This is a genomic window from Desulfofundulus thermosubterraneus DSM 16057, assembly GCF_900142025.1.
Classification (GTDB): domain Bacteria; phylum Bacillota; class Desulfotomaculia; order Desulfotomaculales; family Desulfovirgulaceae; genus Desulfofundulus; species Desulfofundulus thermosubterraneus.
Window position 1 is genome coordinate 1 of record NZ_FQZM01000009.1, and the last position, 97,723, is coordinate 97,723.

A 97,723-nucleotide genomic window follows, 5' to 3' on the forward strand; every position below is an offset into this window, starting at 1 on the left:
TTACTCACCCGTCCGCCGCTATTGAGAGGTGAGATGTGAGAAGCGAGATGTGAGATTTATTGTTGGCTTTGGCTTTGCCAAAGCCTTCTTAATCTCACTTCTAACCTCTCACCTCTCACCTCTCAATCGCTCGACTTGCATGTGTTAGGCACGCCGCCAGCGTTCGTCCTGAGCCAGGATCAAACTCTCCATTAAATCTTCAAGTCCGTCCATGCTCTTTCGGAATTACTGCTCGCCTTCCAACGAGGTCCAGGCCGCTTCCGCACCTCTTTATGGCGCTTCCAACAGCCCCCCCGCTTGCCTTCTTCCTCCCTGTTTAGTTTTCAAGGACCACTACCCGCGCTCAATGCGCATTTTTGATTGTATCAAACTTTTTTAAGCTTAGTCAATAGGTAATTTTTACTTTTTTATGGTCCTGCCGGTCACCCTCTTACAGGGCAACCCGGCCGGACTCCATTTAGCGAGTGCAGGATTTAATATACCACAGGGTTAAGATGCTGTCAACATGAAATTAAGTTTTGATTAAAATTGGGTTAAGTTATTCTTCGGCGCTGACCAGAGCTGCGGCCACCAGTTTGTCCCCTGGGGTCAGGCGCATGAGCATTACGCCCTGGGTGGCCCGCCCCATAGTGGAAATGTCGCTGGCTTTGAGCCTGATGATAATCCCCTCGGCGCTGATCACCATGATTTCCTCGTCAGGTTTGACCACCTGCATGGCTACCACCGGACCGTTGCGCCCGGTCACCCGAGCGCTGATGATCCCCTTGCCGCCCCGGGACTGGAGGCGGTAATCGGACACGGGGGTGCGTTTGCCGTAGCCGTTGGCCGTGACTACCAGCACGTCCCCGTCGGGGCGGACGATGTCCATGGCCACCACCGTATCCCCCGGTTCCAGGGTAATGCCCTTCACACCCCGGGCGTTACGCCCGTAGGGGTGCACTTCCTCCTCGGGGAAGCGAATGGCCAGCCCCTGGCGCGTACCCAAGATAATCTCCTCTTTGCCGCTAGTGAGTTTAACTTCCACCAACTCGTCCTGATCGTCAAGCTTGATGGCGATAATGCCGTCCCGACGGGAGGTGTCAAATTGCTCCAGCTCCGTTTTCTTCACCACGCCAAAGCGTGTGGCCATGAAGAGATACAGTCCATTGCTGAATTCCCGTACCGGGATCACCGCAGTGATCCGCTCCTGCGGGCCGATATAGATCAGGTTGACAAGGGCCGTACCCTTGGCCTGGCGCCCTGCTTCGGGAATTTCGTGCACCTTCAGGCGGTAGACCTTCCCGCGGTTGGAAAAGAAGAGGAAGTAGTGGTGCGTGCCGGTGATAAATAAATGCCGCACAAAGTCCTCTTCCTTTGTCCCCATGGCGGTGATGCCCCGGCCGCCGCGCTTCTGGCTCCGATAGGTATCCAGGGGCATGCGCTTGATATAACCCTGGTTGGTAATGGTGATTACCACTTCTTCTTCCGGAATCAAATCCTCGGCTTCCAGGGTGGTATCCTCGTCGCTGATCACCGTGCGGCGGGGATCGGCAAATTTCTGCCGCATTTCGGTCAGCTCGTCTTTAATAATCTGCAAGACCTTCCGTTCATCGGCCAGCACACCCCGCAGGTAGGCAATCCTGTCCAAAAGTTCTTTGTATTCCTCTTCCAGCTTGTCCCGCTCCAGGCCGGTTAGGCGCTGGAGGCGCATATCCAGAATGGCCTGAGCCTGTTTTTCGGAAAGGCCGAATTTTTCCATCAGGGCATTTTTTGCTATTTCCACCGTCCGGGAGGCTCGGATGGTATTGATGACCTCGTCGATGTGATCCAGGGCAATGCGTAACCCTTCCACAATGTGGGCCCGGGCCTCGGCCTTGTCCAGGTCAAAGCGGGTGCGCCGGACGACCACTTCCTTCTGGTGCTCCAGGTAATGGCCCAGCATCTGCCGCAGGTTCAATACCTGGGGCTGGCCGTCCACCAGGGCCAGCATGATTACCCCGAAGGTTTCCTGCATTTGGGTATGCTTGTAGAGTTGGTTGAGGATCACCCGGGGCTTGGCATCCCGCCGCAGCTCAATGACTATACGCATTCCCCGCCGGTCCGATTCGTCCCGCAGGTCGGTAATACCGTCGATTTTCTTTTCCCGGACCAGCTCGGCTATTTTTTCAATCAGCCGGGCCTTGTTCACCATAAAGGGTATTTCGTGGACAATAATGGCGTTCTTGCCCCCGCCAATTTTTTCCACCGTGGCCTGGGCACGCACCTTTATGGCTCCCCGGCCCGTCTGGTAGGCCTCCCGGATGCCCTGCCGGCCCATAATCTTCCCGCCGGTGGGGAAGTCGGGCCCTTTGATTACCTGCATTAACTCCGGAATGGTGATGTCCGGGTTGTCGATTAGCCTGATCACGCCGTCGATTACTTCCCCTAGGTTGTGGGGCGGGATATTGGTGGCCATGCCCACGGCAATGCCCGAGGAGCCGTTCACGAGCAAGTTGGGGATGCGGGCGGGCAATACCTTGGGTTCCTCGGTGCTGCCGTCGTAGTTGGGGATGAAGTCGACCGTATTCTTTTCAATATCCGCCAGCATGGCCATGGTAATGCGGGCCATGCGGGCTTCCGTGTAGCGCATGGCCGCAGGGGCGTCCCCATCAACGGAGCCAAAGTTGCCGTGGCCGTCCACCAGGGGATAGCGGCTGGCAAAGTCCTGGGCCATGCGCACCAGGGCGTCGTAAATGGCCATATCCCCGTGGGGGTGGAACTTGGACATTACCTCACCCACAATGTGGGCGCTCTTGCGGTGGGGACGGTCGGGGGTAAGCCCCAGTTGGTGCATGGCGTAAAGAATGCGCCGGTGCACTGGTTTCAGCCCGTCTCGCACATCGGGCAGGGCACGGCCCACGATTACGCTCATGGCGTAATCCAGGTAGGAGTGTTTCATTTCCTCTTTGATGTCGATGGAAATTACCTTGCCGATATTAACGGACAACAAAGGTCACCTCAAAAAGTTATGTTTTTGCTTAAACATCCAGGTTGCGCACGGCCCGGGCGTTCTGTTGGATAAACTCCCGGCGGGGCTCAACCCGGTCTCCCATGAGCATGGAGAAGATAGCGTCTGCTTCTATGGCGTCCTCTATGCTCACTTTTAAAATGGTCCGCTTTTCCGGGTTCATGGTGGTTTCCCAAAGCTGCTGCGGGTTCATTTCACCAAGACCCTTGTAGCGCTGAATGGAAACCCCGTCGCGGCCGATTTCCTTGAGTATTTCCTCCAGCTCGGCATCACTGTAGGCATAACGGTCAATCTTGCCCTTACGAATGCGGTACAGGGGGGGCTGGGCAATATAAACGTAACCCGCCTCTAGAAGGGGGCGCATGTAGCGGTAAAAGAAGGTTAAAAGCAGGGTGCGGATATGGGCCCCGTCCACGTCCGCATCGCTCATGAGCAAGATGCGGTGGTACCTGGCCTTGCTCAAGTCAAAGTCTTCCCCAATTCCCGTACCCAGGGCCGTGATCAGGGCCCGGATCTCCTCGTTGGCCAGGATCTTGTCCATGCGCGCCTTTTCTACGTTCAAGATTTTGCCCCGCAGGGGCAGGATGGCCTGGAACCGCCGGTCCCGCCCTTGTTTGGCCGAACCGCCGGCCGAGTCCCCCTCCACCAGGTACAATTCAGTCTTGCTGGGATCCCGATCGGAGCAGTCGGCCAGCTTCCCGGGCAAAGAAGCACTTTCCAGGGCGCTCTTGCGCCTGGTCAACTCCCGGGCCTTGCGGGCTGCTTCCCGGGCCCGGGCGGCGGTAATGGCTTTATCCAGTATCCTGCGGGCAATGCTCGGGTTTTCCTCCAGGAAGGTGGCCAGCCCGTCGGCCACTACCGTATCCACAATCCCCCGCACTTCGCTGTTCCCCAGCTTAGTCTTGGTCTGGCCTTCAAACTGTGGCTCCGGCACCTTGACGCTGATCACCGCCGTCAGCCCTTCCCGGATATCCTCTCCCGTAAGGGCGGGGGTGCCGTTTTTTAAGAGGTTGTATTTTCTCCCGTAGTCATTGACCACCCGGGTGAGAGCGCTTTTAAAACCGGCCTCATGAGTGCCCCCGTCCACGGTGTGGATGTTGTTGACGTAGGAAAACAGGCTTTCCACGTAGCCCTCGGTATATTGCAGGGCCACCTCCACCTGGACGTTTTCCCGCTCGCCAAACACGTAAATGGGCCGGTTGTGCAGGACCTCTTTATTTTTATTCAGGTAGTGCACAAAATCCCTGATGCCGCCGTCGTGCTGGTAGACTACCTCCTGGTCCGTACGCTCATCCCGGAAGATAATTTTAATGCCCCGGTTTAAAAAAGACAGCTCCCTGAGGCGCTGGCTCAAGGTTTCGTGGTTGAATACCAGCTCTTCAAAGATTTCCGCATCCGGCTTAAAGGAAACCTTGGTGCCCGTGGCTTTAGCCGTACCAATGGTTTTCAACGGGGTAACCGCTTTCCCCCGTTCGTAACGCTGGTGATAAACGTGCCCGTCCCGGCAAATCTCTACTTCCAGCCACTCGGAAAGGGCGTTTACCACCGATACACCTACCCCGTGCAGCCCCCCGGAAACTTTGTATACGGTGCCGCCAAATTTTCCCCCGGCGTGCAGCATGGTGAGGACCGTTTCCACCGCCGGCAGGCCGGTTTTGGGGTGAATGTCCACGGGAATACCGCGGCCGTTGTCAATTACGGTCACACTGTTGTCCTTATGGACAACTACTTCTATCCGGTCGCAGAAACCGGCCATGGCTTCGTCTATGCTGTTGTCCACCACTTCATAAACCAGGTGGTGCAGACCCCGGGGACCGGTGCTCCCTATATACATCCCCGGGCGGCGGCGGACGGCTTCCAACCCTTCGAGAACCTGTATCTCTTCCGCGCCGTAGCGATTATTCATCTCCTGTTCCAGCAAGGCCGGGACCTCCATTTCTTGAAAACGAGTCTTTTATTAGATGTCATAATAGAATTATAACCTTATTTTGGAATGCTTTAGCTAATCTTCAGTAAAAATTATCATTTCTGCCCTTTTCTTTAAGGTGGAACAGGAAATAGGGGATACAAATATTTGCTCGCGGGTAAGGACAAAGGATTTTTCCTTGCCCTTTTTCGCAATAATCCGTACCGTTTTTTCTTCCATAGCAATTTCCAAGAACTCTTTCGTGATAGGAGAATTCGCCGCGCGTACGTTCAATATAGCAATTACGTCTTTTTTAGGGATGATCACATCACCGCCAAGATGTAAAAACAAAATTTAACCCCCTTCATGAAGTACATGTTCCCGGACAGTTATGATACGCCCGGAAAGGCTGGCAAGATCTATACCGGCGGATTGGCTGGTTGTTACGAAAACCTGCGTTTTCCCCCGGATATGCTCTATCAGCTGGGCCCTCCGGTTTTGATCCAGTTCGGAAAAAACGTCATCCAGGAGGACAACGGGGTAATCCCCTGCAAAGCGCCTTCCTAATTCCAGTTGGGCCAGCTTTAGCGCCAGAACCAGGGTGCGCTGTTGCCCCTGGGAGCCAAAGCGGCGAGCGTCCTGCCCGTTGATGGTGGTGCCCAGATCGTCCCGGTGGGGTCCAATTAGGGTTTGACCCCGGGCTATTTCCTCGGCATAGCGCCTGGATAATTCCCCCATAAAGCGCTCGCAGATTTCCGTTTCTCCAGTTGTCCGTTCCAGGGGTAGGGAGGAAAGGTACAGGAGGCCGGCTTTTTCGCCCCTCCCGCCTATCTGGCCGTAAATCTCGCGCACTATGGGAGAAAGCTCGGCCAACAGGCGACAGCGCCAGGCAATAACTTTGGCGCCAAAAGCCGCCAGTTGCTGGTTCCACGGCTCCAGCTCCTGCCGGGTGCGTTGGTTTACCCTCATTCCCTGTAATAATCTGTTTCGCTGAGCCAGCACCTGCTGGTAGCGGCGAAAGTAGGCCAGGTAGCCTGGTTGCAGGGGTCCGAGCTCTTGATCCAGCCAGCGGCGCCTTATGACAGGACTTCCTTTGATCATTAGCAGGTGATCAGGGGTAAACACCAGGGGTAGCAGGACCGGGTCCATGGCCCGACCCGTGTTTGCGTTTCGCTTATTCTGTTTTTTTCCTTCGGCGGTCAAAAGAATAGCCGTAGAGTTTTCCTGCTGCCCGAACCGGAAATTTATTTCCACCCGGCAAAAAGAACTGCCCCAGCGGATCATCTCCCTGTCACGGATTGTTCGGAAGGAATGCCCGGTAAAGCCAAAAAAAATGGCCTCCAGGAGGTTGGTTTTGCCTTGGGCGTTGCCTCCCGTAATGATATTGATCAAGGGGTCGGGTTGCCATTGTAGCCGGGCATAGCCACGAAAATTTTCCAGGCGGATCTGCTCTATATGCACCTGATTCCTCCCGGGCCTACTGCGCCCGCTATTCTTTAGGCGGTTTTGCCGGCAGCAGCAGGGACAGGTAGTTTTCCTCCCGCGCCGGCCTGAGCACAGCCGCACTCAAAGAACCAGTTAGTTCCAGGCTTAATTCTTCGCTGCCCAGGGCCCGCAAACTTTCACTCATGTATCGGGCATTGAACCAGATTTCCAGGGGTTCCCCTTCTACTACCCCGCTGACCTCTTCCCGGATCCAGCCAACCTGGGTTTGTACGGAAACCACACAGCTATTCTCCTGTAATGTGAATTGTACCACCGGGTACCCCTCGCGCACAAGCAAAGAGGCTCTTTCCGTAGCTTCCAGTATTTCTCTGGTGGCCAGCCGCGTGCGTGTAATAAATTCCCTCGGAATAACCTGTTCATAGGGAGGGTACTGTCCCGCAATTAACCGGGAGGCTATTTTCAATGTTCCGGTAAGGAAGAAAACGTGATTTTCCCCGCATATAATAGTAATTTCATCTTCAGTGCCGCCAGTTAACCTGACCACTTCGTTTAAAGTTTTTCCTGGAATAACGGCGTTAATTTGTTGTTCCGGTTCCTGGTCCAGCTGAAAGCGGCGCACGGCCAGGCGGTAAGTATCGGTGGCCACCAGCCGCAGCTGGCTGCCTGTTACCTGCATCAAAACGCCGGTGAAGATGGGCCGCGTTTCATCTGTGGAAACGGCAAAAAGTACCTGTCGCAACATATCTCTTAGTGCATCCTGGGGCAGGGAAAAGCTGGCTCCCTTTTCTACTGCCGGCAGGCGCGGGTATTGTTCCGGTTCAAACCCATGGATGTTTACCTGGGAGGTCCCGTAGATTATGGTGGTACTGGTACTTTCCGGCAGGGTGTGGAACTGGATGGGTACATCCGGCAGGTAGCGGACCAGGTCTGCAATATAGCGGATGGGTAAGACGATGGAGCCCTCATTTTCCGTTTCTACGTTCACCGTACATTGAATGGTCAGTTCCGTGTCGGACCCGGTAACGGTGAGCTGGTCGCCGTGTACCTCAAGAAGGATGCCCGAGAGGATGGGCAGCGGTGACCGCGGGGAAACTGCCTTTTGTACGGTTCCTATGGCATAGGCGAGAGTTGATTTGCTTGTGGTAAACTTCACCGGTTTTCCCCCACAATCATGATCATAATTAAGAAATTAAGTATTGTAGTTTATAGTAGTGGTTGCGCACTTGTGGATAAGCACATCTTTGCCTGGAAATAGGGCTAAAAACGTAGCTTTTGTCCTGTGGATAAGTGTCAGGTTAATTCTGCTTCGAAAATAGTTTTTACCTGCTGTTTGCACGCGCTCGCCTCGTGTTGAACAGCACCCATTTTCATCCTCAGTTGGTGAAACTGATATGGCCAAGGGTCCTATACTTTTGTAATATTCATCGAACCCGGTTTGAGCAGGCAAGCTTTTAGAGTCCAGTTGCCTGACACCTGCTATATTTCTTCTTGAATTTTTTGTTTGATTTCTTTGATTGCTTGTTCTAGCAGCGCGTCAGTAGCCAGCTGGGTGCTGATCTTTTCGTAGGCGTGGAGCACGGTGGTATGGTCTCTTCCTCCGAAGGCGTCCCCGATTTGGGGCAGGGAGAGATCCGTCAGTTCGCGGGCCAGGTACATGGCGATCTGCCGGGGAAAGGCCACGTTTCGGCTGCGCTTTTTGGATTTGAATTCTTCGGGTTTGAGGCCGTAGTAGGCGGCTACCTTTTCCTGTATGAGCTGCGCTGTAATCTGTTTGGGTGACTTTCTGGGTAGAATGTCCTTAAGGATATCCCGGGCCAGTTGGGTGGTAATCTGCTGCTTGTACAGGGAGGCGTAGGCTACCACCCGGATGAGCGCCCCCTCTAGTTCCCGGATGTTGGACGTTATTTGCTGCGCTATGTATTCCACCGTATCATCGGGTATGTTAACGTTGTCCAGGTGGGCTTTTTTCTTTAAAATAGCAATTCTCGTTTCCAGATCCGGCGGCTGGATATCAGTTATAAGACCCCATTCAAAGCGCGAGCGCAGCCGGTCTTCCAGCGTAGGTATTTCCTTGGGTGGCCGGTCGCTGGAAATGACGATTTGCTTGTTTGCTTCGTATAAAGTATTAAAGGTATGGAAAAATTCTTCTTGGGTGCGTTCCTTCCCGGCCAGGAACTGTATGTCATCAATGAGCAGCACGTCCATGCCCCGGTACTTGTCCCGGAATTCCACTGCCCGCTTGTTCGCAATGGCATTGATCAGTTCATTGGTGAACTTTTCGGAGGTAACGTAAACTATCCGGCTGTGGTTGCCGCGTTTCAGGATGTAGTGGCTTATGGCATGCATCAGGTGGGTTTTGCCCAATCCTACTCCGCCGTAAATAAACAGGGGATTATAGGTTTCCGCCGGAGATTCGGCTACTGCCAGGCAGGCTGCATGGGCAAACCGGTTGCTATTGCCCACCACGAAGGTATCAAAGGTGTAGCGGGGGTTGAGGGGGCAGGTTTCCACGGACACAGAAGGCGTTGATTTGCGTATTCTGTTGAGTAGTTTTTCATTGACTTCTTCTGCTGGTAAAAATTGTACTTCAATTTCGTCCCTGGTGATTTCCTGCAGGTAATTTTTAATTATGGATGCGTAGCGGGTGACCAGCCAGTCCCTGTAAAATTGGTTGGGAACCTGGATAAAGAATGTGCTCCGGTGAAACCCCAGGGGGAGTACCGATTCCTGCCAGATCTCATAGGTTTCCGCATCCAGGCGCGGCTGAATATGGGCCAGGAGTTCATCCCAAATCTCGGCGACATGTGTTTTGATCATATGTGGTAACCCCCTGCTTACAGATGTTTGTTAAACTTAAAAAAGCCTCCGCAAGCGATTTTAACGGGGCTTGTCCCTTGGATATTTTTTAGTATAGATATCGACAGCCTTATACCCAACTTTACCCACAACCTGTGGGTAATTTCATCTCCGGCTGCCGGCGATTCAATCATATCAAATTTGCCGGGGCTTATCAACCGATAAAATGGTATCCTGTGGATAATTATGTATGTTGTGGACAGACGATTCCCGCCCGGGCGCCCGGGGGTTTTTTTCTTGACTTGGGAAGGGTTTTTCTTATATAATTACATGTGATGTGTCTGGTTTTTCCAGTCGGGACGGTGGTGAGGAGGTGTGATGATTTGAAGCGCACTTATCAGCCGAAGAACAGGAAGCGTAAAAAGATTCACGGCTTTTTAAAGCGCATGTCCACCAGGGCGGGCCGCAATGTAATTAAGAGGAGAAGGCTGAAGGGAAGAAAGAGACTTACCGCATAAGGCCGCTTGATATCAAGGTGGCCTTTTCGTAATTTGGCCGGATGATTTTGTGAGCGGGATTGGTCTATGGCCATGGAGATTTTAAAAAAGAAAAAAGATTTTCAACGGGTTTACCGGCGAGGTCATTCCGTGGCCAGTAACGTCCTGGTCTTATATTTGTCCCGTAATCGAGGACAGGGCCGGCGTTTTGGTTTTTCCGTAAGTAAAAAAACGGGCAAGGCAGTTGTTCGGAACCGCGTGCGCCGTGTTTTGCGGGAAATCTGCCGTCTCAATGAGGGTTGGTTTCCACAAGATCATGATGTAGTGATTATCGCCCGCAGGGAGGCTGTCGGGAAAAACTTCCATGATCTGGCGGCACAGCTCTACCACTTAACCCGGCGGGCTGCCCGCAAGATGACGCTGAAAGGTTGATCGCCTGTGCGTGCTCTGGTTATCGCCATATTGCGTTTTTACCAGCGTTTTATTTCGCCTTTGAAGCCGCCCAGTTGTCGTTTTTATCCCACATGTTCCGAGTACGCCGTACAGGCCGTGGTTAAATACGGTGTGGTCCGCGGTTTGCTTTTATCCTTGTGGCGTCTTTTCCGTTGCCATCCCCTTTCCCGGGGTGGCTATGATCCGGTTAAATAAGCAAGGAGGGGATGGTTTGTTTCAAGCTCTAGTTGATGGCATGACCGCTCTGTTAAACTGGTTGTACCACCTTACAGAGCTGGCTCATGTAGCCAATTACGGCCTGGCGATAATCCTGTTAACTATTCTCATTAAGGTTATCCTTTACCCTCTATCCGTAAAGCAGATGCGCTCTATGGTGCTCATGCAGCAGCTGGCGCCCAAGGTTAAGGAGATTCAGGATCGTTATCGTAACAAAGATCCACAGAAGATGCAGCAAAAAATTATGGAACTATACCGGGAACATAATGTGAACCCCATGGCCGGATGTTTGCCCCTTTTGATTCAGATGCCCATTTTAATTGCCCTGTATCGTGCGCTTTTACATTTTAATTATGCGGATCCTGCTCATGCCCGGTTTCTGTGGGTTAAAAACTTGAGCCAGGTGGGAGACCCCTATTTTATCCTCCCCCTTTTAGCCGGGTTGACTACCTTTGTTCAATCGCGCATGACCACCAATATGACCGATCCTACCCAGCGCACCATGCTGATCATCATGCCCATCTTTATTGCCTGGATTAGTGCTACCGTGCCTGCAGGCCTGGCTTTATACTGGGTTACTTTCAATGCCGTTGGGATTCTTCAACAGTATTTTGTGAACAGGCATACCCAAGGTTTGAAGGAGGCGCTAAACACCGGTGGAGGGAGTAGAGAAAACCGCTAAAACAGTTGACGAGGCGGTTTCCCTGGCGCTGGCCCAACTGGGAATTTCCCGGGAGGAAGCGGAAATTGAGGTTTTAGAGGAACCTTCGAGAGGTTTTTTGGGCCTGCTGGGTTCACGACCGGCACGGGTCAGGGTAAGGGTTAAAGATACGCCGTCGCGCCGGGCAAAGGAATTGCTCGGCCGGCTTTTAGAGGCCATGAACCTCCCCGTAGACATGGCTATCGAAGAAAAGGAAAATAACGTGTTTATTGATATAGAGGGAAAAGATGTGGGCATACTGATCGGCAGGAGGGGAGAAACCCTTGATGCCCTCCAGTACCTGATAACTCTCTATGTAAATAAGAACCAGCATCAGCGTTGCAAGGTATTTCTTGATGTGGAGGGGTACCGTCGCCGGCGGGAAGAAACTCTGCAGCGTCTGGCTTTAAAGTTGGCCGAAAAAGCCAAACAGCGCGGCCGGAATGTGGTCCTGGAACCAATGACCTCTCACGAGCGCAGGATTATCCATACCGCGCTTCAGGGAAGGGACGATATCTTTACCTATAGCGAGGGCGAAGAGCCTTACCGCAAAATTATCATCTCCCCGAAAAAATAGTCAATTTATTTCCCGCAGACCCAGCCGGTTTAAGCCGGGCTGGGTTTTTTCAAATGGTGGTGTTGACTGGTGTTGGATGATACCATTGCTGCCATTGCCACTCCTCTTGGCGAGGGGGCCATCGGAATCGTGCGTGTTTCCGGCCCCGAGGCCGTGCCCATTGCAGAAAAATTGTTTGTCAGCCGCACGGGTGTGGATTGGCGGAAACTGGGCAGCCACCGTTTGTTTTACGGTTTGGTGGTGGATCCGGCCACCGGTCGGCCAGTGGATGAAGTTTTGCTGGGTGTGATGTATGCCCCCCGCACTTTTACCCGGGAAGACGTGGTGGAATTTAACTGCCACGGGGGCATCGTTCCTCTCCGGCGAATCCTGGAACTGGTACTGCAGCACGGCGCCAGGCTGGCCGAGCCCGGCGAATTTACCCGGCGGGCCTTTTTAAACGGACGCTTGGACCTGGCCCAGGCAGAGTCTGTTCTGGATATTATCCGAGCGAAAACGGAGGCTGGCCTTGCGGTGGCCATGTCTTTGCTGGCTGGTGAGCTCTCCTCCCGGGTACGTACCTTCCAGGACCGGTTGCTGGGCCTGGTGGCTCAGGTGGAGGCCAGCATTGATTTTCCTGAAGAGGGGATTGAAGAAGCCACCCGTGAGGATATGGTAGAATCGGTACGCGCTATCATGGGCGATTTGGAGGAACTCCTCCGGCAGGCCCGGTACGGCAAGGTTTACCGGGAGGGGTTGCGCACGGTCATTGTGGGCCGTCCCAATGTGGGTAAATCCTCCCTGCTTAACTCCCTACTGCGGGAAAAGCGGGCCATTGTCACCGAGATCCCCGGGACCACCAGGGATATCATCGAGGAAGTGGTGAATATCCGGGGCATACCCGTTCGCCTGGCCGACACGGCGGGCTTGCGGAAAACCGACGACGTTGTGGAAAGGATCGGCGTGGAGCGTTCACGGGACCTGGTGAAAATGGCTGACCTGGTTCTGGTGGTTCTGGACGCCAGCACGGGGTTAACGCCCGATGACCGCTCCATCCTTGAGCTGGTGCGGGAGCAACCGGGGATCATTTTGGTGAATAAGAGCGATATTGGCGACGGCGAGGCTCTGGCGCGGCAGGTGACCTCGCTTTTCCCGGACAAGCCTGTGCAGGTTATTTCGGTAAAGACCGGCCAGGGGCTGGCTCATGTGGAGGAGGCCATTGAACGGATGATTCTCGGCGGTCAGGCGGTGGCCTCACAGCTGCCCCTGGTCAGCCATGTGCGTCACAAACAGGCCCTGGCCCGTTGCTACGAACACCTGCAGGAGGTGCTCCGTGCTTTGTCCGCCGGTGAAAACCTGGATCTGGTAGCCATTGATTTAAGAGCGGCCTGGGAGGCTCTGGGTGAAATTACCGGTACCACGGTTGCCGATGATATCGTTGATCGTATTTTCCAGGACTTCTGCATCGGAAAGTGAGGTCTTGCTTTCGTGGAATACGTGGCGGGAAAATATGATGTGATCGTCGTAGGGGCAGGCCATGCCGGTTGCGAGGCGGCCCTGGCCGCGGCCCGCATGGGCTGCCGCACTCTGGTGCTCACGTTAAATTTAGATAATGTGGCGTTGATGCCCTGCAATCCGGCCGTAGGTGGCCCGGCCAAGGCCCAATTGGTGCGGGAGGTGGATGCCCTGGGGGGCGAGATTGGCCTCAATACCGACCGCACGGCCATCCAGATGCGCCTGTTGAATACCGCAAAGGGACCGGCAGTGCGGGCCCTGCGGGCTCAGGCCGACAAGAAGCGATACCACTGGAGTATGAGGAAAGTTTTAGAAAGTCAGGAGCATCTGGACGTAAAGCAGGTTCTGGTGGAGCGTTTGCTGGTCAGGGGCGATTGCGTGGAAGGGGTTGTGGGAACAACCGGCGCCAAGTTCCTGGCCCCGGTGGTGATCCTTACCACCGGGACATATTTGAACGGCCGGATCATTATCGGCGACCTGGCCTATACAGGCGGTCCCAACGGCCAGTTTGCCGCCGTAGGATTGTCCGATTCTTTGCGGGAACTGGGTTTGGAACTGGGACGGTTTAAGACGGGCACTCCCGCAAGGGTGGACCGGCGGACCATAGATTTTAGTAAGCTGACCATCCAGCCGGGGGATGACCGTCTGCTAAATTTTTCCTTTGTTTCCCCCGTAACCCACCGGGAACAGGTGCCCTGCTGGCTTACCTATACCACTGCGGAAACCCATCGTATTATCCGAGAAAACCTGCACCGTTCTCCCCTGTTCAGCGGTTTCATCAAAGGGACGGGACCCCGCTATTGCCCGTCCATTGAAGACAAGGTGGTGCGTTTTGCCCACCGCGAGAGCCACCAGGTGTTCATCGAGCCTGAAGGCCTGGATACGGTGGAGATGTATGTGCAGGGTATGAGCACCAGCCTTCCTGAGGATGTCCAGCTGGCCATGCTGCGATCCCTGCCCGGCCTCGAAAAAGTTGAGATAATGCGCCCGGGCTATGCCATCGAGTACGATTACCTCATTCCCACCCAGTTAAAGCTTTCCTTGGAATGTAAGAACATCCGAGGCTTGTTCAGTGCCGGGCAAATTAACGGCACTTCAGGGTACGAGGAGGCGGCTGCTCAGGGCATTATTGCGGGCATTAATGCTGCCCGATTCATCCAGGATAAGGACCCTTTGATCCTGTCCCGGTCCGAGGCCTATATTGGCGTGCTGATCGACGACCTGGTCACCAAGGGCACAAACGAGCCGTACCGCATGCTTACCTCCCGGGCCGAATACCGGTTGCTCCTGCGCCAGGATAACGCGGATCTGCGGCTCACGGAAAAGGGTTACGAGGTGGGACTGGTCACTCCCGAACGGTACCGGGTCTTTGAAAAGAGGCGGCGTATGATTAAGGAAGAGGTTGACCGTTTGCGCCGCACCATGGTCACGGTGGATGAAAAGGTGCAGGCCGTGCTAGAAAATGCTGGTAGCTCATCACTGCAACAGCCCTCTTCTCTGGCCGCGTTGTTGCGCCGGCCCGAGATTACTTACCAGCACATTAAGGAAATCGATCCAGAAGTTCCCGGGCTCCCTGAGGATGTGGAAGAAGAAGTGGAGATCCAGATTAAGTATGAAGGTTACATTAAAAAGCAGCAGGCTCAGGTAGACCGGTTCGAAAAACTGGAGAACCGGCGCATTCCCGATGATATAGATTATAGCGCCATCAAGGGGCTATCTACCGAGGCAAAGCAAAAGCTGGAGCAAATTCGCCCCCGCTCCATTGGCCAGGCGAGCCGTATATCGGGGGTCAATCCCGCCGATATTGCCGTGCTCCTGGTGTACCTGGAGAGCCGCCACCGGGCGCAAAAGACAGAAGAAGGAAAAGGAGTAAATGTACAGTAGTGCCGTTTTGTTAACTAAGGCACTGCGTTGGCAAGAGTGAATGCTGGTGACGTCCGTCATCGAGAAGCGTCCTGTAGGGCCGGCCTTTACCCGGAGGATGAAATGGCCTCAGTTTTGCACAATATTGTATACTAACGGTGGATTGTCGGCGACTGGTTTTCTATGTGCCTGTGGCTTAAGGGGGTAATACTAATTGCATGAATTTAAGAGAATATTGCTAGCCGCCGCTGCCGCTTTGGGCCTGCCCATGACGGAAGCCATGTGCGACCGTTTTTTTCTTTATTACCGTTTGCTGATCGAATGGAACGAAAAGTTTAATTTGACCTCTCTGGTGGATCTCCGGGACGTAGTCGTAAAACATTTTATTGATTCTTTGACCTGCCTGCTGATCTACAACCCCGTCGCTGGTGCTCGCCTTATTGATATTGGCGCCGGTGCAGGTTTTCCTGGTTTGCCGGTGAAAATTGTGTGCGAGGACCTGCGCTGCACCCTGATTGAATCTTCGGCTAAAAAAGCTGTTTTTTTGCGCCATGTGACTGCATCTTTGGATCTGGCAGATGTGGAGGTAGCTTGCGGCCGTGCCGAGGAACTGGCCCACCGTGTTTGTTACCGGGCTTGCTTTGATCTAGCCCTGGCCAGGGCGGTAGCTCCGCTGCCCGTGCTTCTCGAATATGCACTTCCTTTTTTAAAAATTGGCGGCTTTTTTATTGCACTTAAAGGCCCGGCGGTGCATGAGGAGCTGCCCGCCTGCGGGAATGCCTTGAATGTTCTGGGTGGTAGTGTAAAAGAGGTCAAAACAGTTTTTTTGCCTATAACAGGTGACATGAGGAAACTGGTTGTAGTTGAAAAGACAGGACCTACCCCGGCAAAATATCCACGCCGACCGGGCGTCCCGCAGCGCCGTCCGTTGTAGGCTTTTCCTGTGGTAGATTATTTTACAAAAAAGTTTTTTACCATACATAAATTATAAAAAGGCAGGGCAATATATCTCTGGAGGTGAGAGTTCTTTGGCACAGCAAATTAAATGTTCAGTTTCGGAGTGCCAGTTCAATAGCGATTTGGTTTGCGGCGCTCCGATGATTCAGGTTGACCGTAATGGTGTTAGTAAAGCCAATCATTCTCCCCAGACCAAATGTGAAACTTTTAAGCCTCGTAGTTAATGCTGGAAAATGGCCGCTGTTTTAGATGGCGGCCATTTTCTTTGCAGGAACAGCTGCTCGTTTTGTTGAATATTTGCCCACATGAACCAGTTGAAGGAGTGGTTACCATTGGGAAAGACCATTGCCATTGCCAATCAAAAAGGAGGTGTTGGCAAGACAACTACGGCAGTAAATCTGGCGGCATGGCTTTCCCTTATGGGAAAACAGGTCCTTTTGGTGGATATTGATCCCCAGGGTAATGCCACCAGCGGCTTGGGCATTGATAAAGACCAGCTGGATTCTTGCATTTACGATGTAATCATTGGAGGAAGAGAATTGTCCAGTGTGGTTGTAGACTCCTCCGTTCCCGGTTTAAAGGTGATCCCGGCCACCATTGAGCTGGCCGGAGCCGAAATTGAGCTGGTTTCCATGGTCGATCGGGAGCGCGTCCTGCGTAAGGCATTACAACCCGTTCAGGAAAAATTTGATTATATTTTTGTGGATTGTCCTCCCTCCCTTGGATTACTTACTTTGAATGCTTTGGCAGCCGCCAATTCGGTTTTAATTCCCATACAATGCGAATACTATGCTCTCGAGGGGGTTGGTCAGTTAATGAATACCATTCATCTGGTTCAAAAGCGTTTAAACCCCCGGTTGGAGCTGGAAGGAATATTGTTGACCATGTTTGATGGGAGGACCAACCTGAGTATACAGGTGGTAGAGGAAGTTAAAAAATTTTTTCCCGGCCAGGTTTACAGAACCATAATTCCTCGTAATGTTCGCTTGAGTGAGGCCCCCAGTCACGGACAGCCGATCATGATTTACGATCGCCGTTCCCGGGGGTCGGAGGTTTATCATGAGCTGGCTAAGGAAGTGATGGGCATTGAGTAAGAAACGCGGTCTTGGCAGAGGGCTGGGCGCTTTAATTCCTGTGGTGCAATCCGAAGGTGAGGGTTCGCTCCAGGAGATCCGGGTTGACGAAGTGCAGCCGAACCCCCGCCAGCCCCGCCAGGCCATTGACCAGGAAAAAATTCAAGAGCTTGCGCTTTCCATACAGGAGCATGGCGTTGTACAGCCCATTGTGGTCCGGCCGGTTCCGGGTGGCAAGTATGAAATCATTGCTGGTGAGCGTCGCTGGCGGGCCTGCCGTGTGCTGGGTCTGGAGTTTATCCCGGCCATCATCAGGGATTACGACGACCTGGAGGCTTCGGCCATTTCTTTGATTGAAAATGTGCAGCGAGAAGACTTGAACCCTCTGGAAGAAGCTGTGGCTTACCGCCGGTTGATTGATGAGTTTGGGCTTACCCAGGAAGATATCGCCAGGCTGGTGGCAAAGAGCCGTTCATTTATCGCCAACACTTTGCGTTTGCTGAGTTTGCCCCCTGAAGTTCAGGATATGCTCAGTGCGGGTTTGCTTACGGCTGGCCACGCCCGGGCCATCCTTTCCCTGGACGATGCGGCCACGCAAATTGCCGCCGCCCGTGAAGTGGTTACCGGTGGGTTAAATGTCCGTGAAACCGAGGAACTTATCCGCCGTTTTACCGGCAGAGATGGTAAAAATCATGCGCCTGCACAAAAACAGGCCTCTCCTTCTTCCCGAAGTAAGGATGAGGAATTGGTATCTATGGAAGATATGCTTGGTGGTGCCCTGGGAACAAGAGTGCGTATTCATTCCCGCCGGGGTGGCCGGGGAGTTATTGAAATTGCCTTTGAGAGCCGGGCACAGCTGGAGGAAATTGTTAATCTTCTTATGAATTAAATATTAGGTATTGTCGCAAAACCAGAAACGAAACGAGCGGCGGTTGTCTCTTAAGGAGCGACCCAGCACCACCATCACAAAGGCCTCGTTAGAATAGCTATTAAGCGCATGTGACCAGGGTACTCATAAAGGGAGTACCCTACCAGTGAGTGCTGGGCCGTCCCGGTTACTTATGCGACAGTATCTATTAAAGGTTTAAAAATGTTTCACGTGTTACATGACGGTGAAACAACAATATGGAGGGCTGGGTATGGATGATTTTAAACTGGGTTTTTTACTCGGACTGCTGGTGGGAGAGGGCCATTTTGGCGGTGACGGCAGGCAACCACAGATAACCCTGCGCATGCATGCGCGGCACCACCGCCTTTTTGAGTGGCTGACTGAAAACGTTCCGGGCTCGCGCCTGTACGGCCCGTATACCCATGGCGGCCGCAACTACTACCAGTGGATGCTCAGGGGCGAAAGCTTGAGAAAAATATTACCCCTTCTTGATGCGCTCCCAATTGCTGAAATTTCTCCAGTTACCCATGCCCGTTATGAAAAGATGAAGGCGGATTACGGCCTTTCCAGTGAAAGAAAAACAAAAAAAATAAAAAATACTTCTAAGGAGACACCCATGACACATCCAGCACCACCAACAGCAGATGATGATCCGGCGCCAAATAGGCTGCTTTCACCCGACCTGCCTCATGGGGCCTGCAATTGATTAAAAAACTCAATTTACAGAGATTTTACGTTTGATTACCACCGAATTTAAGCATACTCAGATTAGTGAATGAGCGACAGCTCCAGGATAGTAAAAAGGTGGTGATAACCCCATGGTTTTTGCCGACCGTGTTGAGGCGGGAAAAAAGTTAGCCATGGAATTGGCAGGTACCTGCAAGCAAAACGGTGTGGTGCTGGCTATACCCCGGGGCGGGGTGGTGGTGGGGGCGGAAATCGCCCGCATTCTGGGTATGACCCTGGACGTGATTATTCCAAGGAAAATTGGAGCGCCTCATAATCCGGAGGTGGCCATCGGAGCGGTGACCCAGGACGGCATAACATTCTTTAATAAACCACTACTTAATTTTCTAGAGCTGGAGGAAAAAGACCTGGCCAGGATGGTGGAACGAGAAAAAAGAGAAATTGAAAGACGTATGCTCTTGTATCGGGGCCAGATGGAGTACCCGGATTACAGCGGGCGGTGCATTATCGTTGTTGATGACGGCATTGCCACCGGCTACACGGTGAAGGCCGCCCTGCGCTGGATCCGGCAAAAATTTAAGCCGCAGAAGCTCATTTTGGCCGTTCCGGTGGCGCCGCAGGATACCCTGGACCGGCTGGAAGATGAGGTGGACCAGTTGGTGGTGCTGGAAACTCCGGATGATTTTTACGCCGTGGGACAGTTTTACCTTGATTTCAGCCAGACCACCGACCAGGAAGTGATCCAAATATTAAAAGAAAGAACGGCTCAACAGGCGTAAATCTTCGGCTCTTTCCCCCGCCTCACGGGCAAAGAAAGCAAAAGACGGGAACTTTACAACGGGGTGAGTTAAAAAAACACCTCCCGGTCATACTAACAGGGAACGGGAGGTGCATTTATGTGGCCAAAAAAATTGCCGTGGAAGAAAATTTGACGGGGTTGAGGGAGCTCCTAAGAGAGCAAGGTTATACGGTGGTAAACCCCGGCAGCGATGAAAATGTCCTGGCCATGGTAGTTACAGGGCTGGACAATAACGCCATGAACATGCAGGACATTACCACAAAGGTGCCGGTAATTGATGCGGCCGGGAAAACACCGGAACAGGTTTTAGCTCGCATCAAAGAACTGTAATAGAACGAGAAACCCGGGTTCAAATTTCCCGGGTTTCCCTTTTCGTACAGAGGGCTATGGTGTGCAATACCCCCTGTGCGATAACTTCGGCCATACGCATAACCAGATTCAACCTGGTGTTCTGCAGGACCAGGTACTCCATAAAACCGCCCACGTTAACAATGCCGGTGATGTGAATCTCACCAACTGGAGGCAGCTTTTTGTTTACCCCGGCTCCCGGATGAAGGGCGCCATCCCCGATGGTAACAAAGCCGACGCTGTCCACACTGCCCAGTGAGGCATCCACGGCGATCACCAGGGGATTCTGATGCACGCGGTAAATTTCATCCAGCTTTTCCTGCAAGTTGCTAGCATGAACAGGCTGGTCCAGCGTGCCGTAAACGGTGAAAAAATCCTGGTTGCTAGAGGCCAGCCTGGTGCCTACCAGCGGACCAAGACAGTCACCTGTGGACCGGTCGGTGCCAATGCACAACAAAACCAGAGGCTGGCCGGACAGTCCGCCGCATCGCTCCAGGCGGGTAAAAAGATCGTAGCCAAATTTTTTGGCCGCCATGGGGTCTTCTATATGAACCCTTGTCTTTCCGCCAGCCATGAAGTCTTGTATTTCCTGGGCCTTGTCAATCATCTTGGATTCCCCCTGATTTGCCAATAACTAGTATATTTATTTCCCCCCGGGTCCGGTATTATTCCTGGGAAGTTAATTTTGGGTCAAACTGTCACCTCCGCTGCATAGGAATGAAAAAGGGGGTGGTGGACTTGCCGGGTAGCGGTGGGTTCCGGCAATGGTTTCAGGTTAGCGCCCTTTATGTCGGCACGGTGATTGGAGCCGGGTTTGCGTCCGGCCAGGAGATCACGCAGTTCTTTATTATTTTTGGAGAAAAAGGGCTCTGGGGCGTCAGTTTGGCCACGCTGCTCTTTGGGGTGCTGGGGTTTTTATTAATGACTTTCACTACGGCAGTCAGGTGCAGCAGCTATGTAGAACTGCTACCGCTCTTGATGGGGCGTAAGATCGCCCGGTTGGTGGACTGGCTGAGCCTGGCCATGCTGCCGGGAGGACTGGTCGTGATGCTGGCGGGCAGCGGCGCTTTATTCAATGAACAATTCGGCCTGCCTACGGAAGCGGGAACAATGCTAGCCGCGCTGATCACGGCTCTGGTTATTTTAGGCGGGCTGGAAGGGGTACTCTTATCCAACATGATCCTTGTGCCGGTGAAAGTATGCATTATCGCCCTGGTTTGCCTCCTGGCCGTCATTCACCACGGCGGGTGGCCCGAAATTACAAAGGCAGGCCAGCCACTGACAGGCACGGACCGTCACTGGCTCTGGTCAAGCGTGCTTTACGTTTCCTATAACATGGTCGTACCGCTGGCCGTATTATCTTCCCTGGGGCGCAACGTGGAACAAAGGCCGGGGGTTTTGGGCGGGGTTACCGGAGGGATTGCCTTGGGCAGCACGGCTGTCCTGGTCACCCTGGCGGGGCTGATTTATTATCCCCAGATCACTCGCTACCAGGTGCCACTTTTATGCATTGCGGGCGGACTGGGAGAAGGCTGGCGACACGGCTTGGGGGTGTTGATCTGGCTGGCTATTATAACCACTGCTATTGCCGACGCCCATGGCTTTGCCAGCCGCCTGGCACCCGGCGGAGGTATACCCTACCGCCTGGTGGGCCTGGGGACAATTTTGCTCTCCCTTCCCCTGGCCAGGATGGATTTTACCCTGCTGGTGCAATTACTGTATCCGCTATTTGGTTACGCCGGCCTGGTGATCATGGCCGGCCTCTTAATCGCGCCCTTCCGGTTAAAGTTGTACTTCAGGGATTGGAAATAGGAAGGAATCGGGCCACTGATGCGAGAAAAGAGAAGGAAAAGAAAACAAAGAAAGGGCGGTATGGGTGGGTGAACTGGCTAGATTTAGTCCTGCTATGGATAATTGCCTGGTCAACATGGCGAGGTATGCAAACCGGGTTGGTGGCCGGCCTTGCCCGGCTGTGTGGCCTGCTGGTTGGCCTGGTTCTGGCCAGGGAATTTCAAGCTCCTCTGGCGGCATACATCAGCCGGCAATGGCCCCTGGAGCAATGGCTTAATTCCTGGATTGCCTCCCCTGCCATTGGCTTGGCTCCCGGTTCCCTGACGGGATGGAACCGGTATCTGGCCCAGGGCCTGCTCGAAGTACTGTCATTTGTGGTCATTCTGCTGGTGGCGGCTCGCCTGATCGGATGGCTGGGGCAAATATTGGCCGGGGCAGCCAGGTTCAGCTTGCTCGGTCCTGTGGACCGGGCAGGCGGACTAGTTCTGGGTATTGTCCGGGGGGTATTGGCAGCAGGCGTATTATTAGCTGTGATCCTTGCCTTGAAAAATGCGGCCGGAACCTGGCTTCCCGGCGAACCCATACCCTGGCTTGCCCGGGCAGTGGAGGGTTCCCGCCTGATCCAATGGCTAGATCCGATTGTTGAAGAGTTGCAACAGCTCGTCCCTCTTCTGGTAAGTCGCTATACTAAAAACGGCACATGAAATGCTAAACTACCGTCAGCGGGGAAATAATACCCTCGGTAATTACATCAACAGGGGGAGTGGAAAAATGACCCAAAACATGGGGAATCAATCCGGCACCACGCCGGTTTGGGCAAAGCTGAATGGCCCGGAACAGGAGGCAGTGATGAACCTGGCGGAAGAGTATCGGCAGTTCATCTCCGCGGCCAAGACGGAACGGGAAACCATAGACCTGGCAGTTGCAACCGCCGGGGATAAGGGATTTGTTCTGCTGGAACAAAGGAGCGTCCTAGAACCGGGGGATCGGGTCTTTGCCACCTGGCGGGGCAAGTGCATGGCCATGGCTGTAATAGGTAGCGAACCCGTGGAAAAGGGTGTGAACGTTGTGGCTTCCCACGTGGACAGCCCCCGCCTGGATTTAAAACCCCGGCCGCTTTACGAGGAGGCGGACCTGGCCCTGTTCAAAACCCACTATTATGGAGGAATAAAAAAATACCACTGGGTTGGTATTCCCCTGGCGCTGCACGGGGTAGCGGTAAAGGAAGACGGGCAACTGGTTAAAGTGGTCATCGGGGAAAAGGAAACAGACCCCGTCTTCACCATAGCCGACCTGCTTCCCCACTTGGCCAGGGAGCAAATGGAGAAGAAAATGAACGAAGGGATCAGCGGCGAGGGGTTGAGCCTTCTGGTAGGAGGTTTCCCGGTAGACGACGGGGAAGTGAAGGAAAAAATTAAACATACTGTGCTCGATTATCTGAACCGGGAGTTCGGGTTACAGGAGGAAGATCTTATCAGCGCTGAAATTGAGGCCGTACCGGCCTGGCCGGCCCGGGACGTTGGTCTGGACGGAAGCATGATTGGGGCCTACGGACAAGATGACCGGGTGAGCGTATTTACCACCTTGAAGGCCATAGTGGACTTGCCTGCCCCGTCGAAGACGGCGGTGGCCCTTTTCGTAGATAAAGAGGAAATCGGCAGTGTGGGTAACACCGGGATGTACTCGGCCTTTTTTACCAATTTTGTAGCCGAGCTGACTGCCCGGATCGTTCCACGGTACAGCGAACTGGTTCTGCGGCGGATCCTGGCCAACTCCCGGGCCCTTTCAGCCGATGTGAATGCCGGGCTTGACCCCAATTACCCCGAGGTGATGGATAAGCTGAATACCGCCCGGCTGGGGCACGGGCTGGTTTTGACCAAATACACGGGCTCCGGGGGTAAAAAGGGGGCCAGCGACGCCCACGCGGAGTTCATGAGCCTGGTGCGCCGGCTGTTTAACCGCCACGGTGTGGCCTGGCAGAGCGGGCTTTTAGGCAAAGTAGATCAAGGGGGTGGCGGCACCATTGCCTACCTGCTGGCCCTACACGGCATGGATGTGGTGGACTGCGGGGTTCCCCTTTTGGGTATGCATTCACCCTTTGAGGTGGCCCACAAGGTGGACATATACATGGCGTACCGGGGATACCGGGCCTTTTATGAGGGCTAGAGGCGGAGGGTTGAACTGATGGAGGGCATTTGGGGATCAGCGTTGATTCAGGTGGCCGTGGCCCAGCTGATGGCCGTAGATTGGAGCAAAGTTTTCGGTACGGGGATTAAAATTCTGCTCATCCTCGTGCTGGCTTTCATAATCATGCGCCTGGGCGACGCGGCGGTAGAACGTTTTTTCAACAACTGGAACAAGCTTGGCCCGGTTGACAGCAGGCGGGCACAGACTCTGCGCACCCTGCTGAGAAGCGGCCTTCATTACACCGTCTACTTTATCGCCATGGTTACCATTTTGAACCTCTTCGGGGTGCGGGTAGAAGCCATCCTGGCCGGGGCCGGCGTGGTGGGCCTGGCCGTCGGCTTTGGCGCCCAGAACCTGGTCCGGGACGTGATTACCGGGTTTTTTATTCTGCTGGAGGACCAGTTTGCCGTGGGCGATTACATTACCGCAGCCGGGGTAAGCGGTACTGTAGAAGAGATGGGATTGCGGGTGACCCGCCTGCGGGATTTCGGTGGGGAACTACACATCATCCCCAACGGCCAAATTACCCAGGTCACCAATCACAGCCGGGGCAACATGCGGGCGCTGGTAGAAGTAGGTGTGGCCTACGAGGAAAACCTGGACCGGGCTATTGACGTCCTGCAAAAGGTCTGTGAGCAGGCCGCACGGGATATGGCTGACATCATTGCCGAAGGGCCCCACGTTCTAGGGGTGGTAAACTTCGGTCAATCAGATGTGGTAATCAGGATCATTGCCTACACCAAACCCATGCAGCAGTGGTATGTGGAGCGGGAGCTGAGGCGCCGGATCAAAGAAACCTTTGACCGGGAAGGCATCGAAATACCTTATCCCAGGCGGGTGGTGATGACCATGAGCGGGGGTGCAAGGAGTGATCAGGTTTCAGGTTGGTGATGTGGTGAGAACGCGCAAGCCCCACCCCTGCGGGGGTGATCAATGGGAAGTAATGCGCACCGGGATCGATTTTCGCATCAGGTGCCTCACCTGCGGGCGGGTGGTCATGATCCCCCGGCCGAAGTTCGAAAAAAGCGTGCGGGCAATTGTGCGCCCGGGCCGGGATGATAATCAAACAGACAAATGATGGGTTTAATATAAAATGACCGCCGTTTTGCACGAAGCGAGCGACCTTGAGCTGAGCAGGTGCCAAACTTAGCGAGACCGAGGGTGGAGACGGGGCCGAGGGCATGGATGCCGGGAATGGAGGTTGGAAAAAATTTGCCGGGAACCCCGCCGGAGCCCGAGGTCGAGCGCTAGTTTGGCCTGCGAGGCGAACGGAGCGAGCGCGTGCAAACGGCAGGCAAGTATTTTTTCAGGGCAGAGTCACCTACTGGATCTTGACACGGACGAATAGCAGCAGGTTGTTGCCATTTGGACATTATTATGCTATAATCTGGAGGTCAAATTTTTAACGTTATCCGCCCTGCTCTACCCCCAGGAGGGTAGGGCCAGCAGTCCAAAGGGAGGAGGTGTGTTCAGTGCGCAGCTATGAATGTGTTTTCATTCTGCGCCCGGATCTTGACGATGAAAGGGCCGGCGAGGTGGCGGAAAAGTTCAAATCCCTCGTGGAAAACCACGGCGGGGAAGTCACCAAGCTGGAAAAATGGGGCAAACGTCGCCTGGCCTACGAAATTGCCCATACCCGGGAAGGCCTGTACATGATCATGCATTTCAATGCCGCTCCGGAAGTAGCCCAGGAACTGGACCGGGTGCTCAAGATCACGGAAGACGTGCTGCGTCACATCATTGTGCGCCAAGCGGCTTAAAAAGAAAAAAATCTCCCGACAAACCGACCGGTTATGAAAGCCGGCCTGCCCTGCCGGGGAGAGATTAAACCCGAGGCGGTGGAAAGATGCTCAATAAGATCATTCTAATCGGGCGCCTGGTTAAGGAACCCGAACTGCGGTACACGCCCAACGGTGCGGCGGTGGCCAGATTTACCTTAGCGGTGGACCGTCCCTTTGCCAACCGGCAGGGGGAGCGGGAGACTGATTTTATTGACATCGTGGTCTGGCAGAAGCAGGCGGAAGTTTGTGCTCAATACCTGGGCAAAGGTCGGCTGGTGGCCGTAGAAGGCCGCCTGCAGATCCGCTCCTACGACGACAGCCAGGGGATACGGCGCAAGGCGGCCGAAGTAGTGGCCGAACAGGTGCGCTTCCTGGACCGGCCCCGGGAGGGTCAGGCTGCTGCGGGTGCCGGGGGCCATGATTTTGGTTTGGCTGATAGCGGATACAGTGAGGTTAATTTCAGCGAGGACGACATACCCTTCTAGCTACTACCTGAACACCTGGGGAATGGTTGTTCCGTAAGGGGGGACGGTCGAGCCCCCAGGTTTAGGAATAAATATATTGCCATGCGGTAAGGGGTGACTCAATTGGCCAAAAGGGAAAGGGGACGCCGGGGCAAGAAACGAATCTGCAACTTCTGTGTAGATAAAATAGACATTATCGATTATAAAGACGTACCCCGGCTGAAAAAATACATTACCGAGCGGGGTAAGATTTTACCACGGCGCATATCCGGAAACTGCGCCCGGCACCAGCGGATGCTGACCGTGGCCATTAAAAGGGCGCGGAACATAGCCCTCCTGCCATTTACAGCCGAGTAAAACACGAAGGGGAACTTGCCGGTTCCCCTTAATTTTTTTACACCATCATTTTGTTCTGCCGTCAGGGTTTGGTTCCTCGGTTATCAAAGGATCCCTGTCTTAAAATTCCCTACCAGCGGGGCCATCAAATAACAAGCCCGGAGTGATTGAAGGGGGCAGGAAAACCAGGGCCGTCTCGCGAAATATGTTCAGGATCATGTGAAGGGGGGCAGTCCATGTTCGGACCCCGTCACCATCAGGATACGGATATTGCCAAAAACATACGGGTAATTGAGTGGTTGAAGGCGGATTTGCTGGCTTCTCTATCTGCTTTGTTTAAAGCCATGCTGCGGGGCAATGAAGAACGGCTCATGGATGCCTTTAGCAGCATTATTATTACCTGTTACGTACTGGGGCGGCGGCTGGGGATTAGCTTTACCCGGATGGAACTCAAGCTGGAGTCCAAACTGCGCCAGGGTATCGAAGAAGGACACGAAATGGAACGGTGGTACGGAGATCTATCCGCCCTGCTGGCCCACCTGGTGGAAAAAAAGAGGTGATCCCTTGGGTTCCCGGTTGCACCATGATGCCCTGGTGGAGGGGGCGATTTTTGCCGGCCTGACGGTGGTCATCGCCCTCCCCGGTTTATTTATACCACCACTGTTTCTTTTGAGCAATCTCATCACCCCCTTGCCCCTGGCCCTGCTTGTACGGAGACGGGACCTCAAAACCGGTGCCCTGGCCTTGGTGGTGGCGGCGGCGCTTTTATACGTGCTTTACGGGCGGCCGGTCACCGTGCTGATAATGGTTATCCAGCTGGGCCCGCTGGGCCTTTTACTGGGGCTGCTTTTTAAAAACCATGTACGGGCCGGGCTTGCGGTAGCTACAGCCGCCGTGGTGGCGGCCGGATTGAGCCTGGTCACCCTGGTTCTGGGTTTTTGTATTACCGGCATCAATCCCCTGGCCATCGGACCCCAGATGCAACAGGGCGCAGAACATCTCCTCGAGTGGTACCGCCAGCACGGCTTTATCGAGCCGGGAATGGAAGAGGAGCTGCGCCGCCTGCTCCTGGAAATGATGCAATTGGCCGTTCTTTTACTACCGGCCAACCTGGTCATCTGGTCACTGGTTTCCACTTTCATCACCTATTACCTGGGGCAGGTGGTTTTCCGGCGCCTGGGATACGTGATCGCGCCCCTGCCTCCATTCAGGCAATGGCAATTTCCCTGGTATCTTGTGTGGATCTTGATCCTGGGGCTGGCCTTTTTCATGGGGGGTGATGCTCTGGAGAAGCAAGTTCTTTCCGCTATCGGAAAGAACCTTTTATACACCGGGGCCTTTCTTTACCTGGTTCTGGGGTTGGCTGTGGTCAGCTTTTATTTTGCCCGCTGGCAGCTCTCCAGGGCGGTAAAAATCCTGCTGACCGTGGCTTTGCTGCTGTACTGGCCCTTTGCAGTCCTCATGCTGATTACCCTGGGTCTACTGGATTCCCTTGTAAATATCAGGCACTCGGCGCATCACCGCGAAAAGGGAGGCGATGATAAGTGAAGGTCATTTTACTGGAAGACGTGAAGAATCTCGGTACCAGGGGTACCGTGGTGAATGTGAGCGACGGCTACGCCAGAAATTTTCTCATACCCCGGCGTCTTGCGGTAGAGGCCTCTCCGGGGAGAATGAAGGAGCTGGCCCAGCAAAAGGCCGCCGAGGCAAAGAAGCGGGAAGAGGCCGAAGCCCGAGCCAGGGACCTGGCCGCCCGGCTGGACGGGCTAACGGTGGAGATTAAGGCCAGGGTCGGCGAGGGCGGCCGGTTGTTTGGCGCGGTAAGCAGCAAGGACATCGCCGAGGCCCTGGAACGGCAGCACCAGATTGCCGTAGACAAGAAAAAGATCCTGCTCAAGGAACCCATCAAACAGCTGGGTGAACAAACCCTGGTGGTTAAACTTCACCCCAACGTACAGGCACAGGTCAAGGTAGCAGTGGTTCCCGCAGAATAATGGCAAATATTTCAGTAAAACCGTTATGAGGAGGATGCGGCGCTGTCCGGAGCGAACGACTTGCGAAACGCCGGTAACAGCACCCGGTGAACCCAGCACTCACCGGCAAAGATGCTCATTCCAAGGCAAATGCAAAAGGGAGTAGAAAATTTGACCTCCGCCGTATAGCTTATTCAGTGAGTGCTGGGCCGCATCCAACCGGGTTCACTGAATATTTACGAATAATGCAGCAAGGCACGTAGAAAGGAGAAACCGGGGCAATGAAAGTTTTTTTGCATAAATTCAAAGGCAGCAAGGAAGAACCCGGTACCAAGCTCAAGGGAGTGGAACAACTTCGCCGTCAGGTAAACGCCCTCTATGGCCTGGTGGCCAACATCTATGGTTCGGATAAACTGGTTTTGCGGGCCGGGAAACTAAATGTCCTGCATTTGATGCGCTCAGAACACCTGGAGGACAGGGTTCTGGCCCTTCAGAAACTGGTGTTTGAAGATCCCACCCTGGATACCGCGCCCGGCATAGAGGAGGTTCCGGCCATTTTAGAACAGATTGAAGATGAGATTGCGGATATCCTGGCCCGGCGCACGGTGGAAGATGAACTGGAAAAAAGAGTCAGTGAAAAGTTGCAGCAACGGCACGAAGAGTATGTAAAAGAAATTAAAATGCAGGTGCTCAAGGAAAATAGCGGCCCGGAAAACGCCCAGACTCTGAAAAAACTGGCCATACTGGAAAAGCTGGAGCAAAAGAAACTGGCCCGCTCAGCCATGGAAGTGCTCCGCCCGAGGAATTTTTCAGAACTGGTGGGCCAGGGAAGAGCTGTGAAGGCGCTGCTGGCTAAACTGGCCTCCCCCTTTCCCCAGCACATTATTTTGTATGGGCCGCCCGGGGTGGGTAAAACTACCGCTGCCCGGCTGGCTCTGGAAGCGGCCAAGAACATCACCGGCTCCCCCTTTGCCAAGGATGCTCCTTTTGTGGAGGTAAACGGCACCGCCCTGCGGTGGGATCCCCGGGATATAACCAACCCTCTTTTAGGTTCGGTTCACGACCCCATTTACCAGGGGGCGCGGCGGGATTTAGCCGACAGCGGTGTGCCCGAGCCCAAGCTGGGCCTGGTTACCGAGGCCCACGGCGGTGTCCTTTTCATTGATGAAATTGGCGAAATGGATCCCGTGCTGCAAACCAAGCTGCTGAAGGTGCTGGAGGATAAAAGGGTCTTTTTCGACTCCCCCTATTACGATCCCCATGATCCCGCGGTGCCCCAGTACGTGCGCAAGCTTTTTGAGGAAGGGGCGCCGGCTGATTTCATTTTAATTGGAGCCACCACCCGAGAACCGGAGGAAATTAACCCGGCCATCCGCTCCCGCTGCGCGGAAGTTTATTTTGAACCCCTTACGCCGCAGGATATCGAGCGCATCATCAGGCAGGCGGCGGAAAAACTGGGGGTGCGGATGGACGAGCAGGTTCCCGGGGTGATCAGCCAGTACACCATTGAGGGGCGAAAGGCAATCGGCATTCTGGCGGACGCCTACGGCCTGGCCTGCTACCGGGGTGGGGGAGAGGTGCGGGAAGAAGGCATTACCCTGGAGGATGTCCATGAGGTAATTCAGGCCAGCCGCCTGAGCCCCTACGTCCTGTATAAAGCCCGCCCGGAACTGGAAATAGGCAAAGTGTTTGGCCTGGGGGTAATGGGCTTTGTGGGCACCGTACTGGAAATCGAAGCGGTGGCCTTCCCGGCCCGCAACCAGGGTCAGGGCACCATCCGCTTTAACGATACGGCGGGCAGCATGGCCCGGGACTCCGTTTTCAACGCCGCTTCGGTGATGCGCAAAATTACCGGCGAGGACCTGGCCAGCTACGACGTGCACATTAACGTGGTCGGGGGAGGGCGCATTGACGGCCCCTCGGCCGGAGCCGCCATCTTCCTGGCCATTTTAAGCGCCATCCAGGAAAGACCCATTCCCCAGGACATGGCCATTACCGGGGAGCTATCCATTCAGGGGCGCATCAGGGGCGTGGGCGGCATCGTGGAAAAAATTTACGGTGCCCGCCAGGCGGGCATGCGTCGGGTGATCGTCCCCGCGGAAAACAAAAGCGATGTACCGTCCGGTCTGCAGGGGATAGAAGTCATTCCCGTGGCCACGGTGGAGGAAATGCTGCAGCATATTTTCACCAGATAGAAAGTGGGCAAGGGCGGCAGTAAACACCAAAGGAGTGGCTCGCAAAACTGCCGCCCAGGTAATTTCAACAAGTATTTTTAGTTTGCTTATCCGGGTGGACAGGTGAAGGACTGTGAATGAAAAAAGACCGCCGCAAAACATAGATGCGGAACAATCGGTGTTGGGGGCACTGTTTCTGGACCGGGAAGCCATACCCCGGGTAGCCCGGTTACTTAAGCCCGAGGATTTTTACCTGGAAGCTCACCGGAAAATATATGAGGCCATTCTCACCCTGGATGAAGCAGGCGAGCCGGTGGACCTGCTTACCGTGACCAACTACCTGCAGGAAAAAAAACTTTTGGAACTCATTGGCGGGGTTACCTATGTGGCCTCCCTGGTTAATGTCGTGCCCACCGCGGCCAATGTGGAGTATTATGCCCGCATTGTCGAGGAAAAGGCTATCCTGCGCCAGTTGATAGAAGTGGCCGAGAGGATCGCGGGTCTGGGCTATGAGGGCAGCGAAGATGTAGAACGGCTCATGGACGAGGCCGAAAGAATGATCCTGGAACTGGCGGCCCGCCGTTCCACCGGCCTGTTTGTTTCCATCAAAGAAATATTGCAGCAGATTTTCGAGTACATAGAAGAGCGCTATCGCAACAAGGGGACGGTCAGCGGCATTGCCAGCGGTTTTGCAGATCTGGACCGGCTGCTCTGCGGCTTCCAGCCCGGGGACTTGATTATTATTGCCGGGCGGCCGGCCATGGGCAAAACCAGCCTGGGCCTCACCATCGCCCACCAGGTGGCCTTGCAGCACCAGGTGCCGGTAGCTGTATTTAGCCTGGAGATGTCCCGGGCCCAACTGGTACAGCGGATGCTTTGTGCCGAGGCCATGGTGGACCAGCAAAAGGTGCGCAGCGGCTATTTATCCACAGAGGATTGGGCGCGCCTTACCAAGGCGGCGGCCCGCCTGGCCAAAGCCCCTCTGTACATAGACGACACAGCCATTCTTTCACCTCGCCAGCTACGGGCCAAAGCCCGCCGGCTACAGGCAGAAAAGGGCCTGGGGCTGATCCTGATTGACTACTTACAATTAATGCAGGGCAGCCGCCGGGCGGAAAACCGCCAGCAGGAGATCGCGGAAATCTCTCGCTCCCTGAAGGGGGTTGCTAAAGACTTGAACGTACCCGTACTGGCCCTGGCCCAGCTCAGCCGGTCGGTGGAACAGCGGCAAGACAAAAGGCCCATCATGTCCGACTTGCGGGAAAGTGGCTGCCTGGCCGGTGAAACACTGGTGCAATTAGCCAGTGGACACCGGGTTCCAATCAAGGATTTAGTTCGGGAAAAGCAGCCTGTAAAGGTTATGGCACTTAATGAAATAACATGGAAATTAGAGCCTGCCGCGGTTAGCAAGGTGTGGTGTACAGGGGTAAAACCTGTTTTTCGACTTTGTACCCAGCTGGGTCGTGAAGTGCGTGCTACGGCAAACCACAAATTCCGCACTTTAGAAGGGTGGAAATGCTTAGGTGAGCTACAGCCAGGAGAGTTCATTGCATTACCCAGGTCGCTGGAAAGTGATGTTTTTTGGGATCGAGTGGTAAGCATTGAGCCCGATGGTATTGAAGAAGTATATGACCTTGAGGTTCCAGGACACCACAATTTTGTTGCGGCCGATATCATAGTGCATAATTCTCTCGAGCAGGATGCGGATGTGGTCATGTTTATTTACCGGGATGAGTACTACCGGCCCGACACGGAAAAGCGGGGCATAGCGGAAATTATTGTGGCCAAACAGAGAAACGGCCCCACGGGGCTGGTGGAACTGGCTTTCCTGAAGGAATTCACCAGGTTCATGAACCTGGCCAAAGAGGAAGTACCGGGAGGGCCTGAATAGCAAGGTGTTCCGGTTGTAAAGAAGGGTTCCCCTTGCCCTGGTCCCTGTAATCTTCGCTGGTGACAACCGGGGAACTGTCGTTATGCGGAAATACACACAACTATGTCACTTCCGTGAACTGGGTGCGGTCCAGTGCCGGGAGATGCGTGTATCCCGGGCGCTGGCATTTCTTTTTAGAATTTAATATGATAAAATAGTGGCGGATAAGCACCGGGGTTTCTGGCAGTTCCAGTTTAAAAAGGGAGTTTCTCTTGACATACCCCTGTCACTTTGCTAAAATCAACATGTTTGGCATGATGGCCCGGGCAGGTGGATTCTTTTTATGTTCTGAATGGTGAAAAAACGAACATGCCCGGGGGTTTGCGCAAGGGGGGATGAAAATGGAACAGGTTTACGATGTGATAATTGTCGGTGCAGGTCCCGCCGGCATTTTTACTGCCCTGGAGCTGGTCAGGCAAAAAGGCGGCTTAAAAATCCTTATGCTAGAAAAAGGGCGGGATTTGGAAGAGCGCAAATGTCCCTCCAGAGAAAAGAATAACGCCTGTTTTCACTGCAACCCCTGCTCCACCATCTGCGGCTGGGGTGGCGCCGGAGCCTTCAGCGACGGCAAGCTGACCCTGTCCACAGAAATTGGGGGTAGCCTGGAGCAGTATATTGGGGAAGAAGCTCTTGGTGAGCTGATTGATTATGTGGATAGAATCTACCGGGAATTTGGGGCGCCGGAAATGGTCTACGGCCTGGAGCATGTCGAAGCCATCGAGGAGTTCCAGCACCGGGCCGCCCAGGCGGAACTCAAGCTGATCCCCGTGGCCATTCGCCACCTGGGTACCGGCCGGTGCCAGGAGATTCTGGCCCGCATGAAACAATACCTGCTGGCCGCGGGGGTGGAAATCCGCACCTCCTGCCCGGTGGAGTCCATCCTGGCAGAAAATAATCAAGTACGGGGTATAATTACCACCGGAGGAGAAATCATTTACGGCCGCCATGTGGTTCTGGCCCCCGGCCGGGAAGGAGCCGAGTGGCTGGCCAGGCAGGCCCAGATGCTAGGGCTGACCACGGTGGTCAACCCGGTGGATATCGGCGTGCGGGTGGAAGTGCCGGCGCCGGTGATGGAACCCTTGACCAGGGTCTTCTATGAAGCCAAGTTTATCTATTATTCCCGGGCCTTTGACGATAAAGTGCGTACCTTTTGTATGAACCCCTACGGTGAGGTGGTCATGGAGAATAACGACGGCCTGGTTACCGTCAACGGTCACACCCATGCCTACCGTAAAACCGGTAATACCAACTTTGCGGTTCTGGTTAGCAAAACCTTCACCGAGCCTTTTAAAGAGCCCATTGCCTACGGCAAGTATATTGCCAGCCTGGCCAACCTGCTGGGCGGCGGGGTTATTGTCCAGCGGTTGGGCGACCTCCTGGCCGGGAGGCGGAGCACGGAAGAAAGGATGCGCAAGTGCCTCACCGTTCCCACTCTGACCAAGGCTACGCCGGGAGACCTGAGCCTGGTCTTTCCCTACCGGCATCTGGTGGCCATTGTGGAAATGTTGAAAGCCATGGACGAAGTCGCGCCGGGAATTTATTCCCGTTACACCCTCCTTTACGGGGTGGAAGTGAAATTTTATTCTTCCCGTCTGGCCCTGACCCAGGGGTTGGAAACCCAGGTGCAGAATCTCTTTGCCGCCGGAGACGGGGCAGGAGTAACCAGAGGTCTGGCCCAGGCGTCGGTGTCCGGGATTGTGGCGGCGCGGGAGATCCTGAAAAAATGGGGGGATAAATAGAGCATGTCAACGCTAGTGCTGGTGGGTGCCCAGTGGGGAGACGAGGGGAAGGGAAAAATTACGGACTTTCTGGCCGAAAAGGCCGACCTTATTGTGCGTTACCAGGGCGGTAACAACGCCGGCCACACGGTGGTTGTGGCGGGCCAGCAGTTCAAGCTGCACCTAGTTCCTTCGGGCATCCTGTACCCCGATAAACTGTGCTTAATTGGAAACGGTGTGGTGGTTGATCCCGAGGTCCTCCTGAACGAACTCGATAACCTGGCCGCCCGGGGGATTTCCACGGCCAACCTGCGCATCAGTCCCCGTGCCCATGTCATTCTCCCCTACCACCGGCGGCAGGACCAGTGCGAGGAAGAAAGAAAGGGCGCATGGCGCATCGGCACCACCTGCCGGGGCATCGGCCCGGCTTACACCGATAAGATTGCCCGGGTGGGCATTCGCATGGCCGAGCTGGTGGATGAAGAAGAATTTCCGGGTCTGTTAGAACGAAATCTCGAGAACAAGAACCAGCTTTTCCGGGAGATTTACCATAGCAAGGAATTTAAGCTGGAGGACATTTTGCCCACCTATTTAAGCTATGGCCGCAGGTTGAAACCTTTCGTGGCCGATGTGTCCGTCATCGTGAACGAAGCCATTGAGCAGGGCAAGAAGGTCCTTTTTGAAGGTGCCCAGGGGACCCTCCTGGACGTGGATCACGGTACTTACCCCTACGTAACCTCGTCCCATCCCGTAGCCGCCGGGGCCTGCACCGGTGCGGGCATTGGTCCTACCCGCATTGACCGGGTGATGGGTGTGGCCAAGGCCTATGTCACCAGGGTGGGTGAAGGCCCCTTCCCCACGGAGCTAAAAGATGCCCTGGGGGACCATATCCGCACCCGGGGTGGGGAATTTGGCACCACCACCGGCCGGCCGCGCCGCTGCGGCTGGTTTGACGCCGTGGTGGCCCGTTATGCGGTGCGGATCAACGGCCTGGACTACCTGGCCATCACCAAGCTGGACGTACTTACCGGTTTGGAGACCATCCGCCTGTGCACTGCCTACCGCTACAAGGGGGAAATCTTAACCGAGTTTCCGGCCACCCTCAAGGTGCTGGCGGCTTGCGAGCCGGTTTACGAGGAATGGCCCGGCTGGCAGGAAGACATCAGCCGGGCCCGGCGTTATGAGGACCTGCCCGCCAGTGCCCGGCGGTACCTGGAGCGCATCACCGAGCTGGTGGGCGTTCCCATAGCCATTATTGGCGTCGGTCCCGGGCGGGAGGAAACCATTATTACCCGGGAGGTATTCTAATTTCCCTTTGCCCGGTGGAAAAATATGAGGCCGGCGGTGACGATAACGCCCCGCCGGCCTCAATAACATGAAAATCGCCACGTTTAAATCACTAAAACTTTTTGAACGACACTCCGGCCATTGTAACAAGCAACCATAAATTTTGTGTTGACACCGGTATCCATCTATAGTATCATATCTACCGGTAATGCTCTTGTGAGCCATTAGCTCAGTTGGTAGAGCACCTGACTTTTAATCAGGGTGTCGGTGGTTCGAGTCCACCATGGCTCACCAAAATGGAAGTCAGAGGTCGGAAGTTGGAGGTCGGAAAAATGTTTGATTTTGTTATTGCCGGACAGTTGTGGTCGGCAATAAATCTGGCTTCTGACTTCCGACGACTGACGACTGTTCTATGGCCCCATGGTCAAGCGGCCTAAGACACCGCCCTTTCACGGCGGTAACGCGGGTTCGAATCCCGCTGGGGTCACCAATTTTAAAGCCCCGTGAACAAAGCACGGGGCATAATTTTTTTGCCGTTGTTACGCAGACAACGCCTTGCCTGCGACTCTACAATGGCTACCTTACCACCACCCGGTACTCCCTGAGCCAGGTATCAACCTGAATGAGGTAGGCCAGGAGTTGCGGCCCGCGCATCAGTTGGCCGTACCAGGGCCTCTTCATGGCCGGCGCATCCAGCCGCGCAAACTGGCGCACGGCCTCTAAGTTGATAAAGGGCAGCAGGGGGGAGGTTGGGTCGTCCAGAATATCCAGGAGCCACCGCCGGACGGCCGCGAAATAGGCCGGGTGGTGGGTCTTGGGGTAAGGGCTCTTGCGCCGCAGGAGCACCTCCTGGGGCAGCACCCCCGCCAGTGCCCGGCGCAAGATACCCTTTTCCATCCCCCCGCAGCTTTTCATCTCCCAGGGGATGTTCCAGGCGTATTCCACCAGACGGTGATCGCAAAAGGGGACCCGCACCTCCAGTCCAGTGGCCATACTCATGCGGTCCTTGCGGTCCAGGAGGGTGGCCATGAACCAGTTGAGATTCAGGTAAAACATTTCACGCATGCGTGCTTCCCGGGGATTTTCCCCCTGAAGGTGCGGTACTTCGGTCAGGGTGTCCCGGTAGCGCTGCGCCACGTATTCCTCCGGCCGGATCATGGCCAGCAGTTCCGGTGACAACAAGCGGGTGCGCTCTTGAGTATTGAGTGCCCAGGGGAAGGTATGGGCGGCCAGGGCATCTTCCTTGCGGAACCAGGGGTAGCCGCCGAAAATTTCGTCGGCGCACTCGCCGGACAGGGCTACGGTGGCTTCTTTTTTGACCTCCCGGCAGAAGAGCAAAAGGGAAGCGTCCACATCGGCCATACCGGGCAAATCCCGGGCCCGCACGGCAGCGCTTAGCGCCTCCACCAGGTGTGGCGTGTCGATCAACACGGTCCGGTGGTGGGCGCCCAGAAAGTGCGCCACTCGTTCTATCCACCGGGCATCGGAATCGGGCTCAAATTGATTGGGCCGGAAGTAACGGTCGTTCTCCATATAGTCCACCGAAAAGGTCCGCAGTTGCCCCGTCCCATTTTGCTGGAAGGCAGCCGCGGCAAAGGCTGAAATGGCGCTGGAGTCGAGGCCGCCGGAGAGCAGGGTGCAGACGGGCACATCGGCCACCAGCTGCCGCCGGACCGCATCCTGCAAAAGCCAGCCTACCTTACGGGCAGTGGTGTCCAGGTCGTCCGGATGGGGGTGGCTTTCCAGGGCCCAGTACCGGTAAATGTGCATACCCCGGCGATTATAAACCAGGCAATGGCCGGGCCTTAGTTCCTTTACTCCCCGGAAAACGCCGTGTCCCGGGGTGCGTCCCGGGGCCAAAACAAAGATTTCGGCCAGACCTTCGGCGTCCACCTCCGGTTGCACGCCCGGATGGGCCAGGAGTGCCTTCAATTCTGAGCCAAAGATAAAAGCGCTACCCCTTTGGGTATAAAATAGGGGTTTTACTCCCAGCCGGTCCCGGGCCATAAAGAGGGTTTGATCCGCTTCACCCCAGATGGCAAAGGCGAAAATACCGTTCAAGCGCGGCACACATTCTTTGCCCCACTCCATATAGGCCGTGAGCAACACCTCCGTATCCGAGTGGCCCTGAAAGCGATAACCCCGGGCTTCCAGCTCCGCCCGCAGCTCCGGGGTGTTGTACAGTTCACCGTTATAAGTGATTATGTACCTGTACTCTCCCTTCCGGCGGATCATGGGCTGCCCCCCGCCCGTGGGATCAACCACTATCAGGCGGCGGTGGGCCAGGGCGGCCCTGGGAGACAGCCACAACCCAGCGGCGTCGGGCCCGCGGCAGGCCAGGGCTGCCGCCATGTCCTCCAAAGTGGGGCGCTGTTGGGTGAGATCCACATCCCAGTCTACCCAGCCGGCAATGCCACACATTTGACTTTCCCCTCCCAATTTAAACTTCGTGCGAGCCAGCGAAATTCCAGCCGGGAAAAGGAAAGCGCCCTTCCGCAGCAGCTGATGTATGTACTGCGGGGGGCGCCTTTGCCCGGCCCGTATTTAATACTGTGGCAGCCCGTACGGCAGACTCCGTACTCAAGCTCATATTATGCGGGGAAGCCTTGAAATGTGTCGAAGTGTTGCGAAAAAATTACCTGGAGCTCGGGACAGGGTTTGTGTCCTCTTTTCTAAGGACGGCTCTAAAGCAGTATAGCCCGTAGGTTTCGGAATATAAAGCGTTCTCGGGCAGCTCAAAGGATACGTCACCTGCAAAAGCCAGCCCGGTCTCGTACAAAACGCATTTCAGGAATGCTAAATCAATGCTTGGATAATCCAGAGTTAATAATAGCAGTCCGTCGTCTTTTAGAGTTCTTCTGAATTCCTTCATGGACAGCATGATGTCTTTTAAAGGCAAATGTTCAATCACAGAAATACAGTAGATTTTGTCAAATTTCTTATCTTCATAGGGCAGTTCTGTGATTGACGCCTTAACGTAGTATATACGTTTAAAGTACTTCATCGGAAAAAACTGTGCTGCGTCATATCCAAAATCTTTTAATATATCGCTCAGGATTGCTCCGGGAGATAAAATTCTTTCGTCAATATCACAAGCGTGAACTTCACGGCATACATCCGCCAAATAAAATTTAAACGGATGGCAAATACCGCAACCAGCATCCAAGGCGACATCGCCAGGTTCACAAAATTGTCTTGCCCATTCATATTCATAAAACCTACTCCACCAGTATGGTGGTAGCGGAAAGACAAGCTGCTCAATACGCGGGTCGTTCCGTAAAAAAAATCTGGATAGGAATTTACCAGACACCTTATCATCCCTTCCTTAACTTATCTTTACCGGGCCGTGCACTTAAAGGTCTTCGGTCCAGGCCACCAGGTTTGGTTTAGGGTCAAGGATGGACAGATATTGACCAATTAGTCCGTACTGCCCCAGTGGGTCCAGCTTTTTGTAACGATAGTATTTGGCCAGCCGGTCGGCAGGTTTTATCCATCCCAGGTGTTTCACCCGCAATGAGCTGGTGGCGCCTCTAAGCTCAGTGATGTTATGGGGAAATCGCCCGCAGTGCTGGGGGGTTTCCCGCCACTGGTAGGGGAAACCGGGAACATACCTGACCATGAAGGGTCTGTAGTAGTGGTGGGCCTTCCAGTATTCGTCCTCGCGGTAATGATCTTCATCCCACATGTCGTAGAGGCGGAAATAATAAACCTCAATTTCCGGATTGGCAGCCAGGGACCTTAGCTCCTTTACCGCGCGCTCTTCAAAAATTTCATCGGCGTCCAAAACTAAAATCCAGTCCGGCCCGGTTCCCACCGCCAGCTCCCAGAGCTGCTTGCGCAGGATGATTTCGTTATGAAAAGAGGGCTGCTTATTGGAAACCAGGGTCAAGGGAATGTTTTGCAGGGTTTTTTTACACACTTCCACTGTATTATCCTCGCTGGCATCGTCTAAAATCACGGCACAATCGACGTACTGCGCCGCGTGCTTGAGAACCCTCTCAAGGTATCTCCCGGCTTCGTTTCTTACCAGCATAGCAAGGGTAATTTTACTTCCCCGTGTACCAGTCTCTTCATCAGCAGTTTGCAGCATGGCCGCGCCGGTCGGTGTATCCTTGCCGGCCGGAAAAAATTTCTCTTTATACGCCTTCAAGCCCGCAAAATCAGACTCCCGGTATATATGGAACGGCGGGTAATGGGTGTCGGCATAGAGCTCCAGCCCCAGGGCAGCCGCCCGGATGCAAAAATGCCGGTCCTCCCCGGTAAAACCCAGGTTATATATTTCGCTGAAGGAGACCCCCAACAGGATTGCCCTGCGGCTGATCAGGGTACAGGCACCCAGGCCGCCTACTTTATAAACACCGGGCTTTTGCAACGTCTCCAGAAATTCTTTCACCCGGCGGGCGATCTCCTTTTCGTCGAGCATCTCGCCCCGCTGCATGTGATACAGCCGGTACTGGTCGGCTACCCAGACCTGAGGAAGAGGGGTCATATCCGGTTCCCACCTGGTCCAGTAGACCTCGGAAACGATATCCTTTCCCAACCCCACCAGGTGGACCAGCGTTTTCGGGTGCAGCACCAGGTCCGAATCAACCAGAAACAAGAAATCAAAGCCACTGTTCCGGGCCAGCTGGATAAAACGGTTCTTATATCCGGCCACTTTCCAGATTAAATCTTCCCGCCAGTGGTGGGTGTGCTCGTCACAGTGGTAAGCGTGCCCTGCACCGTTGCCGGGGAAGATATGAACGTTTTCTCTCCCGGCGGCAAACTCCCGCAGCAGGGTACTTTCCCTTTCGTTATCATCAATAAACGCGTATTCAACTTCTAGACCCGTGGTCTCCAGGTGCGAGAGGGACCACAGGAATTCTCTTAGTATGGACGGTTTCTGCCGGACTGGACTGGCGATGAGCACCCTTTGCATCCAGATCAATCCTTTCACCAAACGTTAGGCTATTCAGTAGAGCAGGTGACCAGGAAGGGCACAACCCCATGACCACCAGTTCCAGGGCGGATGAGGCCAGCCTGAGAAGTCCCTGGACGAAAGAAAACAACCCACACTCCAGATTTCGCTGCACCGCGCTGGCGTATAAAAGCATCCCGCTGGCGCCGGTAAGAAGGTAGTTGCCCAGCGGCTCTTGCCCGGGCCGGTTGGCCAGGTACTGTTCCACCATAAGCCGGTATTCCCGGCAGGTCTCTATTAATTCCCGGCAGTTTCTGGAATTAGCTGGCTCGACCAGTATAAGCAGCGCCAGGACCATCGCCAGGGGTAACTCGCCGAGTTTGCACAGCTCTTTGTACAGGGCTTTTTTTCTGGATGGGGAAGCAAACCGGCTTAATGCCTGCCATTGGAGCCTGCCCCGACCCCGCTGTTTTAAACCTAGTATTTGGGTCAGCGGGTACAACATGTGCGGTGCAAGGAGTAAGGCGTTAAAGTACTCATCTTCTGCTTCCCCATACTGGCCCAAAAGATTATAGCTGTCCCCAAGCAAGGCGTGGATGTGGTAAGGGGGGAGAATCTGGGCTCCCACAGTGAGGGCAAAACGCAGTTCTTCGATGGCCGTATCGCAGCGGCCGTCATGCAGGGCCAAAAGCCCTTTGAGCAGGTGCAGATCCGGGTCAGCGGGCAGCATGGATAGGGCCCCGTCAAGCAAAAATGTTAACCTGTCCCTTTGACCGGTTCTGAAAAGTCCCAGGCACAGCGTGAGCAACAAATCACGGAAATAACCCTCGTTCCCGCGCATGAAAACCAGGGCTTTCTCCAGCTGTTCAATGCCTTTTTTGATTTCCCCACACTGCAAGTGTTCGATGCCGAGGCTGTATAAAAGAAAAGGGTCATCAGGTTTATCATCCAGGGCCTTTTTAATTACGCAGATGTTACGCTGGTGCTTGTTTTTGACCTGCAAGTGCCGGTCAAGATAGCCAAAGTGGTAGATTAACAGATCCGAAAAGGCGAGACCCCCTCCGGCGTTATGCTTTATGATTGCCCCGGCTACCTGTTCATGGATGGCTCCGGCAAAACGATAGGCGGGTTTATTTCTAAACAACCGCACTACCTGGTCCTCGGCCATCCCTTCACCGTTTCCCAGGTAGCTGCGGATTTTCACGAAATACCCTTCTACACCCGGTGCGTCAAGGAGTCTGGCGAATTCTTCTAATTTAACTGGGGCCAGTATTTCATCAGCATCCAGGACCAGGATCCAGTCACCTGTGGCTTTACTAAGGGAGTAGTTTCTTGCCGCCGCAAAATCATCGCACCAGTGAAAGGTAAAAACCCTGGCTCCACTTTGGGCGGCCACTTCCTTCGTCCGGTCGGTGGAACCCGTATCGACCACGACGATTTCCCGCACCAGGTGCTGCACACTTTGGATGCAGGAGGCAATCCAGTGTTCTTCGTTTCTGGCAATCATGCACAGGCTCACCGGTAACCCGCTGCTCATGAAAATAACCCCCTGGCCGGGCCGCATTTGTAGTCCAGCATGTGACGGGCGGCGCTGGCTTTTTCTTTAAGGTAGGCACACAGGGCCATGCATCCCCTGGGAGACAGGCTGGTTAAAAGCTTTATTGTCTCTTGCGCCAGCCGGTGGTACCCCGATGAAACGCGAGCATTACCTGGTTCCAAAGGCCCGGGCCGGTAGCGCAAGCAGTTCTCCAGGATGGTCAGGGCCGTTTCAATGACTGCCGGCTCGCGGTTTTTTTCCGGCCGGCCGCACCTGGAACCGTTGCCGAGCAGCGAAATCAGGTTCAATAACGTCCAGGCCGGGCTACGCCCTTGTGGCCGCCGCCACAGGGAAATGGTCCTTATTTTCGCCAAGCGGTAATCTTCTTTGAGCATCAGGGCAACGATCTCGTCGACTGCCAGGGAGGGATCTATCTCACCACCGGCGTGCCGGATACGCTCCATAAGGAAAAGGGCATGCTCAAACCGGCCTGCGTACACGCAAAACCGTGCCAGGCGCCGGGCATGGTCTTCAGTTGGACTGCCGGCACCTGGACCGGCTTCTTCAAAACACGCACAGGCCAGATCCGGAAAACCGGCCTCGAAGAACAGGTCGGCCAGCACTACTACCTGTTGGGGGTGGTTGAGGTGCCCGGCGGCTTTGAGATGGTCGAAAGTACCCTGTGGACCCTTTTCAGCCAGGTAGAGCAGGAACAGGTTGTAGAGCGGATAAAGATAGGCAGGGTTTAATGCCAGGGCCTTCTCGTAACAGTTTTTAGCTTCTTTGAACCTGGCCAGTTTTTCGTGGCAGTAGCCCAGATGATATAACGACAGGAAGCTCTCCGTGCCGTTGGTATGGCTAAACAGGGGAGGCGGCTGGCCGAGACGCAGGGCCTCCTCAAACCATTTCAGGGCTATTTCATACTCCCCTTTCTCCTCGAACAGGATTCCTCCGTCGAAAAATAGATCTGTGTAAAAGGGATAGCGTTGGCTTTCTTCCATACATATACAGATGGCCTCATCCAGGCTCCCCAGCGCCCTCAAGCAGGCAATCACTAAACGGATGGCCGGCGCCCGGAACAGGATGTGCCCGTCCGTCAGCTGTTTTAAGGCTTCTTGAAGGTACGGGAGCGCCCGTTCAGCCTTGCCCAGGCCCAGCCATTCCACCCCCAGGTAATACTGTAAGAAGGGATTGGCGGGATCCGCAGCTACTGCCTGCCGCAGCAGGGCCAGGTTGCGCCCTCGCTTGCAGTTGCGCTCTTTTTTGGATAAAGGCCTGTGCCAGATAACCGGGCCCTGTGCTGTGCCTACCGCTTCCGGGCGGCTAATCACCACCTGCTCATGGATGATCCCCTGGAAGCGGTAGCCGGCCTTGTTTCGAAACAGTCTGAGAACAAAAAACCGGTTGTAGTCACCGGGATTTTCAGTGGCCCGGTTATGGAGGGGCAGGAAAAAGGCCTCGTAACCGCTGTTGTTGTTTATAAGCGAGTGCAGGTCGCCCGGACTGGTATCCAGTTCTTCATCGGCATCAAGGGACAAGATCCAATCGCTTTTAGCCCGGGCAAGGGCATAGTTGCGGGCGGCGCTGAAATCACCGTGCCACGGGTAACGGTAGACCTTGCCTGTGTAACGGCGGGCGATCTCTACGGTACGGTCCGTCGAACCGGTATCTACAATAACTATTTCATCGACCGCCCCCTTAACGCTATCCAGGCAGGCGGCCAGGTTTGCCTCCTCGTTGCGCACGATCATCGCTAAAGCTACAGTTGGTATCATATTTCCTGGTTTGCCTCCTCAAAGAGCCTGCGCAGAACCGGTAGTTCGGGGTATTTATCAATGGCTTCCCGCAGGATTTCCCGGCGCATTTTTTCATAAAGCCTGATCAGGCTGACATAATACCGCGGTTCTGCTGGATCCAGCGCCAGGGCCCGTCTATAAAGTTCCCCGGCTTCGATGCAGGCGTTTTGACGCTCTTTAATTTCTGCAAGGGTAAAGAGTGTTTCGGGACATTCCGGATTGGCCTCCAGGTAAAGACCCAGGTAATATTCTGCGGTCTTGAGGTGGCCGTACCGGTAGAACAGCTGGCCTACGGCCCGGGCGTTCTTGCTCAGGCACTCCCGGGATAAGCCGTCTAATAGCGACTCGGCCCGTTCTTTCTCACCCAGGTCAAGGGCACGCATTAGAATATCCAGGAGAAGGGACATTCCCTCATCGCCCAGGGTGACCCCGGGCCCTCTACGCCTGCCCGGATAGTTTTGCAGCAGGCTCACCACCGCCCCCGTGTCCTGGGAAAGTCCGAGGGCAAACAGTTCTTCCACCAGGGGGCGCACTTTCCGGCGTTTTCCCTGGAACCAGAAGCACAAAATTTTATTTAATTTGGCCAGCGGGTAAAGCCGGTGGTCGGGGCCGAACCCCTCAAGTATGCGCAGGGCTTCCAGGTAACGCCTCAGCTGGATCAGGCAAATTGCTTTCCACAGCAGAATTTCCGGTGCGGCTTCCTGCTGGTCCATGCCCCGCTCCAGGTATTCCAGGGCAAGCTTGTAGGCGGACTGGCGGAAAAGGATTTGCCCCATCAGGAGGTTGGCCTGGGGAGTACAAAATTCACAAAGCTGTTCCAGGCACTTTTTTGTGTAAACCGGATCTTCTTGTGGTTTTAAGAGGCGCGTGATGCTTTCTAGGGCGGGGGTGAAGTGGGGGTTATCCCGCAGGCTCAAGATGTAATAACGCATGGCTTCTTCGTGGTTCAAAAAAACTTCCGCCAGCTGTCCCAGCTGGTAAAGGGAACGGAAACCTCGCGTCCCGCCGAAAGGTGCGTAGTGGGCCGGCTGTTCGGGCATCGAGAGGGCCTTTTGAAAGAACTCGTACGCCCGCCCGTAATCTTTTTGTTCGTAGCTGATCAACCCGCCGTAGTAATAGAGGTCTGCGTAGTTAGGAAAAAGACCCAGGCCGAGCTGGACAATTTCTAAAGCCTGTTCGGGCTTGCGGGCGGCATGGTAGGCCAGGACGATGTAACGCAGGAGTTTGGGCAGGTAGATGGTGTTCGGATCGATACCATTGGCCGCCCTGACCAGTTCTGCTGCTGCTTCATCAAACCTTTCCGCCCGGTACAGCTCCACACCGTAGTGATAGCGAAGGTGGCGGTTGTCAGGATTCCGGTTTAGCTCCTGGCTGAGCAGGGCCAGGTTCCGGTTCTTTTTATCCTTTGCCTTTATTTGCCGGTCCAGGTAGCCGTAATGCAGGATCACCAGGTCTTCGGCAATCTGGTACCTGGCCTGGCTGTTTCGTTCTAATATCACGTCTGCGATCTGTTCGTGGATAGCCCCGCGAAACCGGTAGTCCTTTCGGTTTTTGAAAAGGCGGAAGACCAGGTCCGGGCAGGTTTCGACCCATCCCTCGTTGCCTACGTAGTTAATTATCTTGATAAAATAACCTTCTACATTCTTTTCGTTGGCCAGCCTGCGTAGCACTTCCCTGCTTTCACCAGCCAGTTCTTCATCGGCATCTAAAAACAAAATCCAGTCTCCAGTGGCCAGTTCAAGTGAGGCATTGCGGGCGTCACTGAAATTGTCATTCCAGGGGAAAGAGTGGACCAGGGCGCCAAATTCCCTGGCTATTTGACAAGTACCGTCGGTAGAGCCCGTATCTACAACAATTATTTCGTCCACGGTCCCGGCCACGCTTTGAAGGCAGCGGCGGATGTTTTGTTCTTCGTCCTTCACAATCATGCACAAGCTGATTCTGGACTCCATGATCTCTCATACCTCATTCAATAAAATAGTTTTTTGTTAATTTATGCACAGGGTCTGTAACCTTCCACAACTATGAAGAATACTCTAATAGCGGAACGTAAAAATTTACCATGCGAAGGAGGACAACTTATGCCAAACTATAAAATTTTTCAAGACAATCCAGATCAAGCGCGTATAAAAATCTTTGGCAGCCAGAATGTAGCCTTGAATACCGACTCAACAGGTAACCTGAGCATCACCAGCACCGGTCTGGCCGTCACCGCACCGGCGAACGGGTTGCTGGTAACGGCACCGGCCACCGGTTTGTCGATCACGCCGCCGGCCGGAGGCCTGACCATCACCAGCACCGGCCTAGCCGTCACCGCACCGGCGAACGGGTTGCTGGTGACGGCACCGGCCACCGGTTTATCGATCACGCCGCCGGCCGGGGGCCTGAGCATCACCAGCACCGGTCTGGCCGTCACCGCACCGGCGAACGGGCTGCTGGTAACGGCACCGGCCACCGGTTTATCGATTACGCCGCCGGCCGGGGGCCTGACCATCACCAGCACCGGTCTGGCCGTCACCGCACCGGCGAACGGGCTGCTGGTGACGGCACCGGCTACTGGTTTATCGATTACGCCACCGGCCGGAGGCCTGACCATCACCAGCACCGGCCTAGCCGTATTGTCAAATCTGGTCACCACTGACGTATCGGCCACGAGGGCAAACGTTACAGACACTGCAGGAAGCCCCGATACCAGTTACACCGTTTTGAATCTCAGGACCTGGACGTTTGGCGTTGTTAACGCCTCCACAACGATTGCTCCCGCCACTGTCAAGCTGCAGATCAGCCCGGACGGCAGCAGCTGGATCGACGAGGCCGGCCCGGTTACCCTGAACACCGGCGATGTAACTACCCTTGTGTCTGCTATTTTCTTGAAATACGCACGTATATACTATGCTGCCGTCAACTCGGCCAGCGCCGTGACCCTGAATATCTTTTTCCAGGGCCAGAGCTAACAACAAGGAGAAGGCCGCGGTTTTTCCCGCGGTCTTCCCCCTTCAGTTCTGCCAATGTTGACCGGGTATCTGATTATGGAGGTCTAATTCTATGGCAAAAATTGGTGTCATGCCGGAGGATTCCAGGTTCGCACGGCTAAAAGATAACCTTGAGCACCTTGGTGTGCTGGGCATTTTTGCCGGGATTGTGCTGGGGGCTGTCGCCATTGTCCTATGCCTTATCTTATACCGCAAGCCCGTTCCCGAATGCCCTGAACCCGAGTTTACCAGTATTGTCCAGCGTAATCTGGTTAGCCGGGATGTAGAAGGTTTTAGCAAAAGCATTGATCTTTCCCGGATCCGGACTTTTTCTTTTCTGGTCCGCAATGACGGTCCCAATCCTGTGGTGGCCCAGACCGAGCTGAGTCCGGACGGAGTGACCTGGAGTTCCTTCGGGGAATCGTCGTACGTAATCGAGCCCGGGGATAAGCACCTTTTTGTCCCCCAGTTTTTCCTGCGATATGCCCGCATTAAGTTTCGGAACAAGAAGCCGGGCATGGATACGGTGATTACCGTGTGGTTTCAGGGGCAGGGTTAAGGATAACCATTTCCAGGGCAGGTGATAGAGGATTTGCCCTTTCTGATGGAAAAGGAAAAGCTTACCTCGATTATCATTCCCACGAGGAACCAGCTAAGCCTGACCGTGTTATGCCTGGATAGCATTTTCAAGTACACCCCGGAACCGGTTGAAATTATTGTGGTGGACAACGGCTCCACCGACGGCAGCCGGGAATACCTGCGCTCAGTGCCTGGAATCCGGTTGCTGGAAAACGGTAGCAACCTGGGTTTTGCCGCCGCCTGCAACCGGGGCCTGACCGTTGCCCGGGGCGAATACCTTTTGCTTTTAAACAACGATACCCTGGTAACCCCGAGATGGTTATCCGGGCTCATCTCCCATTTAAAAAAGTATCCCGGCGCCGGGCTGGTCGGCCCCTTCTCCAACTGTGGCGGTGTAACGCAGACCATGCCGGTAGCCCCGCCTTCCCTCGGCCGGCTGGAGGAATTCAGCCGCCGGCTGGCACTGCAGAACTCGAGCCGTTGCTTCCCGGTGCCGGTGCTCAGTGGTTTTTGCCTGCTGTTCACGCGGCGGGTTTTGAATACCATTGGGGGGCTGGATCCCCGTTTTAACCCCGGGAATTTTGAGGATGACGATTTTTGCCTGCGGGCCAGGCTGGCCGGCTTTGTGCTGCTGGTGGCAGCAGACGTATTTGTTTACCACTTCGGTCAGAAAACTTTTACCGGGGAAGGCATGGATTACCGGGCGGCCCTGCAGGCCGGCTGGGAAAAGTTTCGACTTAAGTGGAAGTTGCCGCCCAACTTTCCACCGGAAAAGCGCCACACTTCTCCCCTGATCCTGAATCAAACCTTTGATCCCTGCCGGCATATGATTCCGCTGGAGTAAAACAGCTCTACCCTTGAGCCCGAAGGGTGCAGTGCGGTCCCTAAAAGTATGTTGCAAGTGCCCAAATGCTTCAGGAAAGTATTACCACAGGGGATTCGAGCACCATATTTTAGCCCCTTCATAGTATGTTCATAGCAGAAATCACTAAAAAAGGAGTGTCCAGGATGGCCTTTCAACTAACCAGTTTTGACCTAGTTACCCCGCCTGGTGGGAACCAGCAGCATTACGACTTTTTCATCCTCCCCGAACCCCGGGCGCTGGCCAGCGGGGTAGTGCGCCGGCCCGATGGTACGCCCGTGCAGGGAGCCGTGGTGGTCGTGTTTCGGAAGGAAGGGGATAAGCTGGGGCCCGTCATTGGTTATACCTTCACCGATCAGGACGGGCACTTTTTCCTGGGGCCCCTGGCTCCCGGGACCGAGTACAAGGTAAAGGTATTCTACATGGAAACCGGTGCTGTGCAGGACCAGGCCCAGGTGGTGGAGTCAGGTATTTTCCCGCCGGTTTTCCCGTTGCCTCCCATAGCTCCATTTCCCACTATAGCCCCGTTCCCTCCAGTTGCTCCGTTGCCGTAAGCAGGCTGGATCTCTCACGTGGCGTCAGTCCGATGTAAGCATTTTTACCTTCTTTGCCGTTATCCTTTGCGAAGGGTGGTTGCTCCTTCTGTGCTTTTCTCCGTTATAATTCCCTGCCGCAATGAAGGGGATCATTTGCGGCGGACCGTCCAATCCATGATCCAGGCCCGGGGATCGGAGCAAGAAATTATTGTGGTGGACGACGGGTCCACCGACGGGTGCTGTGATTTCCTGCGGTCCAGTGAAATGCCCGGTGTGCGGTTGCTTGAGGGGAAAAACCTGGGGGTGGCCGGTGCACGCAATGCGGGGGCTGCCCGGGCCCGGGGAGAAATCCTTTGTTTTTGCGATGCCCACCTGGAATTGCCACCCGGTTGGCTGGCGGCTCTGGCCCGCCCCCTCGGGGAGGGTATGGCCGAGGTGGTTTGCCCGGCCATGGCCGATTCCCGCCGGCCCCACGCGGTAGGTTACGGGGTTACCTGGGGAGCCAACCTGCAATGGCGGTGGTTACACCGCCGTCCCCCGGAACCTTCTTATGTCCCCCTGGCTCCCGGGGGTTGTCTTCTGGTATCCCGGCGGGTGTACGAAGCGGTAGGAGGATTTGAAAGGGGTTTTTACGGGTTCGGTTTTGACGACCAGGAGTTTTCCCTCAAGGTCTGGCTCTTCGGTTACAGGGTTATGGTACAGCCGCGGGTGCAGGTGCGGCATCTTTTCCGGGAGGTCCACCCTTATCCGGTAGGGGCGGACGAACTGCTGCACAATTTTTTGCGCATGATTTTTTTGCATTTTAACCGGAGGCGTCTGGCGCGGGTAATGGAGATGGTCAGGGGACAGCCCGGATTTGCCGGGGTAATGGCAGGGCTGCTGGACAGCGATGTTTGGGAAAAGCGTAAGAATTATTTCCGGCGCCGCCGCTATGACGACGATTGGTTCATGGAGCATTTTAAAATACCCTTTTAACGCTTGGAGTGGTTTACAACAGATGTATGAAGCATCCGTAAGGGGATCAAAAGGTCTGGCTTCGGTAATTATTGCCTGCCGGGATGAACTGCCCTATCTGGAGCAAACCATCCGGTTTATGCTTACCGTACCTTCCGGTTGCCCCATGGAGATCATTGTGGTGGATGACAGCTCCCGGGACGGGTGCGCCGATTTTCTCCGGCGGGGGGGCAAGCTGAGCCGGAGCGTGCACCTTGTCGATGCCCCCGGCTTAGGGCCGGCCCGGGCCAGGAACCTGGGAGCCGCCCGGGCCAGGGGTGAGCTCCTGGTTTTTTGCGACGCCCACATCATTGTCCCCGGCGGCTGGCTGGGCGATCTGGCCCGGCCGGTGCTGGCCGGGCAGGCCCATGCCGTTTGTCCGGCCATGGTGCACACCGGAAACCCTCGCCTGGCTATCTACGGCGGCACCTTAAATAAAGACCTTTCCTGGGTGGGGCTGACCTTTCCCCCCCGCTCCCTCTCACCCGTGCCCCTGGCCCCCGCCGGCTGCCTGGCCGTGGGTCGAAAGGCCTTTTTAGAGGTGGGAGGCTTTGAAGAGGGTTTAACCAGCTGGGGATACGATGATGTAGAGTTTTCGCTGAAATTGTGGCTTTTTGGTTTTGTCGTGGCGGTAATGCCGTGGGTTAAAGTTATACACATCAGCTGCCCTTTAAAACCTTACCAGAGGCCGGGGGAGAATCTCACCCGCAACCTTCTTCTGCTGGCGACCCTGCACTTCAGCCCCCACCGCCTGGCCAGGGTGGCGTCAATGGCCGGGCGCTACCCTGGCTTTTCCGAAGCGTGGGCCCGGGTGAGTACACCGGGCGTCTTAAAAAAACGGGATGAGTATTTTCGCCGCCGGGTTCGTGACGATGACTGGTTCATGCATACCTTCGGCATTCCGGTTTGAGGGAGGCCCCTTTTCACCGGCAGGGCACAATAAGCATATCCTGGATGGAGGGTCACGTGTGGAGCATTTTGCCTTTATCATTTGCAGCCAGGACGATGCCCGTTACCGCCGCTGCTTCCAGTACCTGCAGGCGCTGGAACGCCCCGACGTGCAGATGGAGGTTCTGCGGGTGGCGTCCCGGCACAGTATTGCGGCTGCTTATAACCGGGCGATGGAAAGGAGCGCGGCTACCTATAAGGTTTATCTGCACGACGATGTATTTATTTTGAACCGCCGCTTTTGCCGGGACGTTCTGAAGATTTTTCGGGCAGACCCCTCCATCGGCCTTTTAGGCATGTGCGGGTGTAAAAAGATACCGCCCAGCGGGATATGGTGGGAGGGGAAAAGTTACGGCAAGGTTTATCATGGGGACCCACCCCGGGTGCTCCTCTTCAACCAACCCGCGGGCCTTTACGAGGTGGTGCAGGCGGTGGACGGCCTGCTCATGGTCACCCGCTGCGATCTACCCTGGCGGGAGGATATTATTGACGGTTTCCATTTTTACGATTTATCCCATTGTCTGGAATTTATCCGGAGAGGATACCGGGTGGCGGTGCCCCGCCAGGAAGAACCCTGGTGCTACCACCGGAGTCCGGGCAGGATTGATGCGGAATATGAGCGGTTAAGGCAGGTTTTCTTAAGGGAGTATGCTGAGGAATTATCTGGCAATCAGGTGGGGTAAGATGGCCAGCGTGCTGTTTATTGACGGAGTTCTTCCCTCATTCCCCCATCCCGAGCGGGGATGGCGCGTTTTACGCATTTTAAAGGCCCTGGCGGAAGCAGGCCACCGGGTGGTTTATCTTCTGCTCCAGGGGGAGCGGTACGAGATTTACCGTCCTGCTTTTGAAGAGGCCGGGGTTGAATTCTATGTGGAAAAAGGAGCCCGGATTTGCCGGCAGGGTCCGGTGAAGTGCCGGGTGGTAGGGCTGAACCAGCTGGTGCAGGAAGTCCCCTTTCACCTTGCCTGCATTCATTTTGCGGCCAACGCCCCGGCATGTATCCCGGTGATCCGCCGCTATTCCCCCCGTACCAGGATTGCCGTGGATACGGTGGATCTCGCCCATATCCGGTTGTGGCGGGAGGCCCTGGTTACCGGGCGGCAGGAGACGGTTGTAGAAGCCTATCGCCACTGGGAAATGGAAACGGCCGTTTTCCGGCAGGCCGATGCGGTTATTGCCGTTACCCCTTTGGAAGCCAAAATGATTTCCCGGCTGGCACCCGGTGTCAAAACAGTGGTCATTCCCGTTATTGCCGATGCCTGGCCACAGGTCAACCCCTTTTCCAGCCGCCAGGGCCTGCTTTACGTGGGAAACTTTTTTCACCCGCCCAATGCGGATGCCGTGTTTTACCTGGTCGATCACATCTGGCCCCATTTGCAAAAGGCCCTCCCCGGGGTGGAGCTCTACATTGTGGGCCACAACCCCCCGCAGGAGATCCAGGCACTGGTAAATGACGGGATAAGGGTGGTCGGCTATGTACCCTCACTGGCTCCTTATTTTGAGCAATGCCGCCTGATGGTAGCCCCCATCCGTTACGGGGCGGGGATAAAGACCAAGATAGTGGAGGCCATGGCCGCCGGCCTGCCGGTGGTGACTACCAGCATGGGTGCCGAGGGTATGGAGTTGCAGCCTGGTGAAAACGTGCTGGTGGCCGATGATCCCGTCTCCTTCAGCCGGGCGGTGGCCGCCCTTTATCAAAACCAGTCCCTGTGGGAGCGCCTGTCTCAAAAAGGACGGGAGCATGTGCGCCGCCATTACAGTTTTCCCGTGGTGGCCCCGGCCATTTATAGTTTGCTGTCAAGCTGAGATACCAGGCCGGTCGGCGGTCATTAGCAGATTAGCCAGCTAAAGAGAAATGTAGGGCAAGATGCCGGGATTCGAGGAGTGACGCCATGCTGGTTTCCATCATCATACCGGTACACAACCAGTTAGAACACATACAAAACTGCCTGCGGGCATTGTGGAAAAACACCAGCCGTGCCTTCCCCTGGGAACTGATCATCGTGGACAACAACTCGGATAAGCAAACGGCAGCCTGGCTGAAAACACTGGGGGGTGGGGTGCGCCTTGTTTCCAACTCCATAAATCTGGGCTTTGTCCATGCCTGCAATCAAGGGGCGGCGGCAAGCCGGGGCAAATACCTTCTCTTTTTAAACAGCGACACCCGGCCCCTCCCCGGCTGGCTGACGGCCCTGGTAGCTGCTTTGCAGGAAAACCCGCGGGCGGGGGCGGCGGGTGCCAGGCTGCTTTACCCCGACGGGAGGCTGCAGGAGGCCGGCGCCATCATCTGGAGGGACGGCACCGGCTGGAACTACGGCCGGGGCGACGATCCCGCCCTGCCCAAGTACAATTACCCCCGCCCGGTGGATTACTGTTCCGGGGCCTGCCTGATGGTAAGGGCAGATCTCTTCCGTAGTCTGGGAGGTTTTGATCCCCGCTATGCTCCCATGTACTACGAGGATGCCGATCTTTGCTTTGGCCTGCGTCAGGCGGGATGGGCCGTGCTTTATGTTCCCGAGGCTGCGGTCATCCATTACGACGGCGGAACCGCCGCAGCCGGCAACGGGGGATGGCGGCGTTACATGGCCGTGAACAGAGAAAAATTCGTGGCCAAATGGAAAGATGTCCTGCGCTATCATTATCCACCTTCCCCGGAGAATGTGGAGCGGGCCTGCTGCCGTCCTCTGGACGCATAAGGGGTGAGGGCAAGTGAAACGGGCATTGATTACGGGCATTACTGGCCAGGACGGCTCTTACCTGGCCGAATTTTTACTGGAGAAGGGGTACCGGGTTTACGGGCTGGTGCGGCGTTCTAGCGTGGGCAACCTGGAGAGAATCAAACACCTGGAAAAGGACCTGCGGCTGATCCCCGGCGATTTGACGGACCAGAATTCCCTGATTGCCGCCCTGGTGGAAGCCCGGCCCGATGAAGTTTACAACCTGGCCGCCCAGTCCTTCGTGGGAGTTTCCTGGCAGCAGCCGGTGCTTACAGCCCAGGTTACCGCCCTGGGGGTTACCCGCATGCTGGAGGCCATCCGTACCGTAAACCCGCGCATCCGCTTTTACCAGGCCTCCAGCTCGGAAATGTTCGGCCGGGCACAGGAAACGCCCCAGTCGGAAAAAACACCCTTTTATCCCCGCAGCCCTTACGGCGTGGCCAAGGTTTACGGTCATTACATCACCGTGAACTACCGGGAGAGTTACGGCCTTTTTGCCTGCAGCGGTATATTGTTTAACCATGAATCGCCCCGGCGGGGCCTGGAGTTTGTCACCCGCAAGGTCAGCGACGGGGTGGCCCGCATCAAACTGGGCCTGGCCGGTGAGCTTCGCCTGGGGAACCTGGACAGCCGCAGGGACTGGGGTTATGCCGGGGATTACGTGCAGGCCATGTGGCTGATGCTGCAGCAGGATGAGCCCGATGACTACGTGATTGCCACCGGGGAAACCCACTCGGTGCGGGAACTGGTGGAGATTGCCTTCAGCCACGCCGGCCTGGACTGGCAAAAGTACGTGGTTGTGGATCCCCGCCTTTACCGCCCGGCAGAAGTGGATCTGCTCCAGGGGGACTATTCCAAAGCCCGGTCCAAACTGGGCTGGGAGCCCCGGGTTTCCTTTCCCGAGCTGGTGCGCATGATGGTGGATGCAGATCTGGCCCGCTGGGAAAAGATTCTGCGACAGGGCGTGCCGGAGGACACGGTTCGGGAAAAGGGGAAACCGTGACCTGGAAAATTACCTGTTTGGTAATTATTCCCGCAGTGTTTGCGGTCAAAATGATAAAAGGCTAAAAATTTGAGCTGGCTTTTCCAAGGAGGTACCCTATGCTCACGGAAAAGATTGAGCGTTCCAAAGAAATCATTGCTGCCGCGCTCGAGCAGGCCAAAGGGGCCATGGTAACCTTTTCCGGCGGTAAGGATTCCCTGGTGCTGCTTCACCTGATCCGTACCGTTCAAGGCGGGAAGATAGCCATACCCGTATTAAACATTGACACCGGGGTAAAGTTTCCGGAAATTTACCGGTTTATTGATAAGATGCAGCGTCTCTGGGGGTTTAACCTGGTGCGGGAAAATAACATCGGGGTCATTCCCCCGGAAGAAATTGGCCGGGACCAGGTTCAGTGCTGTTACCAGCTGAAAACCGTTCCTTTAAAGCGGGCACTGGGAAAATACCGCGTCTCCCACCTTTTCACCGCCATCCGGCGGGATGAGCACCCGGCCCGGGCCGGCGAGGATTATATTTCCCTGCGGGAAAACCACATCCGCGTGCAACCCCTGCTGCATTTCACCCGGGAGGATATCTGGGCCTACATCCGCCTGCACCACCTGCCCTACTGCTCCCTTTATGACCGGGGATATGTAAGCCTGGGCTGCCGGCCCTGCACCAGCCCGGCCGGTCCCGGTGAGGCGGAGCGCTCCGGGCGGGCTGCGGCCAAGGAAAGGGCCATGCCCGATTTAAGGCAACTGGGGTATTTTTAACCGGGAGGAGTCTGCATGTTCTTTTCCATACTGATGATTACCATTGATACCCTGCGGGCGGATCACCTGGGGTGCTACGGTTATCAACGGGAAACCTCGCCCCACCTGGATGCATTGGCCCGGGAAGCCATTCTTTTCCGCCGGGCTTACTCCCCATGCTCTTATACTTTACCGGCCCATGCCTCAATTATGACGGGGAAATATGTGCCCCATCATTCAGTTGGTTACAAGCAGGGGGACGGAAAAATGGACCCCGACCGGGAAGTAACCCTGGCCGAAATTCTCCTGAGCCTGGGCTGGTCCACCGCGGCCTTTGTCAGCTGCGCCGTTCTGGACGCCAGCCGAGGGCTTTCCCAGGGCTTTGTGCTGTACGACGACGAGATGACCAGGGGAGAAGAAAACCGTCCCCATGAGCTGGTGCGGGACGGCCCCCTTACCACGGCGCGGGCACTGGCATGGTTAAAAGACAACACCGGCAAACCGTTTTTTGTCTGGATACACTATTTTGATGTACACGGTCCGTATATACAACCTGCTCCCTTTAACACTTTTTTCAGGCCGGAGGATTACGGGAACAGTTCCCTCTTGTTGCCGGTGGTGAATGAAGGGGAGGCCGGGGGAATTCCCCGTTACCAGCTGCTGGCCGATGATTCCGACGGTGTGGCCAAACACCAGCATGATGCCCGTTTTTACCTGGCCCGGTATGACTGCGGTATCCGGTACCAGGATCATATTGTAGGTGATTTATTCCAGACATTAAAGGAAATGGGCCTCTGGGATGAACTGATGGTCATTGTCACTGCCGATCACGGCGAGGCCCTGGGGGAAAATGGAGTCTACTTTTACCACGGTCTCACTTTGACCCCCGACCAGATCCATGTGCCCCTGATCGCCAAAATGCCCCGTTCCATTGGTCCGGCCGGCGTGCAGGTTGACGTGCCGGTGAGTACGGTGGACATTATGCCTACGGTCCTGGAATTAATAGGGTTCGACTACAGCCGCCTGGCTTTAGACGGGTTGCCGCTGCAGTATGCTTTATACACACCGGATCTTGTGGCCCAAAGAGCCGTGCATTGCGATCTGGAATGCCAGGGAGCGCTTATCTGCGGAAAAGAGCTCCACCTCTGGCCCCGCACCCCCACCATAAGCTCGCCTGGCTATCTATATAACCCGTCCCTAGTTTCTGAAGAGATAAAAATTTACCTGTTCTGAATTCATACTTATAAGGAAGTATCGACCGATGAGCAATCCCGTGGTAAGCGGTGAAAGGGCGGTTCCCGGGTTTAGTGACCCGGTTACCATGGCCGAACACCTGGCCCGCTACAAGTTTGCCCTGGCTTTCGTAGCCGGCCGGGAGGTAGAAAACAGCTTCTTCCCTTTTAATAATTATCCCGAATAGGTATTGCCAACCAACACCATCTGATATAAATTAATATCAGGTGGTGTTTTATGAAACTTTACACAATAAGCGAGTTTGCCGAAAAACTTGGTGTCAGTGTATCAACGCTTCGAGCGTGGGATAAAGAAGGCAAGCTGGTTGCTTTACGTACACCAACCAACAAGCGAAGGTATACTGAAGAGATGCTCTACCGGGCACTGGGTATAAAGAACCGCCAGGAACCAAAGAAAATTGTTTTATACGCCCGGGTGTCATCAGCCGGCCAGAAACCGGACCTGGAAAACCAGCTTGAGTACCTGAAGGATTTTGCCGCCGGCAAGGGGCTGACCGTGGACGAAATACTTTTCGACGTCGGCTCCGCCCTCAATTATAAGCGCAAGAATTTCCTGAAGCTGTGCGGCATGGTCACCCGGGGAGAAATCAAGACTGTTATTGTTGCTCACAAGGACCGTCTGGTGCGGTTCGGCTTCGAATTTTTTGAAGACCTGTTCGCCAAATTCGGCTGCGAAATACTAGTGGTCAACAAAGCCGAAGACATGTCCCCGGCCCAGGAGTTGACCGAAGACCTGATCAGCATCGTCCAGCACTTCGCGGCCAGGTTGTACGGCCAGAGGACATATAAGGCGCGAAAGCTCACCAGAACCGTCCGGGAGGCGCTGAAAAATGCAGCAGACAGTAAGACAGAAGAGCCTGCCGCTGAACAATGAGAAGTGGGCCAGGATAACTGAAACTGCCGATGCATATGCCAGGCAGAAGGACGCCTTTCTGGTGGGGTACGGGCATGTAAAATACCTGCACTATCTGGGTGAAAAGCGGAAGCTGCGGGACGAACTGGTTTCCGCCGGTTTCGTTAGCCCCTTTGGCCTGCAGGCCCGGCAGTGGAAGCTGGCCTTAGACGACGCCCTTTTCACGCTGGAGAGGCAGTTTGAGGCCGCCGTCGTTAAAGTCAAAGAATGCCTTTACCGCCACGAAGGGCTGACCGATGAAGAAAAGCACTACGCCTTCTGGTTGCTTTACAGGCACGTGAAGCACGGTCGCGACTGGAAACGCATCCGGGCAGTCTTCACCGGTGAAGATATCGTCAGCGAAGAGATAAAGCTGGACGCGGAGGGTCGCGCCAGGGTGAGAAAGTACCTGAAGCGCGTTTTTCGCCGCGTCCTGGGCAAAAAGCCCCGCGTTAAAAAAACCCGCAGCTTCGCCGTTGATCAGCAGATGTACCGGGTGTTTGCCACCGAAAAGCGGCAGTACATTGCCGTGGCTACTTTAACCCCCGGCGAGAGGGTAGTTATCCCGCTGGCCGGGGTACATGCCGTAGAAGGCAACCTGCGGGTGGTGCTTCTCCCTGACGAAAACTGCGTAGAAATCCACCTGACCAGGGAACCGCAGACTTACTCGCCCGGTGAGGGAGAGGCGGGCATCGACCTGGGCGTGACGGAAGTGTTCACCGACGACACGGGCAGAAAATACCGGCCCGAATATGGTGAGGCTCTGCAAGAAATGTCCAACCATATCCTGGACAAGAGCCGAAAGCGCGGCAAGCTCTGGGCGCTGCGCCGAAAATTATTGGAGCAGGACCCACCCAAAGCCCGGCGTATCTTAAAACACAACCTGGGCCTTGTTAAGCAAACCAAGAGGAACAAAAAATACCGGACCAGGTGCGAAAACGAAATCAACCGGGCGTTTAACGAATTCTACAAAGAACGCCGGCCGAAGATAATTGCCTACGAGGACCTTGCCCACCTGCGCGGGAAGGCCGGGAGCAGGGGTCTCTCCCGCAAGGTGAGCGGCTGGCAGCGCAGCATCATCAAAGAACGGCTGGGATACAAAAATTACATTTACTCCGTCACCGACCCCGGTCCGGTGAATGCGGCGTACTCCAGCCAGACGTGCCCCGTGTGCGGGTGGGTGGACGCGAAGAATCGCTGCGGGGACGTTTTTATGTGCCGGAAATGTAGTTTTGAAGCTGATGCGGATAACGTAGCCGCACTGAACCTTAAGTTGAGACTGCACGACGAAGAGATAACCCGTTACATGCCGTATAAAAAGGTGAAGGAGCTTTTGCTTCAGCGTTATTATCAGAAACAGCAAGCCAATTAATCCTTTATCCTCCCGGGATGTTCCCGGGAAAGGGCAGGGACTGGCCCGGTGGGAGAAAGAACGTTGGAACGTGCGGTCGGCTGGCTTTTGGCCGCACGCGAGGACGGCTTTAACGATGACGCTTTCCACGGAAAGCGGAGCACTGCCGGGTAGCCTGCACTGGGATGTACGGGAAACGGCATTCCGGTCGGCCAAACTGTTCCTGTCCTTCAGGTGGGAGCCTTCGGGCAATAAAACCACCCCGCCGTTTGGAAGCTGTCAGGCTGGATAAAGACGGTGGGCCTGTGGGTCTACCGGATGACGTACCGGTTTGGCGGTGACTGTTTCGGGCGGGACTCCAGAAGCCCGTGGTCCACCTGCCCCGTCAGCCGGGCAGGTGGGGATACCCGGCCTCTCGGAGAGCGTGAACTGCTTTTGCTGTCGCTTTTATCGTTACTTGATAGAAGTTGATAGCAAAAATGAAACAGGTGCTGGATGCGGCCTGCGGGGTGGGTTATGGCAGCCGGATGATGGCTGGGCGGGCGAAGAAGGTGGTGGGGGTGGATATTGATCCGGAGTGCCTCCAGTATGCCCGGGACAATTACGCCCATCCCCGGGTTGTTTACCAGCAGGGGGATGTCTGCGCCCTCCCTCTCCCCGGCGGGAGCTTTGATGTGGTGGTTTCCTTTGAAACCATCGAACACGTTGCCGACGGGGAGGCCTGCGTTCGGGAAGCCTGGCGGGTGCTAAGGCCGGGAGGTCTCTACCTGGTTTCCACGCCCAACCGGCTGCTCATTTCACCCGGCCGGGGACCCCAGGACCCGCCGGCCAACAGCTTCCACGTGCGGGAGTACACCCTGGAGGAATTTCAAGAACTGGTAGGGAGCTATTTCCAGAACCTGCAACTTTTCCGGCAGAATCTCGAAGAAGAGGGGCGGGGCCGGAACCCGGCCGTAAAACCCCTTTTGCCCGGGGAGGGCGCCTGGTTTTACGTTATTGTCGGCGTCAAGGGGGCTGAATAAGGCGACGTCCAATCGTTTCAAAATGGGCTGGCGAAAATGCGCCATCCCTGGCCCGGACGGCCTCCGGGCCTTGCTTATATTGGACGTGATGCGTTGCCCTCTGGGAAACCATTGTGAATGATAACCTGGCCAGGCCGTAGAGCTTGCTGCAATGATCTCTTGACTATTTTTTTGGAATTGCTATAATAAAAAAGTAAGCGGGTGTAGCTCAATGGTAGAGCATCAGCTTCCCAAGCTGAGGGCTGCGGGTTCGATCCCCGTCACCCGCTCCAGTAAAATCAAGGCTTCGCGGGTTCAGCCGCATACGACAGGACAGGTTTTTACGACAATCTTACGACGATGGAAAACCCACCCGGTGGGTGGAGTGAGTTGTGTCCCTCTGTTTGGAGGGATTTATTTTTTCCCGCCGAAAAGGATTCCGTGCAGTTTTGTTTTGAAACGACTTTCTTTATTTCCTTCCATAGGGGAATGACAGTAAAGGTCTAATATGGAACTCGTTTTGGTATGTCCCGGCAGATCCCGCAGGTTTTCCGGGTTCTCTCCCTCCTGAAGAAGAATCGTCGCGAAGGTGTGGCGTAGGTTATGTACCCGGATGTGCTCCTGTAATCGCCCCGCTCGGCCAGTTTAAGTACGTTCGCTAAACCGCGGCGCTTCTGGTTCAGGCCACTGGCCACGTCCGTGAGTTCCGCCCTGACGGTAAAACCGTTTTCCCGAGCGTGAAACCGTTCCAGCTGCCGGTCCAGGTTGCCCGCGCGCCCTCTCTGATTAAGCCAGGAAGGCTTTCCTGGCTATTCCCCAGAGGAATACCAGCCACAGCAGGTAGAAAAAGAAGAGGAGGGGGTAATAAAAGGTTCTTTTCCTCCCTGCAAACTGCCCTAGGCCATAAAAGACGGGGAAGACGGGGAGCAGGTAGCGCACGTAGCCGTGGCTTTGCGGCAGGTGCGGCAACAAATCAGCAGTAAAAAGGGGCAGGAGAGCGTGGATAAGGATTATGGAGCGCCAGAGATTTTCTTTAATTGCCACGACGGAAACTGTTGCCACGACGAGAGCTACCAGGTTGAAAATAAAAATGATGTTTGATAGTTTTGTAGTAAAGTCATGGTAAAGAACGAGCCAGGGCCAGGAAAAAAAGCGGTGGAAGAGGGGCTGGGCGCTGGTAAAGGCTAGGGGGGAGCCGTAGACGGCGTGTTCATGACCCAAAAAAGCCAGCAGCGGCAGGAAGCTGGCCAGGGAGAGAACGACCTTTTTGAAGCCCGGTCGCTCGGCGGCCCAGTAGTTGGCCAGCAGGATAGCCAGCACGGCGGCGCCGCTTACCCTGGTGACAGCTAAAAGAGAGGCGGCGGTCAGGGAAAGCGGCCAGCGGCGGTATGCGGCCAGTGTAAGGCAGGCGACTAACAGAAAGAAATAGAGCGACTCCGTATAGACAGCCGAAAAAAAATAACTGGAGGGGAAAAAGGCTAGTAGCCACAAAGCGCTGTTTTTGGGGCAGCCCTTAGCCAGGAGCAGCTTTTTGGCCACTACCAGGCCGGCTGAGAAAAAAAACCAGCTCAACAGCACTCCCGCTGCCTCGTAGTCCGCAAAGGCGCGGCCAAAAAGCCTGATGAGCAGGGGATAAAGTGGGAAGAAGGCAGCCGACATGGGGTCTCCGTATCCCTGGCGGGCGATGCGCAGGTAATGCTCGGAATCGTACAAGACGAAAGGATCCCACAGCGGCTTTACCGCAAAAAATGTGCCCGGTGGTGCATCGTGGAGCACAACCGGTCGGAAAAGGAACAAGAGGGCTACCATGATACCGCGCGAGACAAAAAATACGGCCAGGGCCGGCACCAGAATACCGCCTAAGTGTTTTAACACTTTGTTTTCCAGCAGACGGCAGTTAAAAGGCTTATGCACGGGTGTCATTGTCATCCGAACCTCCACTTTTTAATCTTAACACACCGGAAGCGATCAAAAATAGGGGTGGTTCATATTTTTCGGCGAGGGAAATCCCCGCAGGAAGGATATTGGCACCCACTGGCGAATTCCGTAAGGGGGTGGGGGAGAAGTGAGGGATGAAGAGTACCGCCTGCTGTGGGAGGAGGAAGAAAGGCACTGGTGGCACGCCGGCAAGCGCCAGATTGTGCGCGGGCAGGTGCTCAAGTTCCTTGCCGGTCGGAGCACCAACCAGGGTAAGGTGCGGCTTTTGGACGTCGGTTGCGGCGACGGGGCGCTGTTGAGGGAGCTTGGCTGCCTTGTGGAGGCCGAGGGTATAGACTGTCACCTTCCGTTGGTAGAGAGGGCCCGCGCCGGGGGTTTGCGGGTTTGTCACGGCGACGCCTGTCGTCTTCCTTACGACAACGCTACTTTTTTTGACCTGGTGCTCCTCCTTGATGTGCTGGAGCACCTCGACGACGACCGTCTCGGCCTCATGGAGGCGGGGCGCGTCTTGCGCCCGGGGGGCATGGTGCTGGTCAGTGTGCCGGCCCATCCCTGGCTTTACGGCAGCCACGATCGCGCACTCGGCCACCGGCGGCGTTACACGCCCCAGTCTCTCTTCAGGACGGCAGGCGGTGCCGGTTTGAGCGTGGAATTCATGTCTTACACCAACTTTTTTATTTTTCCGGCTGCCGCTTTGGTGAGGATGAAGGAAAGGAGTCAGTCTGGCGGGGCGGTGCGCGGCTGCTTGCCGCCCTTTTGGGGAAAATTTATTGCCGGTTTCTACCGGGTGGAGTCCTGGTGGCTTAAGCGGTGGAGTATCCCCATCGGACTTTCACTTCTGGTAAGACTTTCCAAGGAGGCTTTTTTATGAGCTTTCAAGTGGCGGCCCTTTTAGTTTTGTTTGTCCTGCTTCTTATCTGCGGTTGTTTGGCTGTCTGGATGCTGGCCGGTAAATACCGGCGCAGCCAAAAGAGGCTGGAACTCCTCATTGATATTGGCAGGGATCTTAGCTCTACTACTCGCTTAAGGCCGCTTTTGAGGAAGGTCATGGATACGGTGGCCGCCCTTACGGGAGCGGAAGCTGCCTCCCTCCTCCTTCTCGATGAAGAAAAGAATGAGCTATACTTCGAGGTTGCCCTGGGGGAAAAGGGGGAGTGCTTAAAAGAGGTGCGCCTCAAAGTGGGGGAAGGGATTGCGGGCTGGGTGGCAGCCAATGGCATACCATATATTACCAATGATGTGGAGAAAGACCCCCGCTTTAAGCGGAACATCAGCGAGGAAATCAAGTTTAAGAACAAGGCCATGATGTGCGCGCCCGTTATCCTGGAGGGGCGGATATTGGGAGTCCTGCAGGTAATCAATAAGAAGAGCGGGGGGGAATTTTCGCAGGCCGATCTGGACTTTTTGGTGGAGATATCCGCCCAGGTGGCAGTAGCCCTGCGCAACGCCCAGAGACAGGAGCTGTTTTTGAAGAGCTACCTTGGCGTGGTGAAGTCGCTGGCCGGTGCCCTGGAGGCTCGCGGCGGTAAGCTCCACGGCCATGGTGTCCGGGTGGCCGAGTTGGCCGTTCGTCTGGCCTCATTCATGGGCCTTTCCGAAGTGGAGGTGGATGTTGTGCGGCTGGCAGCTCTGGTGCACGATGTTGGCCTGGCCGGGCTAAAGAGCGAGGCAGCCGGGGAGGCAGCTCCCAGTACAGGGGAAGAGCTCTACCGCTCTCACCCCGCAGTGGGAGCGGAGCTCATTCCCGAGACGGAATTCACCCAGCCGGTAATCGAAGCAGTGCGCTGGCACCACGAGTGCTGGGACGGCAGTGGTTTTCCGGATGGGAAGAAGGGCGAAGAAGTGCCCCTGGCGGCCTGGATTGTGGGGGCAGCAGACGCCCTGGACAACCTCCTGATGAAAGGCCATACGCTGGCTACGGCGGTGGAAGAACTGCGCAAGGGTTCGGCCACGCGTTTTCACCCGCGGGTGGTGGAGGCAGCGCTTTGGTGCTTTGGAACGGCTTGCGGCGCAGGTGACCAGTTGCCTACAGGCCTGGAAAGAGATGTTGGCGGGTTGCCAGCAGCTAAAAGATAAGCACAGAAAAGCTGCCGGAAGAGGATCCCGGCGGCCGGCTTCATCAAAACAGCGCCCCGGGGTCAGTCGGAAGGGGACGCTGCATCTTGAGACGGGCAGACCGGCGCAGGTCTTACCCCGGTTTTTCCCGGCGCAGTACCGGCCATGTAGGCTCCCCGGAGATCCAGCCAGCGGATGAAGAAGAGGTCGGCCAGCATGCGCAGACCGTCCCGGAGCGGCCTTACCCTGCTGCTCTGAGAATGCGACCACTCCACGGGGACCTCGGCCAGGGGCAATCCCAGCTTCCTGGCCAGAAAAAGCAGTTCTACATCGAAGCTGTAGCGATTGAGTACCTGTAACGAGGCCAAAAGACGGGCCGTATCTCCCCAAAAGAGCTTAAAGCCGCACTGGGTATCGCGTACGCCCGGCACAGCCAGTAACTGCACGGCCAGGTTGAAGCCCTTGCCGAGTACAACCCGGTAGAACGGCTGGCTTACAAGGATGCGGGAGCCCTCCCGGGCGCGCGAACCAACGACCACCTGGTACCCTTTGGCGCCCCATTCCAGGAGGTGGGGCAGCTCTTCAATGGGCGTGGACAGGTCGGCGTCGGTAAAGAGAACCCACTCCCCCCTGCTTTCCAGTATGCCCCTTCTTACACTGTAGCCCTTGCCCCGGTTGGAATGGTTGCGCAAACAGCGGACAAAGGGGTTGGTGGCGGCAAAACTTGTTGCCACCCGGTGGGTTCCATCACTGCTGCCGTCGTCTACCACAATAACCTCGTAGGAAGTAAATTCCCTCTTTAAATAGGAAATCACCTTCTTTAAAGTCGCACCCAGGCGGCACTCCTCATTATAAGCCGGGATGATCACGGAGATTTGCTCCTTCACTTTTAGTACCACCCTTTTTCTTCATAATCACAGCCTGCGCGTCTTCATACCACACTTCCCAGGCCGGGTGCAGGCGCAACCAGCTCACCAGCGGCTCGTCCGGAGGCATTAAAACCATGTCAATCTGCCACTCGTCGAGGACAGCCTGTGGGTCTTGTAGCTTCTTAAGCCGGCGGTACTGGCTGAATACCCCACCGGCGTAGAGATCTGCCCGCCCGTCAATGAAGACCGGCAGCTGCGGCCAGAGGCGCCAGATCAAATAACCGCCCCAGTTGTAGTCGTTGAGCAGCTTCCGGCCCGGCGGGGCGCTGGCAAGCTTTTCGGCAGCGGCAGCGGGAAATTCCCGGCTGACGTTGGCCTCCAGCGGGCCCAAGGGCAGCCGTGCAAAAGTCGAAAGATAAAAGAACAGGGCCCAGAGCCATATAGCTACCTCCAGCCGCCTGGCCGGTTTCCCCGTACCTGGCCCGTCGGCTTCCTGCCGGGTACCTGCACCTGCCGGACCCTCTTCCTGCCAATCCCATTTCATTTGCGTCGGCGATCTTGAGGGCCGGGTAGTGAGGAGGTAGCCGCTTAAAACAACCAGCCAGTACGGTGTGTAGCGCACCGAAGTAAGCGTAAGCCACAAAAAAGAGACGCTTAAGAAAAACATGTCGGGCCGCCGCACCCTGGCGGGCCGCCAGAGCGGCAGGGCAAGAAAAGCGAGCAACCAGCCAAAGAGCAGGTACCTGGCGTAAGGGTGGTGGAAGTCCGGCGGCCGCCACTCCCTTATGGCCGACATCATTTCGGCATCCCCGGTGACCTGCAGGGGGTAGAGATAATGGGAGGGCCCCCATGGATTGAGGGTGCCCGCTGCCGCTGTCAAAAGAAGCGTCCAGCCCCAACGCCCGGCCACCAACTGGAGGGTCCTGAACGCAGCAGTTGGCCACTGGTGCCGGGGCTCTTTTAGCCCCGCCCGGGCCTCCCGGAGGAAGTCGCTACCCATTTTAAAGAGGACCAGCAAAGGACCCAGCGGGAAAGAACCGTGCGTATTGGCCCAGACAGCTGTCAGGGCGGCCAGGCCCAAGGTGCGGCCAGTGGAGGGCTTCCCTATTTCCAGCAGGGCCAGGAAGATAACAAAAAAGGTATAGCTCGCTATTTGCGGTCTGAGCGTCCAGAAGGGAAAGACGGTAAAAGTTGCGCAAAAAAGCAGGAAGGCAGCCAGGAGGGGACTGCTGCCGGGAGCAACCAGCCGGAGCCAGCGGTAGAAGAATGCCGCGAAAAGCCAGTAAAAAACGTGGCCCATAAGAACGGCCCCCGGGTATTGGAAGGCCCTGTCAGCAGCTGCCAATATGGCTTCAAAGAGCCACTCGTGGGCTACCCAGGGCTGACCGGCCCGGCTGAAAGAGAAGGGGTCGGTAAGGGGAATTTGCCTGTGTTCCAGGATCCACCTGCCGGCCGCCAGGTGCCAGTAGAAATCGGTATCGCCCATGGGCACACTCAAGTTTAAGGACATGAGGGCGGCTGCCAGGAGAACCGGCACATAGGAAATGGGGGGCAGCCGCAGTTTGTTTCCATTTTTTGCAGACAGCATGGATAGGCCTCTTCTTTTCTGTTTTGGTGAGACTGCTAATAAAATACGCCGTAAAAATCCGCCCTCCTTCCGGATATTGACTGCATTATCCAGTTTTTTTACTCTGCTTCCGTGTTAATGTTTGAAATCACTCAACCGATTAGTTATAATGATAAGGTAAGGGATTAAAATTGAAGTTTTACCAAATAATTTTTTCAAACTGTGCCTTTTGCGCCGCACCAGTAAGAAGGGCGTGGGCGCTGTAAGAGCAGTGAATTGGGCGGTGACAGGCCTGAGAGGCAGGAGCGAACGGGGAGAAAAAATTTTGCCGGTAAGCGGGGGAAGTCCTTTTATTGCCCGTGGTTGTTCGCTGGTGCTCCTTCTCCTCTTGCTGGGAGCAGCCATTTTTCTTGTGCCCAGGGGGGCCGGGGCAACGGGAGTTTCGTTACTCTGGAACGGCCAGCCCTGGCTGGCGGGTAAGAAAATTTTTCTGGAGAAGGGGCGGGTCCTGATAGGGGCTGGTGATCTGGCCAGGGCCATGGGGGGTGTTGCGGTTTCCAACCCCCCGTACACGGAGATCAGGATGCCCGAGGGGAGCGCGGTCAGGTCGCTTAAGTTTGGGACTGCTTCGCCTGTAGCCGTGGTGGAGAAAACGTATGGTGCCCAGGAGTACCCGCTGGATACGCTCCCGCACTTTTGGGAAGGGGAGCTTTATGTGCCGCTGCGTTTTGTGGTGACCGCTGCCGGCGGCAGCGTTCAGTGGTACGAACAGCTGCGGGCGGTTTCCGTCCGCTCCGGCAGCCTTTCCAGGGTCCAGTTGGCGTGTGGCGAGGCAGAACTGGGCGGCATGTTTTTCAGGCGCGGCCTCTATAAAGAGTGTCTTGCCCACTACCGGCAGGCGGTGGCCTGGGGGTTGGAGACGGCGGAGATTTATTATCACTGCCTGGAAGCTTACCGGTTGCTAGGTGACAGGGAAATGGCCGCCCGCTCGGGTGAAAACGCCTTAAGAATCCACCCTGTTTTTGCCGATAGGGTTGCCTGGGAACGTGATTTCCCGCTCCTCCTGGAGGCCTACCTTGAATCTTCCGGTCACGGGCAGACGCTGCGCCCCGAACTTTTCAGGCTGGTGGCCCAAAGAGATCTATTTCTCCCTTTGCGGGTTCTACTTCGTTTGGACGAACTGGGTTACACTCCGGAAGTAATGAAGGAGGCCGTCGCCCGGTATGAAGAGCGGGAACCCGGCTCGTACCTGGTCGGCCTCTACCGGGAGAAAATGGGGCGGCGGCAGTAACTGGTGGAGGAGAAGGGGGCACCTGTTTTACCGCCCGCCGGCGGGAGCTGGCGGACGGAAGAGATACGTGGCAGGACAGCCGGTCTGGAAGGGAGGTGAACGGAGTGAAAAAACTGCTGGCCCGTTTGTGGAAGGAGGAATCCGGTCAGGGTATGAGCGAGTACGCTCTCATCCTCGCCCTGGTTGCCGTGGCTGCCATTGCGGCTTTGATATTCCTGGGCGGCCGGCTGACGGGCATATTTAACAGGGTGGGAAACAACTTAAACACCCAATAGGTCGTTTGTTTAGCCGTCCTTTAGAGACAGTTTTGGTAAAAAAGGTGGCCCTCTTCTGTTTTTGCCGGAAGGCACGCCACCTCACAGTTTCTTTCTGGCCAGATTAAGGAAGAGGACATTTTACCGGCGCTCATTACACGGAATATTGATGACGGAATAATGAAAAAAGGCCCTACCGGACGTCCGGTCTTGAGTAGGGTCTGTTTTTAAAATTTTGCCGGAGGTTTAGAGGCAGTTGAGCATTTTAGATGCTGTACTGGCTGCCTTCTTGTGCTGCAGCGTTTATACTGACCTCCGCTGGCGTAGGATACCCAACGCCCTGGTGGCGGCCTTTATGGGCGCCGGTTTTATCCTGCGCCTTGCCGGGGGAGGGCCGGCAGGCTTGCTGGAAGGGTGCCTTGGCCTTGTGATAGGGGCTTTACTGCTCCTCATCCCCTTTTGGGCCGGCGGGGTAGGAGCTGGTGATGTAAAGATGCTGGCTATGATTGGCCTTTACAAGGGTGCACATTTTGCAACCTGGACGTTTCTGGCCGGAGCCCTGGCCGGCGGGGTGCTGGCGGCCCTTTTCCTTTTGGGCAGGCGCCATCTGGTCTCTTCCCTTAGGTGTGTGGGCAGGCACCTTTGGCTGGCCTGGGCCCTGGGGAAGCTCTCCCTGGCCCTCGTGCCGCCGCCCGGCGGGGAAGACCTGCCGGCTGTGCCCTATGCCCTGGCAATTTTTTGCGGTGCAACTGTCGTCTTCATCTTAGAGGTGAGCGGGCATGCCCTTCCTGCCCTGCATTGGTAACAATCGCGGCCAGGCCATGGTGGAGCTGGCCATTGTCCTGCCCGTGGTGATTTTGATCCTGATGGGCATATTTGAATTTGGGCGGGTGTTCTACGCATACCAGATGGTGACAAATGCCTCCCGGGAGGGGGCCAGGCTGGCCGCCCTGGGCAGGCCGGACTCCGAGGTGGTGGAGCGGGCCACAGCGGCCGCCGGCCCTGTGGGAACGCTGGAGGTGTCCATTAGCCCCCCGCCGGGTACCCGCTCCAGGGGGACACCAGTGACAGTGACGGTGTCTACCAGGGTAGAAGTCAGCATCCCTTTTTTTGCCGACAAATCCTATATCGTAAGGGGCAGTACCACCATGATGGTGGAGTAGGGGGAGGTGAGGCCGGTGAAGGTGTTTAACGGCGGGGAAAGGGGGACCATCATTATCCTGGTTGCCGCCGCCATGACCGCGCTGCTTGCCTCCCTTGCCCTGGTGGTGGATGTGGGGCACACTGCCGTCCAGAAGTCCCGCCTGCAAAAGGCGCTGGACGCCGCTGCCCTGGCCGGGGCGAGGTTTTTGCCGGACGATCCGGAGGCGGCCCGGGCGCGGGCCGTGGAGTACGCCGCCTACAACGGCGTGGAGCTGGAGGCAGGGGACGTAAGTTTTTCCGACGGTAATTTAAAGATTATTTGCAGCAAGGAGAGGCCGGTAGACCTCTTTTTCGGGCCCGCCCTGGGCATCGACAGCTGGTCGATCAGGGCCAGATCGGCAGCGCGGGTAGGAGCGGTAAAAAGCGCCGGTGGCTACCCGGTTCTCCCCTTGGGGATTCTGGACCAGGAGCTTGCTTTTGGCCAGTTGTATACGCTGAAATACGGCGGCGGTATGGGCACTCAGGGCTGGTACGGTGCCCTCGATATCACCCGCAATCCGGCCCAGTTTCCGGACCCTGGGGCGGAGCACAGGACGATTCCCGGTGGTACCGGTGCCCGCGACTATGAGGACAACCTGGGAAGGGGTGTGTCTTTTAATTTAAAGGTTGGCGACCGCCTCTACGAGAAGACCGGCAACATGTCCGGTCCAACAAGAGATGGGCTGGAGGAAAGGCTTAAGGCCTGCCCTGTACACGGCGCCTCCTGCTGGTCGTCCCCACCGGACTGGCGCACGTCGAGCAGCGACTGCGCGCGCTTTGTCATCATCCCCGTCTTGCGTTACCTCAACCCGCGTGGAAACGAGCCCGACTTTGAAATTGTGGGCTTTGCTGCCTTCTTTATTGAGGGGCAGCCCGGCAGCGGTAATGACTGTGTGATAAATGGCCGTTTCTTAAAAACCACCCTCTCCCTGGAGTGCGACCCCGCTGCCGGTACTGGCTACGGGCTTACAGGTGTTAAGCTTACTGATTGAGCACGGAGGAACTTTTTATGGGTAAAAAACTGGTGGCGCTGGCCGTTATACTGGGACTGGCGGCATCTTTTACCGTTTATAGTTATATAAAAAAGGTGGAGCAGGAGGCGCGCCAGCGCCGCCTGGCTCAGGTAGTGGTGGCGGTTAAAGACATTCCCGCCCGTGAGCAAATAACGGCCGAGATGGTGGCTTTAAAAGACGTACCCGTTGAATCAATTCACCCGCGGGCGGCCCGGAAGCTGGAGGAAGTGGTGGGAACGGTGACGCTTTTCCCGCTGGTGGGGGGAGAGCCGGTCTTGCTGTCGCGCCTGGCGCGGCCCGGGGAGGGAAGGGGGGGCTTGGCCTTCCAGATCCCCCCTGGCAAGCGGGCGGTAGCCATCAGCGTCGATGAGGTCAGGAGCGTCGGCTTCTTGGTTAAACAGGGGGATACGGTTGACGTTTTGCTTAAAGTGCCGGTTAAAGCCGGCGGTACGGGCAGTGGCTCGGAAGAAGTGCCGGTGGCGCTTACCATTCTCCAAAACGTGGAAGTTCTGGCCGTGGGCAGATCTCTTGAGCAGCCCAGGGTGGAAGCGGCTGGCAAAGAAGGGGAGAACAAGCAGTCCCCGCAGCAGGCCAAAGAGGTGGCCACGGTAACCCTGGCGGTTGAGCCGGAGGAAGCCCAGGTGTTGCTCCTGGCTTCTGAACTCGGGTCCGTGCGTCTGGCCTTGCGTTCCCCGGTAGACAGGGAGAAAAGGGTTTTGGAGCCCATCGACACGGAAAAAATGATCAAGAAATTCGGCGGCGGGGCCGGGCTTTTGGACAGGCTCCGGCGGGAGGCAGAGATGGCCGGGGCCCGGGAAAAAGCCGAGTCCGGCGGTACCGGCCTGACCGGGGTGGTTGCCCCACCACCATTTGCGGAAAATGAGCGTACAGAAAATGAGCGGTGGAGTGTGTTTAGTGAAAAGTAAAATTTTGATGCCGGCAGCCGGCCCGGTTTTTAAGGGGGGAGTCTTGTGGCTGCCATCAGGGTGCTCGTGGCCGACGACGTTTGGGAGACGTACCAGGTGATCCAAAAAATTTTGAGCCTGGAGGACGATATTAAACTGGTCGGCAGGGCCAGTGCCGGCGATGAAGCGGTTAGCCTGGCGGAACGGCTTTTACCTGACGTCGTCATCATGGATGTTAACCTGCCCGGCCTGGGAGGTTTTCAAGCAGCCGTTCTTATCGCCCAGCGCTGCCCCCGCACCGCTATCATCTTTACTGCTCTGCAGGCAGACCAGCAACTTTTGCGAGAGGCCTTGCGGGCAGGAGGGCGGGATTTTTTGGTGAAGCCCTTTAGCGGCGAGGCCCTGGTTGAATCAATCAGGAGGGTTTACGAGGCGGAGCAGTCGCGCTTTTCCAGTCGGCTGCTGACGGAAGGAACGCTGGAAGGGTTGGCCCGCCGCGAGATGGTGGCAGTTTTTTCTGTCAAGGGTGGGGTGGGCAGGACGACCTTGGCGGTTAACCTGGCCGTTATGCTGGCGCGCCGGACGGGACGGCAGGTGGTGCTGGTGGACCTCGACCTGCAGAGGGGGGATGCGAGCGTGTTTTTAAACCTCATCCCCCGCAAGACCTGGTACGAGCTGGCCCAGGAACTGGAGCAAAACTACAGTCCGGTTTGGGAGCACTATCTTACTCCCCATCCATCGGGAGTGCGGGTACTGGCGGCACCGGTACGCCCGGAACTCGCCGAGGTTGTTAAGGGGCCTCAAGTGGAGCGCACGCTGCAGGCCTTTAAGGAGCAGTACGAGTACGTGATTATCGACCTGCCGGCCATTTTTTCCGATATAACTCTTTCTGCCCTGGACCTCTCCACCCAGATCCTTCTGGTAACGTCTCCAGAACTGCCGACGATAAAGAACACCAAAATTTGTTTGGATATCCTCGATTCGCTGCACAACAAGGGAAAGACAAAAATGGTGGTCAACCGCTTTTCCCACGACTTCTCCATCAAAATTGAGGACCTGGAAACTAACCTGAGCTTTTTGGCGGCCTGCCGCGTGCCCGCCGAGGGCAGGCTGGTTGTTTCTTCGGTCAACGAGGGTATACCTTTTGTGCTGAGCAGCCCCGGCAGCAGGGTGACTGCCGCCGTGGCTGAGCTGGCGGAGATGGTTATTGGCGACACCGGCCGCCAAACGGATCTGGAAGAGCAGAGGAAAAAGAATCTCTTTAAGTTCTGGGCGCGGGGCCGTTAGGTTGCTGTTCTTATAGTGTTTTTATACACTTTGAAACCACCTGGAAACCGGGAAGGAAAGGAACGGTGACTGCTGCGTGTCTCTCATGAAGCGCCTGGGCAGGACGATGCCAGGGCTGCCTGCAGGTGAAACAGAAACAACCAGCGAAAAAAAGCCGGCTGTGGTGGCCGGCCGGGAGGAGGACGAACAGTTTTCAGAACTGAAAGGCAAGATCTTCCAGCAGATAATTGAGGATCTGGAAGCCGAGATGGCGCGCCAGGACGCGCGCTCCTCCAAAAAAGGCAGGGAGGCTGCCGGGGGGCAGAAAAAGCAGGAGATCTGGCAGCGGGATGTGCTGGCGGAACGGGTGGACGAGATTGTAGGCCAGGTCTTGGAGGCCGAGGAGGCCTTTTTACCGGCTGCCGTCCGCCAGAAGGTGGTAGAAGAAATGCTCAACGACGTGCTCGGCTACGGTCCCATCCAGCCCCTTCTGGATGATCCCACCATTTCCGAGATCATGGTCAACGGGCCGTACAAGGTGTACGTGGAGCGCAAGGGCAAGCTTACGCTTACCGACGTGAAGTTTCGCAACAACGAGCATGTCATGCATGTTATCGAAAAGATCGTTGCTCCCCTGGGCAGGCGAATTGATGAGAGCATGCCCATGGTGGATGCCCGCCTGCCGGACGGCTCGCGGGTCAACGCTATCATTCCGCCGCTGGCTTTAACTGGCCCAACGATTACCATTCGCAAGTTTTCCCGCGATCCGCTGCAAATACAGGACCTCATCCGCTTTGGTTCTCTCACCCCGGAAATGGCCAGGTTTCTGGAGGCCTGCGTGAAGGCGCGGTTGAATATTGTGGTCAGCGGGGGCACCGGTAGCGGCAAAACAACCATGCTCAATGTGCTTTCGTCTTTTATTCCCGAGGACGAGCGCATTGTGACTATTGAGGATTCCGCTGAGCTCCAGTTGAGGCAAGAGCACGTAGTTACTTTGGAATCCCGGCCGCCAAACATTGAGGGCAAGGGGGCCATCACCATTCGCGACCTGGTGAAAAATGCCCTGCGCATGAGACCGGACAGGATTGTAGTGGGTGAGGTGCGTTCCGGCGAAGCGCTGGACATGCTGCAGGCCATGAATACCGGCCACGACGGTTCACTGACCACGGGTCACGCCAACTCGCCCAGGGATATGCTGTCCCGCCTGGAGACGATGGTCCTCATGGCCGGGATGGACCTGCCTGTGCGGGCTATCCGCGAACAGATTGCTTCCGCTGTTGACCTGATCGTGCAACAGAGCCGCTTGAAGGACGGATCGCGCAAAGTGACCCACATTACCGAAGTGCTGGGCATGGAAGGGGAAACCATCGTCATGCAGGACATCTTTATTTTTGAACAGACCGGAGTTGATGAGATGGGCAGGGTGGTGGGCCGCTTTACGGCTACCGGCATCAGGCCCCGCTTTATGCCCAGGCTGGAGGCGGCGGGCATCAGCCTGCCACCGGATATTTTTGCCCGCCGTTAGAGCGGGGGTGTGCGGCAGGTCGATTTAGATGGAATATTTAGCAGGACTTTTGGTATTTTTAAGTGTGTCCCTCTTTGTGTGGGGGCTATTGGGGGATGCCGGTGAGGCAGCCCGGCGGGTGGCCCACCGGCTTAAAGTGTACACCGGCCGGCTGGCCCACTCGCCGTGGAACCCCGCCCTCAAAGAAGAGGAGGGTTTGCCCCCCTGGCAGCGTTTCTTGCGCCGGGTGGGTTCTGCCCTGGCCCCGCGCAGCGCCGCCCAGCGGCTGGAGGCTGAGCTGGCGCGGGCCGGTATCCCCATGCGGGGGGAGGAGTTTATTACCGTACAGCTCGGGGTGACGGCCGGCCTCCCCCTCCTTATGCTGGCCGCCACGCACAACCTGGCGGGAGCAGTGGTGCTCGGCATCTTTGGTTACACTCTGACGAGGATGGTGATAATCCGGGGCAAGGCGGGCCGGGCCAGGAAATTTAACGACCAGCTGGTTGATTCCCTGGCGATAATGGCTAACTCCCTGCGGGCCGGCTTTAGCTTTTTTCAGGCTATGGATACGGTGAGGCGGGAAATGCCCGATCCGATAGCCGGTGAGTTCAGCCGGGCTTTAAGGGAAATCAACCTGGGCAGGTCGGTGGATGAGGCCCTGGAGGGGATGGCCAGGCGGGTAGAAAGCCCTGACCTCGACCTGGTGGTGACAGCAGTGCTCATCCAGCGACAGGTGGGTGGTAACCTGGCAGAGATACTGGACATTATTTCTGAAACAATCCGTGAGCGGATTCGCATCAAAGGTCAGATTCGCACTCTGACGGCTCAGGGGCGGATATCAGGCCTGGTGGTTGGGCTGCTGCCTGTTTTTTTTGGGGCACTACTCCTGGTGATCAGTCCAGACTATTTAAAAGTGCTTTTTACAGAGAAAGCGGGTCTCCTCATGCTGGCGGGCGCGGCTGTATCAGAGCTAGTGGGGTTCCTGTTGATCAGGCAGATCACGAACATCGAGATTTAAGGGGCGAGCTGGACGTGAAACAACTGGCGGTGGTACTCAGTTTTTTGGCAGTCTTTTTCCTGGTCTGGGGGCTGGCTGTGGGGTTGGCTGGGCGCCGGCTGGCTGTGCGTGAACGTTTGGCCAGGCTCAACCAAAAAGCGCGGCGGTTGCCGCTCGAAGACCTGGAAAAGCCATTCTTTGAAAGGGTAATCCTCCCCATCCTGCAGCGCTTTTCAGGCCGCCTGGCGCGCATGATGACCAAGGATAAAAAAGCTCTTTTGGAAAAGCGCCTTCTGATGGCGGGTAACCCCTTTCATATGACGGCAGAGCAGTTTAGGGCCGCCCAGTATCTGTCAGCAATGCTCGGTCTGGGAACGGGTATGCTCCTAGCCGCTGTTTTTCGTGCTGGCCCGCTGTCCATGTTTTTAGGGGAAGTTTCCTTACTTTTAGCCGGCTTTCTCTTGCCGGATCTGCTTTTAAAGTGGCGCATAAAGGCAAGGCAGGAAGCCCTGCGTAAAAGTTTGCCTGATGTCATCGATTTGCTCGCGGTGAGCGTGGAGGCCGGGCTCGGTTTTGATGCTGCCCTGGCCAAGGTGGTCGAAAAGAGCAAGGGGTTTATTGCAGAGGAGTTTGCCCGCGTTTTGGACGAAATCAACATTGGCAAGCCGAGGCGGGACGCCCTGCGCGATATGGCGGCAAGAAACGGGGTCGACGAGTTGACCGTCTTTGTGGGGGCTATAATCCAGGCTGACATGCTGGGTGTAGGTATTACTAACGTGCTGCGCGTTCAGTCCAGGCAGATGAGGCAGTTAAGGCGCCAGCAGGCAGAGGAGAGGGCCATGAAGGCCCCCGTAAAAATGCTTATTCCCATGGTCGTGTTTATTTTTCCGGTTATTTTTATTATCCTGCTGGGACCCGGTGTCATAAAGCTCATTAAGGAATTTTCCAGGATATACAAGTAAAGTTTACTTACTGGCCTGGAGGTTTCGGAGCCGGTGGCGAAAAAAAGGGGAGGGTTTTTGGAAGTAAGAATTGGGGAAAGAAATTTGCCGCTGAAAGTACGGCCGGCGTTTGGTTTTTGGGCCCGGTTGAAGGGATGGATGTTTGCGACTCCCCCCGGCGAAGAGGAAGGGCTTTTACTCTCACCCTGCAGACGCATCCACACGTGGGGAATGCGCTTTTCAATTGACGCCGTCTATCTGGACAGAAGCGGTAGGGTACTGGCAGTAGAAGATAACCTGCCGCCCGGACGGGTAGGAGGTACTTATGAAGGCTGCAGCCAAGTGCTGGAATTGAAAGCCGGGTCGGCGCGGGCCTGCGGTATTGTGGCCGGCGATACCCTTACCTTTTCCGGTGTCACCTGCCGGGGATATCAGAACCCCCCTTAAAACACTTTAAATGAGTGGTTTTTATAGTAGACTATACTTAAGCAGGCTAAGCCATGGGAAAAGACAGGACCGGTGAGTTATGTTAAGGTGTGGTTGGAAGGGCACAGGTAAAAAATAGGGAGGGGGGCTTTTTATGCCTGAAACGAAAAAAGTTGGGGAGATCATGGTGCCGCTGTCCGAATACCCGGTGGTGTATGAGACCGATACCTTGAAGGATGCCATTAAGGTGCTTAGAAATTACCGCGCCGCCGGCCACGAGCACCGTTCGCTGCTGGTTTTCAGTAAGACCAAGAAAGTGGGGGATGAAGAGCGGTTGGTGGGAATTCTCACCACCCGGGACATCCTCAATGCCATTAAGAAAAACCGCATGCTTTACGACAATACTGAACTCTTCACCATGTCCTGGGCCTTTTTCTACCGCAGAGAACCCCTCAATGAGCTTACCGTGACCAGGGTGGGGCAGGCCATCCGGCCCCTGGTCGATGCTTACGTACAGGCTGACGATACCGTAACCAGGGCCATCGAACTGATGATGACCAAAAACGTGAATATCCTGCCCGTGTTCGAAGGTAAAAAAGCCGTAGGCATCATCAGGGCGATTGATCTCCTGGACTACATCGCCGGGATGCTTTGAGGGATTGAAACCATCTACCTGTGTCCGTTTTAAAACGCTTTTTAACCCGCCGGTTTTCACTGTGTTAGACCTGCGAACTTGTTGGGGGTCCGGTTCAAGCTACAGGCATTGGATCTTGTCTGGGAGACCTGGACCGGGGTATAATGTAGATAGGCTTAACAAAAGGAGGCGGATTTTGATTCAATGGGCAAGCACATCAAGACCATCAGCCGCCCCTCCCTGGCCAAGACTGTTCAGGGCAGGGGCTGCGGGGAATGCCAGACTTCCTGCCAGTCGGCCTGCAAGACCTCCTGCACCGTGGGCAACCAGGCCTGCATGAAGGAGGACAAGTAATGGAAAACCTGATCCCGTACGGGATGAGGTTTTTTTCTTGAGGGAAGGGCTATGATCCATAAGTTTATCTTTGACGATCACCGCATTGTACTGGATGTCAACAGCGGAGCTGTGCACCTGGTGGATGAACTGACCTGGCACCTGCTGGACGATTATCCCCTTCTCAGCCCCCGGGATTTAGTAGCCAAGCACTCCCGTTGTTACCCGGTGTCCGAAGTGCAGGAGGCCGTTAGGGAAATCGAAGAGCTGGTCCGGGAAGGCCTGTTGTTTTCTCCCGACCCCTTAAACGGCCATTATGAACCGGCGTGTAACGAGGTGGTCAAGGCCCTTTGTCTGCACCTGGCCCATGACTGCAACCTGGCCTGCCGCTACTGTTTTGCCGGCCAGGGTCATTTCGGCGGCCCAAGCGGGCTGATGCCTTTGGAAACTGGGCGGCAGGCGCTGGATTTTCTTTTTGCCGCTTCCGGCTCCCGGCGGCATGTGGAAGTTGATTTCTTCGGGGGAGAGCCGCTGTTGAACTTTTCCGTCCTGCAGGCTCTTGTGGAGTACGGCCGGCAGCGGGCTGCCCAACTGGGCAAGGTAATCAAGTTTACCGTGACCACCAATGCCTTACTCCTCACTCCGGAAGTAGGCCGCTACTTAAACGAGAACGATCTGGCTGTCGTGCTCAGCCTGGACGGGCGGCAGGAAATCCACGATGCCATGCGCATCTTTCCCGGCGGCAGGGGTTCCTACGGGCGGGTGCTGGAAAACATCAGCCGTTTCGTTTCCTCCCGACCGGGGGGTGAATATTATGTGCGTGGTACCTTTACACGCCATAACCTGGATTTTTCCCGGGACGTGCTCCATATGGCCGACCTGGGCTTTGAGCACATCTCGGTGGAGCCCGTAGTGGCTCCTTATCGGGAGGAGTATGCCCTGCAACCCCAGGACGTGCCCCTCATCTGTGAGGAATATGAAGCACTAACCCGGCAACTACTCAGCCGCGCCCGTAAGGGCCAGCGGATAAACTTCTTCCACTTTAACATAGACCTGGGCGGGGGACCGTGTCTGCCCAAGCGCCTGACGGGGTGCGGGGCCGGCAGGGAATACCTGGCCGTTTCGCCCGAGGGTAAACTTTACCCCTGCCACCAGTTTGTCGGTCGCTCGGAATACTGCATGGGGGACGTGGAGCGGGGAATCGTACGACCCGAGCTGGTGGAAGAGTTTCGGGCCGCCCATGTGTATAACAAAGATGCCTGCAGGGGCTGCTGGGCCCGTTTTTACTGCAGCGGCGGCTGCCATGCCAATGCCCACGCTTTTCACGGCAATATCTTTACTCCCTATGAAATCGCCTGTGACCTGATTAAAAAGAGGATTGAATGCGCCCTGTATTTAAAGGCGGCCCTGTCGAGCGAAAGCGCTTAAATCACGGACTCCACCTTTGGCCCGGGTTCAACCCGGGCTAAAATTTTCGCCATAAACTTGAAAAACAAAAGAAATTAAAAGCAAATTTGCCATACCCCGACCATAAAAGGCTTTAATGGACAAAATTCATAGTGTTATAACGCCCTTATCAGTTATATATTTATAGAAGGTTGACATGGCCTGACAGGCAACCTGTTTTTTGTATTCGGGTTGCCGGTTGTCTGGTTGTGCAACCAGTCTTTCACCAAAGGAGTAGACACCCATGACGCTTTCAGCGCCACCAACAGAGAATGAAAAGGGCCGCCGTTTTGCACGGAAGCGAGAGACGTTGAGCCGAGCAGATGCCAATGCTGTATTTTCCTCCCGCCCCAGGCTCTCTTTTGTGTCCCAATACATCGATGGTCTTAGGCAAGCGGTGCGCCGAATATTGATCGAGGATCCCCTGACTCCGGCCCAGGTAATATGTCTAGTGGCCATTACCATAGTGGTAATGACTTACGGTTCTCTCTTGACGCGTGCTTCCGGCGGCTGGACCCTGCTGGTGGACGACCGGGTGGTGGCCGTATGTTCCGACCGGGAGACGCTGGAGACAGTCATTCATAAAAAGTTCTACTTTGGGGAATCTACCGGTGATCTCCTTCGGAGGGTGACCATCCGCCCAGCCGCTGTGGGAGAGGGCCCGCTGTTGTTAGATGACCGGCAACTGGAGGAAAATCTCGCCCGGGCTCTGGGTGCCGGGGCCCGGGGCACTGCCCTGTTGGTAAACGGTGCGATTAAGCTGGTGGTAGCCGACCGTGAAATTGCCAGCCGGTTGTTGGAAAAATTAAAAGAGCGGTACAGCGTTCCCGGAGCGGATGTTCGCCTGGTGGAAGAAGTAAGCTTTAAAGAAGTACGGGCGCCAGCACATACCATTTTAGGGTTCGAGGAGGCCCTTGATTTCGTTTGCACGGGGGGGCGCCAGCTTGACCGCTACACCGTTAGGGCCGGAGATACCCTGTGGACCATTGCTGCCGGGACAGGCATGACGGTGGAAGAGTTGCAGGCCGCAAATCCGGGTTTGACCCCCGAGAGACTGCAGATAGGCCAGAAGCTTAATTTATCCCGCACTGTGCCGGTGATCAACGTTCTGGCTACTGCGCGGCGCACCGAAAAGCGGGAAGTGCCTTTCACGGAGGAACGGCGGCGGGATAACAGTATGTATCGCGGCCAGCAACGGATTATACAACCGGGGAAACCCGGCCTGGAGGAGGTCACTTACCAGGTCGCCTACTTAAACGGCCGGGAAATGAGCAGGGACGTACTGGACAGGCGGGTGATCAGGAAATCCCAGACCCGGATAGTAGCGGTGGGCTCGCGTGTGCTCCTGGCTTCCCGTTCGGCGACGGGGGGCGGGCTGGCCTGGCCTACGGTGGGGGCCATCGAGTCGCCCTTTGGGCTGCGTTGGGGACGGCTGCATTCCGGTGTGGACATAGCCGCGGGTACGGGCACCCCGGTTCGGGCTGCCGAGTCGGGACGGGTAGTCAGCGCAGGCTGGAATGGCGGCTACGGACTGACAGTGGATGTTTACCACGGGGATGGCGTGGTTACCCGTTACGCCCACCTGTCCAGGATTGAGGTGCGGGTTGGCCAGCGTGTGGAACGCGGCCAGTTACTGGGAAGGGTAGGGAGCACCGGTAATGCCACCGGGCCCCACCTGCACTTTGAGGTGCTGGTCAACGGGCAGCCCGTCAATCCGGCGCGGTTTTTATAAAGCGTAGTTTTAGCCACGCGGGTTATTAGCGGGGCGAAATCCCGGTTTTAAAGGGATTATCCAGTTTAGTTTAAAACGACACACCCCTCCTTAACTGGATGACCTTAAAGGAGGGGCGTTTTTATGCGCCATTGCATCAACCAATCCTTACCATTTATAACACACAACTTGCTTTTTCTCCGCTAAAATATGCCGTACAATTGCAGGGATAAACCATTTAATGGTCCTGTTCAGCCTGAGGAACAATTGTGGTATAATGGTCGAAAAACATTTTGCTTTAAAAAGGGGTAGTAGCCATGGCTTTTTCTTACCGTGAACGCAAAAAACGGCGCCAGCGGATTGCCTTTATTATCCTCACCGTTTTCCTTTCCCTGGGTTTACTGGGAACTTCCATCGGCTGGTTTTTTAACTTTCACGCTGCCAACGCACCCTCGGGGGTGCAACAGCCGTCCCTGGAAAAAATAATTGCCGATCTGGAGTCCCAGGCCAAAGCTAACCCTGAAGATGCCGACATTGCCGCACGGCTGGCCAGGGCCTACCTGGATGCGGGAAAGATGGATCAGGCTCTTAAAACCTACGATAAAGCCGTCCAACTGAGGCCGGAAAACAGTGATTTTCGCATCGAGCTGGCCCTGGTGCAGTTTTTGCTGGGACATTACGACGAGGCCGTAGCCAATTTTAAAGAGGAAATCAAGCGTCATCCCGACAATGCTCGGGCCCACTATTATTACGGCCAGGTCCTGGCCCTGGGGAAGGGGGATTACGAGAGCGGCATCCGGGAGCTGGAAAAGTTCATTCAGCTTGCCGGTCAGGGGGATGACGTGGCTCAGGCGCGTAAAATGATCGAGGAGTGGAAGGCGCAGTTGAAAAAGTAAATAAGCCGGGAACCGCTTACTGCTACTGGTGGATGTGTATCAGGCGGTAACTGGCTTTGGATAACGCCAGGCCCCGGCGGGTTAAAAGACAAGGGATTGACAGAGTATCGCTTGACCCGGCGGGGTTGCCTTTAGTTTCCTCTAGGAGGAGGACCCTGCTGACGTTATAATTTAAAGAGAAAAATCTTAAATAAGGCCCCTAAAGGAGGCCCTTATTTTTTAATAAGTTTTAATAGTTAATAAGCTAATAAGCTAATAAGCTAATTAGCCGTGGTAATATGTTATTAATGGGAAGTGAACGCCTGTGAACATTTACCCGCTGATTCAAACTCAACCTCCCCCCGGCACGGGGCAGCTTTTGCACTGGTTCCGGTTGAAATTATTGGCCGTTTTTGTGGCCCTGGCGTTTCTCCTGGTCATAAGGGTGCCCGGGCAAATACGGGGGTACGTTTACCATATCTTTCGCGAGGCGGCCCGAGCCCAGGCGCTGATCAGCACCCGCCATATGCTCACCCTTTCCGATAGCCTGTTCGTAGTGCGCTACTATCCCGAGGATGCCGACAGCGCCCGGCTGGTCTTAAAAGCAACCCGGGAGTTCTACCCGTTGGTAGCGCGGGACTTTCGCTTTTCCGCCAGGAAAAAGATCCTCCTGGTTGTCCATCCCACGCGGGAGTCGCTGAATGCCAGTTTTGGCTGGCCGGCCAGCGAAAGTGCCATGGGCGTGTACTGGGCGGGGGTGATCAGGGTTCTTTCGCCCGGCGCCTGGATCGATGCCCGGGATCCCCAAAAGGTGGAAGAGGTTTTTGTTGCCTCGGGGCCGGTGGCTCATGAGTTAACTCACCTGGTGGTGGACTATCTTGCCCGGGGCAATGTACCCCGCTGGTTCACCGAAGGGGTCGCCCAGTACGAGGAATACAGGCTCACCGGCTTCCGGCTTGCTGGAACCGGGGATTTTGCGGGTCAGCCGCTCTATGACTTCGGGGAGATGGAGCGAAATTTTGATGAACTGCCCGACCAGACCCTGGCCTACTGGCAGTCCCTGGCGGCCGTGGAATACCTGGTGGAAGTATATGGTGAAGAAAGTTTGCATAAAATTTTAGCAGCGTTGGGACAAGGGCGGGATATGGATGGTGCCCTGCAACAGGTTACCGGACGGGCTCTGGACCAGTTCGCTGCCGGCTTCCGCTCGTGGCTCGGGCAAAAACTATAAGAAAAAGTCAAGACTGTTCTCCCCCGGTGCCCTTGCGGATGATTGTAGGAAAAGCCGGCTTTGTGGCAGGAATTGTGGAGGGGGATCGAGAATATAGGTTTAGTTCTTTCATGACGGGAGGAAAACGTTTTCTATGGATAAATTAGTTGTCGCCGGGGGAATATCCCTGCGGGGGCGGGTTGCCATTAGCGGGGCCAAAAACGCTTCCCTGGCCATTTTGTGTGCGGCCGTCATGGCCGGCGAGCTGGTAACCCTGGAAAATGTACCCGACATCAGGGATGTACAGGTAATGGTGGACATCCTCCGCTCCCTGGGGGCGCAAATACACCGCACCACCCCCAGTGGCAGCTTGCGCATCCTCATGACGGAACCGCCTGCCCAAATGCCCCCTTACCACCTGGCCAAGCAACTGCGTGCTTCCAATTTGTTGCTGGGTCCCCTGGTGGCCCGTTTTGGCCGGGCGGAAATCCCCCTACCTGGGGGGTGCAACATCGGGACGAGACCCATGGATTTGCATTTCAAAGGCCTGACCGCCCTGGGAGCGCAGCTTTCCCTTGAGCGTGGTACAGTGGTCGCGCGGGCCGCCGGGCTCGAGGGGAACCGGGTGTACCTGGATTTCCCCAGTGTAGGGGCCACGGAAAATATCATGATGGCTGCTTGTCTGGCCCAGGGGCAGACGGTGATCGAGAATGCCGCCCGGGAGCCGGAAGTGGTGGATCTGGCCAACTTTTTGAACTGCCTGGGAGCCAGGGTGCGGGGAGCAGGTACCGATGTAATCAAGATCGAAGGCGTGGATTCCCTGGGCGGTTGCCTGCGCTATGCGGTTATTCCCGACCGCATTGAAGCGGGCACCTTTATGGTGGCGGCGGCTGCCACCCGGGGAGAGGTAATTCTGGAAAATGTCATTCCCCGTCACCTGGAGCCTCTCATTGCTAAACTGCGGGAGGCCGGGGTGGAGATAGAGGAAGAGGAGGACCGCATCCGGGTCAGGGCCAGCGGGCCTTTGAGCCCCATCGACATTAAGACCATGCCTTATCCGGGGTTTCCCACGGACATGCAGTCCCAAATGATGGCCCTTTTGTCTACTATTCCCGGAACTAGCGTGATCGTGGAAAATATTTTTGAAAACCGCTTCAAAGTGGTCGATGAGCTGAAACGCATGGGTGCCCGGATCAAGGTGGAAGGCCGCTTGGCCGTGGTGGAAGGCGTGGAGCGGCTGCAAGGGGCCTGCGTTCGGGCTACCGACCTGCGGGCGGGGGCCGCCTTGGTGGTGGCCGGGCTCATGGCTGAAGGTGAAACCCGGATCGGCAACGTGGTCTATATAGACCGGGGCTATTTCAATCTGGAACAAAAGCTGAAGATGCTTGGTGCCAGGATCTGGCGTACTTCATCTGAAGCGGATGCCCCGGCGCAAAACGGCACGGCCAGGAAGAGCGCCATGGTTTAAAACTACCGGTAACGGGAAGAGTCGATGCAAATTACACTGCTTTGTGTTGGAAGGCTGAAGGAAGATTTCCTGCGACTGGCCCAAAGGGAATACCTCAAGCGGCTTAAGCCCTATGCCCGGATTGAGGTGGTGGAGGTCAGGGAGGAAGCCCTGCCCCCGGCCGGGGAAATGGGGGCGGTCAAGGCTGTCCTGAAAAAAGAGGGAGATCACCTGTTACAGAGGATTCCGGATAACAGCTATGTGATCGCCCTGGACAGGGAGGGGGTAATGCTTACCTCCGAGGAATTTGCCGGCTTCCTGCACGACCTCAGTTTGCGGGGGCAGAACAGGTTGTGTTTTATCATCGGGGGGAGCGCAGGGCTGGCCGGGGCCGTCCTGGCCAGGGCCTCCATGCGTCTTTCCTTTTCTAAATTTACTTTTCCCCACCAGTTAATGCGCATTATCTTGCTGGAACAGGTATACCGGGCCTTTAAAATCATCCGTGGTGAAAGGTACCACCGCTAGGAGGTACCGGTCCGGAAGACGCCGGACGGAGCTGCATGGTAGCAGGAAAAGTTCATTTTTTGACGAACTAATTAAAAAGAATTAAGGAAATTATCTTTTCTTTTGTTAAAATTTTTTATCGTTAAATTGGGCCTTTTCGGGAGGAATAGGTTAAAACGCATCGAATTACTAAGTGGTTGGAGGCCTGTCAGGAGGGGTTAGTGAAGAGGCTCGTGAGCAAAAGGACAAATCCTTATTTCTAAAAACCAAAAGGAGGTAGTTTTATGTACGTAGTAACAGTAGATCGCGAGAAGTGCGAGGGTTGTGGCGAGTGCGTGGATTCCTGCCCGGGCAGCGTGCTGGAAATGAAGGATGGCAAAGCATTCGTGGTCAATTCCGATGATTGCCTCGGATGCGAAACATGTGTTTCCGTCTGCCCGTCGGGAGCAGTGACGCTGGAAGAAAGATAGGCAATTTAACGAAAGAGGGGTGAGAGGAGAAAGGTTGTTCTGTCTTTAGGTTCAGGTAATTCCAGGTATGGGTGTTGCGAGAGGCAAAGATACATTTAGCGTTATAAAGGAGGCGTGCTGATGTTTGAACCAAAGAGGCCTCAAAAAGAACTGAAATATGAAGAGCTTCGGATTTATACTGATGAGGAACTGAAAAACTTTACTGAAGAAGAATTAAAAGAATTTAAAATAAAACATGAAATCCCCGCCGTGGAAGAGCTGGAGAAAGGACCCTGGCCCAGCTTTGTGGCCGATGCTAAACAGGAAGCCCTGCGCCGCAGAAAGCTTGCCGACGACCGGATGATGATCGACCGGTACGTGGTGGAGGATCTGCTGGGTCAGCTGGAGCTTTCCTTTAAGGACGGCGAGACCCACTGGAAGCACGGCGGTATCGTGGGTGTATTTGGCTATGGCGGCGGCGTCATCGGGCGGTACTCCGACGTACCGGAAAAGTTCCCGGGCATTGCCCATTTCCATACCATCCGCGTTAACCAGCCAGCCAGCAAGTTCTATAAGAGCGACTTCCTGCGCGCCCTCGCTGATCTCTGGGAGTATCGGGGCAGCGGCCTGTTCAACATGCACGGTTCGACGGGGGATATTATTCTCCTGGGAACTACCACCGAACAGCTTGAGCCCATTTTCTACGACATGACTCACGAATTGGATCAGGACCTCGGCGGATCCGGTTCCAACTTGCGGACACCCTCCTGCTGTATCGGTAAAGCCCGCTGCGAATGGGCCTGCTACGACACCCAGGAAATGTGCTATGAGATGACCATGCATTACCAGGACGAGCTGCACCGCCCGGCCTTCCCGTACAAATTTAAGTTCAAGTTCGACGGCTGCCCCAACTGCTGCGTGGCTTCCATTGCTCGTGCCGACATTGCCTTTATCGGTACATGGCGCGATGAGATCCGCATCGACCAGGAAGCTGTAAAAGCGTACATTGCCGGTGACATTGTACCCAGGGGAGGCTCCCACAAAGGCAGAGAGTGGGGTAAATTTGATATTCAAAAGGAAGTTATTGACCTCTGCCCGTCCCAGTGCATGAGGATGGAAGACGGCAAGCTGGTTATCGACAACAAGGAATGCGTGCGCTGCATGCACTGCATTAACGTGATGCCGCAGGCGCTCAGGCCCGGTAAAGATACCGGCGTAAGCATCCTGGTGGGTGCGAAGGCTCCTATCCTCGAAGGTGCTCAAATAGCGCAGGTTATCGTGCCCTTTATGAAGGCGGAGCCGCCGTATGACAATGTGAAAGAAGTTATCGAGAGAATCTGGGAATTCTGGATGGAAGAAGGTAAGAACCGCGAGCGTGTTGGAGAGCTCATCCAGCGTGTTGGCTTGCCCAAGTTCCTGGAGGTAATCGGCCTGCCGCCTGCTCCGCAAATGATCAAGGCGCCACGTGCCAACCCGTACATCTTCTGGAAGGAAGAGGACGTACCCGGCGGATTTGAAAGAGACATTAAAGATTTCCGGGCCAGACACAAGAGGTAAATTATAAGGGGGTTTGTTGGATGGCTCTTTCCACTGGGAGATTCGGTAAATACGATCCGCAAAATCCAACCAAAGATAGAATTACGGATATAGGTCCGCGCCATTACTGGGAAAACTTCCCGCCTGTGATTCAAAAGAACTACGGCAAGTGGCTGTACCACGAGATTGTCGAGCCGGGCGTGCTGGTGCACGTTTCCGAAACCGGTGACAAGGTATATACGGTGCGTTGCGGCTCGCCCCGCTTAATGACCGCTCAGCACATACGGGAAATTTGTGACATTGCCGACAAGTACTGCGACGGCTATGTGCGCTTCACCACCCGCAACAACATCGAGTTTATCGTGGACAGCCTTGAGAAGGTGGAAGCCCTTAAAAAGGATCTGTGGAGCCGCAAGTTTGTTTCCGGGAGCTATAAGTTCCCCATTGGAGGTACAGGAGCGAGTATCACCAATATCGTGCACACCCAGGGATATGTACACTGCCACACTCCGGCCACGGATGCTTCTTCCCTGGTCAAGGCTGTCATGGACGAGCTGTTTGATTACTTCACCGGCATGACCCTGCCGGCCAAGGTGCGGGTGGCGGTGGCCTGCTGCCTGAACATGTGCGGCGCAGTTCACTGCTCGGACATCGCCCTGCTCGGTATTCACCGGAAGCCCCCGATCATTGACCACGAGGTCATTGATCAGGTCTGCGAGCTTCCCCTGGTCATTTCTTCCTGCCCCCTGGGCGCCATTTCGCCTGACAAGACCCCGGAAGGCAGGAGGACCCTCAAGATTAAGGTTGAGCGCTGCATGTTCTGCGGCAACTGCTACACCATGTGCCCGGCTCTGCCCATTGCCGACAAGGAAGGCGACGGCGTAGCCATCCTGGTGGGCGGCAAGATCTCCAATGCGGTCAGCGAGCCCAAGTTCTCCAAGGTAGTGGTGGCTTACCTGCCCAACAACTTCCCGCGGTTCCCGGAAGTGGTCCAGACCGTGAAGAAGATTGTGGAAGTTTATGCCTCCGATGCCCGGAAGCATGAGCGCCTGGGCGACTGGGCCGAGCGTATCGGCTGGGAGAAATTCTTTGAAAAGACCGGTATACCGTTTACCGAGCACCTCATTGACGATTACCGCCTGGCCTACGACACGTTCCGGACCAGCACCCAGTTCAAGTTCACGGAAGCAGCCTGGAATGTTTGCAAGGCAGCCGGTGGAATTGACTAAATCTGTGGCGGGCAGGCGTTTGCACAAAACGCCTGCCCCGGTCACTTCTATTTATGGCGATAGAAAGGGTGGGATTATCTGATGGAAGAGATTAAAAAAGCGATTTTAGAGTTTGCCAGTGCCAGCAAGAAAACCAGATTCTATTTTAAGGATATGGAAAAGGCAGTACAGGAAAAGATCCCCACTGCCAAGGCCAGGGAAATTAAGAAGGCTGCCAGCGAGCTGATCAACGAAGGAACGCTGATCTACTTCTCCACCGGCAGCACAACCATGTACGGCTTGAAGGACAGGTGCGCTTCCGACGAGCCACAGCAATAGACTTTATATTAAATTACCAGGCCTGGTTATTTTTTGTTCTGATGGCGCTCGGAACGGCTTGCTATTCGCTACGAGTAGCGGCCTTAATTTTTGCCGGATGGGGGGTGTACCATGGAAAACGCCAACGTCTCCCAAACCTTTATGGAAAAACAGGTGAACATGCTGCAGAGCAACCCCGGTTGTGCCACGGCCAAATACAACCTGGGGGTAATGCTCATGGAGCAGGGCAGGTTGGAGGAAGCAAAAACCCTCTTTGAAGAAGCCATTGCCGATGGAACCCGGATGTTTGAGGCTTACGTCAACCTGGGTTATATCTATTTCAAACAGGGAAACCTGGAAAAAGTAGAGGAATGCAACCGCAGGGCGGTGCAAATCGAACCCCGTTATGCCCGTGGTTATGCCAATCTGGGGTTTGCCTACCTGCAGATGGAAAAAACCGATGAGGCCATTGAAGTGCTCCACAAAGCAATAGAGTTAAACCCCAGAATAGTCCAGGCATGGTGCAACCTGGCCAACGCCTATCTCCAAAAAGGCGAACTGGATCGGGCGGTAGAGACCAACCAAAAACTGCTGGAAATGGCACCCGATTTTTCACTGGGTCATAACAACCTGGCCTACGCTTATTATTTGAAGGGGGATATGATCCGGGCCGCCGAACACCTGAAACGTGCCCTGGAGCTGGGATTTGAGGCTCATCCGGATTTTTTGAAGGAGATGGAACCATACCTCGAAAAATAAAAGGATGACAGGGGGAACTGCTTGTGCCCATCTACGAGTTCAGATGCCTGAATTGTGGCGGTCTTTTCGAAAAACTGTTCTTGAACCCAAATGAGCAAGTGGAAATTCGCTGCCCCCAGTGCCAGTCCGACTCCTTCGAGCGTGTGATCAGCCGGGTCAATTACGTGGACAAGACGGGAGCGGGCGGGAGCGCGCCGAAAGTGGTCACCAAGTCGTGCAGCCCGGGGAATACCTGCGCGACCTTTGAAATACCGGGCCCCGGTGAAAAATAAACATGGGGAGTCGATCATGAGGGGAAGGCCTCCTTTAAAGGACTATGTTCAAATACCCGAATGTCCTTTTTGTGGCATGAACATTGAGCGACCTCAAGAGGTGGAGGCTACAGCAAACTCGCCTGGAATGCCCGTCGGTTCCTGTACTTGCGGCGCGGTATACGCCTTTGACGTCTCGGGCCGGAATCTGGGTTCCGCTTTCATAGAAGCACTGGTGTTTGCGTGCAACATGGACTGGGATATGGCCTGGGGGCTGCTCCCGGATAAAGACTACCGGGAAGAGATCGTCAAAAATTACGATCCGCAAAACCACCTGATCATTCCGGGAGGTTTTTTTGAGGGCAGGAAAATAGTCGGAGCCCTTTATTTCATCAAGTTAAACAGCAGAGGTGCCGGGGTATTGCCGGACGGGCCTCCTGTTTCTTGTATATCCATAAAAAAAGAAAAAGAAGCAGGTTTAAATTTTATTGAAAGGAAAAAAGTTTCCAAAAAAGAACTGGAGGCCTGGGTGAAGCAGTACCGGGTGGAAAACGTGCTCCGGGCCGCCCATCAGGACCACAAGATTCTCTGGCTGTTAAGGCGGTTGCTGTGTGCCAGTGACCCTCTCCTCCGTTTGCGGGCGGCTGAGCTGATGGGCAGGGCGGCCAAAGTGATTGCCCTGGAAAACCCCGGTATAGTATCCGAGCTTTTGAAAGCGCTGATAAATTCCCTTGCCGATTCCGGTGCGTCGATCTGGGCAACGCTTGACGCCGTGGGGGAAATTATGGGTAACTCCATTGATAAATTTTCCGGATATCTTCCCGCTTTACTGGCACTTGTACATGAGGAACACCTGCAGGTGGATGCCCTGCGGGCCCTGCACAGGATTGCCTGCGCAAACCCGGAACTGCTCAGGAAGTTTTCGTCCCTTTTTACCCCCCTCCTTTGGCATAACAAACCGGAATCGCGGGGTTATGCCGTCCTTATCCTCGGTGCCCTGGGAGAAACCGGGATAAGGAAGGAACTGGAATCGCTGCGGGGAGACGGCTCGGAAATAGTCCTCTACGAGAGCGGACAGCTAATTAAAAAAGCTGTTGGCCGGCTTGCTGAAGACGTTCTAAGGGGTATGAACCAGCTATAAGTAATTTTTTCCTTGAGCAGGAATCGCCAAAAACCATGCCGAATAATCAATCGTGAAAGTTATTTTTTTCTATAGGACCATAAATCATACCGGTAGAAAGGGAGGGGTTTAATGGCGGGTCATTAAATAAAGCAGGTACGGGCTGTGGGGGAGAAGTAAAAGAGGAGGTGTCGATTTGTGACCTACTTTATTGCCCAAATACTGCCCTATATAACGGTTACCGTTTTTGTTCTCGGGGTTGTTTACCGCCTCTGGCGCTGGGCGGCATCGCGTATCGTGCATAACATTACCCTTTCACCCTTTCCCCAGACCAAAACAGAGGTTGCGGGCATTTACCTGCGGGAAATCTTGCTTTTTCGCAACGTCTTCAACTTCGACCGCCCGCTGTGGGTAGGCGCCTGGCCCATGCATATAGCTTTGCTCAATGTGATTGGCGGTCACGTGGTGGGCTTTTACTTCCTGGGCAAACAGTTTGTTTACCTGGGGGCGTCTGAAGCCCTGAGCAAGTATTTATCCAACCTGCTGGGAACGGTTTTTGGAATAATCCTGCTGGCCGGGCTGCTGTACCTCTTGTACAGGCGGATTGCCATTGACAAGGTCAGGCAGGTGTCCAACCCGAGCGACTACCTCATGCTGCTTTTGCTCATTTCCATTGTATCCATAGGCAACTTCATGCGCCTGGTTCCGGAATACGGTATGCACTACGAACCGGTAAAGGAGTATTTTACTACTCTTATCCTGTTCCAGCCGGCAGCGATTCCCGAAGGTAATCCTTTCTTCATCATCCACTTGTTGCTGGCCCAGATCCTGATTATGATCCTCCCCTTCAGCAAGCTGATGCACCTGTTTGGCATGTTCGGCATGCGCTGGATTGAAAACCGGGTCTATAAGGAGCCGGCTCCCGGGTTGCCCAACGTGGACGTGGCCGCTGCCCGGGCCAGGGGAACCGGCCTTTCGTCCGCCAGCAGCACAGACGTGGCTTAGAGGGGGTGTAACAGTTGCCAGAGTATAAGGGATTGAAAATGCCGGCAAAAGCCTCAGCCGAGGAGATGCGCCAGATACACATCGAGCCGGTACCCGATGACCAAAAGGTTGAAATGGCTATCCAGTATCTGGACGAGATGCGCAAGAAGTTCCGTTCCTTCGTGCTGGCCATGGAGTCGTGCGTGAAATGCGGCCTGTGTGCCGAAAACTGCCATACCTACCTGGGGACCAGGGACCCGAACAATATTCCCACCAACCGGGCGGAGCTGATCCGGAAAATATACCGGCGCTACTTTACCCTGGAAGGGCGTTGGTTCGGTAAACTGGTGGGGGCGGAGGACCTGAACCTGGACATCATCGAACAATGGTATTCTTACTTTTACCAGTGCAACGAGTGCCGGCGTTGTGCCCATGTCTGTCCTTTTGGCATCGATACCTGCGAGGTGACCATGATTGGACGCCAGATCCTCCACTGGCTCGGCATTGTGCCCAAGCTGCATGCCAGTGTGGGGGCGGCCATGGAAAGGACGGGCAACCATACCGGCCTGACCAAGCCGGCCATTGTGGATACCCTGGAGTTTCTTTCCGAGGAAATTAAAGATGAGTTCGGCGTCGACGTGGAATTTCCCGTGGATAAAGAGGGGGCAGACATCATGTACGTGCCCTCCTCCGCCGACTTCTTGCTCAACCCGTATACGTTGATGGGTGCGGGGATGTTTTTCACGTATATCGGCGCCAACTGGACCATACCCAGCACCATCACCGAGGCGGGTAATTTCGGCCTGCTTTTCGACCAGCAGCACACCATGCGGCACAACTTCACACGCCTTTTGCATGCAGCCCAGAAACTTGGCGTCAAAAAGATCGTCTGGGGCGAGTGCGGTCACGGCTGGCGGGCATGGAAGATGTACCTCCCGGGTATGGCCGATTTACCCCTCCGCTGGCCCATTACCCACATTCACGACGAAGTGGCCTACTACATCCGCACCAACCAGTTGAAGCTGGACCCGTACAAGCTCGGCCGTCCGGTAACCCTTCACGACCCCTGCAACTACGTGCGGGCCTGCGGTTTGGCTGAAACAATGCGTACGGTGATCCGGGCATGTGTGGCCGATTTCAGGGAAATGTATCCGAACAAAGAAAATAATTTCTGCTGCGGCGGCGGTTCGGCGATACTCTTTGATGACCCCGAAATGTACCAGCTGCGCATAAAATTCTCCCAGAAAAAGGCCGAACAGGTCCGGGCCACCGGGGTGGGCAAGGACGGAAACGGCATCCTGTGCGCACCGTGCTCCATCTGCAAGGCCCAGCTGTATCCAATGGTAGAAGAGCACGAGCTGGGAGTGGAGGTTAAAGGTTTAATTGACCTCGTAGGCATGGCCCTGGTCTGGAAGTAAGCTGCAAGGAAACGAGTTTTCTTAAATCATTGACTTGTTTATCGAGGAGTGATATTCTTTTAAGGGGGTGGTCGAGCTCCACACGGGCTCCATAGGCATCTGGCCCGGGGTTATTAATAAACAAGTGAACTTTTGTGGGTTAGGGGAAAGGCATATGTTAAACAATGATAAACTAATGGAGGTGTTAAGCACATGCCATCCATCAACGTAAATGGCGTGGAAATTGAGCAGGACGAGGACGGATTCATTGTTGACCCGAGTCTTTGGAACGAGGATGTAGCCAAGGCGCTCGCTGCTCAGGAAGGTATCTCCGAGTTGACCGAGGAGCACTGGAAGGTAGTCAACTACCTGCGCAACTACTACCTGCAGTTCCAGATTGCCCCCATGATCCGCAAGCTCTGCAAAGAGACCGGCTTTAGCCTGAAGAAGATTTACGAGTTGTTCCCGTCCGGCCCGGCTAAGGGTGCCTGTAAAGTGGCCGGGTTGCCGAAACCGACCGGTTGCGTGTAATACCGGGAATAACCGGCAATGTGCGTTTATTTTTGGTTAAATTAACGGGTCGCCCGGCTTCAGGGCGACCAACCTATCTGCAAACTGCTTTCGGGGCACGGACTTAAGCAATGAATGCCGGCAGGCGACGGTTTATCCGGCAGTGTAGCTTATGGCTGTGCCCATTTCATGGTACGGGGTGCTCGGCGTGAGGCATGACATGAGTGCCATGAGGGAAGTGAAACAAAAATGCAGCAACATCATATACCTCGTCTGGTAATTGGTGCACCCCGGGGCCGCTCTGGAAAAACAACGGTAACCATTGGCCTGCTGGCCGCCCTGGTTTATGGCTTAAAACTGGTGGTGCAGCCCTTTAAAAAGGGGCCGGACTTTATAGACCCCAGCTGGCTCAGCCGCATAGCCGGGCGGGCGTGCCGCAACCTGGACGGTTTTCTCATGTCCCGCGAAACAATCCGGTCTTCCTTCGTGCGCCACAGCCGTGATGCCGACATAGCCGTGGTGGAAGGGGCTATGGGCCTTTTTGACGGCGTGGACCTGGAGGGGAGCGGCAGCACCGCGGAAATAGCCAAGGCCATTGCCGCGCCGGTGATTATGGTGGTCGACACCACCCGGATGACCCGCAGTGTGGCCCCCCTGGTACAGGGGTTTATGCATTTCGATCCGCAGGTAACTGTCGCCGGGGTAATCTTAAATCAAGTGGCGCGCCCGCGCCACGAACAAATGCTGCGCGGGGCCCTGGAAAAATACTGCGGGGTTTCCGTAGTGGGCGTGATCCCCAAGGGCAGAAAGTTAATCATCCCCGACCGCCACCTGGGGCTAATTCCTGCCGGGGAGCGGGACGAGCTGGATCAGACGCTGGAGGAAATTGCCCGGGTGGCCCGGGAATGCTTGGACCTGGAGGGGATTTTAGCCATTGCCCGCCAGGCCCCGCCCCTGGAGGATATTTCCGGTGGCGTGAAAGCTGTCGGGGAAATACCGCGCACCGGCGGTCCATTGATCGGCGTGTTTCGTGACCGGGCTTTCTCCTTCTATTACCCTGAAAACCTGGAGGCACTGGAAGAAGCCGGTGCAAGGCTCGTTTTTATCGACGCCCTGCGGGATTGGGAGTTGCCGGAAGTGGACGCCCTTTACATTGGAGGCGGCTTTCCCGAGGTATTTGCCGGTCAGCTGGAGGCAAATGAGGGATTGCGTAAATCCGTGTGCCGGGCCATTGAAGCCGGCCTGCCGGTGTATGCGGAGTGCGGCGGTTTGATGTATCTGGGCCGCCTGCTGACCTGGCAGGGCCGCACCTACCAGATGTGCGGCGCACTGCCCTTTGATGTGGTGATGGATGGCAGGCCCTGCGGCCACGGGTATGAAGTAGTGGAAGTAACGGGGGAAAACCCCTTTTTCCCCACCGGCAGTCTCATCCGGGGGCATGAATTTCACCACTCCCGCCTGGTGAACATGGATCCGGATTTGCGCTACGCTTTCCGGGTGCTGCGGGGCTGCGGGATAGACGGAGAGAAAGACGGTCTCGTCTACAAGGGTGTTCTGGCGGCCTACAACCACATTCATGCGCTGGCCGTGCCCCAGTGGGCGGAAGCGCTGGTTAGCCGGGCGCGGCAATGGCGCAGGACAACCAGGACGGCTAAATAGAAAAGCGGGGATAAGGGAGAGGCGGAAAGGCGCCGCAGAGGGTACTCTGCGGCGCGACGCTTTTTTGGGGGTCAGTAAAACCGCTTAGTTAACTGCGTAGCCGCGTCCCTACACCCGGGACTGCAACAGCAGTCCCTGACCCCAAAGAAAGGGTAGTCTACCCGGACATGCGGACCCTAAAAGCATAGCATTAGTTCACAAACTTTCCAATCTTTTTTCACAGTTTGTTCACAATTAGTGTGTATAATACACGCAGGGAAAACAGTTAAAAAATTCCTGTACAATCAGTCGGGAAAGGAGGTGCCAAGCGTGCAGGAGCATACCGGAACCATACTGGTCGTGGAGGACGAGGAACCGGTAAGGGACCAGGCGGAGGAAAGAAAAAACGCCCAGGTAATTACCTGGCCTGGTCTGGTAATAGATAACAACGCTAAAAATGTAGAAATGAACGGGCGGGTTGTGCCGATGCCTCCCAAGGAATTTGACCTGCTGTGGTTTTTGGCCTGCCATCCCGGCCAGGTCTGGACCCGGGAGCAGCTTTTGCAGCAAATCTGGGAATATGATTACCTGGGCGATCCCCGCACAGTGGACACCCATATTAAGCGTTTACGCGAAAAACTAAGCGCCCATACGGGCCGCCGGTACATAAAAACAGTGTGGGGCCGGGGCTATAAATTTGAGGTTGGAAACTGAATGTTTAAAAGTTTATTCGGCAAGCTGATGTCCACATACATCGCCATCATTTTAATCACCCTACTTGTGCTGGGTATGGCCAATGTCCTACCTGTTGGGGGATTATTATTACTCTGCCAAAGAGGCGGAATTGTTGAATAAAGGCCGGGAAGTGGCGCGGATTATCGCGGAAAATACGGAGCAGAACCGGCCCGCCGCTGATGTTGTGGACACATTAAACCGTTTTTGGGAAAACCGCATGGTTATGATTAGCAAGGATATTCTTATGCTGATGGCCCGCAGCGAATTCTACAACAATACCCGGCGCTTCTGGCTGGAACCCGCGGACGCCCAAATATTATTGGAGGGGAAAACCGTTTCCAGGCGGGCTATCTTCCACGTCCTGAACAATTGGTTATCTTTGTGGCAGTACCTGTCGAGGTAAATAACGAAGTGGCCGGGGCAGTGTTTTTATCAGCTCCGCTGGCGGACGTAACTGACGCGGTGGGAGCTGTGCGCAGGTTAATGTTCTTGGCCGCACTCCCCGCCCTTTTGCTGGCGGCCCTGCTGGGGCTATATTTATCCCGCTCCATAGCCCGGCCACTACGCCGGTTAAGCGACGCTGCGGTGCAGATAGCGGGCGGAGATTACCGGCAGCGAATCGAGCTTAAATCCGCTGATGAATTCGGCTACCTGGCGCAAAATTTCAACCGGATGGCCATGTCCCTGGAAGAGACCGTGGGCGCCCTGGCCCGGGAAAAGGAGAAGATAGAAAATATCCTCGCTAACATGGCCGAAGGTGTGGTGGCTGTGGATGGCTCAAGCCGGGTGATTTTGCTTAACAGACAGGCGATCCGCACCCTCGGCTTGGGGGAATCTGCGGACTTAACAGTGCAACTCTATGGGGAACCTGTTCCGGACAGCCAGTTAAAAGAACTGTTTGCAGCCGTACTGGCATCCGGGGAGACGTGCAGCAGGGAATATACGCCCGATGACGGGCATAGCTACTTCCTCGTCCACGTTTCTCCGTTAATTGATCAGGCAGGCAACAACTTTGGCGCTGTGGGCGTATTGCAGGACATTACAGAACTCAAGAAACTGGATCAACTGCGCCGGGATTTTGTGGCCAACGTATCCCACGAGCTGCGCACTCCCCTGACTTCGGTTCAGGGTTACGTGGAAGCTATGCTGGACCGCGCTATTCCAAGCGAAGACCGCGGTGAACCTCCCCCGGGACAAGCCCGGGGGCTTCGTCCCGAAGGTTTCAAAAATGTGCAGGTGATCCGGCATGGTTTCCATCTGGATGAGTGTGTATCCGTAAGCGTTGCAGATTTCTTGGATTGTCGGTTTTACGACGTCTTCTACCTTGCCGGTAATTACCTTGTGCCGGTATTTTGGGCAAAACACGATATGGTAATTGATGTTGTAGACACAGTGGTTCGTTTTTCCATTCATACCATGATTATAGTGCTAGAACGGGTGTTTGTGAATACACTTGTCGCCCTAACGGGCGATGCCCCGCTCGATCCACCCCACAAAGGGGTGGGTTTTCAGGGGCGGTTTCTATAAATTTCGGGCCTTTCTCACTGCCCTGGGCATTATTGTGGGCGCGGCCACCATTTTATTGGTGGTGGCCGTGGGCAAGGGCGGTTTGTTCAGGTTATTTTAAATAATTAAGGGAGGAATAGTATATGGTTGAATTCCTTGGCTGGCTCGGTTTATTACTGCTCATAGGGACCCTTATGCCATTTTTTTTACGCCGCTTACACCTTTGGCAAAGGGAAGTAACCTTTTTAGCACGTATTCATCACTACTTAGCTTTGACCTGCCTGGTGGTATTAACCCTGCATGGTCTTTGGGCTCTTAACGGACGGCGAGGGTGGGGAGCCTGGATACATGTTAAGGCTGAGATGATTTCTGGAGTACTTACTTGGTCGATACTTTTAGCCGTATGTATGTTGGCCTTAACTTCGTTACGACAGAAACGTTTTTCACGCACCCATTGCTGGCTGGTGGGATTACTGGTTCTGCTAGTGTTTTATCACATTTAGCACATTGCCATTGCGGGCGTTACTAAGGATATTCGCTTAACAGGGCGTAGCCCTTAAAAGGGCCCAGGGGGCATCGCACCTGGCGGGGGATTTCGATCGGAGCAGGTTTCCCCGGGAACGGTGCTCGCCAGGGTGGGCAATACAGGGCTGTCCACCGGGCCGCATGTGCATTTGTAAGTCCGGGTTAACGGCCGGCCGGTGGACCCGGGGCAATATTTTTAATGTATACACTGGATTAACCGTTGTTATGCAATGCGTTAAAAACGCGACATGGCGGTATTAAGATCAAAACCACCAATGAGGGGTGTGGAAAATTGACTGATTCAGGTGCAACCTGCTTTTTGTTGCCCTGGCCGCTTTTGTGGTGGGGGTGATGTTTGCCGGGGGATACCTTGTTTGCTGTAGGCGTTCAAGAACCATAGTAGGTAAACTTAACTCTTGCCGTCCTCCGTAACCAAATCATATCCTTCGCGCACCCAGTCAATTTTACCGCCGGCCAGGTTATATACATTTTGGTATTTGGTACCTAATAATACTTCCGCCACCCGGTAACTTTTGCTGCCCGTTTCGCATATCAGCACAATGGCATCTGATGGCGTTGCTCCCAGCGACTCCAGGTATTGTTCCGACCTGGTCCGCAGCAGTCTTAAATCTCCCGGCAGTGAACCTTTGATGTGGCCCTCTTTGTATTCCCCCGGCGTGCTGACATCAATAAGAAACAAATTTTGTGTGGAAGATATTGTAGATTTTCAAATTGATTCGGGAAAAATCTTTAAATTAAATTGGGGCAACCAACTGGTGGAACAAAGGAAATTCTCATTTTAAACCGGTAATCACAAAAATAATTTTTAAATTCCGCCGGCATTTCCATCGAAAACCCAAAAAAGAAAAACCGGCTACCCGAAAGAGGCAGCCGGTGGTAATACCGCTCAAAACCGGTTAAACGGATATTTTTTCTTAAGGGCCAGAATTTCCGCCCGTGCTTCCAGCAACTTTTCTCTGAACACGGCAGCAAACCAGGCCGGCCGGTTTCTGGTCGGCGGAT

At 55.3% G+C, this 97,723-nt stretch carries 99 protein-coding genes, 3 tRNA genes and 1 rRNA gene; 83 read left to right on the forward strand and 20 right to left on the reverse strand.

Going from position 1 to position 97,723, the window contains the following annotated elements:
- The 7 genes from BUA65_RS03905 to dnaA all read right to left on the reverse strand — a co-directional run.
- A 16S ribosomal RNA gene (locus BUA65_RS03905) occupies positions 1–195 on the reverse strand; the annotation flags it as partial.
- Positions 196–538: 343 nt separating this feature from the next.
- A complete protein-coding gene (gyrA, locus tag BUA65_RS03910; RefSeq protein ID WP_072867465.1) occupies positions 539–2,965 on the reverse strand; it encodes a DNA gyrase subunit A in 2,427 nt (808 codons plus the stop codon).
- A 31-nt stretch (positions 2,966–2,996) separates the two neighbouring features.
- Positions 2,997–4,892: a DNA topoisomerase (ATP-hydrolyzing) subunit B gene (gene gyrB / locus BUA65_RS03915; protein WP_278246266.1), complete on the reverse strand. Its 1,896-nt coding sequence runs from the start codon at positions 4,890–4,892 to the stop codon at positions 2,997–2,999.
- Between the two features lie 96 nt (positions 4,893–4,988).
- Positions 4,989–5,243 (reverse strand): extracellular matrix regulator RemB, encoded by a 255-nt coding sequence (remB, locus tag BUA65_RS03920; RefSeq protein ID WP_072867467.1) that lies wholly within the window; start codon positions 5,241–5,243, stop codon positions 4,989–4,991.
- Positions 5,244–5,246: 3 nt separating this feature from the next.
- Positions 5,247–6,353, reverse strand: a complete 1,107-nt coding sequence (gene recF, locus BUA65_RS03925; protein ID WP_072867468.1) for a DNA replication/repair protein RecF — start codon at positions 6,351–6,353, stop codon at positions 5,247–5,249.
- A gap of 28 nt (positions 6,354–6,381) precedes the next feature.
- Positions 6,382–7,491, reverse strand: coding sequence for a DNA polymerase III subunit beta (dnaN, locus tag BUA65_RS03930; RefSeq protein ID WP_072867469.1), 1,110 nt, complete (start codon positions 7,489–7,491; stop codon positions 6,382–6,384).
- 323 nt (positions 7,492–7,814) lie between these two features.
- Complete coding sequence (gene dnaA / locus BUA65_RS03935) at positions 7,815–9,152, reverse strand: chromosomal replication initiator protein DnaA (RefSeq protein WP_439328930.1); 1,338 nt, start codon at positions 9,150–9,152, stop codon at positions 7,815–7,817.
- Positions 9,153–9,517: 365 nt separating this feature from the next.
- Between dnaA and rpmH the strand changes: the two genes are divergently transcribed.
- The 14 genes from rpmH (at position 9,518) to BUA65_RS04005 (ending at position 19,669) form a co-directional block, all read left to right on the forward strand.
- Positions 9,518–9,652, forward strand: a complete 135-nt coding sequence (gene rpmH / locus BUA65_RS03940) for a 50S ribosomal protein L34 (RefSeq protein WP_013824550.1) — start codon at positions 9,518–9,520, stop codon at positions 9,650–9,652.
- 66 nt (positions 9,653–9,718) lie between these two features.
- Positions 9,719–10,063, forward strand: coding sequence for a ribonuclease P protein component (rnpA, locus tag BUA65_RS03945; protein WP_072867471.1), 345 nt, complete (start codon positions 9,719–9,721; stop codon positions 10,061–10,063).
- A gap of 6 nt (positions 10,064–10,069) precedes the next feature.
- A complete protein-coding gene (gene yidD, locus BUA65_RS03950) occupies positions 10,070–10,279 on the forward strand; it encodes a membrane protein insertion efficiency factor YidD (RefSeq protein WP_072867472.1) in 210 nt (69 codons plus the stop codon).
- Positions 10,280–10,295: 16 nt separating this feature from the next.
- Complete coding sequence (locus tag BUA65_RS03955; protein ID WP_242656226.1) at positions 10,296–10,982, forward strand: YidC/Oxa1 family membrane protein insertase; 687 nt, start codon at positions 10,296–10,298, stop codon at positions 10,980–10,982.
- A complete protein-coding gene (gene jag, locus BUA65_RS03960; protein WP_072867474.1) occupies positions 10,957–11,577 on the forward strand; it encodes an RNA-binding cell elongation regulator Jag/EloR in 621 nt (206 codons plus the stop codon). Before BUA65_RS03955 ends, jag begins: the two co-directional genes overlap by 26 nt.
- Before the next feature lie 69 nt (positions 11,578–11,646).
- The gene (gene mnmE / locus BUA65_RS03965) at positions 11,647–13,032 is read left to right on the forward strand and encodes a tRNA uridine-5-carboxymethylaminomethyl(34) synthesis GTPase MnmE (RefSeq protein WP_072867475.1); all 1,386 of its coding nucleotides are present in this window, start codon (positions 11,647–11,649) and stop codon (positions 13,030–13,032) included.
- 12 nt (positions 13,033–13,044) lie between these two features.
- Positions 13,045–14,955, forward strand: coding sequence for a tRNA uridine-5-carboxymethylaminomethyl(34) synthesis enzyme MnmG (mnmG, locus tag BUA65_RS03970; protein ID WP_072867476.1), 1,911 nt, complete (start codon positions 13,045–13,047; stop codon positions 14,953–14,955).
- 193 nt (positions 14,956–15,148) lie between these two features.
- Positions 15,149–15,868 carry a 16S rRNA (guanine(527)-N(7))-methyltransferase RsmG gene (gene rsmG / locus BUA65_RS03975; RefSeq protein WP_072867477.1) on the forward strand — a complete coding sequence of 240 codons (720 nt, stop codon included), beginning with the start codon at positions 15,149–15,151 and terminating at the stop codon, positions 15,866–15,868.
- Positions 15,869–15,962: 94 nt separating this feature from the next.
- Positions 15,963–16,115 carry a DUF1540 domain-containing protein gene (locus BUA65_RS03980; RefSeq protein WP_072867478.1) on the forward strand — a complete coding sequence of 51 codons (153 nt, stop codon included), beginning with the start codon at positions 15,963–15,965 and terminating at the stop codon, positions 16,113–16,115.
- 108 nt (positions 16,116–16,223) lie between these two features.
- Positions 16,224–16,985, forward strand: a complete 762-nt coding sequence (locus BUA65_RS03985; RefSeq protein ID WP_072867479.1) for a ParA family protein — start codon at positions 16,224–16,226, stop codon at positions 16,983–16,985.
- Positions 16,978–17,853 carry a ParB/RepB/Spo0J family partition protein gene (locus BUA65_RS03990; RefSeq protein ID WP_072867480.1) on the forward strand — a complete coding sequence of 292 codons (876 nt, stop codon included), beginning with the start codon at positions 16,978–16,980 and terminating at the stop codon, positions 17,851–17,853. Before BUA65_RS03985 ends, BUA65_RS03990 begins: the two co-directional genes overlap by 8 nt.
- A gap of 250 nt (positions 17,854–18,103) precedes the next feature.
- Positions 18,104–18,559: a hypothetical protein gene (locus tag BUA65_RS03995; protein WP_072867481.1), complete on the forward strand. Its 456-nt coding sequence runs from the start codon at positions 18,104–18,106 to the stop codon at positions 18,557–18,559.
- A 112-nt stretch (positions 18,560–18,671) separates the two neighbouring features.
- Entirely contained in the window at positions 18,672–19,319 is a 648-nt protein-coding gene (locus BUA65_RS04000; RefSeq protein ID WP_072867482.1) for a phosphoribosyltransferase, read from the forward strand.
- Positions 19,320–19,438: 119 nt separating this feature from the next.
- Complete coding sequence (locus BUA65_RS04005) at positions 19,439–19,669, forward strand: YkuS family protein (protein ID WP_072867483.1); 231 nt, start codon at positions 19,439–19,441, stop codon at positions 19,667–19,669.
- Positions 19,670–19,688: 19 nt separating this feature from the next.
- Here the strand turns inward: BUA65_RS04005 and yyaC are convergent, their stop codons facing one another.
- The gene (yyaC, locus tag BUA65_RS04010) at positions 19,689–20,294 is read right to left on the reverse strand and encodes a spore protease YyaC (protein ID WP_072867484.1); all 606 of its coding nucleotides are present in this window, start codon (positions 20,292–20,294) and stop codon (positions 19,689–19,691) included.
- Positions 20,295–20,419: 125 nt separating this feature from the next.
- Here yyaC and BUA65_RS04015 point away from each other — a divergent pair, with 125 nt between their 5' ends.
- The 17 genes from BUA65_RS04015 (at position 20,420) to BUA65_RS04095 (ending at position 35,818) form a co-directional block, all read left to right on the forward strand.
- A complete protein-coding gene (locus BUA65_RS04015; protein WP_341349605.1) occupies positions 20,420–21,499 on the forward strand; it encodes a YkvI family membrane protein in 1,080 nt (359 codons plus the stop codon).
- 68 nt (positions 21,500–21,567) lie between these two features.
- Positions 21,568–22,182: a CvpA family protein gene (locus tag BUA65_RS18150; protein WP_072867486.1), complete on the forward strand. Its 615-nt coding sequence runs from the start codon at positions 21,568–21,570 to the stop codon at positions 22,180–22,182.
- A 67-nt stretch (positions 22,183–22,249) separates the two neighbouring features.
- A complete protein-coding gene (locus BUA65_RS04025; protein ID WP_072867487.1) occupies positions 22,250–23,644 on the forward strand; it encodes an aminopeptidase in 1,395 nt (464 codons plus the stop codon).
- 18 nt (positions 23,645–23,662) lie between these two features.
- Complete coding sequence (locus BUA65_RS04030; protein ID WP_084062032.1) at positions 23,663–24,556, forward strand: mechanosensitive ion channel family protein; 894 nt, start codon at positions 23,663–23,665, stop codon at positions 24,554–24,556.
- On the forward strand, positions 24,534–24,743 hold the full coding sequence (locus tag BUA65_RS04035; protein ID WP_072867488.1) for a DUF951 domain-containing protein: 210 nt from the start codon (positions 24,534–24,536) through the stop codon (positions 24,741–24,743). The genes BUA65_RS04030 and BUA65_RS04035 overlap by 23 nt, the downstream gene beginning before the upstream one ends.
- A gap of 394 nt (positions 24,744–25,137) precedes the next feature.
- The gene (gene rpsF, locus BUA65_RS04040) at positions 25,138–25,425 is read left to right on the forward strand and encodes a 30S ribosomal protein S6 (protein WP_072867489.1); all 288 of its coding nucleotides are present in this window, start codon (positions 25,138–25,140) and stop codon (positions 25,423–25,425) included.
- An 86-nt stretch (positions 25,426–25,511) separates the two neighbouring features.
- Positions 25,512–25,931 (forward strand): single-stranded DNA-binding protein, encoded by a 420-nt coding sequence (locus BUA65_RS04045; RefSeq protein ID WP_072867490.1) that lies wholly within the window; start codon positions 25,512–25,514, stop codon positions 25,929–25,931.
- A gap of 102 nt (positions 25,932–26,033) precedes the next feature.
- Complete coding sequence (rpsR, locus tag BUA65_RS04050; protein ID WP_013824528.1) at positions 26,034–26,267, forward strand: 30S ribosomal protein S18; 234 nt, start codon at positions 26,034–26,036, stop codon at positions 26,265–26,267.
- A 215-nt stretch (positions 26,268–26,482) separates the two neighbouring features.
- The gene (locus BUA65_RS04055; RefSeq protein WP_072867491.1) at positions 26,483–26,806 is read left to right on the forward strand and encodes a MazG-like family protein; all 324 of its coding nucleotides are present in this window, start codon (positions 26,483–26,485) and stop codon (positions 26,804–26,806) included.
- 4 nt (positions 26,807–26,810) lie between these two features.
- Positions 26,811–27,794: a YybS family protein gene (locus tag BUA65_RS04060; protein ID WP_072867492.1), complete on the forward strand. Its 984-nt coding sequence runs from the start codon at positions 26,811–26,813 to the stop codon at positions 27,792–27,794.
- Positions 27,791–28,240: a 50S ribosomal protein L9 gene (rplI, locus tag BUA65_RS04065; RefSeq protein WP_072867493.1), complete on the forward strand. Its 450-nt coding sequence runs from the start codon at positions 27,791–27,793 to the stop codon at positions 28,238–28,240. The genes BUA65_RS04060 and rplI overlap by 4 nt, the downstream gene beginning before the upstream one ends.
- A 260-nt stretch (positions 28,241–28,500) precedes the next feature.
- Positions 28,501–30,414, forward strand: a complete 1,914-nt coding sequence (gene lonC / locus BUA65_RS04070; protein WP_072867494.1) for a Lon family ATP-dependent protease — start codon at positions 28,501–28,503, stop codon at positions 30,412–30,414.
- A 112-nt stretch (positions 30,415–30,526) separates the two neighbouring features.
- Positions 30,527–32,284: a replicative DNA helicase gene (gene dnaB / locus BUA65_RS04075; RefSeq protein WP_072867495.1), complete on the forward strand. Its 1,758-nt coding sequence runs from the start codon at positions 30,527–30,529 to the stop codon at positions 32,282–32,284.
- Positions 32,285–32,664: 380 nt separating this feature from the next.
- Positions 32,665–34,062 (forward strand): NAD(P)/FAD-dependent oxidoreductase, encoded by a 1,398-nt coding sequence (locus BUA65_RS04080; protein WP_072867496.1) that lies wholly within the window; start codon positions 32,665–32,667, stop codon positions 34,060–34,062.
- Between the two features lie 3 nt (positions 34,063–34,065).
- Positions 34,066–35,349: an adenylosuccinate synthase gene (locus BUA65_RS04085; RefSeq protein ID WP_072867497.1), complete on the forward strand. Its 1,284-nt coding sequence runs from the start codon at positions 34,066–34,068 to the stop codon at positions 35,347–35,349.
- Between the two features lie 197 nt (positions 35,350–35,546).
- Positions 35,547–35,622 (forward strand) — tRNA-Lys (locus tag BUA65_RS04090).
- A gap of 120 nt (positions 35,623–35,742) precedes the next feature.
- Positions 35,743–35,818, forward strand: a tRNA-Glu gene (locus BUA65_RS04095).
- 86 nt (positions 35,819–35,904) lie between these two features.
- On the opposite strand, the gene asnB is transcribed toward BUA65_RS04095, so the two are convergent.
- From asnB to BUA65_RS19085, 7 genes are all read right to left on the reverse strand, one after another.
- Positions 35,905–37,749: an asparagine synthase (glutamine-hydrolyzing) gene (asnB, locus tag BUA65_RS04100; protein WP_072867498.1), complete on the reverse strand. Its 1,845-nt coding sequence runs from the start codon at positions 37,747–37,749 to the stop codon at positions 35,905–35,907.
- A 214-nt stretch (positions 37,750–37,963) separates the two neighbouring features.
- A complete protein-coding gene (locus BUA65_RS04105) occupies positions 37,964–38,638 on the reverse strand; it encodes a class I SAM-dependent methyltransferase (protein WP_072867499.1) in 675 nt (224 codons plus the stop codon).
- A gap of 42 nt (positions 38,639–38,680) precedes the next feature.
- Positions 38,681–40,246: a glycosyltransferase gene (locus tag BUA65_RS04110; RefSeq protein ID WP_072867500.1), complete on the reverse strand. Its 1,566-nt coding sequence runs from the start codon at positions 40,244–40,246 to the stop codon at positions 38,681–38,683.
- Positions 40,143–41,762, reverse strand: a complete 1,620-nt coding sequence (locus tag BUA65_RS04115) for a glycosyltransferase family 2 protein (RefSeq protein ID WP_072867501.1) — start codon at positions 41,760–41,762, stop codon at positions 40,143–40,145. The genes BUA65_RS04110 and BUA65_RS04115 overlap by 104 nt, the downstream gene beginning before the upstream one ends.
- On the reverse strand, positions 41,759–43,537 hold the full coding sequence (locus BUA65_RS04120; protein ID WP_072867502.1) for a tetratricopeptide repeat-containing glycosyltransferase family 2 protein: 1,779 nt from the start codon (positions 43,535–43,537) through the stop codon (positions 41,759–41,761). Before BUA65_RS04120 ends, BUA65_RS04115 begins: the two co-directional genes overlap by 4 nt.
- On the reverse strand, positions 43,534–45,510 hold the full coding sequence (locus BUA65_RS04125; RefSeq protein ID WP_072867503.1) for a glycosyltransferase family 2 protein: 1,977 nt from the start codon (positions 45,508–45,510) through the stop codon (positions 43,534–43,536). Before BUA65_RS04125 ends, BUA65_RS04120 begins: the two co-directional genes overlap by 4 nt.
- Before the next feature lie 164 nt (positions 45,511–45,674).
- The gene (locus BUA65_RS19085) at positions 45,675–46,232 is read right to left on the reverse strand and encodes a hypothetical protein (RefSeq protein WP_341349603.1); all 558 of its coding nucleotides are present in this window, start codon (positions 46,230–46,232) and stop codon (positions 45,675–45,677) included.
- Between the two features lie 31 nt (positions 46,233–46,263).
- On the opposite strand from BUA65_RS19085, the gene BUA65_RS19090 reads away from it, so the two are divergent.
- From BUA65_RS19090 to BUA65_RS04205, 17 genes are all read left to right on the forward strand, one after another.
- Complete coding sequence (locus tag BUA65_RS19090; RefSeq protein ID WP_341349604.1) at positions 46,264–46,512, forward strand: DUF6385 domain-containing protein; 249 nt, start codon at positions 46,264–46,266, stop codon at positions 46,510–46,512.
- A gap of 91 nt (positions 46,513–46,603) precedes the next feature.
- Positions 46,604–47,089 carry a DUF6385 domain-containing protein gene (locus BUA65_RS04135; RefSeq protein WP_072867505.1) on the forward strand — a complete coding sequence of 162 codons (486 nt, stop codon included), beginning with the start codon at positions 46,604–46,606 and terminating at the stop codon, positions 47,087–47,089.
- Positions 47,090–47,122: 33 nt separating this feature from the next.
- Complete coding sequence (locus BUA65_RS04140; protein WP_084062037.1) at positions 47,123–47,953, forward strand: glycosyltransferase family 2 protein; 831 nt, start codon at positions 47,123–47,125, stop codon at positions 47,951–47,953.
- A 164-nt stretch (positions 47,954–48,117) separates the two neighbouring features.
- Positions 48,118–48,525: a carboxypeptidase-like regulatory domain-containing protein gene (locus BUA65_RS04145; protein ID WP_072867506.1), complete on the forward strand. Its 408-nt coding sequence runs from the start codon at positions 48,118–48,120 to the stop codon at positions 48,523–48,525.
- Positions 48,526–48,615: 90 nt separating this feature from the next.
- Positions 48,616–49,482 carry a glycosyltransferase family 2 protein gene (locus tag BUA65_RS04150; RefSeq protein WP_072867507.1) on the forward strand — a complete coding sequence of 289 codons (867 nt, stop codon included), beginning with the start codon at positions 48,616–48,618 and terminating at the stop codon, positions 49,480–49,482.
- Positions 49,483–49,504: 22 nt separating this feature from the next.
- The gene (locus BUA65_RS04155) at positions 49,505–50,410 is read left to right on the forward strand and encodes a glycosyltransferase family 2 protein (protein ID WP_165613186.1); all 906 of its coding nucleotides are present in this window, start codon (positions 49,505–49,507) and stop codon (positions 50,408–50,410) included.
- Between the two features lie 58 nt (positions 50,411–50,468).
- Positions 50,469–51,131, forward strand: coding sequence for a glycosyltransferase family protein (locus BUA65_RS04160; RefSeq protein WP_072867508.1), 663 nt, complete (start codon positions 50,469–50,471; stop codon positions 51,129–51,131).
- A gap of 1 nt (position 51,132) precedes the next feature.
- Positions 51,133–52,254, forward strand: coding sequence for a glycosyltransferase family 4 protein (locus tag BUA65_RS04165; protein WP_072867509.1), 1,122 nt, complete (start codon positions 51,133–51,135; stop codon positions 52,252–52,254).
- Between the two features lie 86 nt (positions 52,255–52,340).
- Positions 52,341–53,144: a glycosyltransferase family 2 protein gene (locus BUA65_RS04170; RefSeq protein ID WP_072867510.1), complete on the forward strand. Its 804-nt coding sequence runs from the start codon at positions 52,341–52,343 to the stop codon at positions 53,142–53,144.
- A gap of 13 nt (positions 53,145–53,157) precedes the next feature.
- A complete protein-coding gene (gene gmd / locus BUA65_RS04175) occupies positions 53,158–54,168 on the forward strand; it encodes a GDP-mannose 4,6-dehydratase (RefSeq protein WP_072867511.1) in 1,011 nt (336 codons plus the stop codon).
- A 98-nt stretch (positions 54,169–54,266) separates the two neighbouring features.
- Positions 54,267–54,920 carry a phosphoadenosine phosphosulfate reductase family protein gene (locus BUA65_RS04180; RefSeq protein WP_072867512.1) on the forward strand — a complete coding sequence of 218 codons (654 nt, stop codon included), beginning with the start codon at positions 54,267–54,269 and terminating at the stop codon, positions 54,918–54,920.
- Positions 54,921–54,935: 15 nt separating this feature from the next.
- Positions 54,936–56,132, forward strand: a complete 1,197-nt coding sequence (locus BUA65_RS04185; protein ID WP_072867513.1) for a sulfatase — start codon at positions 54,936–54,938, stop codon at positions 56,130–56,132.
- 28 nt (positions 56,133–56,160) lie between these two features.
- Complete coding sequence (locus BUA65_RS18155; RefSeq protein ID WP_165613187.1) at positions 56,161–56,319, forward strand: hypothetical protein; 159 nt, start codon at positions 56,161–56,163, stop codon at positions 56,317–56,319.
- 50 nt (positions 56,320–56,369) lie between these two features.
- Positions 56,370–57,026 (forward strand): IS607 family transposase, encoded by a 657-nt coding sequence (locus tag BUA65_RS04190; RefSeq protein WP_072867514.1) that lies wholly within the window; start codon positions 56,370–56,372, stop codon positions 57,024–57,026.
- Complete coding sequence (locus tag BUA65_RS04195; RefSeq protein ID WP_072867515.1) at positions 56,983–58,416, forward strand: zinc ribbon domain-containing protein; 1,434 nt, start codon at positions 56,983–56,985, stop codon at positions 58,414–58,416. Before BUA65_RS04190 ends, BUA65_RS04195 begins: the two co-directional genes overlap by 44 nt.
- 458 nt (positions 58,417–58,874) lie before the next feature.
- Positions 58,875–59,417: a class I SAM-dependent methyltransferase gene (locus BUA65_RS04200; RefSeq protein WP_072867516.1), complete on the forward strand. Its 543-nt coding sequence runs from the start codon at positions 58,875–58,877 to the stop codon at positions 59,415–59,417.
- Between the two features lie 197 nt (positions 59,418–59,614).
- Positions 59,615–59,689: transfer RNA gene (locus tag BUA65_RS04205), tRNA-Gly, on the forward strand.
- 121 nt (positions 59,690–59,810) lie between these two features.
- On the opposite strand, the gene BUA65_RS17595 is transcribed toward BUA65_RS04205, so the two are convergent.
- Both BUA65_RS17595 and BUA65_RS04215 read right to left on the reverse strand, forming a co-directional pair.
- The gene (locus BUA65_RS17595; protein ID WP_084062058.1) at positions 59,811–60,011 is read right to left on the reverse strand and encodes a tyrosine-type recombinase/integrase; all 201 of its coding nucleotides are present in this window, start codon (positions 60,009–60,011) and stop codon (positions 59,811–59,813) included.
- Between the two features lie 171 nt (positions 60,012–60,182).
- The gene (locus BUA65_RS04215; RefSeq protein WP_114281456.1) at positions 60,183–61,325 is read right to left on the reverse strand and encodes a mannosyltransferase family protein; all 1,143 of its coding nucleotides are present in this window, start codon (positions 61,323–61,325) and stop codon (positions 60,183–60,185) included.
- A gap of 136 nt (positions 61,326–61,461) precedes the next feature.
- Between BUA65_RS04215 and BUA65_RS04220 the strand changes: the two genes are divergently transcribed.
- Both BUA65_RS04220 and BUA65_RS04225 read left to right on the forward strand, forming a co-directional pair.
- The gene (locus BUA65_RS04220; protein WP_072867518.1) at positions 61,462–62,205 is read left to right on the forward strand and encodes a class I SAM-dependent methyltransferase; all 744 of its coding nucleotides are present in this window, start codon (positions 61,462–61,464) and stop codon (positions 62,203–62,205) included.
- Positions 62,202–63,410 (forward strand): HD family phosphohydrolase, encoded by a 1,209-nt coding sequence (locus tag BUA65_RS04225; RefSeq protein WP_072867519.1) that lies wholly within the window; start codon positions 62,202–62,204, stop codon positions 63,408–63,410. The genes BUA65_RS04220 and BUA65_RS04225 overlap by 4 nt, the downstream gene beginning before the upstream one ends.
- Before the next feature lie 62 nt (positions 63,411–63,472).
- Here the strand turns inward: BUA65_RS04225 and BUA65_RS04230 are convergent, their stop codons facing one another.
- A complete protein-coding gene (locus tag BUA65_RS04230) occupies positions 63,473–64,276 on the reverse strand; it encodes a dolichyl-phosphate beta-glucosyltransferase (RefSeq protein WP_165613188.1) in 804 nt (267 codons plus the stop codon).
- On the reverse strand, positions 64,239–65,846 hold the full coding sequence (locus tag BUA65_RS04235; RefSeq protein ID WP_072867521.1) for a hypothetical protein: 1,608 nt from the start codon (positions 65,844–65,846) through the stop codon (positions 64,239–64,241). Before BUA65_RS04235 ends, BUA65_RS04230 begins: the two co-directional genes overlap by 38 nt.
- Positions 65,847–66,078: 232 nt before the next feature.
- Here BUA65_RS04235 and BUA65_RS04240 point away from each other — a divergent pair, with 232 nt between their 5' ends.
- The 33 genes from BUA65_RS04240 (at position 66,079) to BUA65_RS19315 (ending at position 96,196) form a co-directional block, all read left to right on the forward strand.
- Positions 66,079–67,116, forward strand: a complete 1,038-nt coding sequence (locus BUA65_RS04240) for a stalk domain-containing protein (protein WP_131821457.1) — start codon at positions 66,079–66,081, stop codon at positions 67,114–67,116.
- 104 nt (positions 67,117–67,220) lie between these two features.
- Positions 67,221–67,391 (forward strand): Flp family type IVb pilin, encoded by a 171-nt coding sequence (locus tag BUA65_RS04245; protein WP_072867523.1) that lies wholly within the window; start codon positions 67,221–67,223, stop codon positions 67,389–67,391.
- A 235-nt stretch (positions 67,392–67,626) separates the two neighbouring features.
- A complete protein-coding gene (locus tag BUA65_RS04250) occupies positions 67,627–68,175 on the forward strand; it encodes an A24 family peptidase (protein WP_072867524.1) in 549 nt (182 codons plus the stop codon).
- Positions 68,150–68,533: a TadE/TadG family type IV pilus assembly protein gene (locus tag BUA65_RS04255; protein WP_072867525.1), complete on the forward strand. Its 384-nt coding sequence runs from the start codon at positions 68,150–68,152 to the stop codon at positions 68,531–68,533. Before BUA65_RS04250 ends, BUA65_RS04255 begins: the two co-directional genes overlap by 26 nt.
- A gap of 15 nt (positions 68,534–68,548) precedes the next feature.
- Complete coding sequence (locus tag BUA65_RS04260) at positions 68,549–69,544, forward strand: pilus assembly protein TadG-related protein (RefSeq protein ID WP_072867526.1); 996 nt, start codon at positions 68,549–68,551, stop codon at positions 69,542–69,544.
- Positions 69,545–69,561: 17 nt separating this feature from the next.
- Complete coding sequence (cpaB, locus tag BUA65_RS04265; protein WP_131821458.1) at positions 69,562–70,491, forward strand: Flp pilus assembly protein CpaB; 930 nt, start codon at positions 69,562–69,564, stop codon at positions 70,489–70,491.
- Between the two features lie 45 nt (positions 70,492–70,536).
- A complete protein-coding gene (locus BUA65_RS04270; protein WP_072867528.1) occupies positions 70,537–71,757 on the forward strand; it encodes a CpaE/TadZ family protein in 1,221 nt (406 codons plus the stop codon).
- A 76-nt stretch (positions 71,758–71,833) separates the two neighbouring features.
- Positions 71,834–73,261: a TadA family conjugal transfer-associated ATPase gene (locus tag BUA65_RS04275; RefSeq protein WP_072867529.1), complete on the forward strand. Its 1,428-nt coding sequence runs from the start codon at positions 71,834–71,836 to the stop codon at positions 73,259–73,261.
- 28 nt (positions 73,262–73,289) lie between these two features.
- Positions 73,290–74,258, forward strand: coding sequence for a type II secretion system F family protein (locus tag BUA65_RS04280; RefSeq protein ID WP_072867530.1), 969 nt, complete (start codon positions 73,290–73,292; stop codon positions 74,256–74,258).
- A gap of 14 nt (positions 74,259–74,272) precedes the next feature.
- Positions 74,273–75,199, forward strand: coding sequence for a type II secretion system F family protein (locus BUA65_RS04285; protein WP_072867531.1), 927 nt, complete (start codon positions 74,273–74,275; stop codon positions 75,197–75,199).
- Between the two features lie 57 nt (positions 75,200–75,256).
- Complete coding sequence (locus BUA65_RS04290) at positions 75,257–75,625, forward strand: DUF192 domain-containing protein (RefSeq protein WP_131821459.1); 369 nt, start codon at positions 75,257–75,259, stop codon at positions 75,623–75,625.
- A 133-nt stretch (positions 75,626–75,758) separates the two neighbouring features.
- Entirely contained in the window at positions 75,759–76,259 is a 501-nt protein-coding gene (locus tag BUA65_RS04295) for a CBS domain-containing protein (RefSeq protein WP_072867532.1), read from the forward strand.
- Between the two features lie 183 nt (positions 76,260–76,442).
- Positions 76,443–76,592, forward strand: coding sequence for a six-cysteine ranthipeptide SCIFF (gene scfA / locus BUA65_RS04300; RefSeq protein ID WP_072867533.1), 150 nt, complete (start codon positions 76,443–76,445; stop codon positions 76,590–76,592).
- A 51-nt stretch (positions 76,593–76,643) separates the two neighbouring features.
- On the forward strand, positions 76,644–77,999 hold the full coding sequence (gene scfB, locus BUA65_RS04305; RefSeq protein ID WP_072867534.1) for a thioether cross-link-forming SCIFF peptide maturase: 1,356 nt from the start codon (positions 76,644–76,646) through the stop codon (positions 77,997–77,999).
- A 427-nt stretch (positions 78,000–78,426) separates the two neighbouring features.
- Complete coding sequence (locus tag BUA65_RS18985) at positions 78,427–79,749, forward strand: M23 family metallopeptidase (RefSeq protein ID WP_072867535.1); 1,323 nt, start codon at positions 78,427–78,429, stop codon at positions 79,747–79,749.
- A gap of 296 nt (positions 79,750–80,045) precedes the next feature.
- The gene (locus BUA65_RS04315) at positions 80,046–80,624 is read left to right on the forward strand and encodes a tetratricopeptide repeat protein (RefSeq protein ID WP_072867536.1); all 579 of its coding nucleotides are present in this window, start codon (positions 80,046–80,048) and stop codon (positions 80,622–80,624) included.
- Between the two features lie 304 nt (positions 80,625–80,928).
- On the forward strand, positions 80,929–81,834 hold the full coding sequence (locus BUA65_RS04320) for a peptidase MA family metallohydrolase (RefSeq protein ID WP_084062050.1): 906 nt from the start codon (positions 80,929–80,931) through the stop codon (positions 81,832–81,834).
- A gap of 133 nt (positions 81,835–81,967) precedes the next feature.
- On the forward strand, positions 81,968–83,281 hold the full coding sequence (murA, locus tag BUA65_RS04325) for a UDP-N-acetylglucosamine 1-carboxyvinyltransferase (RefSeq protein ID WP_072867537.1): 1,314 nt from the start codon (positions 81,968–81,970) through the stop codon (positions 83,279–83,281).
- A 24-nt stretch (positions 83,282–83,305) separates the two neighbouring features.
- Positions 83,306–83,785 (forward strand): 23S rRNA (pseudouridine(1915)-N(3))-methyltransferase RlmH, encoded by a 480-nt coding sequence (rlmH, locus tag BUA65_RS04330; RefSeq protein WP_072867538.1) that lies wholly within the window; start codon positions 83,306–83,308, stop codon positions 83,783–83,785.
- Positions 83,786–84,048: 263 nt separating this feature from the next.
- Positions 84,049–84,234 carry an ATP-binding protein gene (locus BUA65_RS04335; protein WP_072867539.1) on the forward strand — a complete coding sequence of 62 codons (186 nt, stop codon included), beginning with the start codon at positions 84,049–84,051 and terminating at the stop codon, positions 84,232–84,234.
- Positions 84,235–84,354: 120 nt separating this feature from the next.
- A complete protein-coding gene (dsrA, locus tag BUA65_RS04340; protein WP_084062052.1) occupies positions 84,355–85,770 on the forward strand; it encodes a dissimilatory-type sulfite reductase subunit alpha in 1,416 nt (471 codons plus the stop codon).
- Positions 85,771–85,790: 20 nt separating this feature from the next.
- The gene (gene dsrB / locus BUA65_RS04345) at positions 85,791–86,978 is read left to right on the forward strand and encodes a dissimilatory-type sulfite reductase subunit beta (protein ID WP_072867540.1); all 1,188 of its coding nucleotides are present in this window, start codon (positions 85,791–85,793) and stop codon (positions 86,976–86,978) included.
- Positions 86,979–87,059: 81 nt separating this feature from the next.
- Entirely contained in the window at positions 87,060–87,296 is a 237-nt protein-coding gene (locus BUA65_RS04350) for a dissimilatory sulfite reductase D family protein (protein WP_072867541.1), read from the forward strand.
- Between the two features lie 111 nt (positions 87,297–87,407).
- The gene (locus tag BUA65_RS04355) at positions 87,408–88,034 is read left to right on the forward strand and encodes a tetratricopeptide repeat protein (RefSeq protein ID WP_072867542.1); all 627 of its coding nucleotides are present in this window, start codon (positions 87,408–87,410) and stop codon (positions 88,032–88,034) included.
- A 23-nt stretch (positions 88,035–88,057) separates the two neighbouring features.
- Positions 88,058–88,306, forward strand: coding sequence for an FmdB family zinc ribbon protein (locus BUA65_RS04360; RefSeq protein WP_072867543.1), 249 nt, complete (start codon positions 88,058–88,060; stop codon positions 88,304–88,306).
- A gap of 16 nt (positions 88,307–88,322) precedes the next feature.
- Complete coding sequence (locus BUA65_RS04365) at positions 88,323–89,426, forward strand: DVU0298 family protein (RefSeq protein ID WP_072867544.1); 1,104 nt, start codon at positions 88,323–88,325, stop codon at positions 89,424–89,426.
- A 177-nt stretch (positions 89,427–89,603) separates the two neighbouring features.
- Positions 89,604–90,410, forward strand: coding sequence for a respiratory nitrate reductase subunit gamma (locus BUA65_RS04370; RefSeq protein ID WP_072867545.1), 807 nt, complete (start codon positions 89,604–89,606; stop codon positions 90,408–90,410).
- Between the two features lie 14 nt (positions 90,411–90,424).
- Positions 90,425–91,807, forward strand: a complete 1,383-nt coding sequence (gene dsrK, locus BUA65_RS04375) for a sulfate reduction electron transfer complex DsrMKJOP subunit DsrK (RefSeq protein WP_207543849.1) — start codon at positions 90,425–90,427, stop codon at positions 91,805–91,807.
- A 192-nt stretch (positions 91,808–91,999) separates the two neighbouring features.
- Complete coding sequence (locus BUA65_RS04380; protein WP_072867546.1) at positions 92,000–92,317, forward strand: TusE/DsrC/DsvC family sulfur relay protein; 318 nt, start codon at positions 92,000–92,002, stop codon at positions 92,315–92,317.
- 228 nt (positions 92,318–92,545) lie between these two features.
- Positions 92,546–93,955, forward strand: a complete 1,410-nt coding sequence (locus tag BUA65_RS04385; RefSeq protein WP_072867547.1) for a cobyrinic acid a,c-diamide synthase CobB — start codon at positions 92,546–92,548, stop codon at positions 93,953–93,955.
- A 309-nt stretch (positions 93,956–94,264) separates the two neighbouring features.
- Positions 94,265–94,648, forward strand: a complete 384-nt coding sequence (locus BUA65_RS18780; RefSeq protein WP_242656227.1) for a winged helix-turn-helix domain-containing protein — start codon at positions 94,265–94,267, stop codon at positions 94,646–94,648.
- A gap of 82 nt (positions 94,649–94,730) precedes the next feature.
- Complete coding sequence (locus BUA65_RS04395) at positions 94,731–95,072, forward strand: hypothetical protein (protein ID WP_072867548.1); 342 nt, start codon at positions 94,731–94,733, stop codon at positions 95,070–95,072.
- A 20-nt stretch (positions 95,073–95,092) separates the two neighbouring features.
- Positions 95,093–96,196 (forward strand): HAMP domain-containing protein, encoded by a 1,104-nt coding sequence (locus BUA65_RS19315; RefSeq protein WP_084062055.1) that lies wholly within the window; start codon positions 95,093–95,095, stop codon positions 96,194–96,196.
- Between the two features lie 913 nt (positions 96,197–97,109).
- On the opposite strand, the gene BUA65_RS04420 is transcribed toward BUA65_RS19315, so the two are convergent.
- Positions 97,110–97,400 carry a rhodanese-like domain-containing protein gene (locus BUA65_RS04420; protein ID WP_072867549.1) on the reverse strand — a complete coding sequence of 97 codons (291 nt, stop codon included), beginning with the start codon at positions 97,398–97,400 and terminating at the stop codon, positions 97,110–97,112.
- Positions 97,401–97,723: the final 323 nt, after the last annotated feature.

Excerpts from the sequence above, each read along its gene's own strand:
- BUA65_RS04365 (WP_072867544.1), top strand. The coding sequence starts at position 88,323 with ATGAGGGGAAGGCCTCCTTTAAAGGACTATGTTCAAATACCCGAATGT.
- BUA65_RS04080 (WP_072867496.1), top strand. The coding sequence starts at position 32,665 with ATGGAACAGGTTTACGATGTGATAATTGTCGGTGCAGGTCCCGCCGGC.
- gyrB (WP_278246266.1), bottom strand. The coding sequence starts at position 4,892 with ATGAATAATCGCTACGGCGCGGAAGAGATACAGGTTCTCGAAGGGTTG.
- BUA65_RS04030 (WP_084062032.1), top strand. The coding sequence starts at position 23,663 with ATGGAGGGCATTTGGGGATCAGCGTTGATTCAGGTGGCCGTGGCCCAG.
- BUA65_RS04380 (WP_072867546.1), top strand. The coding sequence starts at position 92,000 with ATGCCATCCATCAACGTAAATGGCGTGGAAATTGAGCAGGACGAGGAC.
- murA (WP_072867537.1), top strand. The coding sequence starts at position 81,968 with ATGGATAAATTAGTTGTCGCCGGGGGAATATCCCTGCGGGGGCGGGTT.
- BUA65_RS04055 (WP_072867491.1), top strand. The coding sequence starts at position 26,483 with ATGTTCGGACCCCGTCACCATCAGGATACGGATATTGCCAAAAACATA.
- scfA (WP_072867533.1), top strand. The coding sequence starts at position 76,443 with ATGGGCAAGCACATCAAGACCATCAGCCGCCCCTCCCTGGCCAAGACT.
- BUA65_RS04120 (WP_072867502.1), bottom strand. The coding sequence starts at position 43,537 with ATGATACCAACTGTAGCTTTAGCGATGATCGTGCGCAACGAGGAGGCA.
- BUA65_RS04165 (WP_072867509.1), top strand. The coding sequence starts at position 51,133 with ATGGCCAGCGTGCTGTTTATTGACGGAGTTCTTCCCTCATTCCCCCAT.
- BUA65_RS04085 (WP_072867497.1), top strand. The coding sequence starts at position 34,066 with ATGTCAACGCTAGTGCTGGTGGGTGCCCAGTGGGGAGACGAGGGGAAG.
- BUA65_RS04355 (WP_072867542.1), top strand. The coding sequence starts at position 87,408 with ATGGAAAACGCCAACGTCTCCCAAACCTTTATGGAAAAACAGGTGAAC.
- BUA65_RS04125 (WP_072867503.1), bottom strand. The coding sequence starts at position 45,510 with ATGGAGTCCAGAATCAGCTTGTGCATGATTGTGAAGGACGAAGAACAA.
- BUA65_RS04280 (WP_072867530.1), top strand. The coding sequence starts at position 73,290 with ATGGAATATTTAGCAGGACTTTTGGTATTTTTAAGTGTGTCCCTCTTT.
- BUA65_RS04215 (WP_114281456.1), bottom strand. The coding sequence starts at position 61,325 with ATGACAATGACACCCGTGCATAAGCCTTTTAACTGCCGTCTGCTGGAA.
- BUA65_RS04200 (WP_072867516.1), top strand. The coding sequence starts at position 58,875 with ATGAAACAGGTGCTGGATGCGGCCTGCGGGGTGGGTTATGGCAGCCGG.
- BUA65_RS04000 (WP_072867482.1), top strand. The coding sequence starts at position 18,672 with ATGGTTTTTGCCGACCGTGTTGAGGCGGGAAAAAAGTTAGCCATGGAA.
- asnB (WP_072867498.1), bottom strand. The coding sequence starts at position 37,749 with ATGTGTGGCATTGCCGGCTGGGTAGACTGGGATGTGGATCTCACCCAA.
- BUA65_RS03995 (WP_072867481.1), top strand. The coding sequence starts at position 18,104 with ATGGATGATTTTAAACTGGGTTTTTTACTCGGACTGCTGGTGGGAGAG.
- dsrB (WP_072867540.1), top strand. The coding sequence starts at position 85,791 with ATGGCTCTTTCCACTGGGAGATTCGGTAAATACGATCCGCAAAATCCA.
- BUA65_RS04190 (WP_072867514.1), top strand. The coding sequence starts at position 56,370 with ATGAAACTTTACACAATAAGCGAGTTTGCCGAAAAACTTGGTGTCAGT.
- BUA65_RS04395 (WP_072867548.1), top strand. The coding sequence starts at position 94,731 with ATGTCCTACCTGTTGGGGGATTATTATTACTCTGCCAAAGAGGCGGAA.
- BUA65_RS04385 (WP_072867547.1), top strand. The coding sequence starts at position 92,546 with ATGCAGCAACATCATATACCTCGTCTGGTAATTGGTGCACCCCGGGGC.
- rlmH (WP_072867538.1), top strand. The coding sequence starts at position 83,306 with ATGCAAATTACACTGCTTTGTGTTGGAAGGCTGAAGGAAGATTTCCTG.
- BUA65_RS04025 (WP_072867487.1), top strand. The coding sequence starts at position 22,250 with ATGACCCAAAACATGGGGAATCAATCCGGCACCACGCCGGTTTGGGCA.
- BUA65_RS04185 (WP_072867513.1), top strand. The coding sequence starts at position 54,936 with ATGTTCTTTTCCATACTGATGATTACCATTGATACCCTGCGGGCGGAT.
- BUA65_RS04350 (WP_072867541.1), top strand. The coding sequence starts at position 87,060 with ATGGAAGAGATTAAAAAAGCGATTTTAGAGTTTGCCAGTGCCAGCAAG.
- scfB (WP_072867534.1), top strand. The coding sequence starts at position 76,644 with ATGATCCATAAGTTTATCTTTGACGATCACCGCATTGTACTGGATGTC.
- rnpA (WP_072867471.1), top strand. The coding sequence starts at position 9,719 with ATGGCCATGGAGATTTTAAAAAAGAAAAAAGATTTTCAACGGGTTTAC.
- BUA65_RS04115 (WP_072867501.1), bottom strand. The coding sequence starts at position 41,762 with ATGAGCAGCGGGTTACCGGTGAGCCTGTGCATGATTGCCAGAAACGAA.
- BUA65_RS04045 (WP_072867490.1), top strand. The coding sequence starts at position 25,512 with ATGCTCAATAAGATCATTCTAATCGGGCGCCTGGTTAAGGAACCCGAA.
- BUA65_RS04145 (WP_072867506.1), top strand. The coding sequence starts at position 48,118 with ATGGCCTTTCAACTAACCAGTTTTGACCTAGTTACCCCGCCTGGTGGG.
- BUA65_RS04225 (WP_072867519.1), top strand. The coding sequence starts at position 62,202 with ATGAGCTTTCAAGTGGCGGCCCTTTTAGTTTTGTTTGTCCTGCTTCTT.
- yyaC (WP_072867484.1), bottom strand. The coding sequence starts at position 20,294 with ATGATTGACAAGGCCCAGGAAATACAAGACTTCATGGCTGGCGGAAAG.
- BUA65_RS04315 (WP_072867536.1), top strand. The coding sequence starts at position 80,046 with ATGGCTTTTTCTTACCGTGAACGCAAAAAACGGCGCCAGCGGATTGCC.
- BUA65_RS04295 (WP_072867532.1), top strand. The coding sequence starts at position 75,759 with ATGCCTGAAACGAAAAAAGTTGGGGAGATCATGGTGCCGCTGTCCGAA.
- cpaB (WP_131821458.1), top strand. The coding sequence starts at position 69,562 with ATGGGTAAAAAACTGGTGGCGCTGGCCGTTATACTGGGACTGGCGGCA.
- BUA65_RS04255 (WP_072867525.1), top strand. The coding sequence starts at position 68,150 with ATGCCCTTCCTGCCCTGCATTGGTAACAATCGCGGCCAGGCCATGGTG.
- BUA65_RS04335 (WP_072867539.1), top strand. The coding sequence starts at position 84,049 with ATGTACGTAGTAACAGTAGATCGCGAGAAGTGCGAGGGTTGTGGCGAG.
- BUA65_RS04180 (WP_072867512.1), top strand. The coding sequence starts at position 54,267 with ATGCTCACGGAAAAGATTGAGCGTTCCAAAGAAATCATTGCTGCCGCG.
- BUA65_RS04170 (WP_072867510.1), top strand. The coding sequence starts at position 52,341 with ATGCTGGTTTCCATCATCATACCGGTACACAACCAGTTAGAACACATA.
- BUA65_RS04135 (WP_072867505.1), top strand. The coding sequence starts at position 46,604 with ATGGCAAAAATTGGTGTCATGCCGGAGGATTCCAGGTTCGCACGGCTA.
- lonC (WP_072867494.1), top strand. The coding sequence starts at position 28,501 with ATGAAAGTTTTTTTGCATAAATTCAAAGGCAGCAAGGAAGAACCCGGT.
- BUA65_RS04155 (WP_165613186.1), top strand. The coding sequence starts at position 49,505 with ATGTATGAAGCATCCGTAAGGGGATCAAAAGGTCTGGCTTCGGTAATT.
- dsrA (WP_084062052.1), top strand. The coding sequence starts at position 84,355 with ATGTTTGAACCAAAGAGGCCTCAAAAAGAACTGAAATATGAAGAGCTT.
- BUA65_RS04110 (WP_072867500.1), bottom strand. The coding sequence starts at position 40,246 with ATGCAAAGGGTGCTCATCGCCAGTCCAGTCCGGCAGAAACCGTCCATA.
- BUA65_RS18155 (WP_165613187.1), top strand. The coding sequence starts at position 56,161 with ATGAGCAATCCCGTGGTAAGCGGTGAAAGGGCGGTTCCCGGGTTTAGT.
- BUA65_RS04195 (WP_072867515.1), top strand. The coding sequence starts at position 56,983 with ATGCAGCAGACAGTAAGACAGAAGAGCCTGCCGCTGAACAATGAGAAG.
- BUA65_RS04235 (WP_072867521.1), bottom strand. The coding sequence starts at position 65,846 with ATGCTGTCTGCAAAAAATGGAAACAAACTGCGGCTGCCCCCCATTTCC.